The sequence below is a fragment of the Psychroserpens sp. AS72 genome, from assembly GCF_038900375.1.
Classification (GTDB): domain Bacteria; phylum Bacteroidota; class Bacteroidia; order Flavobacteriales; family Flavobacteriaceae; genus Psychroserpens.
In genome coordinates this window covers 230,686-346,028 of sequence record NZ_JBBMRC010000003.1, presented here as the reverse complement: position 1 = coordinate 346,028, position 115,343 = coordinate 230,686, and the positions used below count along the sequence as shown (strand labels likewise).

Annotated in this window: 107 protein-coding genes, 1 other RNA gene and 1 pseudogene (2 of these 109 only partly in view); 50 read left to right on the top strand and 59 right to left on the bottom strand. The window is 32.2% G+C overall.

The window, feature by feature from the left end; translation table 11 throughout:
- Positions 1-411, bottom strand: partial view of a T9SS type A sorting domain-containing protein gene (locus WNY78_RS07770; RefSeq protein ID WP_342872631.1) — the 5' end (the start) only. It extends 1,191 nt beyond the left edge of the window; only the first 411 of its 1,602 coding nucleotides appear in the window; it begins with the start codon at positions 409-411; its stop codon lies beyond the left edge, outside the window.
- Between the two features lie 570 nt (positions 412-981).
- Positions 982-1,326 carry a DUF6090 family protein gene (locus WNY78_RS07765; protein WP_342872630.1) on the bottom strand — a complete coding sequence of 115 codons (345 nt, stop codon included), beginning with the start codon at positions 1,324-1,326 and terminating at the stop codon, positions 982-984.
- A 358-nt stretch (positions 1,327-1,684) separates the two neighbouring features.
- Between WNY78_RS07765 and WNY78_RS07760 the strand changes: the two genes are divergently transcribed.
- The 5 genes from WNY78_RS07760 (at position 1,685) to WNY78_RS07740 (ending at position 7,342) form a co-directional block, all read left to right on the top strand.
- On the top strand, positions 1,685-2,482 hold the full coding sequence (locus WNY78_RS07760) for a sulfite exporter TauE/SafE family protein (protein WP_342872629.1): 798 nt from the start codon (positions 1,685-1,687) through the stop codon (positions 2,480-2,482).
- Positions 2,483-3,070 carry a methyltransferase domain-containing protein gene (locus tag WNY78_RS07755; RefSeq protein WP_342872628.1) on the top strand — a complete coding sequence of 196 codons (588 nt, stop codon included), beginning with the start codon at positions 2,483-2,485 and terminating at the stop codon, positions 3,068-3,070.
- Between the two features lie 252 nt (positions 3,071-3,322).
- Entirely contained in the window at positions 3,323-6,466 is a 3,144-nt protein-coding gene (locus WNY78_RS07750) for a PQQ-dependent sugar dehydrogenase (protein ID WP_342872627.1), read from the top strand.
- Positions 6,467-6,676: 210 nt separating this feature from the next.
- Entirely contained in the window at positions 6,677-6,832 is a 156-nt protein-coding gene (locus WNY78_RS07745) for a hypothetical protein (protein ID WP_342872626.1), read from the top strand.
- A 174-nt stretch (positions 6,833-7,006) separates the two neighbouring features.
- Positions 7,007-7,342, top strand: coding sequence for a DUF4870 domain-containing protein (locus WNY78_RS07740; protein WP_342872625.1), 336 nt, complete (start codon positions 7,007-7,009; stop codon positions 7,340-7,342).
- A 93-nt stretch (positions 7,343-7,435) separates the two neighbouring features.
- On the opposite strand, the gene WNY78_RS07735 is transcribed toward WNY78_RS07740, so the two are convergent.
- The 7 genes from WNY78_RS07735 to WNY78_RS07705 all read right to left on the bottom strand — a co-directional run bounded on the left by WNY78_RS07735 (position 7,436) and on the right by WNY78_RS07705 (position 13,446).
- The gene (locus WNY78_RS07735; protein ID WP_342872624.1) at positions 7,436-7,678 is read right to left on the bottom strand and encodes a hypothetical protein; all 243 of its coding nucleotides are present in this window, start codon (positions 7,676-7,678) and stop codon (positions 7,436-7,438) included.
- Between the two features lie 161 nt (positions 7,679-7,839).
- Complete coding sequence (dnaN, locus tag WNY78_RS07730; RefSeq protein ID WP_342872623.1) at positions 7,840-8,958, bottom strand: DNA polymerase III subunit beta; 1,119 nt, start codon at positions 8,956-8,958, stop codon at positions 7,840-7,842.
- Positions 8,959-9,098: 140 nt separating this feature from the next.
- The gene (gene gldG / locus WNY78_RS07725; RefSeq protein ID WP_342872622.1) at positions 9,099-10,772 is read right to left on the bottom strand and encodes a gliding motility-associated ABC transporter substrate-binding protein GldG; all 1,674 of its coding nucleotides are present in this window, start codon (positions 10,770-10,772) and stop codon (positions 9,099-9,101) included.
- Positions 10,773-11,252: a hypothetical protein gene (locus WNY78_RS07720; RefSeq protein WP_342872621.1), complete on the bottom strand. Its 480-nt coding sequence runs from the start codon at positions 11,250-11,252 to the stop codon at positions 10,773-10,775. It abuts the gene before it with no gap.
- The gene (gene gldF / locus WNY78_RS07715) at positions 11,249-11,977 is read right to left on the bottom strand and encodes a gliding motility-associated ABC transporter permease subunit GldF (RefSeq protein ID WP_342872620.1); all 729 of its coding nucleotides are present in this window, start codon (positions 11,975-11,977) and stop codon (positions 11,249-11,251) included. Before gldF ends, WNY78_RS07720 begins: the two co-directional genes overlap by 4 nt.
- 238 nt (positions 11,978-12,215) lie before the next feature.
- Positions 12,216-12,512 carry an antibiotic biosynthesis monooxygenase family protein gene (locus tag WNY78_RS07710; protein ID WP_342872619.1) on the bottom strand — a complete coding sequence of 99 codons (297 nt, stop codon included), beginning with the start codon at positions 12,510-12,512 and terminating at the stop codon, positions 12,216-12,218.
- 94 nt (positions 12,513-12,606) lie between these two features.
- The gene (locus WNY78_RS07705; RefSeq protein WP_342872618.1) at positions 12,607-13,446 is read right to left on the bottom strand and encodes an SAM-dependent chlorinase/fluorinase; all 840 of its coding nucleotides are present in this window, start codon (positions 13,444-13,446) and stop codon (positions 12,607-12,609) included.
- A gap of 212 nt (positions 13,447-13,658) precedes the next feature.
- Here WNY78_RS07705 and WNY78_RS07700 point away from each other — a divergent pair, with 212 nt between their 5' ends.
- Complete coding sequence (locus WNY78_RS07700) at positions 13,659-14,612, top strand: PhoH family protein (protein WP_342872617.1); 954 nt, start codon at positions 13,659-13,661, stop codon at positions 14,610-14,612.
- 207 nt (positions 14,613-14,819) lie between these two features.
- On the top strand, positions 14,820-15,770 hold the full coding sequence (locus WNY78_RS07695) for a phosphoribosylaminoimidazolesuccinocarboxamide synthase (protein ID WP_342872616.1): 951 nt from the start codon (positions 14,820-14,822) through the stop codon (positions 15,768-15,770).
- Between the two features lie 3 nt (positions 15,771-15,773).
- Here the strand turns inward: WNY78_RS07695 and WNY78_RS07690 are convergent.
- From WNY78_RS07690 to WNY78_RS07675, 4 genes and pseudogenes are all read right to left on the bottom strand, one after another.
- Positions 15,774-16,151, bottom strand: a pseudogene (locus WNY78_RS07690) (ester cyclase).
- 15 nt (positions 16,152-16,166) lie between these two features.
- Positions 16,167-16,550, bottom strand: a complete 384-nt coding sequence (locus tag WNY78_RS07685) for a DUF3037 domain-containing protein (protein WP_342872615.1) — start codon at positions 16,548-16,550, stop codon at positions 16,167-16,169.
- Complete coding sequence (locus tag WNY78_RS07680) at positions 16,540-17,319, bottom strand: HipA family kinase (protein ID WP_342872614.1); 780 nt, start codon at positions 17,317-17,319, stop codon at positions 16,540-16,542. Before WNY78_RS07680 ends, WNY78_RS07685 begins: the two co-directional genes overlap by 11 nt.
- A 22-nt stretch (positions 17,320-17,341) precedes the next feature.
- Positions 17,342-18,430 (bottom strand): heparan-alpha-glucosaminide N-acetyltransferase domain-containing protein, encoded by a 1,089-nt coding sequence (locus WNY78_RS07675; RefSeq protein WP_342872613.1) that lies wholly within the window; start codon positions 18,428-18,430, stop codon positions 17,342-17,344.
- Between the two features lie 249 nt (positions 18,431-18,679).
- On the opposite strand from WNY78_RS07675, the gene WNY78_RS07670 reads away from it, so the two are divergent.
- Positions 18,680-20,068: an alanine/glycine:cation symporter family protein gene (locus WNY78_RS07670; protein ID WP_342872612.1), complete on the top strand. Its 1,389-nt coding sequence runs from the start codon at positions 18,680-18,682 to the stop codon at positions 20,066-20,068.
- Between the two features lie 120 nt (positions 20,069-20,188).
- On the top strand, positions 20,189-21,454 hold the full coding sequence (locus tag WNY78_RS07665; protein ID WP_342872611.1) for a PKD domain-containing protein: 1,266 nt from the start codon (positions 20,189-20,191) through the stop codon (positions 21,452-21,454).
- Between the two features lie 30 nt (positions 21,455-21,484).
- On the opposite strand, the gene WNY78_RS07660 is transcribed toward WNY78_RS07665, so the two are convergent.
- Positions 21,485-22,402, bottom strand: coding sequence for an AraC family transcriptional regulator (locus tag WNY78_RS07660; RefSeq protein ID WP_342872610.1), 918 nt, complete (start codon positions 22,400-22,402; stop codon positions 21,485-21,487).
- A gap of 229 nt (positions 22,403-22,631) precedes the next feature.
- Here WNY78_RS07660 and WNY78_RS07655 point away from each other — a divergent pair, with 229 nt between their 5' ends.
- From WNY78_RS07655 to acs, 11 genes are all read left to right on the top strand, one after another.
- Positions 22,632-24,131 carry an aldehyde dehydrogenase family protein gene (locus tag WNY78_RS07655; protein WP_342872609.1) on the top strand — a complete coding sequence of 500 codons (1,500 nt, stop codon included), beginning with the start codon at positions 22,632-22,634 and terminating at the stop codon, positions 24,129-24,131.
- 70 nt (positions 24,132-24,201) lie between these two features.
- Positions 24,202-24,555 carry a DUF779 domain-containing protein gene (locus WNY78_RS07650; RefSeq protein ID WP_342872608.1) on the top strand — a complete coding sequence of 118 codons (354 nt, stop codon included), beginning with the start codon at positions 24,202-24,204 and terminating at the stop codon, positions 24,553-24,555.
- A gap of 151 nt (positions 24,556-24,706) precedes the next feature.
- Complete coding sequence (locus tag WNY78_RS07645) at positions 24,707-25,126, top strand: hypothetical protein (protein ID WP_342872607.1); 420 nt, start codon at positions 24,707-24,709, stop codon at positions 25,124-25,126.
- Positions 25,127-25,231: 105 nt separating this feature from the next.
- The gene (locus WNY78_RS07640; protein ID WP_342872606.1) at positions 25,232-26,479 is read left to right on the top strand and encodes a hypothetical protein; all 1,248 of its coding nucleotides are present in this window, start codon (positions 25,232-25,234) and stop codon (positions 26,477-26,479) included.
- 12 nt (positions 26,480-26,491) lie between these two features.
- Positions 26,492-26,752: a DUF4212 domain-containing protein gene (locus tag WNY78_RS07635; protein ID WP_342872605.1), complete on the top strand. Its 261-nt coding sequence runs from the start codon at positions 26,492-26,494 to the stop codon at positions 26,750-26,752.
- 28 nt (positions 26,753-26,780) lie between these two features.
- Positions 26,781-28,547 (top strand): sodium:solute symporter family protein, encoded by a 1,767-nt coding sequence (locus WNY78_RS07630; RefSeq protein ID WP_342872604.1) that lies wholly within the window; start codon positions 26,781-26,783, stop codon positions 28,545-28,547.
- Positions 28,548-28,679: 132 nt separating this feature from the next.
- On the top strand, positions 28,680-28,874 hold the full coding sequence (locus WNY78_RS07625) for a hypothetical protein (protein ID WP_194507847.1): 195 nt from the start codon (positions 28,680-28,682) through the stop codon (positions 28,872-28,874).
- The gene (locus WNY78_RS07620) at positions 28,867-31,557 is read left to right on the top strand and encodes a sensor histidine kinase (protein ID WP_342872603.1); all 2,691 of its coding nucleotides are present in this window, start codon (positions 28,867-28,869) and stop codon (positions 31,555-31,557) included. Before WNY78_RS07625 ends, WNY78_RS07620 begins: the two co-directional genes overlap by 8 nt.
- A 16-nt stretch (positions 31,558-31,573) precedes the next feature.
- On the top strand, positions 31,574-31,939 hold the full coding sequence (locus WNY78_RS07615; protein ID WP_194507849.1) for a response regulator: 366 nt from the start codon (positions 31,574-31,576) through the stop codon (positions 31,937-31,939).
- Positions 31,940-32,231: 292 nt separating this feature from the next.
- Positions 32,232-34,127, top strand: coding sequence for an acetate--CoA ligase (locus tag WNY78_RS07610; protein ID WP_342872602.1), 1,896 nt, complete (start codon positions 32,232-32,234; stop codon positions 34,125-34,127).
- Between the two features lie 84 nt (positions 34,128-34,211).
- The gene (gene acs / locus WNY78_RS07605; protein WP_342872601.1) at positions 34,212-36,119 is read left to right on the top strand and encodes an acetate--CoA ligase; all 1,908 of its coding nucleotides are present in this window, start codon (positions 34,212-34,214) and stop codon (positions 36,117-36,119) included.
- A gap of 114 nt (positions 36,120-36,233) precedes the next feature.
- Here acs and WNY78_RS07600 read toward each other — a convergent pair whose 3' ends face one another.
- The 9 genes from WNY78_RS07600 to WNY78_RS07560 form a co-directional block, all read right to left on the bottom strand.
- Positions 36,234-36,899: a 3'-5' exonuclease gene (locus WNY78_RS07600; RefSeq protein WP_342872600.1), complete on the bottom strand. Its 666-nt coding sequence runs from the start codon at positions 36,897-36,899 to the stop codon at positions 36,234-36,236.
- Positions 36,900-36,903: 4 nt separating this feature from the next.
- On the bottom strand, positions 36,904-38,796 hold the full coding sequence (locus tag WNY78_RS07595; protein WP_342872599.1) for a DUF294 nucleotidyltransferase-like domain-containing protein: 1,893 nt from the start codon (positions 38,794-38,796) through the stop codon (positions 36,904-36,906).
- A 446-nt stretch (positions 38,797-39,242) separates the two neighbouring features.
- A complete protein-coding gene (locus tag WNY78_RS07590; RefSeq protein ID WP_342872598.1) occupies positions 39,243-40,259 on the bottom strand; it encodes an AraC family transcriptional regulator in 1,017 nt (338 codons plus the stop codon).
- Between the two features lie 66 nt (positions 40,260-40,325).
- Entirely contained in the window at positions 40,326-40,457 is a 132-nt protein-coding gene (locus WNY78_RS07585; RefSeq protein WP_342872597.1) for a hypothetical protein, read from the bottom strand.
- A 278-nt stretch (positions 40,458-40,735) separates the two neighbouring features.
- On the bottom strand, positions 40,736-40,906 hold the full coding sequence (locus tag WNY78_RS07580) for a lmo0937 family membrane protein (RefSeq protein WP_342872596.1): 171 nt from the start codon (positions 40,904-40,906) through the stop codon (positions 40,736-40,738).
- Between the two features lie 224 nt (positions 40,907-41,130).
- A complete protein-coding gene (locus WNY78_RS07575) occupies positions 41,131-42,912 on the bottom strand; it encodes a CHASE3 domain-containing protein (protein WP_342872595.1) in 1,782 nt (593 codons plus the stop codon).
- A gap of 2 nt (positions 42,913-42,914) precedes the next feature.
- Positions 42,915-43,361: a response regulator gene (locus WNY78_RS07570; RefSeq protein WP_342872594.1), complete on the bottom strand. Its 447-nt coding sequence runs from the start codon at positions 43,359-43,361 to the stop codon at positions 42,915-42,917.
- A gap of 10 nt (positions 43,362-43,371) precedes the next feature.
- A complete protein-coding gene (locus tag WNY78_RS07565) occupies positions 43,372-43,926 on the bottom strand; it encodes an AraC family transcriptional regulator (protein WP_342872593.1) in 555 nt (184 codons plus the stop codon).
- Between the two features lie 108 nt (positions 43,927-44,034).
- Entirely contained in the window at positions 44,035-45,240 is a 1,206-nt protein-coding gene (locus WNY78_RS07560; RefSeq protein ID WP_342872592.1) for a multidrug effflux MFS transporter, read from the bottom strand.
- A gap of 120 nt (positions 45,241-45,360) precedes the next feature.
- Here WNY78_RS07560 and WNY78_RS07555 point away from each other — a divergent pair, with 120 nt between their 5' ends.
- Positions 45,361-47,130 carry an ABC transporter ATP-binding protein gene (locus tag WNY78_RS07555; protein ID WP_342872591.1) on the top strand — a complete coding sequence of 590 codons (1,770 nt, stop codon included), beginning with the start codon at positions 45,361-45,363 and terminating at the stop codon, positions 47,128-47,130.
- 12 nt (positions 47,131-47,142) lie between these two features.
- Here the strand turns inward: WNY78_RS07555 and WNY78_RS07550 are convergent, their stop codons facing one another.
- Positions 47,143-47,823 carry a DUF1629 domain-containing protein gene (locus tag WNY78_RS07550; RefSeq protein ID WP_342872590.1) on the bottom strand — a complete coding sequence of 227 codons (681 nt, stop codon included), beginning with the start codon at positions 47,821-47,823 and terminating at the stop codon, positions 47,143-47,145.
- Between the two features lie 135 nt (positions 47,824-47,958).
- Between WNY78_RS07550 and WNY78_RS07545 the strand changes: the two genes are divergently transcribed.
- From WNY78_RS07545 to WNY78_RS07530, 4 genes are all read left to right on the top strand, one after another.
- Positions 47,959-48,405 carry a DinB family protein gene (locus tag WNY78_RS07545; protein ID WP_342872589.1) on the top strand — a complete coding sequence of 149 codons (447 nt, stop codon included), beginning with the start codon at positions 47,959-47,961 and terminating at the stop codon, positions 48,403-48,405.
- A 6-nt stretch (positions 48,406-48,411) separates the two neighbouring features.
- On the top strand, positions 48,412-48,939 hold the full coding sequence (locus WNY78_RS07540) for a GNAT family protein (RefSeq protein WP_342872588.1): 528 nt from the start codon (positions 48,412-48,414) through the stop codon (positions 48,937-48,939).
- Positions 48,940-49,040: 101 nt separating this feature from the next.
- On the top strand, positions 49,041-51,947 hold the full coding sequence (locus tag WNY78_RS07535; protein WP_342872587.1) for a PEP/pyruvate-binding domain-containing protein: 2,907 nt from the start codon (positions 49,041-49,043) through the stop codon (positions 51,945-51,947).
- Between the two features lie 13 nt (positions 51,948-51,960).
- Positions 51,961-53,271, top strand: coding sequence for a serine hydrolase (locus tag WNY78_RS07530; protein ID WP_342872586.1), 1,311 nt, complete (start codon positions 51,961-51,963; stop codon positions 53,269-53,271).
- Between the two features lie 51 nt (positions 53,272-53,322).
- Here the strand turns inward: WNY78_RS07530 and WNY78_RS07525 are convergent, their stop codons facing one another.
- The 9 genes from WNY78_RS07525 to WNY78_RS07485 all read right to left on the bottom strand — a co-directional run bounded on the left by WNY78_RS07525 (position 53,323) and on the right by WNY78_RS07485 (position 64,639).
- Positions 53,323-56,151: an Npt1/Npt2 family nucleotide transporter gene (locus tag WNY78_RS07525; RefSeq protein WP_342872585.1), complete on the bottom strand. Its 2,829-nt coding sequence runs from the start codon at positions 56,149-56,151 to the stop codon at positions 53,323-53,325.
- 109 nt (positions 56,152-56,260) lie between these two features.
- Positions 56,261-57,184 carry a serine hydrolase gene (locus WNY78_RS07520; RefSeq protein ID WP_342872584.1) on the bottom strand — a complete coding sequence of 308 codons (924 nt, stop codon included), beginning with the start codon at positions 57,182-57,184 and terminating at the stop codon, positions 56,261-56,263.
- Positions 57,185-57,351: 167 nt separating this feature from the next.
- Positions 57,352-58,893, bottom strand: coding sequence for an acyl-CoA carboxylase subunit beta (locus tag WNY78_RS07515; RefSeq protein ID WP_342872583.1), 1,542 nt, complete (start codon positions 58,891-58,893; stop codon positions 57,352-57,354).
- Between the two features lie 84 nt (positions 58,894-58,977).
- The gene (gene accC, locus WNY78_RS07510; protein ID WP_342872582.1) at positions 58,978-60,417 is read right to left on the bottom strand and encodes an acetyl-CoA carboxylase biotin carboxylase subunit; all 1,440 of its coding nucleotides are present in this window, start codon (positions 60,415-60,417) and stop codon (positions 58,978-58,980) included.
- 101 nt (positions 60,418-60,518) lie between these two features.
- Positions 60,519-61,007 (bottom strand): acetyl-CoA carboxylase biotin carboxyl carrier protein subunit, encoded by a 489-nt coding sequence (locus WNY78_RS07505; RefSeq protein ID WP_342872581.1) that lies wholly within the window; start codon positions 61,005-61,007, stop codon positions 60,519-60,521.
- A gap of 82 nt (positions 61,008-61,089) precedes the next feature.
- Complete coding sequence (locus WNY78_RS07500; protein WP_342872580.1) at positions 61,090-61,776, bottom strand: PrsW family glutamic-type intramembrane protease; 687 nt, start codon at positions 61,774-61,776, stop codon at positions 61,090-61,092.
- Positions 61,777-61,798: 22 nt separating this feature from the next.
- Entirely contained in the window at positions 61,799-62,350 is a 552-nt protein-coding gene (locus WNY78_RS07495) for an NUDIX domain-containing protein (RefSeq protein ID WP_342872579.1), read from the bottom strand.
- 2 nt (positions 62,351-62,352) lie between these two features.
- Positions 62,353-63,510 (bottom strand): aminotransferase class V-fold PLP-dependent enzyme, encoded by a 1,158-nt coding sequence (locus tag WNY78_RS07490; RefSeq protein WP_342872578.1) that lies wholly within the window; start codon positions 63,508-63,510, stop codon positions 62,353-62,355.
- 40 nt (positions 63,511-63,550) lie between these two features.
- Entirely contained in the window at positions 63,551-64,639 is a 1,089-nt protein-coding gene (locus WNY78_RS07485; RefSeq protein WP_342872577.1) for a M42 family metallopeptidase, read from the bottom strand.
- A gap of 138 nt (positions 64,640-64,777) precedes the next feature.
- On the opposite strand from WNY78_RS07485, the gene WNY78_RS07480 reads away from it, so the two are divergent.
- The 5 genes from WNY78_RS07480 (at position 64,778) to WNY78_RS07460 (ending at position 71,626) form a co-directional block, all read left to right on the top strand.
- Complete coding sequence (locus tag WNY78_RS07480) at positions 64,778-65,665, top strand: ABC transporter ATP-binding protein (protein WP_342872576.1); 888 nt, start codon at positions 64,778-64,780, stop codon at positions 65,663-65,665.
- A 31-nt stretch (positions 65,666-65,696) separates the two neighbouring features.
- Complete coding sequence (locus WNY78_RS07475; RefSeq protein WP_342872575.1) at positions 65,697-69,347, top strand: M1 family aminopeptidase; 3,651 nt, start codon at positions 65,697-65,699, stop codon at positions 69,345-69,347.
- Positions 69,348-69,580: 233 nt separating this feature from the next.
- The gene (locus WNY78_RS07470; protein ID WP_342872574.1) at positions 69,581-70,126 is read left to right on the top strand and encodes a hypothetical protein; all 546 of its coding nucleotides are present in this window, start codon (positions 69,581-69,583) and stop codon (positions 70,124-70,126) included.
- Positions 70,127-70,310: 184 nt separating this feature from the next.
- On the top strand, positions 70,311-71,000 hold the full coding sequence (locus WNY78_RS07465; RefSeq protein ID WP_342872573.1) for a DUF4294 domain-containing protein: 690 nt from the start codon (positions 70,311-70,313) through the stop codon (positions 70,998-71,000).
- Complete coding sequence (locus tag WNY78_RS07460; RefSeq protein ID WP_342872572.1) at positions 71,000-71,626, top strand: hemolysin III family protein; 627 nt, start codon at positions 71,000-71,002, stop codon at positions 71,624-71,626. Before WNY78_RS07465 ends, WNY78_RS07460 begins: the two co-directional genes overlap by 1 nt.
- Before the next feature lie 7 nt (positions 71,627-71,633).
- Here WNY78_RS07460 and WNY78_RS07455 read toward each other — a convergent pair whose 3' ends face one another.
- The 8 genes from WNY78_RS07455 to WNY78_RS07420 all read right to left on the bottom strand — a co-directional run bounded on the left by WNY78_RS07455 (position 71,634) and on the right by WNY78_RS07420 (position 75,488).
- On the bottom strand, positions 71,634-72,005 hold the full coding sequence (locus WNY78_RS07455) for a VOC family protein (protein WP_342872571.1): 372 nt from the start codon (positions 72,003-72,005) through the stop codon (positions 71,634-71,636).
- 31 nt (positions 72,006-72,036) lie between these two features.
- Positions 72,037-72,546 (bottom strand): DUF3124 domain-containing protein, encoded by a 510-nt coding sequence (locus WNY78_RS07450; protein ID WP_342872570.1) that lies wholly within the window; start codon positions 72,544-72,546, stop codon positions 72,037-72,039.
- A 73-nt stretch (positions 72,547-72,619) separates the two neighbouring features.
- Positions 72,620-73,048: a DUF4268 domain-containing protein gene (locus WNY78_RS07445; protein WP_342872569.1), complete on the bottom strand. Its 429-nt coding sequence runs from the start codon at positions 73,046-73,048 to the stop codon at positions 72,620-72,622.
- Between the two features lie 9 nt (positions 73,049-73,057).
- Positions 73,058-73,345 (bottom strand): type II toxin-antitoxin system RelE/ParE family toxin, encoded by a 288-nt coding sequence (locus tag WNY78_RS07440; RefSeq protein WP_342872568.1) that lies wholly within the window; start codon positions 73,343-73,345, stop codon positions 73,058-73,060.
- Positions 73,345-73,533 carry a CopG family transcriptional regulator gene (locus tag WNY78_RS07435; RefSeq protein WP_342872567.1) on the bottom strand — a complete coding sequence of 63 codons (189 nt, stop codon included), beginning with the start codon at positions 73,531-73,533 and terminating at the stop codon, positions 73,345-73,347. Before WNY78_RS07435 ends, WNY78_RS07440 begins: the two co-directional genes overlap by 1 nt.
- 136 nt (positions 73,534-73,669) lie before the next feature.
- Positions 73,670-74,071, bottom strand: coding sequence for a hypothetical protein (locus WNY78_RS07430; RefSeq protein WP_342872566.1), 402 nt, complete (start codon positions 74,069-74,071; stop codon positions 73,670-73,672).
- 11 nt (positions 74,072-74,082) lie between these two features.
- Positions 74,083-74,757: a ZIP family metal transporter gene (locus WNY78_RS07425; protein WP_342872565.1), complete on the bottom strand. Its 675-nt coding sequence runs from the start codon at positions 74,755-74,757 to the stop codon at positions 74,083-74,085.
- Positions 74,757-75,488, bottom strand: a complete 732-nt coding sequence (locus WNY78_RS07420; protein ID WP_342872564.1) for a class I SAM-dependent methyltransferase — start codon at positions 75,486-75,488, stop codon at positions 74,757-74,759. The genes WNY78_RS07425 and WNY78_RS07420 overlap by 1 nt, the downstream gene beginning before the upstream one ends.
- Positions 75,489-75,584: 96 nt before the next feature.
- Here WNY78_RS07420 and WNY78_RS07415 point away from each other — a divergent pair, with 96 nt between their 5' ends.
- On the top strand, positions 75,585-76,754 hold the full coding sequence (locus tag WNY78_RS07415; protein ID WP_342872563.1) for a THUMP domain-containing protein: 1,170 nt from the start codon (positions 75,585-75,587) through the stop codon (positions 76,752-76,754).
- The gene (locus WNY78_RS07410) at positions 76,741-77,178 is read left to right on the top strand and encodes a hypothetical protein (protein ID WP_342872562.1); all 438 of its coding nucleotides are present in this window, start codon (positions 76,741-76,743) and stop codon (positions 77,176-77,178) included. Before WNY78_RS07415 ends, WNY78_RS07410 begins: the two co-directional genes overlap by 14 nt.
- A 4-nt stretch (positions 77,179-77,182) precedes the next feature.
- Here the strand turns inward: WNY78_RS07410 and WNY78_RS07405 are convergent, their stop codons facing one another.
- The 3 genes from WNY78_RS07405 to rlmD are packed head-to-tail and all read right to left on the bottom strand — an operon-like array spanning position 77,183 to position 79,905.
- On the bottom strand, positions 77,183-77,935 hold the full coding sequence (locus tag WNY78_RS07405; protein ID WP_342872561.1) for a DUF6048 family protein: 753 nt from the start codon (positions 77,933-77,935) through the stop codon (positions 77,183-77,185).
- Positions 77,901-78,485 carry a DUF6452 family protein gene (locus WNY78_RS07400; RefSeq protein ID WP_342872560.1) on the bottom strand — a complete coding sequence of 195 codons (585 nt, stop codon included), beginning with the start codon at positions 78,483-78,485 and terminating at the stop codon, positions 77,901-77,903. The genes WNY78_RS07405 and WNY78_RS07400 overlap by 35 nt, the downstream gene beginning before the upstream one ends.
- A gap of 7 nt (positions 78,486-78,492) precedes the next feature.
- Complete coding sequence (rlmD, locus tag WNY78_RS07395) at positions 78,493-79,905, bottom strand: 23S rRNA (uracil(1939)-C(5))-methyltransferase RlmD (protein ID WP_342872559.1); 1,413 nt, start codon at positions 79,903-79,905, stop codon at positions 78,493-78,495.
- 106 nt (positions 79,906-80,011) lie between these two features.
- On the opposite strand from rlmD, the gene WNY78_RS07390 reads away from it, so the two are divergent.
- The 3 genes from WNY78_RS07390 to WNY78_RS07380 are packed head-to-tail and all read left to right on the top strand — an operon-like array spanning position 80,012 to position 81,461.
- Positions 80,012-80,539 carry a hypothetical protein gene (locus tag WNY78_RS07390; protein WP_342872558.1) on the top strand — a complete coding sequence of 176 codons (528 nt, stop codon included), beginning with the start codon at positions 80,012-80,014 and terminating at the stop codon, positions 80,537-80,539.
- On the top strand, positions 80,540-81,091 hold the full coding sequence (locus WNY78_RS07385) for an RNA polymerase sigma factor (protein WP_342872557.1): 552 nt from the start codon (positions 80,540-80,542) through the stop codon (positions 81,089-81,091). It abuts the gene before it with no gap.
- Positions 81,081-81,461, top strand: coding sequence for a DUF6768 family protein (locus WNY78_RS07380; RefSeq protein WP_342872556.1), 381 nt, complete (start codon positions 81,081-81,083; stop codon positions 81,459-81,461). Before WNY78_RS07385 ends, WNY78_RS07380 begins: the two co-directional genes overlap by 11 nt.
- Positions 81,462-81,523: 62 nt before the next feature.
- On the opposite strand, the gene WNY78_RS07375 is transcribed toward WNY78_RS07380, so the two are convergent.
- Positions 81,524-82,690: a mechanosensitive ion channel gene (locus WNY78_RS07375; protein ID WP_342872555.1), complete on the bottom strand. Its 1,167-nt coding sequence runs from the start codon at positions 82,688-82,690 to the stop codon at positions 81,524-81,526.
- Between the two features lie 212 nt (positions 82,691-82,902).
- Here WNY78_RS07375 and rocD point away from each other — a divergent pair, with 212 nt between their 5' ends.
- On the top strand, positions 82,903-84,183 hold the full coding sequence (gene rocD, locus WNY78_RS07370; protein ID WP_342872554.1) for an ornithine--oxo-acid transaminase: 1,281 nt from the start codon (positions 82,903-82,905) through the stop codon (positions 84,181-84,183).
- A gap of 75 nt (positions 84,184-84,258) precedes the next feature.
- Here the strand turns inward: rocD and WNY78_RS07365 are convergent, their stop codons facing one another.
- From WNY78_RS07365 to WNY78_RS07350, 4 genes are read right to left on the bottom strand one after another with little or no spacing between them, the layout of a single operon-like run.
- On the bottom strand, positions 84,259-84,597 hold the full coding sequence (locus WNY78_RS07365) for a CCC motif membrane protein (RefSeq protein WP_321228083.1): 339 nt from the start codon (positions 84,595-84,597) through the stop codon (positions 84,259-84,261).
- A 9-nt stretch (positions 84,598-84,606) separates the two neighbouring features.
- Complete coding sequence (locus WNY78_RS07360; RefSeq protein ID WP_342872553.1) at positions 84,607-84,912, bottom strand: DUF2752 domain-containing protein; 306 nt, start codon at positions 84,910-84,912, stop codon at positions 84,607-84,609.
- Between the two features lie 27 nt (positions 84,913-84,939).
- Positions 84,940-86,766: a T9SS type A sorting domain-containing protein gene (locus WNY78_RS07355; protein ID WP_342872552.1), complete on the bottom strand. Its 1,827-nt coding sequence runs from the start codon at positions 86,764-86,766 to the stop codon at positions 84,940-84,942.
- Between the two features lie 22 nt (positions 86,767-86,788).
- On the bottom strand, positions 86,789-87,664 hold the full coding sequence (locus WNY78_RS07350) for a tail fiber domain-containing protein (protein WP_342872551.1): 876 nt from the start codon (positions 87,662-87,664) through the stop codon (positions 86,789-86,791).
- Positions 87,665-87,779: 115 nt separating this feature from the next.
- Here WNY78_RS07350 and WNY78_RS07345 point away from each other — a divergent pair, with 115 nt between their 5' ends.
- A complete protein-coding gene (locus tag WNY78_RS07345) occupies positions 87,780-87,971 on the top strand; it encodes a hypothetical protein (RefSeq protein WP_342872550.1) in 192 nt (63 codons plus the stop codon).
- Positions 87,971-88,522: a Smr/MutS family protein gene (locus tag WNY78_RS07340; RefSeq protein ID WP_342872549.1), complete on the top strand. Its 552-nt coding sequence runs from the start codon at positions 87,971-87,973 to the stop codon at positions 88,520-88,522. The genes WNY78_RS07345 and WNY78_RS07340 overlap by 1 nt, the downstream gene beginning before the upstream one ends.
- On the opposite strand, the gene WNY78_RS07335 is transcribed toward WNY78_RS07340, so the two are convergent.
- Complete coding sequence (locus WNY78_RS07335) at positions 88,519-89,415, bottom strand: hypothetical protein (protein WP_342872548.1); 897 nt, start codon at positions 89,413-89,415, stop codon at positions 88,519-88,521. The genes WNY78_RS07340 and WNY78_RS07335 overlap by 4 nt on opposite strands.
- 133 nt (positions 89,416-89,548) lie before the next feature.
- On the opposite strand from WNY78_RS07335, the gene WNY78_RS07330 reads away from it, so the two are divergent.
- Positions 89,549-90,694, top strand: a complete 1,146-nt coding sequence (locus WNY78_RS07330; RefSeq protein WP_342872547.1) for a cysteine desulfurase family protein — start codon at positions 89,549-89,551, stop codon at positions 90,692-90,694.
- Here the strand turns inward: WNY78_RS07330 and WNY78_RS07325 are convergent.
- The 3 genes from WNY78_RS07325 to WNY78_RS07315 are packed head-to-tail and all read right to left on the bottom strand — an operon-like array spanning position 90,691 to position 95,811.
- Positions 90,691-91,635, bottom strand: coding sequence for a hypothetical protein (locus tag WNY78_RS07325; protein WP_342872546.1), 945 nt, complete (start codon positions 91,633-91,635; stop codon positions 90,691-90,693). The two genes, WNY78_RS07330 and WNY78_RS07325, sit on opposite strands and share 4 nt — an antisense overlap.
- Positions 91,636-94,113, bottom strand: a complete 2,478-nt coding sequence (locus WNY78_RS07320) for a carboxypeptidase-like regulatory domain-containing protein (RefSeq protein WP_342872545.1) — start codon at positions 94,111-94,113, stop codon at positions 91,636-91,638.
- A gap of 12 nt (positions 94,114-94,125) precedes the next feature.
- The gene (locus WNY78_RS07315) at positions 94,126-95,811 is read right to left on the bottom strand and encodes a M23 family metallopeptidase (protein ID WP_342872544.1); all 1,686 of its coding nucleotides are present in this window, start codon (positions 95,809-95,811) and stop codon (positions 94,126-94,128) included.
- Positions 95,812-96,095: 284 nt separating this feature from the next.
- Between WNY78_RS07315 and WNY78_RS07310 the strand changes: the two genes are divergently transcribed.
- The 6 genes from WNY78_RS07310 to WNY78_RS07285 all read left to right on the top strand — a co-directional run bounded on the left by WNY78_RS07310 (position 96,096) and on the right by WNY78_RS07285 (position 101,360).
- The gene (locus tag WNY78_RS07310) at positions 96,096-96,386 is read left to right on the top strand and encodes a hypothetical protein (protein WP_342872543.1); all 291 of its coding nucleotides are present in this window, start codon (positions 96,096-96,098) and stop codon (positions 96,384-96,386) included.
- A gap of 15 nt (positions 96,387-96,401) precedes the next feature.
- Complete coding sequence (locus WNY78_RS07305) at positions 96,402-96,695, top strand: cell division protein ZapA (RefSeq protein ID WP_342872542.1); 294 nt, start codon at positions 96,402-96,404, stop codon at positions 96,693-96,695.
- Between the two features lie 54 nt (positions 96,696-96,749).
- A non-coding RNA gene (ssrS, locus tag WNY78_RS07300) (6S RNA) lies at positions 96,750-96,880 on the top strand.
- 103 nt (positions 96,881-96,983) lie between these two features.
- A complete protein-coding gene (gene rny, locus WNY78_RS07295; protein WP_342872541.1) occupies positions 96,984-98,561 on the top strand; it encodes a ribonuclease Y in 1,578 nt (525 codons plus the stop codon).
- 167 nt (positions 98,562-98,728) lie between these two features.
- Positions 98,729-100,405: a C1 family peptidase gene (locus WNY78_RS07290; protein ID WP_342872540.1), complete on the top strand. Its 1,677-nt coding sequence runs from the start codon at positions 98,729-98,731 to the stop codon at positions 100,403-100,405.
- A 70-nt stretch (positions 100,406-100,475) separates the two neighbouring features.
- On the top strand, positions 100,476-101,360 hold the full coding sequence (locus WNY78_RS07285; protein WP_342872539.1) for a pentapeptide repeat-containing protein: 885 nt from the start codon (positions 100,476-100,478) through the stop codon (positions 101,358-101,360).
- A 62-nt stretch (positions 101,361-101,422) separates the two neighbouring features.
- Here WNY78_RS07285 and WNY78_RS07280 read toward each other — a convergent pair whose 3' ends face one another.
- From WNY78_RS07280 to serC, 3 genes are all read right to left on the bottom strand, one after another.
- A complete protein-coding gene (locus WNY78_RS07280) occupies positions 101,423-102,058 on the bottom strand; it encodes a DUF937 domain-containing protein (protein ID WP_342872538.1) in 636 nt (211 codons plus the stop codon).
- Between the two features lie 107 nt (positions 102,059-102,165).
- Complete coding sequence (locus tag WNY78_RS07275; RefSeq protein ID WP_342872537.1) at positions 102,166-103,116, bottom strand: D-2-hydroxyacid dehydrogenase; 951 nt, start codon at positions 103,114-103,116, stop codon at positions 102,166-102,168.
- Positions 103,117-103,310: 194 nt separating this feature from the next.
- A complete protein-coding gene (gene serC, locus WNY78_RS07270; RefSeq protein WP_342872536.1) occupies positions 103,311-104,372 on the bottom strand; it encodes a 3-phosphoserine/phosphohydroxythreonine transaminase in 1,062 nt (353 codons plus the stop codon).
- Between the two features lie 336 nt (positions 104,373-104,708).
- Here serC and WNY78_RS07265 point away from each other — a divergent pair, with 336 nt between their 5' ends.
- Entirely contained in the window at positions 104,709-108,263 is a 3,555-nt protein-coding gene (locus tag WNY78_RS07265) for a hypothetical protein (RefSeq protein ID WP_342872535.1), read from the top strand.
- Positions 108,264-108,319: 56 nt separating this feature from the next.
- Here the strand turns inward: WNY78_RS07265 and WNY78_RS07260 are convergent, their stop codons facing one another.
- A complete protein-coding gene (locus tag WNY78_RS07260; RefSeq protein ID WP_342872534.1) occupies positions 108,320-109,378 on the bottom strand; it encodes an acyl-CoA reductase in 1,059 nt (352 codons plus the stop codon).
- Positions 109,379-109,474: 96 nt separating this feature from the next.
- On the opposite strand from WNY78_RS07260, the gene WNY78_RS07255 reads away from it, so the two are divergent.
- A complete protein-coding gene (locus tag WNY78_RS07255; protein WP_342872533.1) occupies positions 109,475-109,828 on the top strand; it encodes a 4Fe-4S dicluster domain-containing protein in 354 nt (117 codons plus the stop codon).
- 83 nt (positions 109,829-109,911) lie between these two features.
- Here WNY78_RS07255 and WNY78_RS07250 read toward each other — a convergent pair whose 3' ends face one another.
- Positions 109,912-111,048 carry a carboxypeptidase-like regulatory domain-containing protein gene (locus tag WNY78_RS07250; RefSeq protein WP_342872532.1) on the bottom strand — a complete coding sequence of 379 codons (1,137 nt, stop codon included), beginning with the start codon at positions 111,046-111,048 and terminating at the stop codon, positions 109,912-109,914.
- A 212-nt stretch (positions 111,049-111,260) separates the two neighbouring features.
- Between WNY78_RS07250 and WNY78_RS07245 the strand changes: the two genes are divergently transcribed.
- Positions 111,261-112,493 (top strand): erythromycin esterase family protein, encoded by a 1,233-nt coding sequence (locus WNY78_RS07245; protein WP_342872531.1) that lies wholly within the window; start codon positions 111,261-111,263, stop codon positions 112,491-112,493.
- Between the two features lie 207 nt (positions 112,494-112,700).
- On the opposite strand, the gene WNY78_RS07240 is transcribed toward WNY78_RS07245, so the two are convergent.
- Entirely contained in the window at positions 112,701-113,873 is a 1,173-nt protein-coding gene (locus WNY78_RS07240; RefSeq protein WP_342872530.1) for a vWA domain-containing protein, read from the bottom strand.
- 244 nt (positions 113,874-114,117) lie between these two features.
- Here WNY78_RS07240 and WNY78_RS07235 point away from each other — a divergent pair, with 244 nt between their 5' ends.
- Together WNY78_RS07235 and ychF are read left to right on the top strand one after the other, a co-directional pair.
- Positions 114,118-114,867 carry a hypothetical protein gene (locus WNY78_RS07235; protein WP_342872529.1) on the top strand — a complete coding sequence of 250 codons (750 nt, stop codon included), beginning with the start codon at positions 114,118-114,120 and terminating at the stop codon, positions 114,865-114,867.
- A gap of 273 nt (positions 114,868-115,140) precedes the next feature.
- Positions 115,141-115,343: the start of a redox-regulated ATPase YchF gene (gene ychF / locus WNY78_RS07230; protein ID WP_342872528.1), read on the top strand. 892 nt of this gene lie beyond the right edge of the window; 203 of the gene's 1,095 nt are visible here — the first part of the coding sequence; it begins with the start codon at positions 115,141-115,143; its stop codon lies off the right edge, out of view.

The following is a 115,343-nucleotide window of genomic DNA, read 5'->3' as shown; positions in this document are numbered from 1 at the left end:
TCCAACAGTGGTTAATCCATATAATGTTCCAATGTAGTTTGTTACTAGGGAAGAACCTGTCTCAGTTCCATCGGTTTTCCAAATTTCACCACCAGAAAAACTAAAGTCATCTTTTGCAACAAAGTAAAATTCATTATTAAGTATTGTTGAGTAAAAAGTGTACAATCCATCTGTTTCACCAGGTTCAATGTCTATGACTATATTAGTGTTTGATGATGTACCATTACTCGACCATAATTCTCTGCCATAACCATCATTTACAGCTGAAAATAAAATCTTGCCATTAAATTCTTGAAGTCCAGTTGGACTAGAATTTTGAACATTATTGTAAGTGAAATTCGAAACCTGTATTTGAGCATGTATGTTAAAACAAATTGTTACTATGGTTAAAAAAAGTATTTTTTTTTTCATGTCGTTGATTTTAATTTTTACTAACTTATAAAGTTAGGTGCTAAAAGTATACATTTTCCATATAAAAACACAAGTATCTTTGTTACTTTTAATACTAACATAAAAAACCATTGACTTATTTAATCAATGGTTTGTAGGGGTTTCTAAGTATAAACAGAACCAACAATTAGTTATGTACATTGTTAGCCTTTCGTTATTTTATTTCGCAAACTTCCTATTCATTTAGTGTCTTAATTTCGTTATCTATTTTAATTATTAAGTCACTTAATTTTTTCTGGGTGTTTTCATATAATCTGATGGCGTAAATTCTTAATGCGTTAGTATTAGAAAGCATATTTGTCATTTCCTTATTCTGTAACAATTCTTCATAATTATTAGGAATGTATAATAGTTGCTTCTCTTTGGAATGAACTTCAAAGTATTTATTATAGAAAGGGCTAACAGTAGAAGTTATAAAGTTTTCTATTTGGTTCGCAAATGTGATTTGAATATTATTTAAATCTTGATCATAGATATTTATGATGTCAATTTTTAAACTATCATTTGAAATAAGAGCTAGACCATCACTTTTTAAATTTTCAAATGCTGCGGTACTAAATGAAATACTATGGTCATATATAGAATTATGAAGAGTTGCAATATTGTGTCGTTCAATACTTTTTTACTTTTTAGGTGATCAAAAAGTACTTCCCCATATTTTAATGTTTTTTCGTTCCAATCTATTCGAGAATTTAAAATAAATTTATTATTCTTAAGTGAGTTGTTTATTTGATTTAGATATTTAATTTCTGCTTGCTTATTCTTTAGATCATTATTCCAATTATTAATTGATAGAGCAATCAAAATCCCAATAACAACAAGCACAATTTCTCCAATAGCATATTTAAAATACTTTCCAATTTTATTTCTTTCCATAAGGTCGAATCGTATTTTTCTAAAGAATTTGATCATTAGTTATCTGTTTCTCGAAAGGTAAATTAATTAAGTCAAATTTGGATATTGAAGCACAACTCATATCCTGTAAATAAACCATGAATTATTAATAGTTGAGTTGTCTTTACTCGTAAAGTTAATATTTATAACATAGTAACCAAGGTGTTAAGAATCTGTTGTAAACCTTTTTAGGTTGTAATAATTACATTTAAATTTAAAACACACAAAACGGTGTAGGTATATTGAAACCTGTTACTTTCATAAAACGCAAAAATAATAATGTAACTTTGGTTACTTAATACCATTCAAAAAGGTTTTAATTTTGAATGAAATAATAAACATGGATCTCACACAAATTTTAGGATATTTTGGAGCACTTTTAATTGGTGTCGTTTTAGGACTCATTGGTGGAGGAGGCTCTATTTTAACCGTTCCAATTTTAGTGTATTTATTAGTTATAAATCCTGTGACCGCAACTGCATATTCACTTTTTGTAGTTGGTGTATCGTCTGTATTTGGTGTTTTTCAGAATATAAAAAAGGGTCTAGTAGATTTTAAAACAGCTTTTGTATTTGCAATTCCTGCGTTTATTGCTGTTTATTTGACTAGAAGATATGTGGTGCCTGCAATTCCTGATGCCATTTTTACCTTCGGAAATTTTACACTCACAAAAGATATCGCAATCATGGTGTTTTTTGCCATCATTATGCTTTTGGCTTCAATCTCAATGATTAGAACAAGAAAGGAAACAGAGCAAATTTCCGAAGTTGTAAAATTCAATTACCCATTAATAACAATTGAAGGTTTCATAGTAGGAATATTAACAGGACTTGTTGGAGCAGGAGGTGGATTTTTAATAATTCCGGCTTTAGTTTTGCTCGCCAAATTACCAATGAAAAAAGCAGTTGCAACATCACTTTTAATTATTGCGATTAAGTCTCTAATTGGTTTTATTGGTGATGTTGAAAACTTAGATATTGATTGGACGTTCCTGTTGAGTTTTACAGCGCTTTCTGTAGTAGGTATTTTTATTGGAAGTTACCTTTCAAATTTTATCGACGGAAAAAAGCTAAAAAAAGGATTTGGCTATTTTGTGCTACTTATGGGAATCTATATCCTCTTTAAAGAGCTATCATAAATGGAAACCCTTGATGAAACATATTGGGATGATCGCTATAAAAATAATGATGATCGTTGGGATTTAGGAGAAGTGTCTCCTCCAATTAAAGCATACATTGATCAATTAACAGATAGGTCGCTTCGCATATTAATTCCTGGATGTGGAAACTCTTATGAAGCTGAGTACCTTTTAAATAACGGATTTAAAAATGTATATGTTGTTGATTTGTCTGAAACAGCTTTAAAAAACATAAAATCTAGAGTGCCTCAATTTCCAGACTCTCAATTAATTCATGCTAACTTTTTTAAGTTAGATATGACGTTTGATATTATTTTAGAGCAAACATTTTTCTGTGCTTTAAACCCAAGTCTTAGACCCGATTATGTTACTAAAATGCACGAACTTTTAGTTCCTAATGGAAAACTCGTAGGTCTATTGTTTAAACTTCCCATAGAAAAAGAAGGTCCTCCATTTGGAGGTAATAAAAAGGAGTACCTTAACTTATTTAAATCAGATTTTGATATTCAAATCATGGAAGATTGCTACAATTCTATAGAAAGTAGAATTGATAAAGAGTTGTTTTTAAAATTGAAAAATAAATCTTAAGTCCTACAAAGTTATAGGTGTTAAACTTTTTTTTAAACGCTTCGTCTAATTGTGTAATCTATATCCATCTATATTAATTTGTATTTATATCTTTGATATACACTGATTATTAGCAAAAACCATTATTAACTAACCTTTGTTTATGTTATGTTTTGCTTTAATCTTAAATTTAATAATAAGCGACTATTTCTAAGCGCTTTTATCTTCAGTTTTATTGTTAATTCGTTCGCTCAGTTGCCTACTGGATATTCTGTGACAGAAGTTCAATCTGGTTATAATCTTATTATGGGTTCTGTTTTCAATCAAGATGGAACAAAAATGTTTGTTTGGGAAAAAGGAGGACGAGTTTACGTGTCTAATTGGGATGGTAATTCTTATGTAAAGCAAGCAACTCCAGTTTTAGATATTTCTGATGAAGTAGGAGATTGGAGAGATTTCGGATTTCAAAGTTTTTGTCTCGATCCAAATTTTGATACTAATGGCTTAGTCTATATGTATTATATGGTAGATAGAGAACATTTAATGAATTACGGTACACCAAGTTATAATCCAAATGATAATGATTATTATGAAGCCACAATAAGTCGAGTCACACGTTATCAACTCAATATTGGTGCTAGTCCGTTGACTACAAATTATAGTTCTAGAACAGTACTTATTGGAGAATCTGTTTCTACAGGAGTTCCATTAACTCATGAGTCTCATGCAGGAGGAACCGTTATTTTTGCTAATGATGGTACACTTTTAGTATCAACAGGAGATAATGCAAGTTATAATTCGGTAGATACTGGTAGCGCAAATGAAACCTATTGGCAACAAGCAATCAACGATGGTATTATGCGCCCAGAAGAAAATGTAGGTGCATTTAGAAGTCAGATGCCAACATCACTTTGCGGAAAAGTATTACGCCTAGATCCTGTAACAGGAGATGGAATTCCGTCAAATCCACTTTACGACACAGCAAATCCTAGAGCTCCAGAATCTAGAATGTGGGCAATGGGTTTACGTCATCCGTTTAGAATGTCGATACAACCAGATACCGGAAGCACAAATCCTAATGATGGTAATCCAGGTATTATACATGTTGCAGATGTAGGTTGGCAAACATGGGAAGATTTACACATTTTTGATAAAGGAGGATTAAATGGAGGATGGCCTTTATATGAAGGTCAAACTATACAAACAAATTATTATAATAGTGGTACAACAAATCCAGATGAAGGCAATGTGCCCTTTGTGAATAATTGTCCTCAGCCAACGTCATTTGTTGATAATCCTAATCCTGCATTAAGACGTTTTGTTCATAACAGACCAGAAGTAGCTTGGAAACATGGAAATACAGGAGATGCACGTGTACCTTGGTTTAGTGGAACTACACCAACAGATCCTCGTATTGGAACGGCTCAATCTCCAACGACTGGAATACAATTTAGAGGGAATACTGCAATTGCAGGTGTTTATATTAAAGGTGATGCTTTAGGAAGTAGTATGAACGGTAAATATCTATTTACAGATTATGTTAGAAACTGGATTAACATTGCATCATTTAACGATGGTACTCAAAACTGGATTAGTGATATTTCAGAATTAGCACCTATAAATTTTGGTACTAGTATTGTGCACATGATGCAAAATCCTTTAGATGGTTCTGTGTTTTTTGTCAATATTTTTGATGGTACGCTTCATAGAATTTCTTTTGTTGGACCTACGTGGACCAATGAACCTGTTGATATGACTGTAGAATGTGATGGTACTTTAGATCCTGGAGGAGCATTTGCGACTTGGCTCAATAGTTTTTCGGGAACTGTGTCCTGCGGAAATGCAACAACTTCAAATAATAGTAACGGATTATCAAACCTTTGCGGTGCGACAGGTTCAGAAACAGTCACGTTTACTTTATCTGATGGTTGCGGAAACCAAATAACTAAAGAAGCTACGTTTACTGTTGAAGATAATACAAACCCAACATTCAATGAATCTCTACCTGAAAATGCAACCGTAGAATGTGATGAAACAATTCCTTCTGCAGAAACATTAACAGCAAATGATACTTGCGGAACAGCAAACGTAGATTTTAACGAAAGTATAGCAGGAGGATCATGCGTTGGAAACTATGTGATTACAAGAACTTGGACAGCAACAGACGACTGTAATAACGAAACCATTCACGAGCAAACCATAACTGTTGAAGATAATACAAATCCAACATTCAACGAGGCTTTACCAGAAAATGCAACTGTAGAATGTGACAGTATTCCTTCCGCAGAAATATTAACAGCAAACGATACTTGCGGAACAGCAAATGTTGCTTTTGACGAAAGTATAGCAACAGGATCATGTGTTGGAAACTATATAATTACAAGAACGTGGACAGCAACAGACGACTGTAATAACCAAACCATTCATGAGCAAACCATAACTGTTGAAGATAATACAAATCCAACATTCAACGAAACATTACCTGAAAATATAACTGTAGAATGTGATGCTATTCCAACTGCGGAAACATTAACAGCAAACGATACTTGCGGAACAGCAAATGTTGCTTTTAACGAAAGTATAGCAACTGGATCATGCGTTGGAAATTATGTAATTACTAGAACATGGACAGCAACAGACGACTGTAATAACCAAACCATTCACGAGCAAATCATAACTGTTGAAGATAACACAAACCCAACATTCAATGAATCTCTACCTGAAAATATAACTGTAGAATGTGATGCTATTCCAACTGCAGAAACATTAACAGCAAACGATACTTGCGGAACAGCAAACGTAGATTTTAACGAAAGTATAGCAGGAGGATCATGTGTTGGAAACTATATAATTACTAGAACGTGGACAGCAACAGATGAGTGTAATAATGTTAGTACACATATTCAGACATTGACAATTATAGATTCTACAGATCCAGTTTGGGATGCAATGCCAATTGATCTGACAGTAGTTTGTTCATCTAATATTCAAACTGAATTTGAGTCTTGGCTAAACAGTTTTTCTGGTTCAGATAATTGTGGTGCTGCAACTGTAACTCATGATGGAACTGCAACAATTTCATGTCCTGATTCGGTTTTGGTAACTTTTGAATTAACTGATGACTGTGGAAATTCAATTAATGCTACTGCAACGTTTATTGTTGAAGATACACTTAGTAATCCTGAAATAGAAAACACAGGTATTATCATGTATCCTAATCCTACAAATCAACATATTTATTTTAAAGGTCTACAAGAGAATAGTCTTATGGAAGTCTATACTATCGCTGGTCAAAGAATATTTAGAAGATCAATTAGTAATGGGCATTTAATTAAATTTGATTTAGATTCTGGGTTGTATATGGTTAAAATAACTTCAGGAACTAAATCAGAAATAAAGAAATTAGTGATTAAATAATAAAATAAGTTTGTAAAACTGAACGCAGTCGAAGTTGTAGGTGTAAAATATCAAAGCATTTCAACTAAGCTCTATAGACTATAGATATGTTAAATACATATTAGTCAGTTTCTTGTATTTTTAATGAGGTGAAAAATATATTTGGATGACTTTTATCATGTTTTCTTAAAACAACAGTTTGTAATTTTACGGTATTAAAATTAAAATATTATGCTTCAAAATATTGCTTTATACGATACTAATGTAACCATAATCATGGTTGTTGTTTTCGCTTTGGTTTGTTTAGCTCTAGTCGGTTTTTTAATTAAAGCGATGGCTAGTGGTGGAAAAAAAGAGATAGAGACAGATACAGAACCAAAAGATTAAACATTAGTTTCGAAAAAAATTAATGAGCGTATCTCATGCACTTATTTTTTTAGGAATACAATTTCAAAATAATACTATTTAAATGTAACATTTTGATAATGTTTGCGTCATATTGGTAATCAATCAAATCATTCATTGCTAAAGTATTGGATGAAACATAAAAATCAAATCATCATGAGACAAGACAATCAACTTTTAGTGTTAACCCATTTGAGTCAATTACTGACTTTTATTACTGGGTTTGGCGGACTTATAGTACCATTAATTATATGGGCAACTCAAAAAGAAAACGTGTACAACATGGATCAACAAGGAAAAAACATTGTGAATTTCCAGTTAAGCATGATCGTATATAGTATTATTTGTATTCCACTAGTATTTGTAATTGTAGGCATTTTTGGATTATTAGCATTGTGCTTATTATCATTCATATTTCCAATAATGAATGCCATTAGAGCAAGTAATGGAGAATCACCAAAATACCCTTTATCTCTTAATTTTATTAGTTAGTTATTTTTAAATGGAGATAAAATGGAAACGCGCACTTTTTAAGTGCGCGTTTTTTGTTTGCTTATAATTTTTCTTCGGAAATAGAACAACTTGTTAATTACCAATAGAATCTATTTCATCTTTAACTTTAGATTTTTTTTTGGTCCATTTATGGCCATATTTAAAAAACACGAAACAAAGAATAGCTGTAATTACAATAGCTCCTATGACTTCAAAAGATTCAGTAGATGATGTTCCTTTTCTGCCAATGAGTAAACTAAAGATATTTCCGATAAAACTCAAAACACAAAGAATACCTAAAAATAAAAAGAGATATCCTAAAATTATCTTTCCCATAATGATAAATTAATTTTAACAAAGAATCCGAAAATTTTTGGATTGCTTAGTAGTACACTAAAAATGCAAAACGCAACTATTTTCAAGTTGCGCTTACTTTAATTTTTCTCTAAAAGCTATTGCTTTTTCGATATTGAGATTCATGCTTTCGCAGGAATTTGTTAGCTATTCAACATCACTGGCATTACCAACATCGTTACATGTTCGCCAACATCTAAACCATCAATAGGTGTTAATATTCCAGCTCTATTTGGTAAACTCATTTCTAATTGTACATTATCTGCATTAAGGTTATTCAACATTTCTGTTAAGAAACGAGAGTTAAACCCAATTTGCATATCGTCACCTTGATAATCACAAGTTAAACGTTCTTCTGCTTTGTTAGAGTAATCAATATCTTCCGCAGAAATATTTAATTCAGCTCCAGCAATTTTTAATCGTATTTGGTGTGTTGTCTTATTTGAGAAGATACTTACACGACGAACAGAGTTTAAAAACTGTGTTCTGTCAATAGTTAATTTATTTGGATTCTCCTTAGGAATAACCGCTTCATAATTTGGATACTTTCCATCAATTAAACGACACACTAAAATAGTATTTTCAAAAGTGAATTTAGCATTAGAATCATTGTACTCGATAGTCACGTTTTCATCAGTTGCAGCCAAAATCCCTTTTAATAAATTTAAAGGTTTCTTCGGCATAATGAATTCTGCAACCTGGTCTGCTTTTACATCTTCACGCGTATATTTTACTAATTTGTGAGCATCTGTTGCTACAAATGTCAATCCTTCCGTAGAAAATTGAAAAAATACACCACTCATCACAGGACGTAAATCATCGTTACCAGCAGCAAAAATTGTTTTGCTAATTGCAGTAGCCAAAATATCTCCAGAAATGGTTGTTGTACTTGGATTGTCTAATTCTACAGATTTTGGAAACTCATTTCCATCTGCATAAGCCAACGCATATTTACCATGGTTTGAGCTAATCTCAACCGTATTGTTTTCTTCAACAACAAAGGTTAGTGGTTGCTCAGGAAACGTTTTTAACGTATCTAAAAGTAAACGTGCTGGCAATGCTATACTGCCATCTACATCACTTTCTACATCAAGAGTAGAAGACATTGTGGTCTCTAAATCACTTGCCGAAACTGTTAATTTTGAATCTTTTAAATCGAATAAAAAATTATCTAAAATTGGTAAGGTGTTAGAGCTATTGATAACGCCTCCTAAAACTTGTAATTGCTTGAGTAAATATGTACTGGATACTATAAATTTCATATGTATATACTATATATTTTTATGATAACAACACAACAAATTGTGTCTTACAAATATATCTTAAAGGGATTGTTTTTTAAAACAAACTTATTAACATTTATTCCTGCTAAATCAGGAATCTTTTTATTGATTTCTATATGTTATTTTGAATACCGTTTTCTACGGAAATAATTAAACAATATGCCAAATATACCTAGAATAACAAGAGGTAAAGCGATATTGATAATTTGCCATTTTGATTTCTGGTCTTCAATTTTTTCTGGATCTAAAAAGGCTAATTTTACCTCTTTGGTACGAATGTTTATAAGTCCGTCGTCGTTTAAAAGGTAGTTAACTGCGTTTTCAAGAAACTCTTTATTTCCAAATTTACGTTTGGTTAAAAACTCAAAACCTAGTTCTTGAGGTTGGCCTCTAATCACTTCATTTTTGATGACGTCACCATCTGCAATCACAATCATTTTAGTGGCTTTACTTCTGGTTTTGTCTTCGGAAATTTTAAAAGGCTTCACACGTTGATCATAAACAGATGAAAATTCACCTTCTAGTAACACGGCTAAAGTTTGATTTGGCTCTTTATACTCTTCAGGATTTGGTTGTTGTGTGACAACCTCTAAACTAATTTCTCTTGGCACACCTTGAAGTTTTGATAATTTTGAACTTCGCAATAATATGGTCTTGTCAACTCCATTTTTTAAAGTATCTATCTGACTAGCAAAATCAAATTTTACAGGATCTAAATTTGTAGTAATAGGATGATTAGGATTACTTGCAGCCAAAGGTGAATAAGGCCATTGTAACGGTTGAAACTGTGAGTCGCTGCCTTCTCCAATTGCTAAAGTAATAGGAGCAGAGTACATGTCATTAACAATTACGGGATTGATACGAACACCATATTTAAAGAAAAAATCATTTAGATTAAGATTTTTCATAATCGCAAAACCTCGTCCAGATTCGTTGAGCAGACTATCTCTATCCATCACAATACTTTCGGTAAGCCAAAGACTTTTTCCGCCATTCATGGTGTATTGATCGAGTACATATTTTTCTTCTTCGGAAAATGGCTCACTAGGTTTTGCTGAGATGATTAAATCATAATTCTCTAAATCCTTCAAGGTCTTTTGCGGATTGCTAGCCACACTATCTAATGTAAAAGGAGCTATGAAGTAATGTTCACTAATTTTTCTCAGAAAATCGGCAACGTAGACATCCTTTAATTGTCCGTTACCTCTTAAAACCGCAATCTTTTTTTGTTTTGGGTTGACTAGTTTTTTAAATGCTTCAGCAAAAACATATTCTAAATTTTGAATAGAACCATTTACCAATTCTTGATCTGTAGCTCCAATTTTATTTTTTATTAAAGGAACAATAACTGTTTGCTCATTATAACTCGCCAAAGCCCACGGAATAATTACTTCTTGTGATGTTTTACCGTTTTCTTGTATGTTAATTTGAAACGGTTGTAAACCACGTTGTGCTAATTGCTGGATATTTTGATCTCTTGTTTTTTCATCTGCTAACGGATTGATAAACTGAAATTTTACATTAGGATTTGAAACTGTAAATTCTTCAAGTAATTGTTGCGTTTCATCACGTAGCTTTCTAAACTCTGATGGAAATTCGCCTTCTAAAAACACATCTATTATTAAAGGAGAGTCTACATTTTCAACGGTTTGTAAAGCTTCTTTAGATAAGGTGTAACGTTTGTCTTGTGTTAAATCAAAACGTTGATACACATAACTTGAAATGACGTTAATTACGACAAGCGTTACTAAGGTGATTACTATAATGATGATATTTTTTTTACTCTTGAGCATCTAATTTTGTTCTTCTTTATATAATCTTAAATCGACGACTTTACTATTTTCAAATGTGATTTCTAAGCATTCTTTTTCGGTATTAAAAGCACCTGGTTCTTGACCTAATCCGTAATTCCATTTGTTGGGATCGTGATCTTTTTTAGCGTCATCCCAAGATAACCATTCATGAGTTCCTAAAAGGGATTCAATGGCTGTTTTTGTCTTACCTATTAAAATTTCCGAAGTTATCATATCATTTGATAATTCATAACGCAAAGCTGGTTTGTCTTGCCAGATTTCCGCAGAAAAATACTTTTCGTGATGGTAGTTACTAAAGATATTAATCATTGGATATACAGCATAAAAATAAACCAAAGGTGTCAATACTAAACTCACTAAAAACGTTAACCAAATGCGTTTGTCAATTGTTTTTACAAACATGAAAACCAACACAAATGTGATGACCATAAAGATTGCTAACGGAATTGTAATAATCATTGGTTAGCGCGTTTGATATTTAATTTGGTTAATACAATGAATAGTGCTGTAATGCTCAAAAAGTAAATGATGTCTCTGGTATCTAAAACACCGCGACTCATGCTTTTAAAATGAGATTCCATGCCTAAACTTTCTATATATAAAGCGTCGCCAAAAATGTTGTAATTTGATAAGCCTTCAAACCCAAAATAGAAAAAGAAGCACACAAAAACTGCAACTATAAAAGCAACGATTTGATTATCTGATAGGCTAGAGGTAAATACGCCAATTGCTGTGTAAGCTGCGACTAAAAATAAAAGTCCGAAATAGGAACCCATCACACTTCCCATATCGAGATTGCCTTCTGGGTTTCCTAGTTTTGAAATGGTATAGACATATAATAATGTTGGAATGAGTGCAATAATAATTAATACAAAAGACCCTAAGTATTTACCAAGCACAATGTTTAAATGACTGATAGGCTTTGTAAGTAATAACTCTAAAGTGCCTTGTTTCTTTTCATCTGCGAAACTTCGCATAGTCACTGCTGGTACTAAGAAAATAAGAATCCAAGGTGCGAGTAAAAAGAAGGTTGATAAATCTGCGAAACCATTATCAAGCACATTGAAATCGCCTTTAAATAACCACAAGAATAAACCGTTGAGTAATAAAAATACAGCAATTACCAAATAACCAATTGGTGATGCGAAAAAGGTGTTGATTTCTTTTTTGAGTATTGAGAACATTTAGTGTTTGTTATTCTGTTTTAAAAACGTCTTGAATTTAATCATTCTAATTCCGGGAAAAATAATAAAAATTAACCCAAGAATACAACCAAATAAGCTAATAGTTTGTGGTGTTGGACGTTTGCTTCCAAAACGATTAAAATATATAGATACCAAAAATATGACTAAACCTATACAAAATGGAATGAGTAGATTCCTCCAGCTTTTCTTTATGTTGTCTTCAGTCATATTAATATGTTTACACCAAACTCGCCAATTTATCTACACTCCAAGCTTCAGGTTTATCATTAAACATAGGTTTTGTTTTAGCCCAAATGCCTTTAAATAAATTAGAATGTCTATAATTCTCTAAATCGGCTTCGCTTTGCCAATAACTATACGTAAAAAAGATGTCGGTATTGTGTTTGTCTCGATAGAGTTCTAAAAACTCACAACCCTCAAAAGCTCTAATATTCTTTTTTTGGGATTCAAAATTGGAGAGGAATTCTTTAATCCTTGAAGGTTCTAGACTTAGTTTTACGATTCTTATGAGCATTTTTTTAGTATTCAGTATTCAGTATTCAGTATTCAGTATTCAGTATTCAGTATTGGTTATTGTGGTTTGGTCTTCTGTCTTCTGTCTTCAAACTTCAAAACGTTTTAGCAAAATTAACAGTAACCGTATCCATAACTTTTAATCCTAAAAGCGTAGAAGCACTTCCAACTGTTGCATTATCACTTTTGTATACTGCAATTTCTAAATAACCAGACGAGTTAAAAACCACTAGTCGTTTACCGTCATCGTAGCGTTTCTCTTCTGGAATTTCAAAATTTATAGCATCACTGTATTTTTCATAAATTGTTTTAAACTTATAGTTACGTGCAGAAATTTCATAGTCACGAGTTTTCTGCACGTCTTCAAAAAATTTACGCTTGATGTTAGTAATCACATTTCCGTAGTTATCAATATAAATAACGCTACCAATAATTTGGCTACGCTCTTCACTAACAAACGGAATCAAATTTTTAATAGGTTTAATCGTTTCAATAATTTTACCAATAACTTCCAATGTTCCTCCACGTGCAATATGACAAGCCACATTTACAAATACATCTAGAACAGGAAAACTAGTAGCGACACGATCATGAATATTGATTTCAACAATTTTTTGTGGTGCAATTTCTGAGCAAATCATACTCATAATGCCGTTATTGGCACAAATAAAATAATGGTCGTCTAATTGCACTGCTATATGTTTGTTTTCTGGGTTGAGTTCTGAGTCAATACCAATCATATGAATAGTTCCTTTTGGAAAACTACTATAAGCGTTTTGAATGATGTAAGCAGCCTCTGGCACATTAAATGGAGAGACAGAATGTGAGATATCAACAATTCGCACATCAGGCAATTCACTATAAATAGCGCCTTTTATGGCTCCAGCGAAGTGATCTTTTTCGCCAAAATCTGTTGTTAATGTGATGATTGCCATATAATAAGCAATAGAATTTTAATGTTTATAGTTACTCATTTTTATAACTTAAATAAAACTGTTAAAAACTAATCATATTTTAACCTTCAGGTAACCTAAAGAGTAAAATAGTTTAATTATTTTTGGTAGTATAGATGTTGAAAATGAGTCTTAATTTGTCTCATCACAAATCTAATAAAACAAAACAGATTAATATATAATTCTCATCGCTTTTGAACGAACTTATTTTAGAACTTGAAGAAATAACTCCTAAAGAATTTTTTGGAGCTCAAAATGCAAATATTAAACTCCTTAAAACATACTTTCCCAAACTTAAAATTGTAGCCAGAGGGAATACAATCAAAGCCTATGGTGATGAAGATTTACTCGAAGAGTTTGATCGTCGTATGAATATGCTTATGCAACATTTTGGTAAGTATAATAAAATAGATGAAAATGTTATAGAACGTGTATTGACGAGTCAAAGTAGCGATGATTATGACACGTCTGCAAAAAGCGGTGAAACAATTGTTCATGGTGTTAATGGTAAAATTATCAAAGCGCAAACCGTAAACCAACGTAAATTGGTTGAGAGTATGCGTAAAAACGATATGGTGTTTGCTATTGGACCTGCGGGAACAGGTAAAACCTACACAGGAGTTGCTTTAGCAGTAAGAGCTTTAAAAGCAAAAGAAGTGAAGCGTATTATTTTAACGCGTCCTGCGGTAGAAGCTGGTGAAAATTTAGGGTTTTTGCCAGGAGATTTAAAAGAAAAATTAGATCCATACATGCAACCCTTATATGATGCACTTCGAGATATGATTCCTGGTGAAACATTATCACGTTTTATAGAAAACGGAACCATTCAAATTGCACCTTTAGCGTTTATGCGTGGACGAACATTAGATAATGCTTTTGTGATTTTAGATGAAGGTCAAAACACCACACATGCTCAAATGAAGATGTTTTTAACACGTATGGGAAAAAGCGCCAAGTTTTTATTGACAGGTGATCCTGGTCAGGTAGATTTGCCTCGTCGTTCAATTTCAGGATTAAAAGAAGCGCTTCTCGTATTAAAAAATGTTGAAGGTATAGGCATGATTTATCTCGATGATAAAGATGTCATTCGCCATAAATTAGTGAAGAAAGTCATTGAGGCTTATAAAAGTATAGAAAATAGAGAGTAATTTTTTTAGGAGCTTATTCCAGCTTTCGGCAGTCGCTCTCTTCGAGGAGCTCCAACAATGCCTCCATTGCGAAGCACTCATTGAAGACTGATAAAAGTAGAGGTGTACTGAAGTAATCTGGGCTAGGGCTTTAGCAATGTTTAAAGATTAGATAATTGCAGATATCTAAACGAACAAATAAATCAACGCATAAACGTTTAAATAATAATGAGTAACACAATAACAGAATCCAATTTCAATTTCCCAAACCAAAAAAGTGTTTATAAAGGGAAAGTAAGAGCAGTCTATAATATTAATGACGAAGAGTTGGTCATGATTGCAACAGATCGTTTATCGGCTTTTGATGTTGTGATGCCAAAAGGAATTCCTTATAAAGGACAGATTTTAAATCAGATTGCAACGAGTATGATGAAAGCAACTGAAGATTTGGTGCCAAATTGGTTAACTGCAATTCCAGATCCTAATGTAGCTGTTGGTCATATATGTGATCCTTTTAAGGTTGAAATGGTGATTCGTGGTTATATGTCTGGTCATGCAGCTAGAGAATATAAAGCTGGTCGACGTTTGCTTTGTGGTGTTGAAATGCCAGAAGGTTTAAAGGAAAATGATAAATTTCCTGAGCCTATTATTACTCCAGCAACTAAAGCAGAAATGGGAGATCATGACGAAGATATTTCTAGAGAAGACATCATTAAACGTAATATCGTTTCCGAAGAAGATTATTTAGTACTTGAAGATTATACACGCAAACTCTTTCAAAGAGGCTCAGAAATTGCAGCCTCTAGAGGACTCATTTTGGTAGATACAAAGTATGAATTTGGAAAAACTAAAGACGGAAAAATTGTATTAATTGATGAAATTCATACACCAGATTCTTCACGTTATTTTTATTCGGAAGGGTATCAAGAACGACAAGATAACAATGAGCCACAAAAACAATTGTCTAAAGAGTTTGTGAGACAATGGTTAATTGCCAACAACTTTCAAGGTCTCGAAGGGCAAACAGTTCCAGAAATGAGCGACGACTATATCAAAACCGTGAGTGATCGTTATATTGAGTTGTATGAGAAAATTATGGGAGAAGCGTTTGTTAAGGCAGATGTAGCTGATATTGAGAGTAGGATTGAAAGGAATGTTTTGGCGTATTTAGACAAATAAATTTTAATACATTGTATTGGGATTCGCAGAATCTTTAGGAATTTGTTGAATACTATCCCAATGTTCACAAATTTTACCTTGGTCATCAAACCTGAAGAAATCCATGGTAATATATTGGTCATTTCCAGGTCAAGTTTGGTGAGTATGCAATGCTACTAAATCATCTTCGGCAATAGAACGTACAAATTTAATAGACTTTTCTGGATATTCTTGTTGCATGCGTTCAAAGTAATCTATGAAACCTTGTAATCCATCTGCAACATCTGGATTGTGTTGAATGTAATCGTTTCCAACAAAAGTTTGAACAGCATTTCTGGGATTGCCTTCATAAGCCATTTTGTAAAAGGCTATTGCATTTTTCTTGTTTTGTTCTAGATTCATTTTTCTAATTTTAAGTTACAAAACATAATTATTAAAAATAGTATCTAACGCTTTTTGAGCATCATCACATAAACCAGGATGTGTTTTAGAACATTGCATTATGGTGCTTTTTGGTGCTGCTAGCCATCTAAATCGGTCGGATAATTCGAATTGACCAATTGCTCCTCCATTTGGGTGACCATCACAAATTAATTCCCAAGCTTTAAGGTGTTCATTTAAATCATCAATATCTAATTCATCAGTAAAGGCATTTAGTTTTATTGGGTCAATCTTATATTTAATCCCTAGAAATTTTTTACGTTTAGAAAATAAAATAACACCAACGTTAAAGAATTCTTCACGTTCTACTTTAGGTACAATTCTAATAATCGCATATTCAAAAGTGACTTTATCTTGCATCTTCAGCTTCTTTAACTAATTTATCAATCATATTTAGTTTCGCATTTAAATACGTTTCATAAGCAGCTCTCATCTCATCAGGAGACATTGTATCAGATTCATTTAGCAGCCAATCTTCTGGTATTAATGAGATGATCTCTTTTATTTTATCTGTATTTAAAGTGTTAGTAATATGGTTTGATGCTTCATCTAAATTTGTGGCGCTTTTTAGTAGGACGTGATCTTTTATAAGCGGAAATGTTCTAATGAGATGATTTTCCCAAGTGCTCCAATTGTGATGAAAATAGAAACTTGCTCCATTATCAATCACCCATAATTCTTTATTCCAGTTTAATAGATTCGTGTTTTTTACTGTTCTATCTATATTGCTAATAATACTGTCTAGTAAAACTATTTTTGAAGCTGTCATAGCATCTACTTCAAAAACTAATGGATCATAAGTTATTGCACTTGATAAAAAATGCAACCCTAAATTAAGACCTACGCTAAATTTTAATAAATCTTGTATTTCTTCATCTGGTTCTGTTTTGCTGAACGAGTCATCTAGATTCATAAATACCAATTCAGGGATATTTAATCCGATGGCACGTGCTAGTTCTCCACCAAGAAGTTCTGCAATGAGCGCTTTTTTTCCTTGTCCAGCGCCTCTAAATTTTAAAACATAGAGAAAACCATCATCTGCCTTAACGATTGCAGGAAGTGAACCTCCTTCTCGTAAAGGGTTTAAGTATTGTACAACATTTACTGTTCTTATATCAATTGTATTCATAAATACTAATGTAGTAAAAGTTTTAGTTTTTAATTTTTTGTGTCAATTTCCGTACACCTTTATAAATAAAAGCATTTGTCTTCACATAATAAAACGATATTAAACAAACAACGACCATAAAAATGATTGCACCAAAAATTGCTTGTGTAGGATTTAATGCTTTAAAATAAAAATGTTTAAGTCCAAGTCCTGTGAAACTTCCGAAAATGATAATAAAATGTATCACATAAATTGACAAAGTTTTCTGTCCGATTTTTCCAATCAGTGAACCCTTTAAAAAAGGTTCTGCTGCATAAAAAACGCCAAATAGCAACAGCACATTTCCGAAGCGAGTAAAGAGATAATTATAATACGCAGCCGATTTAAAAAGCTCAATATCTGTCCAAAAATGGAGTTTCATTAGGATAAAAGACGAATATTCTACCAAGAAGCTTCCGAAGATAAAGAAACTTAAAACCGTCACCAATCGAAACCTATTTCTATGCACATGAGAAAAGAACACTGTAGCTAAAAATCCGCCAAATGCTGTAAACCCAAACCAAGGTAAAATAGTAAAAATAGAACCGTTTGCTTTAGTCATATAATTGGCTAAAATTATAGGCACATGACTTAAATCTAAGTTACGATATAAAGGTTCTGTTAAAAAGCAAAAGCAACCTATAGTAAATAAAAACATTGAAAGTAGCCAAACATGTTTTTTAAATAAAACATAACAACCAATGAGAAGGATTAATGATAGGCCAATGCATTGCAAGACATCAATAACAAAAATATATGTATTAAAATTCCCATATAGCAAGTCAAAAATATTGATACGAAGTGCATAACCAATACCTATTAAAAGTAATCCTCTGTTTAATCCTTTTTTGATTCTTGATGTATCATCACCTTTATCTTTTGCTCGTAACAGCAAGTATAAAAACACCAAGCCAGATATGGTAAAAAACGTAGGAGCAGTAATGCCTCTAAAGTAAGACCATACTTGATAAGCCATATTCGTTTCGTCTCTATAATTTGGGTTGAGAAGTGTGTCAATAAAATGGCCTTGTAGCATCATTAAGATGGCAAAAGCACGTACAGCATCAATAAAAAAGAGTCGGTTGGTTTTCAAAAATGGTAAGTTTAAGAATGTACACGTTTAAAGTTTTTGAATTTAAGCGAAAATTATAAATTTTGGGACATGATGAAGTTATTTTTTATTTGCATAGTTTCGCTACGGAAGAAATAAAAGTCAAAATTCTGGTGCAAGAGATTAATTTTTTAGCGAATTGAAAAATTTTTGATGAGTACACTAAAAGATATTTTTAATTTTTATGTTGACTAAGTTTAATATCTTAGAAGGATAATTCACTATTTATTTATGGAATATATCAACGAATTTGCGAGTAAGTTTTCATCATTAGCTTGGGGAATTCCGCTACTAGTGTTACTTATTGGAGGCGGATTGTACTTACTCATTGTCTCAAGATTTTTGCCATTCAGGTTTTTTGGTCATGCCATACAAGTGCTGCGAGGCAAGTATGATAATCCTGATGATCCTGGAGAAATTAGCCATTTTAAAGCGTTGACGACTGCATTGTCTTCAACTATTGGGATGGGAAATATTGCAGGTGTCGCTTTAGCAATTTCGGTTGGTGGTCCTGGAGCTATGTTTTGGATGTGGATTAGTGCAATAGTAGGTATGAGCACTAAATTTTTTACCTCTACGTTAGCAATTATGTACAGAGGTAAAGACAGTAATGGTGATTTGCAAGGTGGACCTATGTATTTTATTACTGAAGGTTTAGGGAAAAACTGGAAGTTTTTAGCGGTTATGTTTTCTTTCTTCGGAATGTTGGGAGCATTACCTGTCGTTAATGTCAATCAATTAAAACAAGCGATCAATGACATTATTTTAATACCGAATGGCGTAGAAGTCAGTTTAGGAAGTAACCTAATTATAGCAGCTGTATTAGTCATATTTACAAGTGTTGTTATTCTTGGAGGTTTAAAACGTATTAGTAATATTGCTTCTAAAATGGTACCATCTATGGTGATATTGTATTTTATTTTGGTGCTTATAATCCTCGGAATCAATTATACAGAAGTTCCAAAATACTTCTTCATGATTTTTACAGATGCTTTTGAAGCTGGACATCTAGATGCAGAAAGCAATAAAGATGTTTTAGGAGGTGTTCTTGGAGCGCTTGTATTATTAGGAATTAAACGTGGAGCATTCTCAAATGAAGCAGGAATTGGTACAGCACCAATGGCACATGGTGCAGCAAAAACAGATGAGCCTGTAAGAGAAGGATTGGTTGCAATGTTAGGTCCTGTGATAGATACTTTGATTGTGTGTACATTAACTGCATTAGCCATTTTAGTGACAGGTGTTTGGGAAACGACTTCAGATAATGGAGTGACTTTGACAGCTTCTGCGTTTCAAAATGCAATGCCTGCATACGGACAATATTTACTCATGATTTGTGTGTTCATCTTTAGTATTTCTTCGTTGTTTTCTTATGCTTACTACGGAACAAAATGTACGTCGTTTCTTATTGGAGCAGATAAAAAGCACTATTATAATTATCTCTATATTCTCAGTATTATTTTGGCAGCAACAACACCTTTTGAAGCGATGATAAATTTTATAGACGGTATTTTTGCGTTTATGGCAATACCTACGATGTTAGCTACAATTATTATGGCACCAAGAGTTGTGAAAGAAATTAAGGCGTATAGAGAACGATTAAAAGATGAAACTATCTAGGTTATACGCTTTTTTTTGTAGCTTTAACAGTATGTGATGTTAAACCAAGTTTAATATAATTACGCAACCTTTTTCCATAAGTTGTATCTTATTAATAGATTAACTATAAAATACGTAACATTGAAATCAAATTTATTTTTATTTCTATTTCTACTATGTAATATACATCAGTCTACTTCACAAGATGAAAAAGTATTATTTATAGGTAATAGCTACACGTTTGTTGAAAACATTCCGAATATGTTATATGAAGTTGCTAATTCTGCTGGAGATGTTCTAATCGTTGAAGCAGAAACTACAGGAGGAGGTACTTTTGAGCATCATGCTACAAGTCAAGATGTAACCAATAAAATTAATTCAGACGATTGGGATTTTATTGTTCTTCAAGGTCAAAGTATTGAGGTTGCATTAACTGGACTATATTTTGATTTTAATGTAGCTCCATATGCTGCTCAATTAATTGAAACAATTAGAGATAATAACAATTGCACACAGCCAATATTTTATAATACTTGGGGACGTAAATTTGGTATTTCAGGATCACTTTGCACATCCTATCCTTGGGTTTGTACCTATGAAGGAATGGATGATGAATTAGCTCAAAATTATAGAATTCTAGCAGATACACATGATGCTGTAATTTCACCAGTAGGTCCAGTTTGGAGATACTTAAGAGAGCATATATTTCCTGTACCTATAGAGCTCTATCAAATTGATAATTCTCATCAGAGTTTGGAAGGTGCTTATGCTTCTGCATGTACTTTTTATTCTATTATTTTAAGAAAAGACCCAACTTTAATCACATACAATCCTGGAATAGATCCTGTTGCTGCTTTTCATATTAGAAATGCAGTTAAAGTAGTTGTATATGATCAATTAGATTTATGGAAAGTAGGTGAGTTTGATCCAATATCCAGCTTTTTATATTCTGAAAATAATGGAGCAGTCTCATTTACAAATACGTCATCAAATGCTACCAATTATGCTTGGGATTTTGGTGATGGATCAACATCAACTGATGAAAATCCAATGCATACCTATAGTGAGAATGGAGATTATGATGTTGTATTTACAGTGACTGCATGTGGAGTTTCACATACCTATAGTGAAACAATTAGTGTTAATTCATTAAGTTTGAATGAACATGAATTAAGTGAATTGAAGATGTTTCCTAATCCTGCACAAAATTTAATTTCATTTAGTGGGTTTAATTTCGAAAATATAAAGAGTATAAGCTTATATGATTTGTTAGGTAAGAAATTAAAAATAAATCGTAATCAAAACGAAATGGTCATTGATATTTCAAAACTTAGTATTGGAAGTTATTTTATAGAATTTATTGCTAAAAATGGCTCGAAAGAGATACGAAGAGTGATTAAGAAGTAGTTTTTTTAGATTGCCACTAGATAAATTCAATCATTTAGTGATAGACATTTTAAACTGTTGAGGTGTCATAAGTTCCATTTTTTTGAATTGTCTGTTAAAGTAACTTGTATTATTAAATCCAGACTTAAAAGCAATTTCAGACATTCTAAAATCCTTAGATTCTTTAATTAACTTTTTTGAAAATTTTATCTTTTCAGAATTAATATAATCAATAGGAGAGATGCCTAACGTATTTTTAAATTGCTTGTGAAAATGAGACGTGCTCATGTACGCTTTTTTTGCTAATAGATCAACGGTAATATCTTTATTGGTTAGGTTTTCTTTGATGAATTTAATTACAGATCCAATTCTTGTATCATTAAAAATTTGATCCAGATTCGCTAATATTAAAGACTTAGCCTTGGTTTGTAATAATCTTACAATAAGTTCTTGGATCATGAGGTCTAACAAAACATCTTTAGATTTATTATTGTTAGTAAATGTATAGGTTAAACGTTCTACGAGATGATTAACATCTGTATTATTAATTAAATGTGAGGTGTTAGCGTCTAAATCCCAAGTATTGTTTTCATTTTCAATGCTAACAATTCTATTAAAACTCTCTACGACTTCTTCAATTTTGTTAGTGTCGATACCTAAGGCTAGACATTGCGTAGGATCGTTTTCTGTAGCTATAGGGAAATCGATAATCATTTCTTTGTTTGTAGGCATAACTACAGATTCTCCTGGAAAAAAATCAAAAGAAGGAATGCCATCTATATGCATCACTTTTTTTCCGGTGAGCATACTAGCAATTATTGGAAAATCAAATTTCAAAGCTACTTTTTCAGCAAAAGCATGAGTTTCATAGATGTTTAATTCTGCATATTCAGCATTATATGTCGTTCTATTTTCAACTAACGTTGAGAGTTTTCTATGGCTTTTATGATGATTTAATAAATGACTCATACACAATATTACAAAAAATATATACTCCTATTTATATAATAATAGATATGTTCAATATAATGATAAATACGTGCAATTGATTTAGGATTTGATAAAATATCTTTATAAAAATTATCTATTCAATAATATTGAATGTAAAAAGTTAAGGATTTAACAAAATCATTCTTCGGCTTTTAATATGTGATTTATAAATAGATAGTCAGTTTAATCACTTAAAAACAATTCACAAATGAGTTATTCAAAACCAAAATTTAAAGAGAAATACGGCAATTTTATAAATGGAAAATTTGTAGAACCCATAGGTGGTCAATATTTTGAAAATACTTCTCCAATTGATAATAGTTTAATTGCAAAATATCCGCGTTCTCAAAAAGAAGATGTAGAATTAGCTTTAGACGCAGCAAATGCAGCAAAAGAAGCTTGGGGAAATACATCAGCAACAGAAAGATCAACCTTATTAAATAAAGTAGCAGATATCATTGAAGCTAATTTAGAAGAGTTTGCATTAGTTGAAACATGTGATAACGGTAAGCCGATTAGAGAAACTCTAAATGCAGATATTCCTTTGGCAGTAGATCATTGGAGATATTTTGCTGCTTGTATACGTTCTGAAGAAGGTAGCGCAACAGAATTAGACCAGAATACCTTATCCATGAATATCAAAGAACCTTTAGGTGTTATTGGTCAAATAATCCCATGGAATTTCCCATTATTAATGCTATCCTGGAAATTACCTCCAGCTTTAGTCACTGGAAACTGTGTGGTTTTAAAACCTGCAGAACAAACGCCATCTTCAGCAACTTTATTAATGGAGAAAATTGCAGAAGTATTTCCTCCAGGTGTTGTGAATATTGTACATGGCTTTGGTCCAGAAGCAGGAAAACCTTTAGCGTCTAGTTCTAAAGTGGATAAAGTTGCATTTACAGGAGAAACAACTACTGGTCAATTAATTATGCAATACGCTTCTAAGAATCTAAATCCCGTAACGATGGAATTAGGAGGAAAATCGCCTAACGTTTTCTTTAATTCTGTTATGGATGAAGACGATGCATTTCTAGATAAAGCTATTGAAGGTGCTGTTTTATTCGCCTTTAATCAAGGTGAAGTGTGTACGTGTCCTTCTAGAATATTAGTTCAGGAAGATATATATGATGCATTTATGGAGCGTGTCATAGAAAGAACAAACGCTATTATACAAACAAGTCCCTATGATGTAAATTGTATGGTTGGTGCACAAGCATCAAATGATCAATATGAAAAAATTCAATCCTATTTCAAAATAGGAAAAGATGAAGGCGCAAAAGTTTTAACAGGTGGAGCCGCTAATAAATTAAGTGGAGATTTAGCAAACGGATTTTACATTAAGCCTACATTATTAGAAGGTCATAATAAGATGAGAGTGTTTCAAGAAGAAATCTTTGGTCCTGTAGCATGTGTCACTAAATTTAAAGATGAAGCAGAAGCTATAGAAATTGCAAATGACACATTGTACGGACTAGGAGCAGGAGTGTGGACAAGAGATGCGCATCAGTTATACCAAATTCCAAGAGCCATTAAAGCAGGTCGCGTTTGGGTAAATTGTTACCATGCTTATCCTGCACATGCACCATTTGGAGGTTATAAAAAATCTGGATTTGGTAGAGAAAATCATGTGATGATGCTTAATTATTACCGTCAAACTAAGAACATGTTAATCTCTTATGATAAAAACAAATTAGGTTTCTTTTAGAGATTTGTTGATTAATAGCGATATAGGCTGGGTTACAATTGTGATTCAGTCTTTTTCATAACTTTATACTATGGAAAGAATAGCAATTACAGAAAAAGCAGCAAAAGTTTTAGAACAGCTCAAAGCAAAACATGGTGACTTAATTTTTCATCAAAGTGGTGGCTGTTGTGATGGATCTGCTCCTATGGTTTTTGAAAAAGGTGATTTGTATTTAGATGAAAGCGATATCCTATTAGGAACATTACATGACGTGAATTTTTATATGAATCAAGATCAATTCGAATATTGGAAGCATACACATCTAACTGTAGATGTAACCGAAGGTCGTGGAGCTAGTTTTTCATTAGAAATTCCTTTAGGTCTTCGGTTTCTAATTCATTCTAGATTATTAACTAAAGAAGAAGAAGTGTATTTTAATAGTTAATTTTGAAAAAATAGTTCACTTCTATAGTTTAAGCTCTAAAATCAACGTTATTCTTGATTTTAGAGCTTTTTTTATTGATAATATTTAAATTTTTAACAATTGACTTTAAATTTTATTGCTAAATTGATATATTTATGCTAAATTGATATATATGATAGTAGAATTGTGTCCTAATTGTGGGTCTGACCACTATATAAAAAGTGGAATTGTTAATGATAGACAGCGTTATAAGTGTAAAAAATGCAATTATTTTTTCTCGGTAAACAAGATAGGGAAGAAGATAGACGACTACTACGTTAATAAGTCGTTACAGTTGTATTTAGAAGGACTCACTTATAGAGAGATTGAACGTATTTTAGGAATCTCTCACGTTAGTATCATGAATTGGGTTAAAAAATACAATATTAAACGTCCTTATAACTCAAATTATCATCCAACTTATAAGATTTTAAATGCTTCGGAATTAGGTGTTTATTTTAGTAACTCAGAAAATATTAAAGGTGCAGGTGTTGTCGTTACTGAGTTAGGAGATAAATTTATGTTAATTAAATGGGAGCGTTTTAAAGATTAGTATAATAAATTAACAAAAAGATATATTAATTTTCATTTAACACATTGTTTTTAAGAGCTTAGTAGTGCACACAAAACCAATTATTACTAACTAATCCTTTAAACAATGAGAAAACAAACCCTTTTATTGGTTGGACTCTTTTTTATGTCCTTTCAATTTATGATTGCTCAAGGCTCTCCAGATTATGATGGAGGACTTAAGTTTAAATTTAACGAAGATGGTTCTAAATATCTTCGATTGATTTCTTGGGCTCAAGTTCAAGCGAATTATAACACAGACGACACATTTGATGCCAACGGAAACGAGAACAGTAAATTAAATTTTAATTTACGTCGTGCTCGTATATTAATGTTTGCACAAATCAATAAAGACTTTTTAATCGTAACCCACTTTGGATTAAATAGTTTAACAAGTTCAACATTAAGTCCAACAGGAAAAGGAGATGGTTCTCAACTCTTTTTTCATGATGTTTGGGCGCAATACAATTTAGGTAAAAACCATACAGTTGGTGGAGGTTTACATTACTTTAATGGTATTTCTAGATTAAACAATCAAAGTACGCTTAACATGATGACGTTGGATAACAACCGTCAATCGTGGGCAACTATAGGTTTATCAGATCAATTTGCACGTCACTTAGGTGTCTTTGTAAAAGGTAAATTTGATAAGCTTCAATATCGTGTGGCAATAAACGATGCTTCTGTTGCATCTTTAGATGATCGTACAGCTATTGCTGGAGGAGATGCTGTTTATAATGGACGTGCTAGACTAGGTTCTAAAGATGCAGGTAAAACATTCGCAGGTTATTTTGATTATAATTTCTTAGATCAAGAATCTAATTTTCTACCTTATAAAGTGGGTAGTTATTTAGGTGGGAAAAAAGTGTTTAATGTTGGAGCAGGTTTCTTTTTGCATCCTAAAGGATCAGTTATAGATACTGGTACTGCTTTAGCTCCAAATCTTGAAGGAGAAGATGTTTCAATATTTGCTTTAGATGCTTTTTATGATGCACCAATTGGTGATAATGGAAGTGCAATTACTGCATATGCAGTATTTCAAAGTAATGACTACGGAAAAAACTATTTATACAGTGCCTATGGTACTGGAAGTATGATTTACAGTCATATAGGATACGTTTTCAAAGGAGATACAGCAAAAACAAGATATCAGCCTTATTTAAGTTATGGTACACATAGTTATGATGCAGTAAGTGATGACAGATCAACATTAGGCATTGGTGTAAATGCTTATATGAGTGGACATAATTCAAAATTAACTTTAGAATATAAAAATGAACAATTTGGAGCTTTAGATGCAAATACCATTTCGCTTCAAGCTATGATTTATCTATAAAAACTAACAACTATGAGTGAAAAACAAAAAAACGCATCTGCGTATTGGAAAGAAAATCTGAGGTATTTAATTGTACTTCTTGTGATCTGGTTTGTCGTATCCTTTGGATGCGGAATCTTATTTAGAGAAGAATTAGATGCATTTAGACTAGGTGGTTTTAAGCTAGGATTCTGGTTTGCACAACAAGGATCTATATATGTGTTCGTAATTCTAATTTTCGTATACGTAAGATTAATGAATAAACTAGATAAAAAATATGGTTACGACGAGTAATCCTTAACTAAACTTAAAACAAAAAATTATGAGTGTTCAAACATGGACTTGGTTATTAGTAGGGATTACATTTGCCCTATATTTCGGAATAGCAATTTGGGCTAGAGCAGGCTCAACAAAAGAATTTTATGTTGCTGGAGGAGGTGTCTCTCCTTGGGCAAATGGTATGGCAACAGCAGCCGACTGGATGAGTGCTGCCTCATTTATTAGTATGGCAGGACTTATTTCCTTTTCAGGATATGATGGCTCTGTTTACCTAATGGGTTGGACAGGTGGATATGTGCTTCTGGCATTACTGTTAGCGCCATATTTGCGTAAATTTGGTAAGTTTACTGTGCCAGATTTTATTGGAGATCGATACTATTCAAATACAGCAAGAACAGTAGCAGTAATTTGTGCTTTAATTGTATCATTTACTTATGTAGCAGGACAAATGCGTGGTGTGGGAATTGTATTTTCTCAGTTTTTACAAGTAGATATTAATTTAGGTGTTATTATCGGGATGACTGTAGTGTTAACCTTCGCTTTATTAGGAGGTATGAAAGGAATCACATATACACAAGTAGCACAATATTGTGTATTAATATTTGCTTTTATGGTACCTGCATTTTTCATCTCTATGCAAATGACAGGAAATATCATTCCACAAATAGGAATGGGAGGATCTGTAGAAGGTGGAGAATTTTTACTAGATAAGTTAGATAAACTACATACCGAACTTGGTTTTCACGAATATACAAGTGGAACAAAAAGTACTTGGGATGTTTTTGCTATTACATTGGCGTTAATGACAGGAACTGCTGGTTTACCTCACGTGATTGTACGTTTCTTTACAGTTCCTAAGGTAAAAGACGCACGTAAATCTGCTGGATTTGCACTATTATTAATTGCTATTTTATACACAACAGCACCTGCAATTGCAGTTTTTTCTAGAACAAATTTAATTGAAACAGTAAGTAATCAACCCTATTCTGAAATTCCAGAATGGTTTAAAAACTGGGAAGACACTGGTTTAATTGCATGGTCAGATAAAAATGGTGATGGTAAAATTCAATATGTTGCTGGAGATGCGCTATCTAGTAAAAAACCAATTTATGTAGAAGCAAGAGGAGCACATGGAGAGCGTATGGTTTCTAATGCAAGTGATGCAAAAAATGAATTATACGTCGATAAAGATATTATGGTATTAGCAAATCCAGAGATTGCAAACTTACCAAATTGGGTAATTGCATTGGTTGCAGCTGGTGGACTCGCAGCAGCACTATCTACAGCAGCTGGACTACTTTTAGTAATATCTACATCAATATCTCATGATTTAATTAAAAAACAATTAAAGCCAAATATTTCAGATAAAGGTGAATTAACTGCAGCAAGAATAGCCATTTTTGTTGCTATCTTAATTGCAGGTTACTTCGGTATTAATCCGCCAGGCTTTGTGGCAGCAGTCGTCGCGCTCGCCTTTGGGCTCGCAGCTGCCTCCTTTTTTCCCGCCATAATTTTAGGAATATTTGACAAACGTATGAATAGTCAAGGCGCAATTTCGGGAATGGTTGTAGGTATTGTTTTGATGTTATTTTATATGATGAAATTCAAGCTAAATATGTTTGGAGGTGGTACAAGCGCAGATTGGTGGTTTGGGACTTCGCCAGAAGGATTTGGTACCATTGCAATGGTTGTAAACGTTGTAATTTCAGTAGTCGTGTCACGTATGACACCAGCTCCACCACAAAATGTACAAGAAATGGTTGAGAGTATAAGAATACCTTCTGGAGCAGGTGAAGCTCACGATCATTAAATAGTTATTATTTGAAAATAATTTTTAATTTAATTAGTTAGAAAATCAGCATTACATTTATGTAGTGCTGATTTCTTATATTAGTAGCGTTATTATTTTTTCGCTTTCGCGGAAATGAAAAACAACCAACCAATGAAAAAACGCCATGAACAAAAGCTAGTCGTATTATCGATTGCTTTGTTTCTTATTTTTAATGTACCATTCATTCTTGTTTTTAATTTTGAAGGTGCAGTTTTTGGTGTTCCAACGCTATATTTTTCCATATTTTCTATTTGGTTATTGTCTATAGTAATTTCATATATCGTATTAAAACGTCATTATGAATAATTACACATTAGTCGCCATAATTATTATCTATTTAGCAGTGTTATTTTACATTGCTTTTCTTGCTGAAAAAAAACGCCAAAGTAAATGGGTTAATAACCCTTATGTATATACGTTGTCTTTAGCAGTCTATTGCTCTGCTTGGACCTATTATGGCAGTGTAGGTATTGCAGCAAATTCTGGAATTAATTTTTTGCCAATTTATTTAGGACCTGTTATAGCAGCACCTTTGTGGATTGTAGTGCTTCGGAAAATTATCAGGATTTCTAAGCAACATAAAATTTCATCCATAGCAGATTTTATTTCTCTTCGCTACGGAAACAATAGGTTTCTTGGAGCATTAGTGACTATTGTTTGCTTATTTGGAACACTACCTTATATTTCATTACAACTAAAGGCAGTTTCAGAAACTTTTGAAATCATGTCTGATGATACTAGTTATATTTCAACAACAGTAATAGACGATTCTACATTTTATGTCGCATTGTTGTTAGCCATATTTGCCACTTTTTTTGGAACCCAAAATGCAGATGCATCCGAAAAACACAAAGGAATCATTGCTTCAGTAGCTTTTGAGTCGGTTTTAAAACTCGTATTCTTTTTAATAATTGGAGCATATGTGACGTTTTATTTATTTGATGGTACCACAGATATTTATAATCAAATATCCATAACCGAAAATTTTAAAGAACTCACCACACTTAGCGGAGTAGAAGATGGTTTTAATTGGTTGTTCTTAATTGGTTTATCTTTTATGGCTATTTTTTTGTTACCAAGACAGTTTCAAGTCTCCGTTTTAGAAAACAATAGAGAAAAGCATTTAAAAAAGGCGATTTGGTTGTTTCCATTGTACTTATTACTATTTAATATCTTTGTTATATTCATTGCTTGGGCAGGAAAACTAACCTTTGGATCTACTGAAAATGCCGAGTATTATTCATTATTATTACCATTAGAAAACGGAAATTCATTTTTAGCAACACTAGTATTTTTAGGAGGTTTTTCTGCAGTTATTTCAATGGTTATTGTGTCAACTTTGGCATTATCAACAATGGTAAGTAACAACCTGATTATTCCTTATGGTTTTCTAGATAAATTCATTAAAAATCAACCAGAACGTAATTCTAAATACATTAAAAGCATTCGTCGCATTTCTATTTTTACCATCATAATTACAGCCTATTTCTTTTATGTTTCGTTTTCAAAAGAACTCTCGTTGTATTCTATTGGTTTAATTTCGTTTGTAATAATAGCACAATTAGCACCTTCATTTTTTATTGGCTTATACTGGAATCGTGGCTCTTCAAAAGCAGCTGTTGCTGGTATTATTGTAGGTTTTCTTATTGCTGTTTACACTTTAGTCTTACCATTTACAATACAAGCCTATACAGGAACAGACGATTTTACACAGTATGGTTTACTAGGTGTTTCTGAACTAAAACCTTATGCTTTATTTGGTATCGATTTTTTAAGTCCACCAGCACATGCTTTTTTCTGGAGTATGACTTTTAATTTGATGTCTTATTTGGTGTTTTCACTAATTTCAAAAGGAAATTATCGAGAACGTAATTATGCCGAAATGTTTGTAGATAGTAAAAACTTCTCAACCCTTCAAGACAGTGCGTTGGTATGGAAAGGAGAAGCTTATGTGTCTGATATTAAAAGTGTGCTTGTTCGTTTTTTAGGAGAAAAAAGAGCCACACGTGCTTTAACTATATTTTTTACTAAATATAAATTACCACAAGACACTCAATTGGCAGATGCACGATTAATTAATTTTTCTGAAAAACTTCTTACTGGAAGTATAGGCTCTGCTTCAGCCAAAATTTTAATTGCAAGTGTGGTGAAAGAAGAACAGATTAGCTTGGTTGAAGTATTGAAGATTTTGGAAGAATCTAAAGAGAACATTGTCAGCAATAAAGTACTCTTAGAAAAGTCAAAAGAACTGTCTCAACTGTCTTCAAAACTAAAAGATGCCAATGAGGAATTAATAAGTAAAGACAAGCAAAAAGATGAATTTTTAGATACAGTTGCACATGAGCTCAAGACACCAATTACAGGTATTCGTGCTGCTACAGAACTATTGATGGATGAAGATGATGATATGCCAAAAGAGATAAAGGCACAATTTTTAAAAAACATATTGCAAGATTCTGATCGTTTAGGACGATTAATTCACAATATCCTGGATTTTGAAAAGTTGGAAACAGGTCGATTGAATCTGGATATGCAATACCACGACATTCAAAAAACGATCACCAAAGCCATTAGTAGTATTTCTCAAATAGCAGCAAAAAAAGACGTAAAAATCATAAATAAAAACCTACATGTGTTTAGTACTAATTATGATGAAGATCGTATACTTCAGGTACTAACCAATTTACTATCTAATGCTATAAAATTTTGTGAACCAAATACAGGTGAAATAATAATCGATTATAAGTTAGGAAATGAAATGGTAGAAATCTCTGTAACCGACAATGGTAAAGGGATTCCAGTAGAAGATCATGATTTTATTTTCGACAAATTTTACCAATCTCAAGATCAAAATACACGTAAACCACAAGGTAGTGGATTGGGTTTAGCTATTACAAAACAAATAGTAGATAAACACAACGGAAAAATTTGGGCTAAAAAAGGGTTAAAAAATGGTGCAACACTTGTTTTTACCATACCTTTTAAGTAAATTGTTGTCGTAAAGTATGAAGAAGAAAATTTTAATTGTTGACGACGAACCCAATATTGTGATGTCGTTAGAATACACTTTCAAAAAACAAGATTTTGAAGTGTTTATTGCAAGAGATGGAAGTGAGGCTTTAGAGATATTAAAACATCATATTCCTAATGTGGTTTTATTAGATATTATGATGCCTAACGTAGATGGTTATCAAACGTTAACTCATATTAAAAACACAGCCAGTTTAAAAGATACCAAAGTGGTGTTTTTAACTGCAAAAAATAAAGCTTCAGATATTGAAAAGGGTTTAAAACTCGGAGCAGATAAGTATTTAACCAAGCCTTTTTCAGTAAAAAAAATAGTTTCAGAAATATTGGAACTTGTAACTTAGAAATATTTTTTAAGTTTTTTTAAAATTGGTTTTGTGTGCAAACAAACTAAGTTTAATTAAAGTTTAAAAATATGAAATTTCGCATCAACCCATTAGCGTCAGATATTATAATTAGTATCTACATCGTTAGCACGCTTTTTTTAAGGTTTAAATTCGAAAACGAAACTTATGTAACTCCTATGCTATCTATAGTTATGGGCATTTGTTTTGTGGTTATTATTTGGGTACTTATCAAACTAAAAGTACTTAATCCCAATTGGTTTGGCTTGTTTAATTCTAAAAAAACATAGCCATGAAATACCAAGAATTCTATAATAAAAGTATACAGCATCCAGAACAATTTTGGAGTGAACAAGCCAAACAATTAGATTGGTTTGATGCACCAAATAATATTTTATCTAAGGATAAATATAACTATGACCAATGGTTTGAAGATGGACAACTTAACCTGAGTTATTTGTGTATAGATAAACACATTAAAGATGGTTATGGAGATCAAAATGCAGTTATTTACGACTCACCAGTTACTCATACAAAACAACACATTACTTTTAATCAATTGCATCATGAAGTTTCTAAATTAGCAGGTGGACTGCAAAGTTTAGGACTTCAAAAAGGTGACACGTGTATTATCTATATGCCAATGATTCCGCAAGCATTATATGCCATGTTAGCTTGTACTAGAATTGGTGTGATACATTCAGTTGTGTTTGGTGGTTTTGCACCTCATGAGTTGGCAATTCGTATTGATGATTGTAAGCCTAAAGCAATTATTACAGCATCTAATGGAATAGAAATTGAGCGTATTATACCATATAAACCTTTTGTAGATCAAGCAATCGCTAAAGCTGAAAATAAGCCTAAACATGTTATTGTTTTTGATAGAGAACTAGGTGTTGAAATTCCGAAGAAAAACTATGATGTAGATTACACTACTTTAGTTGAGAAATCACCTTCAATCGAAGCTATTTCAATTGAATCTACACATCCTTCTTATATTTTATACACTTCAGGAACCACAGGAACGCCAAAAGGAATTATTAGAGATACAGGTGGTTATGCTACTGCATTGAAATTTTCTATGACATACATTTACGGTCTTGATGAAGGAGATGTGTTTTGGGCAGCAAGTGATGTTGGTTGGGTTGTAGGACACAGCTACATTGTTTACGGGCCATTATTAAACAGAAATACAACCATTTTGTTTGAAGGAAAACCGATAAGAACACCAGATGCTTCTACGTTTTGGAGAGTCATTAGTGAGCATCAAGTAAAAGTGATGTTTACTGCACCAACAGCAATTAGAGCTATAAAAAAGGAAGATCCAGATGGCGAATTATTAAAACAATTTGATTTGTCTTGTTTAAAATATCAGTTTTTAGCAGGCGAACGTTGTGATGTAGCCACTTTAAATTGGACAGAAGAAAAGCTAAACGTTCCAGTAATTGATCATTGGTGGCAAACTGAAAGTGGTTGGCCAATGATAGCAAATATGGTTGGTGTTGCATTGCAAGACGTAAAACCAGGTTCTGCAAGTTTTCCTGTTTGTGGTTATGACATTCAAATTTTAAATGAAGATGGTGAGGAAGTAACATCTAGCGTAGAAGGTTATGTAGCTGTTAAGCTGCCATTACCACCAGGAACATTAAGTAATCTTTGGGGAAATCCAGAACGTTTTAAATCTGGTTATTTAGATCGTTTTCCTGGTTATTATTTTTCAGGAGATGGTGGCTATAAAGACGAAGATGGTTACGTATTTATTACAGGTCGTGTAGACGATATTATAAACGTTGCAGGACATAGATTATCAACTGCAGAAATGGAAGAAATTGTAGCTTCACATCAGTCAGTTGCAGAATGTGCTGTATTTGGTGTGCATTGTGAAATTAAAGGGCAAAAACCTTTAGGATTAGTGGTTTTGAAATCTGGCGAAGTTTCCGAAGAAAATCAAATTCAAAAGGAAATTATACAAGATGTTCGTCATGAAATTGGAGCTGTAGCTTCTTTTAGAGATGTACTAATTGTTAATCGTTTACCTAAAACACGAAGTGGGAAAATTCTTCGTAAATTGTTACGTAATATCGCAGATGAACAGCAATATAATATACCATCAACCATTGATGATATAAAAATAATTGATGAAATCAAAATTGTATATCAAACCCATAAAATTGGGATTCATAAATAAAATTAAACTAACATAACTTGTCGCATTTTACTACTAATATTAATGTAGAGATTAAGCGCTAAACAAAAATTAAACTAATATATTATGAGTAATTACCATATTAAACATTTAGAAGAATATTACCAAGTGTACCGTAAATCGGTTAGAAACCCAGAAGCATTTTGGGAAGAAATTGCTGAAGAACATTTTTTATGGCGGAAAAAATGGGACAACGTTTTAGATTGGGATTTTACCAAACCAGAAGTAAAATGGTTTGAAGGTGCACAATTAAATATTACAGAAAACTGTATCGACAGACACTTAGCAACGAGAGGAGATAAAACTGCAATTTTATTTGAACCTAACAATCCAGAAGAAGGAGCAGAACATATTACTTATAAACAATTATATCATCGCGTTAACCAATTTGCCAATGTTTTAAAAGATCAAGGGGTTAAAAAAGGAGATCGAGTTTGTATTTATGTGCCTATGATTCCAGAATTAGCAATTTCGGTTTTAGCCTGTGCTAGAATAGGAGCTATACATTCTGTAGTATTTGCAGGATTTTCAGCTACAGCATTAGCAACTAGAATTAATGATAGTGATTGTAAAGTAGTAATTACTTCTGATGGTTCGTATCGTGGAGCAAAAACTATAGATTTAAAAGGTATTGTAGACGAAGCTTTAGAGTCTTGTCCAGGTGTTGAAACAGTTTTGGTCGCAAAGCGAATTAACTCAGATATTAATATGAAAGACCATCGCGATAAATGGTTACAACCTTTATTAGATGCAGCTTCAGACCAATGTAAAGCAGAAGTCATGGATGCCGAAGATCCGCTATTTATACTATATACATCTGGATCTACAGGAAAACCAAAAGGAATGGTGCATACTACAGCAGGTTACATGGTATATACAGCGTATACCTTTAAAAATGCGTTTCAATATAGAGAAAATGACGTGTATTGGTGTACAGCAGATATTGGCTGGATTACAGGACATAGTTATATTGTTTATGGTCCATTGGCAAATGGAGCCACAACAGTAATGTTTGAAGGTGTGCCAAGCTATCCTGATTTTGGTCGTTTTTGGGACATTGTTGAAAAACATAAAGTCAATCAGTTTTATACAGCACCAACAGCCATTCGTGCCTTAGCAAAACAAGGTGTTGAACTGGTAGAAAAATATGATTTATCTTCTCTTAAAGTTTTAGGAAGTGTGGGAGAACCTATTAATGAAGAGGCTTGGCATTGGTATAATGATAATGTGGGAAAAGGAAAAAGTCCAATCATAGATTCTTGGTGGCAGACAGAAACTGGTGGAATTATGATTACACCAATCCCATATGTAACACCAACAAAACCAACTTATGCCACCTTGCCATTTATTGGTATTCAACCCTGTTTGATGGATGAGAATGGTGAAGAATTAAAGGGTAATCAAGTAGAAGGACGTTTATGTATTAAATTCCCATGGCCAAGTATTGCACGAACCATTTGGGGAAATCACCAACGATATAAAGATACGTATTTCTCTACCTACGAAAACAAGTATTTTACAGGAGATGGTGCGTTAAGAGATGAAGTTGGTTATTATAGAATTACAGGAAGAGTAGATGACGTAATTATCGTTTCTGGTCATAATTTAGGAACAGCTCCAATAGAAGATGCAATTAATGAGCATCCAGCAATTTCAGAAAGTGCCATTGTAGGTTTTCCGCATGATATTAAAGGTAGCGCATTATATGGTTATGTAACTATCAAAGATGCTGGAGAAACTAGAAACCATGACAACCTTCGTAAAGAGATTAATCAATTAATAGCTGATAGAATTGGGCCAATAGCAAAACTAGATAAAATTCAATTCACAGAAGGGTTACCAAAAACACGAAGCGGAAAAATTATGCGACGTATTCTTCGGAAAATAGCTGAAAAAGACACTAGTAATCTAGGTGATATTAGTACTTTATTAAATCCAGAATGTGTTCAGGATATCATGGATCATTCTTTATAGACTATAGAAATTTCACTCATTTATTAAATAGATGAGTGGAATGTTTTTATTAATTTAAGGTTATATCAAATAAGTAATCAAAAATTCTAAACGCAACCTCAAGGGTTGCGTTTTTTATAACAATCCAATTCTCGAATGACTTCGTAATACATCTCTAAGTTGTATTGAAGGATTGTTTTTCTTTAAAATAGCAAGAGTTTTGACAAATAATAAGGCTGTGATATATGCATCTCCAGAAGCAGTGTGTCTGTCGTGTTGCGGAATTTTAAAACGAAGTGATAGGTCGTCTAAACTATAGTGTGTTTTAGAGTCATCTAGTTTGGTTTTTATAAATAAATGTCCTGTGTCTAGAACTTTATTTTTTAGCTTAGGTAAGTCCATACGTTTTAAAGCTTGGTTCATCATTGTAACATCAAAATCTGCATGATGTGCTACTAAAACGCTATTTTTGATATGTGCTAAAAACTGAATTATTGCATCGCGTTCTTGTAATTTATTGAAATGACCTGCTTTTAACAAACCATGAATTTTTACTGTATTGGCATTGAACAAATCTTGTTGTAGATAACACTCAAAACTATCAGAAACCTTAATAGTATTTCCAATAACAGCAATAGTTCCAATAGATAAGATACGATCATATTTTGTATCTAGTCCTGTGGTTTCAGTATCAAAAACAACAAAGCGAATAGCTTCAATATCTGAGTTTTGATTACTTTTAAAACACTCTAGATACTGTTTCCAAAAATCTGGATATGACTTTTTCTTAAACCAGCTCATACTATTACATGAATTGTGAGAGTTTAAATCTTGTTTGAATAAGGTCTTGTATGTCTTTCACTGCTCTAAAGGTGCTCTTTAATTCTAATCGATTGGCTTTGCTCAATGTTTGCAAATCAATAAAACGACCAGAATCATTATGCCTTAAGCCTTGTTCTGTTCTAAAACGTAAAAGGTTTTTAAAAGCATCACGACATGCAAGAAAAATATCTTTGTTTTGTGGTTCTAATTCCGCGAGTTTCTCATAACGTACAATTGTATTATTGTGAGCTTTCATATTTTTAGATAATATCAATAGTCGAGCTGCGTCAACGAGTGGCATCATCGCTCTAGCTTTAATATCGAATTGATCTTTATGTTCACCATCTCTTTCGACTAAAAACTGTCTAAAGAAACTTAAAGGTGGTGGGTTTGTCAATGCATTTAATCCTAAAAAATTTAAAAAGATATCATGAGATTCAATAGAAGTAAAAATACTTTCAGCCATTGTTGTTGATAAATTGGCATCACCATACACGAATTCAAAATCAAAGAAAATACTACAGAGCATCAAATTATCTTGATCTGGTGTGGTAATCCAAGATTTAAACTGTGTTTTCCATTGTGATATGGATAAGCACCATTTTGGATTACTAGCCATCATATTTGCAGGACATAATTCAAAACCGATGATATTTAGACCTTGATTAATCTTTTTAGATAGCGTTAAAAAGTACTGTTGTGTTTTATCGTAATCATTTTCAGGAACATCATTAAACACCAAGGCATTATCTTGATCTGTGAGTAATAATTGTTCCTCACGACCTTGACTTCCAATAGCCAACCAAGCAAAAGAGGTTGGAGGAGGAGTAGACATTTCTTCAATACATAAACCGATAAGTCGTTGTGTAATACTATCGTTAATAGTGGATATAATTTTTGTGACAAACGTTATTGGAATTTGTTGTTCTATATAACGTTTCAATAATTGCTCTGCACGTTTACGTATGTGTTGAAGCTGCTCTGGAGTGTTAACTCGTTTGATTTCTTTTACCAAAACAGAAGCATTATTTTCTCTAATCACTATAATGTCGTGTTCAGATAGAATACCTGTTAACTCCGTATTTGGCGTACCATCTTTAGTAATACATAGATGAGTAATACGATGCTTTATCATTGCAATTTGAGCTTCGGCAACAGTAATGCTTTCAGGATATGTAATCACAGGAGAAGACATGATTTTCGTGACAGAATCTTCAATAGAAATTAATCCTGTTGCAATTTTAGTACGCAAATCCTTATCTGTTATAATTCCTAATGGTCTGTTGTCTTCTGTTATCACTATTGAACCGATACGCTTATCTGTCATAAGTAATGCAGCATCTTTTATACGTGTTTCAGATGAACAATGAACAGGATTTTTAGAGTAATCTGCAGATTGCTCTTCAAAAAAATCTTGAATATTTTCAGAAGACAGATTATTATCTACTTGGTTAGATTCAATATAGTTTGTGTTAGAAACAAAACTCGACATTAGATATTTGCTAGCTTCTGGATTGGTAGTAATGTACTGTTGAAATAATTCCGAAGAAATACTGTATACAATACTTTCTTCTATGGCTTTAGCACTCAATTTATAATCACCTTGTCGCATAAGTGCTCTCAATCCAAAAATATCGCCTTCGTCACATTCATCTACCAATGTATTTGTTTGCGCTCTAAATAAACCAATGGCACCATCTTTAACCACATAGAATTGATTTTCAACAGGAGATCCAGTGATAAATAAGTGAGTATCTTTTTCTAAATAATGAATATCAATAGCTTTACAGATAGCCAATAATTCACTTTTCATCAACATGCTAAAAGGAGGGAAATCCTTTAGAAAATCGTAGATACGTTCTGCAATAGTATTCATACTCTAAAGTAACAAAAAAGGAATGGTGTGTCTATGAGTTATATCATGTTTTCTGCTAAATAGGTATAGTTTTTTATGTAGTATGTATTTTTATAAATATGAAAACATGGTTTTTGGGCATTACCTTTTACTTAAAATAAAGTAAAACGTCGTGCTTTTACCAGTCGCTTCCCGATAATTATCGGGAGAGCTCCAACAATGGCTCAATCACTAATGCGATAAAAAAATATATATGGTGTATAAAGTTTAGTCTTCAAGTTAAAAATTATGCAAACTATATGTATGATTATTAATAATGTTGAAGTGATATAAAAGTAATTTTAAATCAAGATTATAAAGAGGATATTTTCAAAATGCTATTAAAGAGAGAAGAGAGAAGAAAAATGTAAATACGTAAAATAAGAAAGCTCTAAATACTATTGTAATTAGAGCTTTCTTGATATATATTATGCTGACACAGCTAACTTGATTTTTTTCTTGTAATGACTAGGAGCACAACTAAAACGTTCTTTAAAAATTTTAGAAAAATAACTTCTACTTGTAAATCCTAAGCTATATACAATTTCAGATATGTTCAAATCTGTTGTACTCATTAGCTCTTCTGCTTTTGAAAGTCTTACATATCTAATGTATTCACAAACAGTCAAGCCTTTAGTCATTTTAAATCCTTCTTGAATTTTTGCTGCAGATAAACCTATTTTCTTAGTCAAAATATCCAACTTATGATCTAAATCAGGATAATTGTCTACAAAATCTATTAATTCATTTATAGATTTCAACTCTGTTTTTGTCAAAGAGCATGATGAATATTCTGCATTTGCGATATCTTCTTTATGTTGTTCAATTTCAAGAGCTAAAATAACATTTACCAATCCTTTTATTAGTAAAGACTTTACAATACCTTCTTGTTTTATAGCTCTTAATTGCTTTATATATTCTGCAATTTTTAGATTAAATGAGCCTAAGTGTATATAATCTTCTTGTTTATTTGAAATAAATAAATCTTTTAAAGATGCATTGATTTTTGAAGTATACTCGTTAGCATTTTCTGTATTTACAGATATGATAGACGATTGTATGTGCATGTCTTTATACAGATATAATGTATTGGTTTTTGATTCAATATTTGAGACGATACCTGTTTGAAAATTGTCTATGGTATTCTTAATATTAGAATTTGCGAAACTGTGTGAGAATTTGCCCTTAGAGCAATAAGCAAAGTTTACATAATTACCAACTTGTGCATTAAGTGTAATCTTAATGTCTTCTATCAAGTGTAGATCAAATTCTAAAAACGAAATTTGATCTCCAAGATCAATAGATCTAATGGTTCCTTTACCTAACTTTTTATCTATTTCAAAAATATTTTCTTTACCGTTAGAGGTTAAATTACCACCTAACTTGATTTGTAAATTTTCAAAAAAAGAATTTAATTCGTTTATTTTGGATTGCACTGTTATCATGATGTTGAATGGTTTAATTAATATTGATTTTAAAGTTAGATTTCAAATAAATAGGTAATAGTCTAATTATTCTGTTCTTGACAAATTTTGAACTAACTCATTATTTAATGTAGATCCATTATTTGATTGTGTTGGAGAGGGGAAAATTCTGCCTACTCTTGCAAACTGTCTGTCTATAAAGTTGGATTGTGTTTTCATAATTATAAGATTTACATTTATTATGTTACAAAGATGAACCCTAAATCAAGGTTTTCTGTTACACAATTTTTGTAAAGTGTTATATCATTTCAATAAAACGTTAAACAAATCTTAATGTATGTTTTGGAGAGACCCTATTTAAATGAGCGATATACTCATATAAATAAGTTAGACTTACTAAATTCTATTTTAAAAATAGTTAAATGAAGCACTTATCAAATAGGATTGTAAGTCTTTAAAAAGAATTAAAAAAAGTTATAGTGATGAAGAGTGATTTACTAAAAACCAAAATTATTATCGTTACTCTTATTTTTGTAGGAACTATACACAAGTAGTAATAATGCTGATACAAGTAGTATGTGTATTAAATGTTCAGATCCATATACAAAATAACCAACAGCCCAAAGAATGACTAAAATGACTATAATAAAATAAGTAAGCAGTTTCATATTACGGATTTGTATTCTGAAATTTAGAAGAAATTTTCAATACTAGAAATTCATAGATCGAAAAGTTGACATCTAGTTAAACGGTGTAAATATCACTTTTAATAACTAAATGCATGTTACATAATATGACATGGATGTTATAAAATTCCCATTTTATTTAAATAGGTGTGCAGTATTTTTACATTTCAGAATTTTAACTGATAACATGCTTTTATATTAAAGAACTAACACGGTATGTAGATTTTAAATATAGAACCTTCATTTAGTTTGCCCTCTGCAGTGATATTTCCTTTATGATTTTCCATGATTTTTTTACAAATAGACAATCCAATTCCTGTCCCAGAGTATTCATCTCTACTGTGTAGTCTACTGAAAAGGGTAAATATTTTTTCAGCAAACTCTTGTTCAAAGCCAATACCATTATCTATTACGCAAATTTGATGATAGTAACCATTAGCTAAATTAGGTAAGTTTTTATCCTCAGGAGAATTTACTTTAGCATATGTAATATTAATTACTGGAGGAATATCGTCTTTGCTATATTTTAGAGCATTGCCAATTAAATTAATAAAAAGTTGTTTAATCTGAAATGGGATAACCATCATAGTTGGCATCTCATCATTATAAATTATTGCTTTTTTACTAATTATAGCTTCTATGTTTTCTTGCTTTGCAGCCTCGATTAATTCGTTGATATCTGATAATTCAGTGACGTTATCAGATTTATTAGTTCTAGAAAATTGTAGCAGATCGTCAATTAATAATCGCATACGAGATGCCGCTTTTTTGATTCGTGACATGTATAATTTTCCGCTATCTGATAATTTTTCATATTCCTTCTCATCAAGCCTAGAAATAAATGTTTGAATTTTTCTTAACGGTTCTTGTAAATCATGACTGGCTACATAGTTAAAAGCAGAAAGCTCCTTATTGTTACGTTCTAATTCTTCGTTTCGTTCTTCAATGAGTCTAAAGTTGTTAACCTCATCAGTAATATCTGCAGTCGTACCTATTAATTTGTTTTCACCTTCGTTATTCACATATAATTCACCAAATGCTTTTAGGTGTCTTATTTCTCCATTTTTTCTAACAATTCTATAATATATAAATGGTAGATTCTTTTCAATGAGCATGTTCTCAACTTGAGTTGTCAATTTTTGAACATCATCTTTATGTACAAACGTCATAAAGTTTTCAATAGTAGATTCAAAAGACTGTGGCTCTTCACCTAAAATTCTATAAAAATTATCCGAAAACTCATATACATCCTGATCAATATTACAAGTCCATGATCCGTGTTTACTTACAATTTCAGATAAGTTAGCAGATTCTTTAAAAATATTGAGTTGTTCATTATTTTCCTTGAGAACTTTTAAATCTCTGTTTATTATACCATATGCAACAAGCAAGAGTAACAACGTTAAAATTAAAATAGAATACAAAATAATTGGAGTTCGTTCTAATGCTTTTTTGTTTTCTATCTGTCTTATTTCTAAAATGTTGTCTTCATGAGCAATCATAGCTTGTACTTGTTCCCTAATATTAGTCATTTTTTGGTTACCTAACTTAAAGCTTGAAATGAACTTTGGAGACCTTATCTGACCTAATTTATAACTTTGCAAAGTTTCAGAGAGATAAAAAAGGCGCTTACCAATTGCTTTATTAAGACTGTCTAGATTGCGTCGTTGTTCGGGATTATCTTGAGTTAAGATATTTATGCGTTTTAAATTTTCTGCAATTTTTATTCTTCCAGAATTATAACTATCGATAAAACTAGAATCATTTATGATAATAAATCCGTGCTCACTAGTTTCAGTATTTTTTAAATTAGCTAATAGATTTTTTAATTCTAAATTGACTTCATAGGTATGTTTTACCATTTCCATAGAATCTCTTAAATCTTGGGTATGCTTATATGAAAAACCTCCAATACATAAAATAACGAAAAGACCTAAGCCAAAAGCAATTTTTAAAAAATTATTATTATAAGTTGAAGTGGACCCCATTTTTATAAGCGCAGTAAAAAATTATCTTTATTTAAATTATCTGTTTGATATTGCCAATTGGTTGTTACTACTTCTGACAAAGCTTTCTTTAATTTTTTAAAATCGTTAGGCTTCTTAATATAGATATTAGCTCCTAAAACAAAGGTTTTTTCAATATCTTCTTCTGATGCAGAAGTAGAGTATATTGCAATAATCATGTTTTTTAAACGAGGGTTTTTTTTGATATCAACTAAGCATTCAATACCCGATTTTTTAGGCATATTTAAATCTAAAAATAATAATTCTGGTATGATACTATCATTTTTGTTTAAATATTCCATTAGCAAGACTCCATTATTATAGGTAGATACGTTGCTTTTTATCTTCAACTCTTCAAATGCTTCTGTAAAGAATAATCTGTCATCCTCATCATCATCTGCCAAAACTATATTGATTGTGTTATTATGCATAAATCATTAATTATAGAGTTATCTCTCTTCTCTTCTCAATAATTCTTTGAAAAGCAGACGGTGTAATTCCTGTAGTATTTTTAAATTGAGTACTTAAGTGAGCAACGCTAGAATAATTGAGTTTAAAAGCAATTTCAGTAAGCGTCATACTTGTAGTAGTAATTAGATGTTTTGCGTGTTCTATTTTTTGTAAAATAATGTAGTTCTCAATAGACGTATAGGTTATTTCAGAAAACAAATTAGATAAATAACCATAACTATGATTTAATTTTTCAGCAAGATATACAGAGCTTTTTACTGTAATCGTTTCTTCTTCATCATTAACCATCTCTATGATTGCGTCTTTAATTTTCTGAATTAAAATACTTTTTTGGTCTTCTACAACGGTTATACCAAAATCTTCTAATGTGTTTTTTACATCTATCCATTGAGTTTTGGATAGCTTATCTAAAATTTCAATTTCGCCATAAGCCAAAATTCTAAAATTGATATTAAGATTAGAAAATTGTGAACTCAAAATTCTATCACAGAGTTGTTTAACGTCAAATTTTAAAAATAGTTTCATGGTTGTTTTTAAAGTACATAAAATTAGAGTTTAAAAAATAATTAATGTGCTCTATCTTATATAATTTGAACTCTAAAAGGATAATTAAATCAGATACTTTAAATTATTTTAAATCTTCCCCAAACCACGCCTACGCTTTAACCAAACAAAAACCAATAAGGACAGCACTCCAAAAATAGAAAATCCAATAAATAAAGGGAGTACTGAGGTTTTAACAAAACTTCCAATATAGATTGCAATTGGTACAGCCATTACTGTAGACACAAATCCGTTGATTGCTGCACCAATGCCTGCAATATGTCCAAGAGGCTCCATTGCTAAAGACCGCAAATTTCCGAAGAGAAAACCAACAGCAAAAAATTGGAGTAAGAAAAAAGTAACCAACACATGAATACTTGGGTTGTTTCCTGAGAAAAATAACAACACGTATAGCAAGGATATCACAGCATAAGCTATGGTTGCGTAATACGCAATATTAAAAGAACCAAACCTGATAACGAGTCGGCTATTGGTAAACGTCGCAAAGCCTACTGAAAATGCTGTACTCGCAAATATATAAGGGAATAGTTCTCCCAAAAGATACTGCTCTTGAAAAATTTGTTGAGAGGTACTTAAATACACCATAAAAGAACCGGTAATAAACCCTGAAACTAAAGTTAGAGCTATAGATTCTCGATGTTTAAAAAACTCAACAGTACCAGTTATAAATATTGACGGCGAAAATTTTATTCTTTTTTCTTTGGAAAGCGTCTCAGGTTGACGTCTCCAAAACCATAATACAATTAGAAGTCCGATAAGTAGATTGGCATTAAAAATAGCTCTCCAATCAAAAAAATCTAATAGTAATTGTCCAAAGGTTGGTGCAACAATTGGAACCAGAATAAAGAACATCACGATAATAGATAAAATTTTAGCCATAAAATCTCCACTATACGTATCACGAGTCATCGCAATGGCAATGGTTCTTGGTGACGATAATCCTATTCCTTGAAATACACGACCAATGAGCATGACTTCTAAGCTATCTGTAGTGACACAAACAATACTTGCAATCACAAACACTGTAAACCCAAAATAAACCATTGGCTTTCTTCCGAAGCTATCAGATAAAGGCCCAAAAATTAATTGCCCAAAACCTAAACCTAAAAATATCATGGTAATCAACTTCTGATTATCATTAGGGTTAGTCACATTTAAATGGTTGCCAATATCTGGTAAAGCTGGTAATAATGCATCAATTGAGAGTGCCACAATAGACATCAATGATGCCATGAGGATTACGAATTCAATTTTAAAATCTGGTTTAGTTTGCATCGTGCAAAAGTACGAGAAAACAGAGAGTAATTGTTGCCTATAAGTGAATTAACAAAACATTAATTAATCTTCAATTTGATACCGATTTACAACCGTATCTTTGTATTTTTAAATTGATATATGAGACATTTACAAAATACAGATTCTAAAGATAAAAGCAAACCAAAAGTTACTCTAAAACAAGCGTTTAAAACCATTATTTGGCCTCGTCGAAATTTGGTTTTTTTAGGACTACTGCTTATCGTCATTAGAAGTTTATCAGGTTTGGTATTGCCTTGGCAAAGTAAAGTGTTACTAGATGATGTGGTGCCAAATGGTAACACAAGAGATATTTGGGTACTCGTAGCCATCGTTATTGCTGCAATAACTGTACAAGCGGTTACTTCATTTTTATTGGTGAAAATATTGAGCGTTCAAGCTCAATATTTAATTAGTGAGCTACGTGCTCAAGTACAAAAGAAAGTCTTATCGTTACCAATTAGTTTTTTTGATAACACAAAATCTGGTGCTTTGGTATCACGAATTATGAGTGATGTTGAAGGCGTGAGAAACTTAATTGGAACAGGATTAGTTCAATTAGTGGGTGGAAGTTTTACAGCAATCGTATCATTAATCATTTTAATAAAACTGAATGCTTGGATGACCTTGTTTGTGTTTATTCCTTTATCTATCTTCGGAATAATAGCCTTAAAAGCATTTAAATATATTCGTCCAATTTTTAGAACCAGAGGAAAAATTAATGCTGAGGTTACTGGTCGTTTGACCGAAACTTTAGCAGGTGTTCGCGTTATAAAAGCGTTTAATGCTGAAGACCAAGAAAATAAAATCTTCGAAAAAGGTGTAGATAGACTTTTTCAGAATGTAAAAAAGAGTTTAACAGCAACTGCGTTAATGACAAGTTCATCAACGTTTTTAATTGGAATAGCGACAACCGGAATCATGGGAATTGGTGGTTATTACATGATGCAAGGAGAAATGACAACTGGTGATTTTCTATTCTTTACTTTGGTATTAGGATTTATGATTGCACCAATCGTGCAGATGAGTAATATTGGAAGTCAGTTAACCGAAGCTTTAGCTGGTTTAGATCGTACCGAAGAGCTTATGAATATGGCTGCAGAAGAAGATGATACCAATAGAACTATAGAGCTTGAGAAGTTTAAAGGCGAAATTGAATTCAACGATGTGTCTTTTGCTTATGAAGAAGGAAAGCCTGTCTTGCATAATATCAATTTTAAAGCAGCATCTGGTTCAGTGATTGCATTGGTTGGAAGTTCAGGTTCTGGAAAATCTACAATTGCAGGTTTATCGGCTACATTTTTAAATCCGAAATCTGGACAGATTTCCATTGACGGACAAGATTTATCAAAAGTGAAATTACAAAGCTTTAGAAAACATTTAGGTGTTGTTTTACAAGATGAGTTTTTGTTTGAAGGTACCATTCGTGAGAATATCATGTTCCCAAGACCAAATGTAACAGAAGCACAATTACAAGCAGCAGTAAAAGCAGCTTATGTAAATGAATTTACAGACCGTTTTGAAGAAGGCTTAGAAACCTTGATTGGTGAGCGTGGTGTGAAATTGTCTGGAGGTCAACGACAACGAATTGCTATTGCTAGAGCTATTTTAGCAGACCCAAAAGTTATTATTTTGGATGAAGCAACCTCTAATTTAGACACTGAGAGTGAGGCGTTAATTCAGAAGTCATTGGCGCAATTAACCAAAGACAGAACAACTATAGTCATTGCTCACCGTTTAAGTACAATTAGAAAAGCAGATCAAATTTTAGTGATAGAAAACGGTAAAATTGCAGAACGTGGAAATCATGATGAGCTCATAGCGTCTCAAGGAAGATATTATGATTTGTATACTTATCAAGCAAAGATTTAATAGTGAAATTTATTATATAATTTCTTGCTCTTTAATATCAAAGCCAGTTATATCATTCTTTTTAAATTCATCATATAAATTTTTGGACAAGAAATAACCTCTCGAAACATCGGGAAGATAGAAGAGATCCAAATTCTCATTTATGAGTGTTTCATCAAGACTTATTTTAGCTCCATGAATGTATTTCATGGTTAGGCTTAATCTTTTCTGTTTATAATCTTCATAACATGATAGATCAATATCTCGAACATGCATAAAAGCTAAATTAGCAACGTAAAATTGAGAGTTTTTGTAATCGATTGCGTTTAAATATTTGTCTTTATTATCCTTAAAATGCAACCAGAAATAGTCGTAGTTTTCTTCTTTGAAAATGACTCTTGCTTTAAAAAACTTATGTTCCATCAAGTTGTGAGTTTCTATGATGCTTTTGAGTTTGCTACTTATAAGAAACCCTTTTGCAGATAGATTACTAGGACTAATAGCATCAGTTAAAAATGCTTTATCTTCTAATTCAAAAATAAGATTTGGCAAGAAACTAGGAAACTCTTCGTTTGTTAGGTTAGTCATAGAATTGGGTTGGTCAAACCATTTAAGAGTCAAACCTAAACTTAAAGGAGATCCTTTACACTGTGGATAACCACCTTTTCCAATAACTTTCCGATCTGATGACAATTTTAATTGACTGTACTCCACGTTTTTATTACTAAGATAGTTAATAAAAATTTTACAACTTTATATTAACGTATTTTGGCTCTACAAGTTTATATGGGTAGTAAACATATCAAGCAAAGATTTAATACTTTTATATAATAATAAAAAACCAATTTGATGATGACAGATAGTTTAGTTAAACTCTTTAAAAGAGACTTAAATACTTTAAAGATAGAAATTGAGTCATATAAAAATGAAAATAATTTATGGTTAATTGGAGATGAGATTAAGAATTCTGCTGGAAATTTGTGTCTTCATTTAGTAGGGAATTTAAACACCTTTATTGGCGCAACTCTCGGAGATACTGGCTATGTAAGACAGCGAGATTTAGAATTTTCACTTAAAAATATCCCTAGAAAAGAATTAATCGAACAAATAGAAGATGTTACCACTATTGTTGTAAGTACACTAAAAACGTTAACAGAAGCAGATATGCAAAAAGAATATAAACGTCGAGTAAATGAAGATTTTATGACAACGGAATTTTTTTTAATGTATTTAACCATCCATCTAGCATATCACCTCGGACAAATAAATTATCATAGACGTTTATTAGATAAATAGCTTATAATGACTTTCGATCATTTTAAAATTAACCTTTTGCAACCAAACGAGAGTGCTGCTTTTTTCAATTTAATTGATAACAATAGATCGCGTCTCGAAGATTTTTTTGCAGGAACAGTGTCTAAAACATTGACGCTAGATGATACTATAAACTATTGTGTTGAGATTCAACAACGAATACAAAACAAAAGTTATTTGCCTTATATCATCACAGATACAATTACAAATACTTTTGTAGGTATAGTAGATGTTAAGAACATTGATTTGAACGTCCCAAAAGCAGAACTCGGGTATTTTATAGATTCAAATTATTCTCGAAAAGGGATCACATCAAAAGCTGTTGAGTTGGTTTTAGATGATATTATTGAAACGTATCAGTTTAAAAAAATTCTGTGTAGAATAGGAAGCAAAAACACGTCTAGTATTCATGTAGCATTAAAAAATGGTTTTGAATTAGAAGGAACTATTCGCAAAGATTATAGAACAACCAAAGGTGAAATTGTGGATTTAAACTATTATGGTCGTGTGTTTTGATAGCATTTTGATTCATAATTATGCTAATAACTTTTTTGATAGAGCACTTTAATAAATTCAGATTAATTTATCTTTACTATTCAAATTTGAACAGTAATTTCATGAATAAATGTTACCTATTGGTATGTATTGCTTTGATTTTCTTTACTTCGGAAATTGGAGCACAAGAACAATCATCTGCACAAATAAAAGCACTCATTGAATCTTATAAAACAGATGCACGCGGACCATATCTGCGCATTAAATGGTTTTGTGATGATGGCACAGAACGTGAACCAAAAGATCCTTGTCCAGATAATATTGGAGGAATCCAACACGCTAGTTTTAAAGAGTCTACTTTAAAACTTCGTAAAACGAATCATTTGTTTTTTTCTGAAATATTAGCGAGTAACAAACAAAAAGAGTTCTTAGATGCTGATAATGATTACAGCAGATTAAAACAATATCAAATCAATGCCTATTTATCAAGTATTGATGATGGTTGGGTATTGCGTAAAGCCCAATATTATAGAGGAGCCATTCAAAGTGAAGATGAAGAAGCTTGGGGAAAAGATTTTTTTGAGTCGGTTTTAAAGGATGATGGTTTTCTAGATGCTCATTATTATTTGATTCGGCAAGCTTTAAAGGATATTCCGCATAATGGAGATGATAATACAGCGCAATTAATGCGAAGTCAATCTAAAACATTATCTGAAGCGATCCCATCTTTCATGGATGCCAGAATCAAAATTCACGGTCAACCACAAAAATCAGATATCGATTTAGTTAAAACGTTCATGGTTGAAAAAAGTGCTAAAATTTCCGAAGCAAATCGTAAAGAGTTTGAAGCATTGCTTGCAACGATGGAAACTTTTCATGCACCTCTAAACCTAACTTCATTAGAAGGTGAGATTAATAAAATGTCATTAACAGATGATATTAAAAAAAGTTTTAACACGCTTATTGAGTCTTCTAGAAATGAACCTTCTGCAGAACAAACTGTTGTTGATATTACTAATGTGTTGTATCAAATTAGATTAGATATTAAAAAGATAAGCAGTTCTAAAACACGTTTGTTACTTCTAGATTTATCAAACCGTTTGGAGCAAAAATTACTGATAGAATCTCAAAATTGGGACACACCAACTTTGGCTCAAAACCTGAATAAAATCAATACGTTGATTTGCGCTTCTATGGGAACAGGACTTATTGAAAACTGGGAATATAATGCAATTGAAAATGTGATTTCAGATCAATTGGTAAATACTAAAATTAGCATTTCTACTCTAAATGATTTGTTGGTAACTTCAAGAGGTGTTGTAGAATGGAGTGCGTCAATGGTAAAAGCTAATTATCAAGAGATAGTTGATACATACACAACATTTGAACCATTGGCTTATGGTTTTATTGATGATCGAGTTCGTAGTAGTGTGACCTTAAATCTTGGAAATACTGTTAGTGATTTAGGTGCTTTGGTTGCAAAACTTTCTAATATTGAAAACAAGATCATGGCAATTGATAATCAATCTTCAGTTAGAGGACTAAATCCTGGTTATGCGTTTGGAACGTTAATTGTCGTTGATGGAAATCCGGATGCTGTTGAAGTCAACACGAAGAACATTTACATTTTTGAAAAACCACCTGCAGATTTAAAACCTGTTGCTGGCATAATGACCGTTTCTGAAGGTAATTTAGTGTCTCATGTACAATTATTAGCGAGAAATTTAGGAATTCCAAATGCAGCTTTATCATATGATAACTTAAAGGAGTTAAAGCAATTTAGTGGCAAACAAGTGTTTTATGCAGTGTCTAATAAAGGCAATGTGATTTTAAAATTAGAAGATGAAATGTCTGCTGCGGAAAAGGAACTGTTCAGCAAAAAAGAGCGTAGCAAGAATGTCGTTGAAGTGCCAACCGCTCAAATTAAGTTAGATGTAAAGACTATTGTAAACATGAGAGATGTTGATGCTAGTGATTCAGGAAAACTTTGCGGACCAAAAGCAGCCAATTTAGGTGAGTTAAAAAAGATGTTTCCTGAGCAAGTGGTAGAAGGTTTAATTATTCCCTTCGGAATTTTTAGATCTCATATGGATCAGCAAATGCCTGGAACTAATGCATCGTATTGGGAGTTTCTTAATAACACTTTTGATGAAGCAGACCAGATGAAAAGTGATAACGTTTCCGAAGAAAAAATAGAAGCATTTCAATTGGAAGCTTTGGCTAAATTGCATAATGCCATGTTAGACATCAATCTAGATGCTGCATTTGTGGCAGATATGAAATCTAAATTTAGTTCTGTTTTTGGAGCACCAATGGGTGAGGTCCCAGTGTTTTTAAGAAGTGATACAAACATGGAAGACTTGAAAGAGTTCACAGGTGCAGGTTTAAATTTGACGCTTTTTAATATCAAAGAAGAAAATAAAATAATTGAAGGCATAAAACGTGTTTGGGCTTCTGCTTATACAGAGCGTAGCTTTAAATGGCGTCAGAAATTTTTGTCGAATCCTGAGAATGTATTTCCTTCTATATTGATTATTCCAAGTGTAGATGTGGATTATTCTGGTGTGATGATTACAAAAGGAATCAATTCTGGAAATGATTACGATTTAACCGTTGCATTTAGTCGTGGAGCAGGTGGAGCTGTGGATGGACAATCTGCGGAGACACGTTTGATTACTAAAAAAGGGAACGTGTTGTTATCGCCTGCGAGACAACCAGATTACATTAGATTGCCAACTTCTGGAGGAACAAAAGGCTACACAACACCTTTTGAATCTCCAATTTTAAATGATGGAAATATTAAGGATATTAGAAAACTAGCTGCTGAGATTAGAACATCAATGAACTCACATTCTGATTCTGGAAAACAAGCCTATGATGTTGAGTTTGGATTTAAAGATAATAAATTATGGTTGTTTCAAATCCGACCATTTGTAGAAAATAAGCAAGCAAAAAGTTCAGATTATTTAGCCTCTATTTCTTCACAGAACGATATTAATGAGTTGGTTTTGCTTAAAACGAAATTGTAATAAACATATTTACATGAAAAAGATATTTTATTTAATCATTATTGCAGGAGCTCTATTGTCTTTTGGATTTTCGTCGTATTATCCAATTGATGGTTATAAAACAACAGGAATAAAGCGCTTATATCAATTGCAGAAGTTTAAAGAAGATTCTGTGCCTTATAAACGTATTCCTTTTGGTGCTTATAAAAAATTAGAAGACATTAAATTAAATTTGAGGTCTAGAACAGATAGTATTGATGCACTTTTAGTAGAAGATAAAGACTTTGCTAAAGATATGTCTAAACTGTTTCCTGGAGCAGGTTACTCAGGTAGTATCATGGATATGTCAAATCCAGATAAATTGCGCTATGCTGCATTTAGGGAAAATGTAGGCTATCAACCAGGAAGCGTTGGTAAACTTGCTGTGCTTTTAGCTGTTTTTGATCAAATGGCTAAGGTTTGTCCAGATTCTTGGGAGCAACGTGCAATGTACTTGAGAGATATTAAAGTGACCTCTAGATATTGGGGATTAGGAGATCATCATACCATCCCGATTTATGATATTGAAAAGGATAAATTAGTAAAACGTCAAGTCATTGCAACCGATGAATTTTCATTATACGAATGGTTAGATCATATGGTCTCAGTTAGTAATAATGGTGCAGCGAGTATTATGTATCGTGAAGCGATGTTAATGGCAGCTTTTGGTCCTGAGTATGTGAATTTAACTGCGGAAACATCTGAGCAATATTTTAAAGATACACCTAGAGATTCATTGACTAATTTAGCTCATTCTGTTGTTAATGAACCATTACGTCGTTTAGGAATTACAGAAGATGACTGGCGATTAGGAGGTATGTTCACAAGATCTCCAGATAAATATGTTGGACGAAAAGGTGGAAGCACAGGAACACCAAAAGGATTAATGAAATTTTTAGTGCAACTAGAGCAAGGTAAAGTGATTGATGAAAAATCGAGCTTAGAAATGAAACGTCTTATGTATTCTACAGATCGCAGAATTAGATATGCCAAATCTACTCGATTAGATAGTGCAGCCGTATATTATAAGTCTGGAAGTTATTATAAATGTGATCGTGTTAAAAATCCTAATTGTAAGGATTATGCAGGAAATGTGTTCAACTATATGAACTCCGTTATTATTGTGGAGCATCCTAATGGTGTGAAATATATAACGTGCTTAATGACGAATGTGCTTAATAAGAATTCCGCAGGAAACCACATGTATTTAGCAAGTATGATTGATGATATTATCAATAAAGATAATAATGCTATGAAAGAAGCTATTAAAGAAGTAGAATATAAGAGTGATAAAGAGGACAATTAGAAATTGTTAGACCTTATTTATTGAAGTGTCTAAAGCGTAAAATCTAGATGTTTAAGAATGCTGATCTAGAATTTCAGCAGCTTTGGTGCTTATTTTTTGATTAGAATCTTTTAAAGTTAATTCTAGTAATGAATTAAATTTAGCATCGTAAGTTTTTTCTATAAGATTGAGAACTGCCAACTTTAGTTTTTGGTCTTTACGTTTTAAAAGCTCGTTGAAACATTCAATTTCACTAAGTATTTTTAGATTGAGTTTTTTGATTTTTTCTTCTGTTATAGCATCTACCAAAATAGACTCTGCAACTGGAATTAATTCCTTTTTTAGTTGATTATCTAATATATTATCTAAAAATTCAATGGCATGAATACGTTGTTCTTCTTTTCCGTGTAAAATCGTATCGAGAATAGGATCCACGTCATTAGGAAGGTACTTAATACCTAAAAATCGAAAAATACGTTGAAGCTGTCTATCTAAACGTTGTTCTAATAATTGTATTAAACCATTACGAGCTTCATTCTCCTCTTGAGCTTCTAAACTTTGTGTTTTCTTTTTATACTGAATAACGATTTGAGAATGTATAATTGATAATGTGTCTTGATATAAATGGCATTCATCCAGGATTTTATCAATTACAAATTGGTCTTTGATTAATAGATTGGGATATTTCCATTTTAGCCTTCTTAAAGCCTCAATAGCTTCTATCTTGATTGTGTGTTCTTGATCTTCAGTTAACTTAATAAGTGAATTGACAGCTTTTTGAGAGGCGAATTTTTCGATAATAGAAATTGTGAATAAAGCATCTTCAATTTCAATATCCTCACTTTTTATTTTTTTATAAAGCATGTCAATTATAGGTTCTCCATAAAAATATAAAGCGTTAATAGCTGTTTTTCTGGTATCCTTAACAGATAAATGACTTATAATTAAACTAATAAATTCTGGTTCTAAAGTTTTAGAAGCACTTGTAATTGCTACGTTGCGTGTATCAACATCTTCAGATTTGAGATTGTTGTATAACACATTATAAAACTTATTAATTTTTGCCGAACCAATTGTTTCTAAAATAGCATGTAATTTATGAGCTTTTTCTTCAGTATTATTTAATTCATCGTACTGTTGAAGTGCGACTTTTATTTTATCCTCTAAATTAAATTTAAGCTGTAGTTGTTGATTATTTCTCAATTCTTGAGCTAAACCAATCAATGCTGCATTTGCGATGGTGTTATCTTCACTATTAATATATTTATTAAAAAGATCAACAGTGTTTTTGTTTGAATTTTTCACCAAATATCTAAAAGCTGAAGTCGTGACCTGTTGGTCGCTATCGTGTATTAATAACTCCATTTCTGAGTTTAAGTTTTCAGAATTTAAATAGTATAGGTTTTCAATAGCAAGCGCTTTTACTTTTACAGATTCATGATGCAGTAAAGGTTTAATTCCGAAGAAAAACCGTTCATCTTTAACATCTAATGTTTTTTGTAACATATGAATGATTTGATTCTCATTACCTGTTTTAAAAATATCTAGTACTGTATTAACAATAGAAGTTACCTTAATTTCAGCTTTGTTAACTTTCTGTTTTTTCTCATTTACGTTTTCAAATAGTCCTTTAAAGGCAACAATATATTCTTTTCTCAAATGATAAATAAAGTAGAGCCAAACCAATATTGAAGCTATAATAATTAAACTTATATAGGTTGAAGAAATTTCTAAACCGTTAATAAAAAATATCAATATGAAACCTGCAAGACCTGTTGCAATACTATCTATTACAACATCTGTAAAGGTTTTTGTTTTCTTTTTTATATCTATAGGAATAGGAATGGAGAGTAATTCTGTTGCTGCTTTATTAACCGATTGCTTTAAACTTCCATCAACAATTTTAATAAACACAATAACCCATAATTGTGGAACGAGTAGGAGTAATATCGATCCAATTAAAATTCCTGAAGGTAGCCACAATAATGATTTTCCAACACCAAAAGTACCAACGATACGCTTCGTTAAAAAAAGCTGTATGATTAAGGAAAGAACACTTAGTGTTGAAAACCAAAACCCAAAAAATGATGTCAATTCATCAGGATCTTCAATAAGTCTTGAAGCATAATCGCTATATTGATAATCAACTAATTTTGCGATAAGTACGCTAATTCCAATGACTATGGCAATTAAGCTTAATAGTTTAGATTGTTTGATGAGTTTTAATGGAGATTCACTTTTAGGACTTGTTCTAATCGATCTTTGAAACGGATTGAGTTCAATGACTTCCGTTTTCCAAATAAACCGAGTTATAGGAATGCAAATTGATAAAAGTACAGCTGCTACAAAAAGTAAATCTTCGGTATTTAAAAACGTTGTTAGTAACGACGTGAGATAACCACCAAAAATTCCTCCAGCAATAGCTCCAGCACCTATAAAACCAAATACTCGTTTGGCTTCTCTAACATTGTAAACTAGGTTTGCGAGAATCCAGAACTGTGATGCTGTTAAAAGCCCGAAAATTGCTACCCAAACATATGGAACGTACAATGCATAACCTTGAATGAGACTAAAATTTAACCCAATCGCAAACAGAATTAATGAAATTACAGAGCCAATGATGGTTCTGTCTATTATAATGTTTAACGCATATTTCTCTAAAGCTTTGTCGTAAAAATACGAGCCAATGATTGCTATGATAGCAGTAAATACGTAGCCTAATGGTAATGCTCCAGAAGTTAACTCTGATAAAAACAAGGAGTTAATTGTAGGTTTTACAATTAACAGAGTTGTGATAATTAAAAATATATTGATTTGAAGCAGAATTGTTTTTTTAAGCTCTTCCGCCTTTAAATCAAAAACCTTAAGAATATATAATTTAAGCGTATTTATAACTAACATGTGTAGGACACTATTGACTTTTGGATGAATACATCTAAAATAAAAAGCTAAAATAGAAGTTTTTCACTTGTATTTTAGCTTTATGATTTAAAAAAGGATTTCTTTTAGCTCAATTGGATGCTAAAGTCAAATTTTTACTTTTTTTTAGTGCTTTCTCAATAGGTTTTACTAAACCTCTAATAATTTGCTCACCATTGCTATCATCAACTAAAGCAACTAAAATATAACGTCTATTAGTATCTTTTCCCCAAACTAATATAGAATCAGAGTGATAGGTGCTCCAAGAGCCAGATTTTCTGTATAAATCTGCTTCTGGTGCGATTTGCTCAACAGTATTTACAAACTTGTGATGCAATTCTGGGTTGCCCATTATTTTAAGCATTTGTGCTGAACGTTTTCTGTTTACTAATTTGCCATTAGCTAGTAAATAATAGTAGCGACATACTTGATTTACTGTTGCAGCATGACTTAAGTTTTTAAGAGGTTCTCTATTGGTATCTCCACCGCCTCCATAACGCTTTCCTACCCAAAGTCCGCCTCCATGATTTTCATCATAAAACATGTATTTAGGATCTGTCATCACAGCTTCTAGTTTATCATAACCAACTCTATCTATCATTCTAGTTGATGCAGCATTGTTAGATTTACTGATCATGAGACGCATATCTTTTTTAACGTCACTCGTTTCTTTTAGTTCACCTTTTTCAATGGCATCCATTGCTGTTAGAAGTATAGCAATCTTAGGTAAGCTTGCTGCATACATCATATGATTGCCATTTATATTCGCAAATTTTACTTGATTAGGATTACTTAGGTCTACAATTCCAACTGCCATCTTTTTTTGAGCGATTAAAGATTTCCATTCTGGATTCTTATTGATTTCAAATTCAAGAGTAGCTTGTAAATCTGAACTAGATAGTTCTACTAATGGTTTTATTTTTGAATCATTAATTTTAATAGGAAGTCCGTTTTGACCATAAATAAATGGACAAACACTCAATAAAAAGCAAACAAATAAAAATTTATTTTTCATTACTTATAGTTGTTAATTAAACTAGTCAAAATTATCTAATTAATGCATTACTAGACTGTTAAATTTTCATGTTGCAGAAAAATATTTTAGTGAGCAAAATCGGTTACTTTTTGGTAATAATAGATAAAAAGTGTTAAAATTTGCAGTTTACTAAAAACATAAAGCGCTTACAAAGGAATATTCCCATGTTTACGCTTAGGTCTATCTATCACTTTATCTTCTAACATAGCGAATGCTTTGATCAATTTACGTCTTGTGTTCTTCGGAAGAATAACTTCGTCTATAAATCCACGTTCGGCTGCACTATATGGATTAGCAAAAAGTTTGGCATATTCTGCTTCTTTTTCTTTCCATTTAGCCTCTTTATCTTCAGATGCATTAATTTCTTTTTTAAAGATAATTTCCGCAGCACCTTTTGCTCCCATAACCGCAATTTCTGCACTAGGCCAAGCAAAATTCATATCGCTACCAATGTGTTTAGAATTCATTACATCATACGCTCCACCATAAGCTTTTCGGGTAATTACAGTAATTCTTGGAACTGTAGCTTCACTAAAAGCATAAAGCAATTTTGCACCATGAACAATAATGCCATTCCATTCTTGATCGGTTCCTGGTAAAAATCCTGGCACATCTTCTAAGGTTAATAACGGAATATTAAAACAGTCACAAAAACGAACAAATCGCGCTGCTTTTTTAGAACTGTTTACATCAAGAACACCTGCTAAATACATTGGCTGATTGGCAATAATACCAATACTTCGTCCGCCTAAACGCGCAAAACCAACAATAATATTTTCTGCATGGTTTTTATGGATTTCATAAAATGAATCCTCATCAATAATTCCTTTAATGACATCATGCATATCATAAGGTTTGTTAGCATTATCTGGTACGATTGTCGAAAGATTATCTCTTACTTCATCTTTTAATTCAAAAGGCAATAGAGTAGGAGTTTCGGTATTATTTTGTGGTAAATAACTCAAAAGACTTTTAATATCTTCTAAACATTCTACATCATTAGACGATGTTTTATGTGCGACACCAGATTTTGTAGAGTGTGTACTTGCACCTCCAAGTTCTTCAGATGTTACAGTTTCATTAGTTACTGTTTTAACAACATTCGGACCAGTCACAAACATATAACTTGTGTCTTCAACCATTAATGTAAAATCTGTCATCGCTGGAGAATAGACTGCTCCACCTGCACAAGGACCCATAATTGCAGATAACTGCGGAATCACACCAGAAGCCTGAACATTACGATAAAAAATATCTGCATAACCACCAAGTGATCGCACACCTTCTTGAATACGTGCACCTCCAGAATCGTTAAGTCCAATTAAAGGTGCTCCAACTTTAACTGCCAAATCCATGATTTTACAGATTTTCTCTGCATGTGTTTCAGATAAAGAGCCACCAAAAACAGTAAAATCTTGTGCAAATATGTAAATAAGTCTTCCATTTATTGTTCCGTAACCAGTTACAACACCATCTCCATAAAAGACTTGTTTATCCATTCCAAAATCTTTGGTTCTATGGATTACTAAAGCTCCAATTTCTTCAAATGAACCTTCGTCTAATAAGTACATGACACGCTCTCTAGCTGTCAACTTCTTTTTAGCGTGTTGTTTATCAATTCTCGATTGACCACCTCCTAAATAGGCTTGGTTTAGTTTATCGTTAAGATTTTTTATTTTATCGTCCATATTATTTTCGCAAAGGCGCTAAGGCGCAAAGTTATATGTGATTGTTCTAATTCTGTATATTAATAATTGTATTGAAAACTGAGACTAATCAGGTATTCTGAGTTGTTTCTGTTCTTCAACATAATGTTTCACAGCAATTAAAGCTGCAATTCTAGCTTCAGTTTTTTGTTGTTCTAATAATTGTTCAGGTGAATAATATTTTTTTACAAAATGTGTATCGAAATTTCCACTTCGGAAAGCGTCATGATCACAAACAAAAGTTCCAAAGGGTAAAGTCGTTTGAATCCCTTCAATGTGATAGTCATTAATTGCTTTTTTCATTAACGAAATAGCCTCGTCACGCGTATTTCCGTAGGTAATCAACTTAGAAATCATCGGATCGTAATAAATTGGGATTTCCATCCCTTCTTCAAACCCGTTATCAACACGAATTCCATCGCCTTGAGGAAGTTTGTACACTTCTAAAGTTCCAACACTAGGTAAAAAATTATTCAACGGATCTTCGGCATACACACGTAATTCAAGAGCGTGACCGTGAATCTTTAAATCCTCTTGTTTTATAGGTAACACCTCACCACGAGCCACTTGAATTTGAAGTTCTACCAAATCTGTATTTGTAATAATCTCAGAAACGGGATGTTCAACCTGCAAACGCGTATTCATCTCCAGGAAATAAAAATTGAGGTTTTCATCCAATAAAAATTCTACAGTACCAGCACCAACATAATCACAAGCTTTGGCAACTCTTACAGCAGCTTCACCCATTTGCTGACGCAATTCTGGAGTAAGTACACTCGATGGTGCTTCTTCAACCACTTTTTGATGACGACGTTGAATACTGCATTCGCGCTCAAATAAATGAATGACGTTGCCATGAGTGTCTGCCATCACTTGGATTTCAATATGTCTTGGAGAAGCAACGTATTTCTCTATAAAAACGGATCCATCACCAAAAGAATTCACGGCTTCACTGATGGCACGATCCATTTGAGATTCAAATTCGGCTTCGTTTTCTACGATTCGCATGCCTTTTCCACCACCTCCTGCAGAAGCTTTGATTAGAATAGGAAATCCGATTTTACTTGCTATTTTTTTAGCTTCTGGAATATCTGTAATGGCTTCATCTGTTCCTGGAACCATTGGTATATTGTATGCTTTGACAGTTTCTTTTGCAGCCAATTTGCTTCCCATAACACGAATAGCATGAGATTTTGGACCAATAAATATGATGTTATTTTTTTCACAAGCTTCTGCGAAATCTGCATTTTCACTAAGAAATCCATAACCAGGATGTATGGCATCTACATTTAAACTTTTAGCAACCTCAATTATTTTGTCACCTAATAAATACGATTGATTAGAAGGCGCTTCTCCAATTAGTACAGCTTCGTCTGCATATTTTACATGAGGTGATTGTCTGTCTATTGTTGAATATACAGCAACGGTTTTGATTCCCATTTTTTTCGCGGTTTTCATCACACGAATGGCGATTTCTCCACGATTTGCTACGAGTAATTTTTTCATCGATAAATATTTTTATCGTTCCCTTGAAAAAAGGGAATCTTTTTTAATTAGTTTAACTTTTAGATACCTACAAGATTTTAAAAACCTCGCAGGATAATTGGTTATGCCTCAAATTCAATTAGCAATTGGTTTTTTTCTACAGCGTCTCCTTTTTTAGCAGAAATAGATTTAATGATACCTGCTCTTGGAGAGGTTAATACATTTTCCATTTTCATGGCTTCTAAGATTAAAAGTGTGTCGTTTTCTGCAACTTCTTGTCCGATTTTTACAGTAATCTCAAGAATTAATCCAGGCATTGGAGCTTTGACATCATTCACTATTTTTGAGTTTCCTAATTCAAAACCCATATCTTTTATTAGTGTGTCTAATTCATTGAAAATATTAACGTTATAAGTGTTGTTGTTAACTTTGACTTTAATCAATTTTTCATTGAAATTTGATGCAGATATTTCCGCAGTGTAGGATGTGTTATCATGTAAAATATGATATGCGTTGTCTGAAACTTTTATGCTGTTTAATTGGGAGCTTTCAGTTTGTGAAATATCAAAATCTAGTGAAGAATTGACATTTACTTTAAAGGATTGACTCATTAAAAGATGTTTTTAATTTGATGTAAAGATAATCAATTATAACGTTTTCGTAAATGAGATTTTCTATTGAATAGATATTAGATTATAAATCATTATCAGGATTAAAATGTGAATCCTCTTGATGTTTTTTTATGGCTTTATGAGATAGTATAATTCCAATTATAAGTGAAATAAAAGCACCAATCCAAATCCCTGGAATAAAATCTATAAAAAGGAAGAAGTCATAAAATCCATGAAAAGTAACTGCGAGAAGTAAGCCTAATAAGTTGAGTGTAATTCTGTTTTTAGAGAATTTAGCTAATCCCATAAAATAACCCATGAGTATTCCAAACGTTGCATGAGCTGGAACTGCTGTAAATGCTCTTAAAACTCCTGTAACATAACCACCTTCTAAAACATAAAACACGTTTTCAGTAGCAGCAAAACCCATAGAAACCATGACAGCATACATAATGCCGTCAAAAGGTTCATCAAAATGTTTTTTAGGTTGGTTAAAAAATCTAACAATTATGTATTTGCTAAACTCCTCAGTTAATCCAACAACTAGAAAGGCTTTTACGAATTGTTGTGGGACGCTAAACTCATCTTTTAGTGGTAAAACCATATCAAATCCAAAATAAATAATAGTCGTAACTATTATACTTACAATGGCTCCTAATAGAAAGCTAAACACTAATAATCGCTTTGGTTCTTTATCATATTTGTCTTTAAAATAGATGTAGAGTATAATGACACAGATTGGAGCAAATGCTAAAGCGAGTAATTTCATTTTTGAAAAGTAGTAAAAAAAATCAAGTAGTTTCTTCTAAGATGGCTAACATGACTTGTTCATAATAAGACAAGTTAGAGGCAATGAGATGATTGTTTTTTCCGATATTATCCATAATTCCTGCAAATTCATACATTGATACATACTTCAAAGCTTCTACTTCTTCTTTCTGCGGAATAAAATCGTCTATCCATAAATTAGTCTCAACAATAAATGTATGATGAAATTCATTATCGATAATTCCGTTGGGATAGGATTGAAAGCATTCAAATACACCAATTTTAATTAATTGGTCTTCGGAAATATCAACTCCTATTTCTTCTTTTACTTCTCTAACAGCAGCTTGTTCTGGAGTTTCTCCTGCATCAATATGTCCAGCAACCGAAACATCCCAAAGCAACGGACAAATACTTTTTGAAGCAGCACGCTGTTGGAGTAAGATATTTCCGTCTGAATCATAAAACCAAACGTGCGCAGTATTATGAAAGTGCCCTTTTGCATGTATTTCAGATTTTGTAGCGGAAACACCAGTTGGGTTGCCTTGTTGATCTACGATGTCTATGAATTCTTCCATATTTAAATGATAGATTTTATACAATTAACAAGTTTGTCAAAATCGCTTTCTGTATTAAATAAGTGACATGAAACACGAATAAACTGACCTCTAAACGAAATATAAATTTGCTGTTTTTGCAATTCTGATTTCAATTTATTGAGATCTAAATGTTCTGGTAGTTTGACACCAAATAAGTGATGAGTTCTATAATCTGGATGCTCAATTTGACAACCTAATTCTGTGAGTTGTTTTGTTGCTTCTATAGAAATTGATTTACAATAGTCTTGAATGGCTTTTGGTGTCCATTCTATAATTTGCTTGAGGGCTTCAATTTGCATTTTTACGTAAATGAAATTTCCACTTTCACCAACAACATACCGATTTGCAAATGGTTTATATTCATCTTCATAATTGGTTAATGTTGAAAAATTCTCACTATGTAAACGATTTGACCAATTATTTTCTATAGGTTCTCCTTGATCAAAATAGCTTCCATAATACGCATAACCACAACCGTAAGGTCCAAATAACCATTTATAACCAGCGCAAATCAATGCATCTGGTTGAATGTCTTTTATAGAAAAAGGAAAAGCTCCAATCGTTTGGCTACCATCAACTATTAATAAAGCATTGTGCTCATTTGTTTTTGCTCTAATAGCTTTTAAATCGAAAATGGTTCCGTTAGACCAATGTATTTGTCCTAAAGCAACAACTGCTGTTTTGTTGGTAATATGATCTAAAAGATCTTGATTCCATTGCTTAGCGTTGTTTTCCTTTAAATTAGGACTAGCAATCGTTATAATTTTAGCATCGTATTTGTCTGCTAGTTTTTTCCAAGCATAAATATTACTAGGAAACTGTTCTTCTATAACTAGAATTTCATCGTTTGGTTTGAGTTTGATATTGTTTGCAACTGTTGCCATTCCGTAGGAAACAGAAGGAATACTTGCAATACGTTCAGGTTCGTCATTATCAATGAGTTTTGAGAATAAACTTTTCACTTCGGTTACTGGATCAAAAAAATCTGATGTTGGTATTGTATACGGTTTGCTCTTTTGTAAAACAGCATCAAGACCTGCTTGCTCAACAGCTTTAAAAGACGGTGAGATTGCAGCTATATTTAGATAGGTAACATCTTCTGAAATTGAGAAGAGATGTTTTTGGTTTGTTAAATTCATAGTTTATGAAAAAAATCCTGCAAAAAGCAGGATTGATTAGTTATTCAAAATAAGAAAACGTCTCTCCATCCTTAATTTTCAGTAAGGTTTCATAAATCATTTTAATTACATTTTCTACATCTTCACGATGTACCATTTCCACTGTTGTGTGCATGTATCGTAAAGGTAAAGATATCAACGCAGATGCAACGCCTCCATTGCTATAAGCAAAAGCATCTGTATCTGTTCCTGTTGCTCTGGAAAGTGCTGAGCGTTGGAAAGGTATTTTTTTCTTTGTTGCAGTATCTGTTATTAAATCACGTAATTTTTGTTGCACAGCTGGAGCATAAGCAACCACAGGACCTTTACCCAATTCTAAAAGACCTTCTTTCTTTTTGTCGATCATTGGAGTTGTTGTGTCATGCGTTACATCTGTCACGATAGCTACATTTGGTTTAATGGTCTCTGTAATCATTTGTGCACCTCGTAAACCGATTTCTTCCTGAACAGAATTTGTAATATATAAACCAAACGGTAATTTCTTTTTATTCTCTTTAAGTAAACGAGCAACCTCTGCAATCATAAAACCACCCATTCTATTATCTAGTGCGCGACAAACAAATTTGTCTTTGTTAAGGATATGAAAAGTGTCTGGATATGTGATGACGCAACCAACATGAACGCCAAGTTTTTCGACCTCTTCTTTAGTCGAACAACCACAATCAATAAAAATATTGTCTGGTTTTGGCGCTTCTTCTTTAGCTTTGTTTCTTGTATGAATTGCTGGCCAACCAAAAACACCTTTAACGATGCCATTTTTAGTATGGATATTTACAATTTTACTTGGTGCAATTTGGTGATCACTTCCACCATTTCTAATGACGTAGATTAATCCGTTGTCACTAATGTAATTCACATACCAAGAAATCTCATCTGCATGGCCTTCAATAACTACTTTGTATTTTGCTTTTGGGTTGATGACACCAACTGCAGATCCATAAGTATCTGTAATAAACTCGTCTACATAAGGTTTTAGATAATCCATCCAGATTTTCTGTCCTTCCCATTCATAACCTGTAGGAGCAGCATTGTTTAAATATTTTTCGAGGAAATCAAGTGATTTTTTATTAAGTATACTTTTAGTAGCCATAAGATTTTAAGTGTTTCTATTTCCGTAAAAATAACGAGTATTATTCTCTTTTTAATGTCTTCGGAACAATTTTTTGTAACAAATTCAACTATTTTTACACTAATATCGCAATATCATAACCATCTAAATTAACTGATAATGAAATTAGTCATTGAAAATCTTACAAAAACATACAAAAATGGTGTTAAAGCTATTGATAATCTCAATCTAGAAATCGGAACAGGAATGTTTGGATTGCTTGGACCAAATGGAGCAGGTAAGTCGTCTTTAATGCGAACTATTGCAACATTACAGAGTCCAGATTCTGGTTCTATTATGTTTGGAGATATTAATGTTTTGGAAGATAAAATGTCACTAAGAAAAGTGTTAGGATATTTGCCTCAGTCATTTGGAGTGTATCCAAAAATGTCTGCAGAAGATCTACTGGATTATTTCGCTACTTTAAAAGGAGTGAGTTCAAAATCTGAAAGACAAGCATTAGTAAAAGAAGTTTTAGAGATTACTAATTTATATGACATGCGTAAAAAGCATGTTGCAGGATATTCTGGAGGAATGAAGCAACGTTTTGGGATTGCTCAATTATTACTTAATAATCCAAAATTAATTATTGTTGATGAGCCAACAGCAGGATTAGATCCAGCAGAAAGACATCGATTCCTAAACGTACTTAGAGAAGTTGGTACGAATTGTACGGTTATATTTTCTACACATATTGTTGAAGATGTAAAAGAATTATGTAACGATATGGCTATTTTAAATGGAGGTCGTATTTTAAAACAAACCACACCATCAAACGCAAGAAAAGAATTAACCAATAAAATTTGGACTAAAATTGTTGAGCGTGACGATTTAGAACAAAATGAAGCGAAATACAATGTGTTATCTTCAAATTATAATGAAGATAATACGTTAAATATTAGAGTGTTTGCAGATGTTCAGCCAGATGCAGACTTCATAAACTCAGAACCACAATTAGACGATGTGTACTTTATTGCCTTAAAACAAGACGAACCAGTTTTAAGCTAATTTTTATTCATAATTTTTAAAAAAGTACACTATGTTTTCTACTATATTTTTACATGAACTAAAGTATTGGCTCAAAAAGCCAGCATTTTATATTTATATGGCAATTTTCTTTGTCTTAGCATTGTTTTTTTCTGCTACAACTGCAGGAATCTTTGATGGTATCACAGCTACAACAGGTTCTTCTAGAATTGTAAACTCGCCAAGTGGAGTTACGGGTTTATTTAATGGATTAACTGTTTTTATATTTTTCTTATTCCCATCAATTATAGGTGTTTCAGTTTATAGAGATTATAAAAGTGAAATGCATACCATTTTATACTCTTATCCGTTTTCTAAAGGAAATTACTTATTTGCAAAGTTTTTCAGTTCTATTTTAATTGTTACATGCATTGTGTTTGTCATTGGAATTGGGATGTTTATTGGTTATAGAATGCCTGGAACTAATTCTGAATTGGTAACAGCTTTCGATATCAAATCTTATTTTAATGCCTATTGGATTTTTATTTTACCTAATATTTTACTCTTTGGAGCGATTGTATTTGCAGTTGTAACCTTTACTAGAAATATTGCAGCAGGATTTATAACAGTCATACTATTATTGTTTGTTCAAGGAGTGACTGAAAGTTTATTATCTGATCCAGATAGTAGATATCTTGCAGGTTTATTAGATCCTTTTGGAGCTGCAGCATCAGATTATTACACAAGATACTGGACTGTTTCAGAGCAAAACGAATTGCACATACCTATAAAAGAATTGATTCTATATAACCGTTTATTATGGTTGGGTGTTGCGAGTTTAATTTTCGGATTGGTGTATAAGTTCTTTCAGTTTAGCCAAAATGCAGTGTCCTTTAGTCTTTTCCGAAGAGAAAAAGGTGAACGTGCTACTAAGCGTAATTTTGGAGGTATTACACGTATTAATCTTCCGAAGGTAAACTTTGATTATTCATTTGTTCAGAATTTAAAAACAACTTGGAAACTCTCCAATATAGATTTTAAATACATCGCTAAAAGCTGGCCATTTATATCTATTGTTCTAGTAGGATTAATTATTGTTTTAATCGCACTTGCCGATGTAGGAAACCCTTACGCAACACCAACATATCCAATGACATGGAGAATGCTAAGAGGTGGAGGAGCATTTGTTATTGCTATAAATATTTGTACTTTTTTATATGCAGGAATGTTGGTAAATAGAAGTAAAACGAATAGAATAAATGGGTTGATTGATGTCACTCCAATTCCAAATTGGTCATTATTTTTATCAAAATTTATTGCCATTGTCAAAATGCAGATATTATTACTTGCAGTAATTATGGTTGCAGGTATTTTATTCCAGTTATATAAAGGTTATTATGATTTTGAAATTGGTTTATATATCAAAGAATTATTTGGTTTAAAACTGATTAATTATGTGATTTGGGCATTTTTAGCCTTAGCTGTACAAACATTAATTAGAAATCCATACTTAGGATTATTTGTATTGATTGTGTTGTCTATTGGAATTCCGTTATTGTCTCTAGCAGGTGTTGAGCAATCTATATTTAAATATAATGAAGGTCCAGGTTTTAGATATAATGATATGAACGGCTATGGCGATTCTCTTGGTCGTTATTTACTATATAAGAGCTATTGGGTTTTAGCAGGTTTAATGCTAATGATTGTTACAGCTTTATTCTGGGTTCGTGGTTTACCTCATTCATTTAGAGAACGTTTATCAATTGCGAAATCAAGATTTAAAACACCTGTAGCTATTGCATTCGCTGCTTTGTTTGTTGGTTTTATAGCTTTAGGATTTAGCATTTTCAAGGAGACTAATATTGATAATGTTAGTTATTCTTCTAATGAGCGTGAGCAACTAAGAGTAGATTGGGAGAAGACGTATAAAAAGTTTGAAAGCTACGCTCAGCCTAGAGTTGTTGCTGTGACTACAGATGTTAATTTATTTCCAGCTGAAAGAAATTTTGAAGCATCAGGAGATTATGTATTGGTTAATAAAACCAATGAAACTATAGATAGCATTTTTCTTAATCATAATGATTATCCAAGTACGTTTAAATTTGATCGTGCCAATGTTTTAGTAAAAGAGGATACTATTTACAATTTTGATATTTATAAACTAGAACGTCCAATGACTCCTGGAGATACGATGACGCTTCATTTTACAGTGAAAAATGAACCAAATACGTTGATTAGTAATAATTCTCCTGTAGTTTTTAATGGAACTTTTATTAATAATAAAGAATTGTTTCCTTCTTTAGGATATTCTGGAGGTAATGAGCTTACAGATGATAAAACAAGAAAAAAATACGATTTACCACCTAATAAGTTAAGACCATTTCCTAGTGATTCAACAGCATTGGGTAATACATATATTGCTAATGATAGTGATTGGATAGACTTTGAAACAACTGTTAGTACTAGCGAAGACCAAATAGCAATTGCTCCTGGTTATTTGCAAAAGGAATGGACAGAGAATGGTCGTCGTTATTTCCATTATAAAATGGATAGTAAAATCTTAAATTTCTATGCATACAACTCTGCAGATTATGAAGTTAAACGTGATAAATGGAAAGATGTTAGTCTAGAAATTTATTACCACAAAGGTCATGAGTATAATTTAGAACGCATGATGAGAGGTATGAAAGCATCGTTAGAATATAATAGCGAGAATTTCAGTCCGTATCAACATAGACAATTACGTATTGTTGAATTCCCAAGTGGTGGATTCGCACAATCGTTTCCTAATACAATTCCGTTTGGAGGAGATACTGGTTTTATTGCAGATGTTGATGATAGTGAAGAAGGTGGTATTGATTACACTTACGCCATTACGGTTCATGAAGTCGCACACCAATGGTGGGCTCATCAAGTGATTGGAGCAGATGTTTTGGGAGCAACCATGTTATCTGAAAGTTTATCAGAATATGTGGCACTTAAAGTCCTTGAAAAAGAACTTGGGAAACCTCAAATGCGTAAATTTTTAAAGAAAGCTCTAGATGATTATCTAACATCAAGAACTTTTGAAAGTAAACGCGAAAATGCGCTAATGTACAACGACGGTCAAGGCTATATACGTTATCAAAAAGGATCATTGGTGTTTTATGGTATTAGCGATTATATTGGTGAAAAGGTTTTAAATGATGCGCTTAAAGGTTATGTTGAGAAAGTGAAATTTCAAGATGCACCTTATACAACGTCAATAGAAATGGTCAATCATATTAGGAAAGTTACACCAGATAGTTTGCAATATGTTATCAAAGACATGTTCGAAACCATTACACTATACGACAACCGTATTCTAGATGTGTCTTCTACGGAAATGGATAATGGTAAGTACAAAGTTGATATAGAATTTAACGTTAGTAAATATAGAAACAATGAAAAAGGAAGACGTTATTATTCTGAACCTGGTCGTGATTCTATTTCGTATTTAGCAGACGGAAAGAAAAGGCCAATAGTATCAGTTAAGTTAGAAGATTATGTAGACATCGGAATTTTTACTGAAGATGAAATCGACGGAAAAAAGAAAGAACGAATTTTATATTTGAAGAAACATAAAATAACGCAAATCAATAACAAAATTTCAATTATTGTTGATGAAAAACCTACAGAAGTAGGAGTAGACCCTTTCAATATTTTGATAGATACACAGTCTAATGATAATAGGCAGAAGTTGTAAAAAATGTTTAATTGTTGAGTTGTTTTTCGTTGAATCGTACTTATTCAGAATTTAATACTTTCGCAGAGTCGCAAAAGGCACCTAGATTTGAAAAATATTCGAGAATAATGTTTTGATGACTATTTATTTCTTCGGAAATAAGTGTTGCCACTGTTAATGTTTAAATCCATTAGTAATAGTAGATGATATTAAAGCTGAAAAAGCATAAAAGAGTAATAATTGGAATTATAGTCATGATATTACTGTTTTTAGCAACGTTCAAATTGCTGCCAACAGAATCTAAACTTTATTTAATCACTGATGTAGATAAATTGCGTAATAATATATTGCCAATCACTATTGTATTATCAATTTTGATTTCTTTTCTAATAATATTTAGAAAAAGTGAATTTACTGGTGGTAAATGGTCTAAAAGTTTTTATATTTTTTATGTACTCATGATGAGTTACTTAGTACATACTTTTACTTCAGATTTATGTATGACAATTGCTTTGAAAACAAATAGAATCACTTCCATAAGTGTTAGCAATGAAACTTTTGTAGCTAGTACTATTACAGATAACTCTGATGGTGAATCAAATTCTCGTATTTGGGTCGTTATGCATGATGAGATGTATGAAGTTCGTGGCAGAATTGCAGGTAAATTGTATGACAATGATGTGGACTCCATGTTTATGCATTACGATGATTTTATGGAAATAAGTGAGAAAAAAGAATTTGAAATTACAATGCAAAATGGGATATTCGGAATTCCTTTTAAACCTGAACTAATAGAATAACAATTCCTTATTAGTAAAATAGAATATAAGACCTTTTGATTTTATAGTTAGCAGGTCATTTTTACGCTCATTTCCGAAGAAAAAAAACGTCAAATCACAATATTAATAGGATTTTAAGGGTTTTCAATCTGTAAATATTTAATTTTACAGCGTATTTGGAATAGTTTTGGATAATTACCTACACATGAAGCGATTGTTATACATATTGTTTATTCTACCATTGATACTCACAGCTCAAATTGAACCTGTGGTACAAGACTCTACTGCTGTAGAATATATTTTGGTAGAAGGTGATTCTATCCCAAAAACATCCATTGATCTCAATGAGGTATTACTATTACATAAATTAAAATTTGCGAGTAAAGAAGATCGCATTACCTATTTGATTTTAAAACGTAAGACTTTAAAAGTGTACCCTTATGCAAAATTAGCTGCAGATCGGTTGACTACATTAAGTGAACGTTTAGAAAAATTAGAAAGCAAGCGTGCAAAAAAGAGGTATGCTAAAATAATCCAAAAATATATTGAAGATGAGTTTTCTGCAGAATTAAAGAAACTGACGCGTACTGAAGGTCAGATTCTTGTTAAACTCATCCATCGACAAACTGGTACAACTACTTTTGGTCTCATCAAAGAATTACGAAGCGGTTGGAGAGCATTTTGGTTTAATACAACTGCGAGCATGTTTGATATTTCACTAAAAGAAGAATTCAATCCAATGGAAGTGAAAGAAGATTTTTTAATAGAAGATATATTAGAACGAGCATTTCAAAATAGACAATTAGAACGTCAAAAGCCAGCAATCGATTTCGATTTCTATGACTTAACAGATAAATGGCTCAATAACAAAGCAACCGCAGAAACTAAAAATTAATGCGCATTCAAACGCCTTTTGAAGAACAGTTAAATGCTTGGAGCCATGGAGTAGGAGCTGCTTTAGGTATTTTAGGCTTAATTCTATTAATAGTTTCGTTACAAACAGAAATGCCCTACGCACTTTTTAGTGTTGTTGTCTACGGATTCTCAATCATCATTTTATTTCTAGCATCAACATTTTATCATGCTGTCAAAGGAGATAAACGTAAACACTATTTTAGAATCGTAGATCACATTAGTATTTATCTGCTTATTGCAGGAACATACACACCAGTTTTGTTAATCACATTGCCAGATAGCCATGGCTGGACGCTTTTCTATACAGTTTGGGGAATTGCAGCTTTTGGAGTGATTTTAAAACTCTTTTTTACAGGACGGTTTGAAACCTTTTCAACGCTTTTGTATCTCGTAATGGGTTGGCTTATCGTATTTGATTTTTCTACATTAGCAGATAGAATGGCAACTAACGGATTGTATTTATTATTTGCAGGAGGTGCTTTTTATACTTTAGGTATAGTCTTTTATGCCATTAACAAAATACCGTATAATCATGTGATTTGGCATTTCTTTGTTTTAGGAGGTGCCATTTGTCACTTTTTTATGGTGTATGGGTTTGTGATTTAGAGTTTTGCTACACATGTTGATCAACTAAAATAGAATTACCATCAGGATCAAGAACTACAAAACTTGCAGGACCTGTTTTGGTTTCATCTGCTTCACTTTCTAGTTTGATGTCTTTAGATTTTAAGTGTTTTTGAATTGCTCTCACATCATCAAATTCATCTAAGTTGTTTGCGTTCTCATCCCAACCAGGATTAAAGGTTAAAATATTATTATCAAACATACCTTGAAATAATCCTACAAGAGAATTACCGTTTTTCATGATGAGATAGTTGTTCTCTAATTGACCTCCAAAGACTGTAAAACCTAAGGTTTCATAAAATGCTTTTGAGGCGTTGATGTCTTTAACTGCTAAACTGATTGAAAATGCACCTAGTGTCATAAAGTGTCGTTTTTATAATTTAAAGTTGAAATTACTCTATCCTAATTGAATGCGTTGTAAAAGACAACCCTTGTTTTCCCATTGTAGAATTCATAACACCTTCAAAAAAAGGTTCAGGACAATTTTTTGGCGTTTTCCACTCAAACATAAAATTTGAACCAGTACCACCTTCAACGTTTATTTCATCAATTATAATTTCAGTAGTTTCTAAAGGCGCTAAATAAATAGGCTTATCAAAATAGGTTTTTAATAATTCACCATGTGTTCCATAATATGACGCTTTAGTAAGATATATGGTGTCTGTATCACTTATATTTCTCAAACTCGCCATTGCTGTAAGATTGTAAGTTGTATGTTGAGAGATACTATAAATTTGTGAATAAATAGATAGGTAAGACTTTCCATACTCTAAAGAATCATTTAGAGGTGTGTTAATTTGCCTTTTTGTCCAGTTTTCTTGGTGAATGTCTACAGATTCTTTTGGAGGCTCACAGCTAAAAAGTAAAACAGTACAAATTATAAAAATGGATGTTAATTTCAATTTTTTAAGACTTTAGATTAATGTTATGCCTAAGATATTGCAATTTCTCGCAAGTTCCAATAAAATGTAATATTTAACTTTCCAAAAAATCGCGATACTCCTCAAAAAACAGTTCAAACTGATTCATGGTTTCATTAAAAAATACCATTACATCTCGCCAGGTATTTTTATTATGGATGGATACTTTTTGTTCTAGAGGTAGATAGACTCTTGAAATTTCTTTACCGTTTTCTAAAAAGTATTCTTCTTCAAATATGACTTCGGAAATATAATCACTCACCAAAATAGCTTTTAAAGATTGTAATTTCTCCCAGTATTTAATTCTGTTTTCTAAATCATCTTCTAAGTCTAAAGCGACTAATGCTTTTTTAGTATCAAAATGAAATTTAAACGAAAAGCCTTTAATTTTTGTATCATACAAAATCCATTTTCTAGGAAATGACTTCCCAAAACTGGTCCAGAATTCTTCTCTTAATAGTCTGCTTTCTTCTTTTGAGAACATTGTTTTGGGTTATATAATAGTATTTAAATCCTGCCTTCCAACAATTGCCATAATCTCCACAATAGATTCATTTATTCTGTAATAAATACTGTTAGAACCCCAAACACAGCGTCTATAGCCTTGTTTTATCTGATCTACAGATTCAAATGAAAACAGACTTTCAGCAATCAAATCAAAATATTCAAAAAAAGTATTGAAATATAAATCAGCTTGTTTCATTCCTAAATTTTCAACTCCATATTTATGAATTCTTTTTAAATCTTCTTTGGCTACATTACTTAGTTTATAGTTTGCCATTAAAGTTGAGATTTAGCTTCTGCTAAAATGTCTTCTTTACTAAGGTTTGTAAATCCGCTTTTCTCTGCTTTTTCTAGTTTTGCATGAATCCAATCAATTTGCACTTGCTGCTTTCTTGCTTGTCTAATCAAATCATTAACGAGTTCACTTTTACTAGAATATTCGTTATTCTCAACTTGATTTTTCAACTACTTGTCATTAGGTTGCGTAAATGAAATGCTCTGCCTTGCCATAATAGTCTTATTTGGTGCTAATTTACACCAAATATGCTTATTTGATAATTAATATAATCACTATAATTAAGTAAAGGCTATGTTGTTTTTCTTATTGGTTACCTCTTATCCAATTTTGATATTCAAAAAATGCTTTATAACTTTTAGAAAATCCAAAATGAGAAATACCAATTCCGTAAATAAAAATCATTACATAAAATGGAATTGTATTAATAAATGGTACATCCAAAGTGCTTAAGAAACCAATTATTGCTCCTACAATAGCTAAACCAAAAAGTATTACAGTTATGATTTGTCCCCATTTTTTTCCAATATAAGTAGCGTACAATAGTCCTACAGTTAATAAAAACCTTATTATTTGTTGTAAAAGTTTCATACCATCTACTTCTGGACGAATGGAGTGATAAAAATAAATTGTATGTATGGAAATTAATAGTACGCTAATAGATATTAGTATGGTTCGTTTCTTTCCGATTTGAGCTAATTCGTTCATCTATTTTTCTATTATATAATATAAGCAATCCCAACACCAAGTATAATAGCAATCAACTTAGACAAATTAAATTTATGACCTTCGCTACTTTCAAAAAGTATCGTCGTAGAAATATGGAAAAAGATCCCAATAACAATGGCATTGATCATGGTGAGGTGATCCGTGGATATTTCCGTAGCATTAGAAATATAAGTTCCTAAAGGTGTCATAAATGTAAATACGACTAAGAAACTTGCTATTTGGAGCTTGCTAAAATTAGATTGCATCAAAAACGCTGAGATTAATGTTGCAATCGGGATTTTATGAATGAGGACTCCATAAACCATGTCGTTGTGCTCATGGATTGGAAACCCTTCTAAAAAACTGTGTAAACATAAACTAATAAACAACATCCATGGGAAAATTGTTTCGTCTTTATGAATATGAACGTGACCATGCTCAGCACCTTTTGAGAAAAATTCTAAGATGATTTGTAATAGAATTCCGCACATGATAAACAATCCTGTGGTTTTTGCTTCTAGATGATGATAGACCTCTGGTAATAAATCAAAAAGTGTGAGTGCTAATAAAAAAGCACCACTAAAAGAGAGTAGGAGTTTGGTGTATAATGATTTTTTTTGTTTGGTAATAAATGCCAACAAAACACCGATGCCTACTGCTAATATGGGAAGTAAATACGATTGCATTATTTAAATATCATGACTAAACGTTCTGATGTTTTTGATACAAATTTATTGAGTTTATAATCTCCAAAAACATCTAATAAATACACACCTGCTTTTGCAAAAAGTGCTTCAAAATCTTCTAATGTAAATGCTCTAACACGTTCTTGAAATTGATACTCTTCACCATCTACAGTAAAAGAAATATCTTTTACAATATAACCATTTTGTACACTCCTTTTTTGATGAAAATCAATGCCCTCAACTGTTTTTGTGTCTTCGGAAACGAGCTGGTCTATCACATATTCGCTATTCATAAAGTCAATAACTCCAAATCCTGTGTCATTTAAATTAGCATGTATGGCTTTTATGGTATTTAGATTATCTTCTTCGTTTTCAAAATATCCAAAACTTGTAAATAAATTAAAAACAGCATCAAACTGCTTTTTATACGGTTTACACATGTCATGAACTTCAAACTGAAGCGTTTCATTTTCAAATTGTTTAGCGTAAGCAATGCTGTTTTCGGATAAATCTACACCTGTAACATTATACCCTAAACTGTTGAGATATACTGAGTGTCTCCCTTTTCCGCAGGCTAAATCAAGGATTTCACCTTGCTCAGGAATATTAAGATAGTTAGTGAGATTATCCATGAAGTGTTGCGCTTCGGTATGATCTCGATCTTTATATAATATATGGTAAAACGGCGAGTCAAACCACGACGCATACCATTGTTGAGTGTCTTTTGTCATATTCATTTTCTATAGAAGTGGGAATCTCTTTAATTCATCTTCTAAACCACAAAAATACTTTATTTTTGCAATCTAATACACGATTAGTCGTAGAGCATGGAGAATAATTATAAAATGGTAGCCAAAACCTTATTTGGTTTTGAAGAGTTATTAGAGAGAGAACTCATACAATTAGGCGCAATGCATGTTAAAAAAGGCGTTAGAAATGTAAGTTTTGAAGGAGACAAGGGTTTTATGTATAAGGCTAACTTAGCACTTCGTACTGCCATTAAAATATTAAAGCCTATAAAAACATTTAGGGTTTCTAATGAGCAAGACCTTTACGATCAAGTTTATAAAATGCCTTGGAATACGTATTTAAAACCTACGGGAACTTTAGCGGTTGATGCAACTGTTCATTCTAAAGCGTTTACTCATTCTTTATATGTTGCTCAAAAAACAAAAGATGCCATTGTAGATAAATTTAGAGAAACTGATGGGCAACGACCTAATGTGGATTTACGTTTTCCAGATTTGAAGATTAATGTGCATATTGATAGACAAGTTTGTACTATATCTTTTGATTCGTCTGGAGAATCTTTACATAAACGAGGTTATAAAACAGCGACAAATATTGCACCAATAAATGAAGTTTTGGCAGCAGGATTAGTGATGTTGTCTGGTTGGGATGGTCAATCTGATTTTATGGATCCAATGTGTGGTAGTGGAACCATTTTGGCAGAAGCTGCGATGATTGCTTGTAATATTCCTCCAAACTTAATGCGTAAGGAGTTTGCTTATGAACGTTGGGAAGATTGGGATGTAGAGTTATTTGAGAAAATAGAAGAGTCTTTGCTTAGTAAAACAAGAGATTTTCATCATAAAATGTATGGTTATGATAAATCACCTAGTGCAGTGGCTAAAGCAAAGGATAACATAAAGAATGCGCATTTAGATGAATTCATAAGCATACAGCACGAAGACTTCTTTAAAACTCAAAAAGCTGGTGAGAATAAATTGCACATGGTTTTTAATCCACCTTATGGAGAACGTTTAGATATCAATATGGAGGAATTTTACAAAAATATTGGTGATACTCTAAAACAAGGATATCCTGGAACAGATGCTTGGTTTATAACTTCAAATCTAGAAGCTTTAAAACATGTTGGTTTGAGACCTTCTAGAAAAATACATTTAGTAAATGCAAAATTAGAAGCGCGTTTAGTGAAATATGTAATGTATGAAGGTAGTAAGAAAGGAAAATATATGAATAATGATAACGATTAAAATGATGATAAAAAAAATAGTATGTGTTGTTGTATTAGTAATGATTAGTGCAATTAGTTTCGGACAAGAATTAAAATGTAAAAAGTTTAAAACAGGAACTTTTATAATTCCAGGAGATTCTATCGTACCTCAATCGACACTTAAACGAAACAAAACAAGTCAGTTTGAATCTATTTCTGCTAAAGTATTTATGGATTTAGATATTACTTGGACAGATGATTGCAACTATGTTTTAACAATTAAAGAGGGAACTCCTGAGGAAGATATTTCCGAAGTAGAAAAATTAATCGAAGAAGGTGGAGGTTTAAGAATTCAAATGCTTAAAACTGTAAAAGATACGATGTATTTTAGAGCAATTGCAACTATCAAAGGAACAGATTACCCAACCGATGGAAAGCAAATTAAAATTAGTAAAAAATACTAAGCTACTAATTTGTTTCTTTTTCTAAAACAACTTTTTTATCCTTTTTAAAAATAGGTACTAAGTAAGATAGTGAGTAGCCAAAACCTAATCCGAAACGACCACTATCATAGGTTCTATTAAATCCAGGAACGTACAAGTTTTCAAAATCAACAGGTTGATCTTGGGATACCATTGCTTTTATTTGAATATTAAGTCCTGCGTACAAATTTGTAAACAATTCTGCTTTAAGACCAATAACTAATTCTGCCCATATTGCAGATAAGCCATTATATTCTATTGCATCAGTGTTTATAGATTGGTTATTCCAATATTGATCTGTGTTATAAATGGTAAATTGATTTTGAGTCTGACTAAAGGTGCTCACTCCAACTCTAAAACCAGTATAGATCATATTTTGCATGTCTAACCAATTGGTGTAAGTATTATAATCTATTCCTGCTTTAAAGTAGCTTCCTTTTGCTGTAACGTCTAAGAAATCTGTAGCTATTCTACGTTCTTCTGTACCTAATTCTCCAGCGATATATAGTTTTTTACTTAATCTATAATCACCAATAATCTCAAAACCAGTGTACTCTTTGTCAATAACAGAACGTGCTATTTTACCAATGTCTCCACCTAATCGTAGTCCGTATTTTTGCTTATAAACTAAGGTGTCTGCTTGTTTTTCTGTATCTCCAATTTGAGCGTTTGATGCTATAGAAAATAGCATCACTATTATCAAATTAATGATAAATAATAATCTGTGCTGCGTTTTCATTTTCTATAGTTTGATTAATTATTTCAAAACTTGTAATCCATGTATCATCGTCGCCTTGAGCACTTCCATCTCTTTGGATGCCTTGTGTTTCATCTAGGTTAAAAATACTTTTATAACCACAAGCTCTTGACACATAAATAAACTCTGGCGTGTATGTTATAGAAATGATATCTGGATTTGAGCTTGTAGTTAAGTCTTGTTCACCATCACTATCAACATCATCAGAATAATCTGCATTTTTTTCTAATTGAAATCGGGTTGTAGTTATCACATCCTGATCCTGAAAGTTTAGAGGCAAATTTATGGAGTCAGTTTCAGTTCTACTTAATATGTCTTCACTCAATGGCATATCATTTTCATCTAATCCTACAATTTCCAATTGTCTAACCTGCTTTAGATTATTGGGATTGTCTATATCATAAAATCTAATGATTAAATGTGGTGTAGTTGATGTCGCTTCAGAACAAATATCATCGCGCTCGCAACCTAAAAAAGTAATGCTTGTAATAACAATAACTACAAAGCTTATTAAAATAAAATATTTTTTCATTGACTATTTATCGTTTTTCTAAAAGCACAACATTTTCCACATGATGTGTTTGCGGAAACATATCAACAGCCTGAGTTTTAGTGATTTTATATACATCTTTTAATAACGCTAAATCTCTTGCTTGTGTTGCACTGTTACAACTTACATAAACTATTTTTTCTGGCGCAATATTTAATATTTGATTAACAACATCTTTATGCATTCCGTCACGTGGAGGATCTGTAATAATCACATCTGGTTGTCCGTTTTGAGAAATAAACTCATCATTAAAAACGTTTTTCATGTCACCAACAAAGAAGTCAACGTTTTCTATACCATTTAATTGTGCATTTTCTTTTGCTGCAATAATCGCATCCGGAACAGCTTCTACACCAACCACGAATTTTGCTTTTTTGGCAACAAATTGTGCTATAGTTCCTGTTCCTGTATATAAATCGTAAACAAGTTCATCACCTTTTAAATCGGCAAAGTTTCTCGTTATTTTATACAATTCATAAGCTTGATGAGAATTGGTTTGGTAAAATGATTTAGCGTTGATTTTAAATCGTAGGCCTTCCATTTCCTCAAAAATATGATCGTCTCCTTTATAAAGAATAACATCTTGATCATATATGGTATCGTTTGCTTTTCCGTTAATCACATATTGTAATGATGTGATCTGCAGAAATGTGCCAGCTAGAAAATCGAGTAATAATTCACGTTTTTCCTTATCTTCTTTAAAAAACTGAATCATCACCATTAAATCTCCAGTTGTTGAAGTACGAATCATCATGGTACGAAGCAATCCTGTTTGGTTTCTGGTATTGAAGAATTCTAATCCGTTCTCAACCGAAAATTCTTTAACAGCATTTCTAATCGCATTTGAAGGATCTGCTTGTAACCAACATTTATTGATATCTAGAATTTTGTCCCACATACCAGGAATATGAAACCCTAAGGCATTTCTATCACCTAAATCTTCATCACTTTGAACTTCTTCTATTGTTAACCAACGACTATCACTAAATGAGAACTCCATTTTGTTACGATAGAAGTACTGTTCTGCCGAACCAAGAATTGGAGTGACCTCTGGTAATTCTAAATGACCAAGACGAACCAAATTATTAGTCACCTCTTTTTGTTTGTATTCTAACTGATATTTATAATCCATATCCTGCCATTTGCAACCACCACAAACACCAAAGTGTTCACATTGAGGTGTAGTTCTTTTATCAGATAGTGTATGGAATTTTATGGCTTTTCCTTCAAAATAAGACTTTCGTTTTTTAAAGGTTTGCACATCTACAACGTCTCCAGGAACAGCGTTTGGTAAAAAAATGACGCGACCATCTGGTGCTTTACCAATAGTTTTTCCTTTTGCACCTGCATCTATAACTTCGATATTCTCGAAAATCTGTCGTTTGTTTTTGCTTCTTGCCATAATGCAAAAATAATAATCATCATAGATAAACTATAGGGAAATAGAATTATCTTTAAAAAACATCAAAAATAAATGAACCTTTTTTATTTTTCTACGTCTTTAAGGTATGAGAGTCACAAATAATCATAAACGTATTATTCAACAACCTGTAGAAAAGGTGTCTCAATTATTCAAAACCTTAGCAACAACTGAAGATCAAATCTGGCCTTCACAACATTGGCCAGCAATGCGATTTAAAGAGGGATTAAAGATTGGGAATAAAGGAGGTCACGGACGAATTCGTTATACCATTATTGGATTTGAAGCAGGACATCATATTAAATTCAAATTCTCAAAGCCTGTGGGTTTTAATGGAACGCATGAGTTGAATGTTTCAGCTATTTCCGAAGTTACTACAGAAATATCTCATAACATTACCATGAACACAACATGCAAAGCTAGTCTGCTGTGGATATTTGTAATTCGCTGGTTACATGATGCTTTAATTGAAGATGCCTTTGATAACGTAGAGCATCACTTTTCGGACTTGCCTGCCGAAAAGGTAGGAGAGAAGAAAAACACAAACTACAATTTTTGGGTCATATGTTTAAGAGGCTATTATAAACGTAATGTAATTAAAACTAAAACAGCCTAATTGAAAAAAGATAAACATATAGATGCTATGCTTGTTGAAGCTTATCAGGCTGGAGACCAAAAAGCAATAGCTAGTTTAGTGAAACGATGGCATTTTGAATTTTGTAAAAAGGCCTATTTTATGGTTAAAGATGCAGCTGCATCAAAAGATATAGCGCAAGAGAGCTGGCAAACTATAATGGATAAGTTACATACATTAGAAAAACCATCAAGTTTTAAAAGTTGGGCATTACGTATTGTTTATAATAAATCATTGGATGTTTTACGACAACAAAGTAAGGATCGAAAACAGGAAACTAAAATTGAGACTATACAAGTCGCAGTAGATGATGATTATAAAGAAGACACAGCGCTTAAAAAAGCACTCTTAAAAGCAATACAACAGTTGCCAATGCACCAACAAATCATTGTGAGACTTTTTTATACTGAAGATTATTCGTTAAAAGAAATAAGTGACTTATTAAACATATCTGTTGGGACAGCAAAATCAAGACTGTTTCATGCCAGAGAAAAACTGAAATTAATATTAAAAGACAATAATTATGAAAACTAATATGGAAGATATCGATCAATTAATTAAAGATACATTAACCCAAGAAGAAGCAAAGTTCTATGACAAGCTTGAAGAACAAAATGTTTTAGGAATGATAGGTGGTCTGTTTACAGGTAAGAACAAGTGGATTGTAATTCTTATGAATATTATGACACTAATTTTCTTTGGACTCTTTATTTATTGTGTGGTCAATTTTTTTGATACAACAGAGACACATGAATTACTTAAATGGGGAATTGGTAGTCTTGTGTTCTTGATTGGTGTAAGTATGCTAAAGATTTTTGCTTGGATGCAAATGGATAAAAATGCGATTCTTAGAGAGATGAAACGTTTGGAGTTGCAAGTCTCGTCAATGGCAAGTAAATTATAAATTAGACATAAAAAAACTGCTTAGTTAACAACTAAGCAGTTTTAAAAATGAAGTAGATACTATTATTTAGTATTAAATTTTTCAAGAATTTTACTCATCTGTTTACCAGCAGCTTCTCGTCCACCTAAACCAAATGATAGTACAATAGTTAATGCTACTGTTCCTAAAGTAATCCCAAATGCTAGGTTTACTATCTCATCTGCAATTCCCATTGAACGTAACCCAATAGCTAAGAAAATAGCGATAATACTAATCTTAACAATAGATACTACAAACGGATTGTTTTTACTATTTAAAGCTTTAGTAAATAAGTTAGCAACAAGTAATCCAATACCAACAATAGCAATACCAAATATAATTTTACCTGCATATGCAATAACAGTATCTAATATATTTGTGAGTTGTGTGAATTCTAATTTTTCAAAAGCGGTAAGCATTCCAAAAATAACGATGAATGCGTAAGCTATCTTTGAAATAAGTGACGCTATGTTTTTAGTTCCTATATATTCTGAAATATTCATTTTATCAGCTAAACTGTTTAGGTTTAAATTATCTAATAAATCTTTTAATAGTTGTGATACAAATTTTCCAACAAAAACAAATATGATGATAATTATAGTAGCTACAACTATTTTAGGAATCGCTTCAAAGAATGATGTAAGCATACTTGTTGCTGGATCAGAAATTGCTCTCATATCTAAAATATGAAAAGCAGATATTAATAAAGGAATAAAAATGAAGATAAAAACAACCTTCTTTAATACTTTAACGAGATCAATGTTTTCGGGTAATTTATATTTAGGCACTAATTTATTGATGGTATCTCCAGATAATTCTACAAGTTGAGATACAATAGTAGCAAGCATATAACCAATATAGGCAACTAAACCTGCTCCAATAATATTTGGGATGTAATTTGTAAACCCATTGAGTAAGTTCTTTAACGGTTCAAGTACATCGGTTAATCCTAGTTTTTCTAAGGCTAACATAAATACGAAAATCATAACTAAGAAATATAAAAGCTTCCCTACAAATGATGAAATATTTATTTTATTGTTTTTTAGCTTATCATCTACACCTGTTTTTTTAATAAGTTTTGAGATTATTCGTTTTAAAAACCCAGCAATAAACCATCCAATAATAATGATTAAAATTGCACTAATTACGCTTGAGAGGTTATCTCCAAAGGATGCAGTAAGTTTGTCTAAAAGTTGTAGTAAATAGTCCATAGTTAAAAGTGTGTTAGTTTATGTTAATTATAAATAGGACACACAATTCTTTAAAAAGACACATAATTATGGTTTTCATTTTTCATAGCAATTATAATTTCTTAATTTGCGAGTCTAGGGATGATTTCTCTCCCACGCTGCTTTTTCAGCTTCTCTGAAAGAATAAAGGTGATGAAGGAATGGTTATTTTATTAATTTAAAACAAAATTAAAATGGCTGTTTTAGACCAATTAACTTCGCAACAAGCGATAGATTTAGAAAACAAGTATGGTGCACACAATTACCATCCACTTCCAGTAGTACTGAGTAGAGGAGAAGGTGTGTTTGTTTGGGATGTAGAAGGTAAGAAGTATTATGACTTCCTATCTGCTTATTCTGCTGTCAATCAAGGGCATTGTCATCCTAAAATCGTGGATGCAATGACAAAGCAAGCGCAAACTTTGAGCTTAACGTCAAGAGCATTTTATAATGATGTGCTTGGGAAGTATGAGAAATATGCATCTGAGTATTTCAACTTTGACAAATTATTACCAATGAATACAGGAGCCGAAGCCGTTGAGACAGCTTTGAAAATTTGTAGAAAATGGGCTTATGAAGTTAAAGGTATTGATGAGAATAAAGCTGAAATCATCGTGTGTGAGAATAATTTCCACGGAAGAACAACAACAATTATCTCGTTTAGTAATGATCCTGTTGCCAGAAAAAACTTTGGACCATATACTGACGGATTTATAAAAATTGAATATGATAATCTAAAAGCGTTAGAAGATGCTTTAGAAAATAATAAGAATGTTGCTGGATTCTTGGTTGAGCCTATTCAAGGTGAAGCTGGAGTTTACGTGCCTAGCGAAGGGTATTTAGCAAAAGCAAAAGCGCTGTGTGAACAACATAATGTTTTGTTTATTGCAGATGAAGTACAAACAGGAATCGCAAGAACAGGTCGTTTATTGGCTACCTGCGGAAATTGTAGTTGCTCAGATAAAAATTGCTCTGGTACACCAGAAGTAAAACCAGATATTTTGATTCTTGGTAAAGCTCTATCTGGAGGTGCTTATCCTGTAAGTGCAGTTTTAGCTAACGATCCAATTATGAATGTAATTAGACCAGGAAATCATGGAAGTACTTTTGGAGGAAATCCAATTGCAGCAGCAGTTGCAATAGCAGCTTTAGAAGTGGTTAGAGACGAAGATTTGGCAGAGCAAGCTTTTCAATTAGGAGAATTGTTTAGAAGTGAATTGCAAAAATATATTGAAACAAGTCCTATTGTAAACCTTGTAAGAGGTAAAGGTTTGTTAAATGCTATTGTCATTAATGACGATGAAGATAGTGATACAGCTTGGAATATTTGTATGGCATTACGTGACAACGGATTGTTAGCAAAACCAACTCACGGAAACATTATTCGTTTTGCACCACCTTTAGTAATGACTAAAGAGCAATTGTTAGATTGTGTATCTATCATTGTAAAAACGTTAAAGCAGTTTGAAACTTAAAATTTCCGAAGTACATCAAAATAAAAAACCTCAATATTTCTATTGAGGTTTTTTTTGTTAAGTACCTTTTAAGTACTATTGATTTTGTTGCTGTTGCATGTCTTCAATCATGTTCATGTACTGTTGTGTCATTTCTTCATATTGACCTGTTGCCAATAAATATATTAACACTAAAACAATAATAGCACTTAATACTAAGCCAATAATAGCAATGATTTTTGCTGTTTTAACTTGTTGAAAGTTACTATATAATTCTGGGTTTTCAGCATACGTTTTTTCATCTTTTTTAACTAGAAATAAAGCAACACCAGATAATACTAGTCCGCCAATACCGTTTGTACAACAACAGCCGATGAATGATAAAATTGCAAGAACCATACTTATGGTTGCATTAGGTAATTTTTGATTTTCCATTTGTAAAATTTAATTGATTAGTTTTAGAATAAAGTTAGTTAATATCATTACGATAGATATGATAGCCAAAATACTTATAATTCTACTACCATTTTTAAATTTAAAGAAAAAATTTAAACCTATAAAAAGAAACAGTATAATTAATGGATAAATTGCTGGATACATTTTAAATGCTGCAATAAATTCTCCATGATATAGTAAAGATAGTGCACGTTGACCACCACAACCCATACACTCAAAGCCTAAGATTTTTTTATTAATACAAGGAAGCATGTAGTCTTCAGGAGACATCATATAGTTTGATATAAGTCTCACAAAAGTAGCAAAATAATTATCTAACGACTAGTTTTTGATTACAACCTTTTTAGAGATAGCTTGGTTATTATCAACGGTAACTGTAGCTACATAAACACCTTGACTAAATGATTTAGTAGAAAAACGAAATTCATTTTCAGTACCTAAGTTTTCAGAATCTAATACTAATTTACCTGATACGTCAAAAAGTGTGACAGATTTAATATCTAAACTATTTGGGTTTAAAACTGTTAACTCTGAATTTTTAGTGTTTTGAAATACTTGAAAATCTTCATCAGTAATTTCATTAACATCAAGTGTTTCTGAAGTTTGGAATGTGATTTCAAATCGGTTTGTAAAATTGCCAGCAGGAAGATTGATGTTATAATTTTGTTCTCTTAAATCTACATAGATTTCGTTTTCGATATCATGAACATAGATGGGTTGAGAGGTGTCAAAATTTTGAACATCAAAGATGCTAAATTCTATGGGTTGTTGGTTTTCAGCTTTAATAACAACAGGTATTCTTTTTTCGATATCAAATGCATGTGCTTGAATTACATAGTCTTCATCGTCTTGTGTCCATGATGCATCTGTTGGAGAATCATCAGAGCTTGGTGCTTCTAAACCATAATCAAAACCGTCTGTTGCTGTATTATGGAAATTTTGCACTAATTGTCTAGTGAAATCTTGATTAAAATTGATATTTAATCTAAAACGTTTAAAATCACTAGGCACTATATTTAATCCTAACTCGTTATACTGAGTTACTGGTATATCTAAATTAGCTTCGTTTTCATTATCATTTCTAAAGAAAACACTATTACCACTTGATTCTTTTGCAAATACGCGATGCTCATTTTTAACATATATTAAATTAGACCCAGAGCCAGCTGCACCTTCAACCATAAATCCTTGACCAATAGGAATATAACGTCTGGCTACTTTAGATGGACCAGGTCCTGGAGGTGTAGGTACCGCATTACCTTGATCATCATAACCGTAAAATGTAGGAAACGAAAAAGTCTCTACGCCTCCAGCTGAAATTGTATAAGCACCATAACCACCTACATAATCTGCTGTAGTATGAGTTGTTGGTGTTTGTTCCCAATAATATAATACACCAGTTGTTGTTGGAGCATATTCAGGAAGTCCAGGAGATACAGCAATATTTGTATTCTGAGGATCGTGAATTAAAAGTAATGCATCAATTGCAGAAGGATATGGGTTACCAATTAAAGTAAAGTTATCTGCTAAAACACTATTGGTTATCGTTCCGTTATTTGGTTTACCTCTAAAATCATATAATTGGCCTCCACCACCAATTCCTTTCATAGTAAAACCTAAACCTGTTTGGATTGGAGAGTTTGAGTTTAATACAATCCAATCTGCATATAAATCTGAGACGACATAAGAGTATAACCATCTACTAGAAATAGTTAATGGAGAAGCAGTACCATCATAACCTGTTGTGAAAAGAGCGTCATTACTAGAAATTAATCCTGTTGATCCATCAATTAAATCAACTCTACTAGCTTCATTACCTGAAGAGGCTGAGTTGTTTCCAATTGGAGAACACCAATAATTATAGGCAAATGTATTTGCAGTTCCAGTTTGGTAAACACTAAGTTCACCAATACCAGAATTTGTTGAAACCGTATTACCCTGAATTAACTGTGCTTCGTTACGTAAATAGATCTTACTAGTGGCTTCAATTAAGTTAATCTCATCAGTAACAAATAGAGGAGTAGCGCCAGATATATCATTAAAACCTGCACCATCAACAAAAATATAAGCATTGTTGCGAACTGTTAATTGTGCAAAACTAAAAGACGTTATTAAAATTATTATTGTGAGGGCGTACAATTTTTTCATAATGGAGGAATTAATTGATTAACTAGTTTTGACTCTCAATAATATCATTCACTTTAGATTCTAAAAGTAATAATTTAGCTTCTAGGTCTTGAATTTTTGAATTTTGATTGATGATGATAGTTTGTTGTTCTTGAACAGCTTTTGTTAATATAGGTATAATTCTTGTGTAATCTATTGCCACAAAAGTTTCATTTTTATTCTCAATACCTTGATTAGCTTTTAGTTTTACTGACGCTTGAGTATTAAAATTCTTAATTCGAGTAATTTCAGGAAGGGTCTCTCTAACTTCCTGAGCAATAAAGCCATATTCCAATTCTTCATTTAATCCCATACTTGGGTATTTGTCTAAATCAAAAAAATATGTAACTGGGTTTAATTTATTTATGATGCTTATGGCATTATTTATTGGAGATATATCTTTTTTTGTTCGAACATCTGAAATAGCACCAAAAAAGCCTGTGTATCCTAAATCATTATAAAACTGTCCTCCCCATCCTGTATTTCCACCACCACTATTAAAGCGTGTACCTATAATTCCAGTTCCTTGCCATTCGTTACTCGATCCATAAACACCTATAGTATTATAATTTCCAGCTCCACCATAAATTCCTAATCCAAAAACACCAGCAGGTGTAAAAGCAGTTCCTTCATAAAAAGTAACTCCTTCTATAGGATTGTATGCATTTGCATCTGATTCATTATATGCACCAAGTGCTACTCCATCAGTACCTGAATTTGCACTAACTGCTAATGCAGTAGCTCCAATATTGCCATTATTGACAACTTCAAAAGTATAAGCTGGAGTAGTAGTACCTACACCAACTTGTGCATGAAATAAATTGAAATTTACTAGTGCAAAAAATAACATAATTTGTTTGAGGTAGATTAACTTTTTCATTTTGAATAGATTAGTTTAAATAAAAATAATGATAATTTCCTACAAGTTATTTTAGATATTTGAATATTATAAGTAATTTCGATGAATCGTGAAATTTCTTCGTTAACTTTAACCTATGAGTAGAAAAATCAGTTATATTTTAATTATAATTGGCGGATTTATAGCAATTTATGCACAAGCCAAAGCAGATCAAAACCAATTTATTCTTATCGCTGGAATCGTAATTTTGATGCTAGGAGTGTATAGTATTTCTAGAAATATTCCTAGCAAGAAAGATCAAGAGGATGAACATCAAAATAATGTATAATGAAATTTAAAATAGGTGATTCTGTTTCCGTTTTAGATGAAGATATTAATGGTGTTATTTCTAAAATAGTAGGAGAGACGATTGTTATTGAAACAGATGATGGCTTTGATATGGAGTTCTTGTCTTCCGAAGTCATAAAAACCAAGTCCTTAACGTCTCAATTGTTCACAGATATTGATGTTAAAAGCGTTATTAACGAAAAGGAAACCTCGCACAAGCATAAATCTATAAAAGTAAAACCAAAAGATCGTACACTACCTGCAATGGAAGTCGATTTGCATATTCATCAAATCACAACATCTAATAAGCATATGAGTAATTATGAAATGCTTAATCTTCAATTAGATACTGCAAGGTATAAGTTAGAATTTGCTATTAAAAAACGCATACAAAAAGTAGTGTTTATACATGGTGTAGGTGAAGGTGTGCTTAAAGCCGAATTAGATTATCTTTTTGGTCGTTATGATAATGTGAAATTTTACGAAGCAGATTACCAAAAATATGGTTTAGGTGCTACTGAGGTATACATTTATAAAAATGTCAAAGATTAGTTGAATACTGGTGCACCAGTTCTAGTATCTGTTGTGATTATTTCTCCAAAACTAAAATTATCCTGAGTTAAGTTTGGAAGCTGTATACTTTCTATTTCTATAGAAGTCGTATAGGTCTGCTTAATAACATGTACTCTATACTCTGTTGCTTCTACAGTAGTACTTACATCAATATTTAAATAATCGGCTCCAACGTTAGGATCTGTTACGTCGTTTTGAGGATTGTTATCTGGTGTAAAATTTTCTTCATTTCTAGTTAAAACCAAATCGCCATCATCATCATTATCTAAGTAATTAGGAATACCATCATTATCAGTATCTAAAGCATTAGTTAGACCATCTGCTGTTGTATAATTTACACCTTCAGAAGCTGTGTAAACATTATCACCATCATCATCTACATCAAGATAATTTGGGATACCATCATTATCTGTATCATCATCTTCTAAGTCGCCATTTTGATTGATATCTTCAAGTTCGGCAGGAATACCATCATCGTCATCCTCAACTAATATAGTGGTCAAGATAGCTCGACCTGAATCACTTTCAGCATCTGTTAGAATATCTAAATCTGCAGGAGGAATATCATTACAAAACACGTTATCTGGCTCACTTGCATAAGTTCTGTAATTAAAAGAATTTGAGCTTGAGGAAAACTCAAATGTTTGAGTAAATATATTGTCATCATCAACGTCTAACATTTCTTCAAAAGTTCTATTGTTTAATTGAATTGATAATGTTTCTGGAGGACTGTCTTTAGCTTTATAAAAAACCAAACTTCCACAAGTTTCTAATGCAACATCATCAAAATCTAATGTCACCTCAAACACATCACCATCATCACAAGATAAAGCAACCAATCCAATTAAAAAGAGATATAATAAATTACGCATCGTAGTATTTTTAAACAAAAATAAAAGATTTGAGAGTTTAACTGTTGGGATTAACAAATAATTTTGATAGCATAGGATGATTGTTTTAAAAATGCTCATAATGTTGCATCTTTGCAGGACAATTAGGTGAGGTATGAAAACTGTTTATTTTGATAATGCTGCAACAACTTCAATTCGTGATAACGTCATTGATAAAATGAGTGAAGTCATGAGGTTAAATTTCGGAAACCCATCGTCTACACATAGTTACGGTAGGCAATCTAAATCTTTAATTGAATTATCTAGAAAACGTATTGCATCACATTTTAATGTGTCAGCAGCCGAAATAGTATTCACATCTGGTGGTACAGAAGCAGATAACTTGGTACTGAGAAGTGCTGTAAGAGATTTAGGTGTTACAGAAATAATTACAACAAAAATTGAGCATCACGCCATTCTTCATGCTATAGATCAACTTAAAGTTGAGTATGATATTGATGTTACGTATTTGGATGTAAATGCCAATGGTGATATTGATTTATTGCAGTTAGAATCACTATTGCAAAAAGACGCAAAGCAACTTGTGACGTTGATGCATATTAATAATGAGATTGGTAATACTTTAGAACTCAAAAAAGTTGCAAATTTATGCAAATCAAATAATGCTCTTTTTCATAGTGACACGGTTCAATCTGTTGGACACTATAAATTAGATTTGCAGGACATTCCAATTGATTATCTCGCAGCAAGTGCACATAAATTTCATGGACCAAAAGGTGTAGGATTTGTTTTTCTTCGGAAAAATAGCGGACTCAGAGCGACAATCTTTGGAGGAGAGCAGGAGCGAGGCTTACGAGCTGGAACAGAATCTATTCACAATATCGTTGGTATGGATGAAGCTTTAGCCATGTCATACAAAAATCTAGAAACCGAAAGTCAACACATCAAAGCCATAAAATGGTATTGTATTGACCGATTACAATCTGTGTTTCCAAATGTTAGCTTTAACGGTCAATCTGGTGATATGGAGAAAAGTACTTACACGTTAATAAATGTGTGTTTGCCAATTTCCGAAGCGAAAGCAAATATGCTACATTTTCAATTAGATTTAAAGGGTATTGCGTGTTCAAAGGGAAGTGCTTGTCAAAGTGGAAGTTCTCAAAACTCACACGTGCTTACTGAGATATTAAGCGAAAACGATTTACAAAAACCATCTGTTCGTTTTTCATTTAGTCATTATAACACTAAAGACGAAGTGGATTATTTGATTGATGTTTTAAAGGAGTTTGTTGAAGATTAATCTTTTGTTTTTAAAAATTCGGCATTACGATTTGTGAGCTCAAAAGTTTTACCATTAAATTTGAATATACAACTACATGATTGTTCTTTTAATGTCTCATCATCGTTAAATAATTCATCCTTTGTTTTTCCATCAGTCCAATAGGTTTGATATTCTTCATTTGAACAAAAACAATCTTCAGAAAGATCATCTGTAACATATTGTATAGTAAGCGTTTTAGAGTCTTTGTCAAAGACTATTTTCTCGTCGTAATCTCTTGAGTCTATAGCATATTCAAAATCTAATTCAAAATCGCCTTTATCAAAATGTACCAAAGTGACATAATCCACGTAGCAAGCACCACAAGTTCTTACGCTTCCATGTAGCAAATAATAAACAGAATTTAACGCTGTAAAAGTATCTATCTTGAAATAGCCATTACCTTCAAAAATTGTAGGTGTTTCCTGTTCTCTAAAATCCCAAATGTCATGAACAGGATATTCATTAAATATACTTTCGTTTAAGTAATATATCCAAGATATTCGACTCTGATATGATCCGCCAGACTTGCCATCTATTGAGAAATTAAAAAGCTTATTATCATCAGATACCACAACACTCAAATTTTCGTGAAATGAATTTTTAAAATCAAATGTATTTGCTTTTTCATGAATTAAAACTTGTCGCAATAATTTATCAATTTTACTTTGAATAATCCCAATGGATTCAAAGGTTTCAAGAGAATCAATGTGTTTTAAAGGCTCTCCAAATTCTTTAATCAGATCTTGATGAGTTAACTTTAGAAGTTTTGGTGTATAATAATGTTCGCCATGTGAACTAAGCGAGTCATAAACACTTAAATATGTATTTAATTCGTCAATAGATTTTTTTAATGAGTTAGGTTGCGCAGAAGTGGATAACACAAAAAGAAATAAACTAAAAAGAAATATTAGCTTTTTCATCTAAAACTTAGCGCTCAATCTCACATTAAAAACACGAGGTGTTAAAAAGTTAGGAATCGCAAATTGACGCTTGCTATACACATCTCTTACCCAAGTATTGGTTATCGTATTTTGTGCATTAAACATATTAAAAATCTCCACACCTAAAGATAATTCTTTAAATTTCTGTTTCCATTTAGAAGTATACACTTTGTTGTGATCTACAAGAACATAAGAAATCCCTAAATCTGCTCGTCTGTAATCACGTAATCGTGTTTGAAAATCATAAGGATCTGCATAACTAGGTGAACCTCCAGGAACTCCAGTGTTGTACACCAAGTTTAAATACATTTTAAGATCTGGAATATTTGGCACATAATCCTGAAATAAAATCCCAAATTTCAATCGTTGATCTGTTGGTCTTGCAATATAACCTCGATCTTCAATATTTTCTTCAGTTTTTAAATACCCAAAACTAAACCAGCTTTCTGTACCTGGAACAAATTCTCCATTTAAACGAAAGTCAACACCATAAGCATAGGCTGTTGCGTTGTTTTTTGCTCTATAACGAATTCTTACATTTTCAAGGGTATAAGGATTTACATCAGTCATTCCTTTATAATAGGCTTCGGAAACGAGCTTAAATGGACGATCCCAAATTTTGAAACTATATTCATTTCCTACTACCAAATGAAACGACTTTTGCGCTTTCACATCTGGTTGTACTGTTCCTGAAGAATCTCTCAACTCACGATAAAAAGGCGGTTGGTAATATATACCACCTGCAACTCTAAACAACATATCCTTTTCCCAATCTGGTTTTATAGCAAATTGTGCTCTCGGACTAAAAACTGTCTGTGTAGATGAAGACACACCATCCTGATTTGGCACATCGCTATTTACAGTCCAATTATGAACTCTCACACCAGCATTATAAAATACTTCGTTGTTGCCAAGCATTGTACGTTTGCTCCATTGAGCATAAGCTTGAAATCTATCAATTTGAACAGCATTTGTCGCTCTTACATTTTGAAAAGCGACCAAAGGACCTTCAAAAGGCTCGTAAGGTTGATTATTAGAAACATCAAAAATAGGAGGTCGTACCGAAAATCCTGCACTATCAATAACTTCCCATTCTACTTGACGATCGCGTATATCTTCATGCGTATATTTAACAGACCATTCTAATGTGGTTTCATCATCAATTTTATAATCACCTTTATGTTCTAGATTAAAAATCAATGCATCCAAATCATTACGAGCATGTGTAAGCTGAGATCCAATACCTTCGGAAAATTCTACTTCACCCAAATTCTCATCACCAATATTACTGTTTACTTCTCCAAGTCTATAGCGCGCTAAAATGTCAAAATATTCTTCTTCAGTAGTGTGATATGCAGAAGCAATTAATTTAAGTGTAAAGTCTTCTGTTGCGAAATAACTGGCTTTAAAAGCACCAAAATTAGTAAGGTATTGATCTTGTTCTTGTCCGTCATAATTCACTAAAAGCGCAACAGGTTCATCTAGTGTTCCAAAGTTAGTTTGACGATTTTTTGGTTGAAACGTATATTTGTTGAGTGAGATATTTCCGAGGAAATTAAGATGAAATTTATCACTAAATTTATACGTTAAGTACGTTTGAGCATCAGCAAAAACAGGCCTTACATTGGTTTCAGTCTCCAGCGAATTCAACAACAAACTATTATCTCTGTAGCGTAAACCAATAATACCTGATAATTTAGAATCCTTACTCACAGCTTCGGCAGCAATGCTTCCACCTAATAAACTTGCATCCGCGCGAATCCCAAAACTGTTAGGATTACGATATGTAATATCTAAAACAGAAGACAATTTATCTCCATATTTAGCCTGAAATCCACCAGCAGAGAAATCCACATTTTGAACCAAATCTGTATTGACAAAACTCAAGCCTTCCTGTTGACCAGAACGAATTAAAAACGGTCTGTAAATTTCAATTTCATTCACATACACAAGATTTTCGTCAAAATTCCCTCCACGAACAGAGTATTGCGTACTCAATTCATTTGATATATTTACACCTGGAAGCGTTTTTAATAAATTCTCAACACCTGGTTGAGCGCCTTTTACGGTTCTAATGATTTCTGGAGTAATAGTGACAACTCCATCTACTTTTTGTCGCGTATTTGTATTAATGACTACTGCTGCTATTTGTTCAATCTCAACACTCATCACAGGATTGAACTCTATCTCCTGACCGTTTTTTAAATTGAATTTTGCCTCAACTCGTTTATGTCCTATATGTGTAAATTCAATAGTTATGTCTTTGTTTGCTGGAATTTTTAAAATAAAAAATCCGTTGTCATTGGTGGTTGTACCGTCGCTACCAGCTTTAATGCTTACTGCTGAGATTGGTTTATTAGCATCATCAAGAATGACACCTCTAATGGTTGCAGTTTGCGAATTTCCGAAGTAAGAAAAGCCAATAAAGGCAATAAGTAGTGTGATGTATAGCTTCAAAAGGTTGTTTTTTTATTTCCTAAAAAATGTAGATTCAAATGTAGTATTATTTCCAACATTATCGGTTACAATTATTTTTAGATTGTTTTCGGTTTCTGTATTTATATTGTCGTCAAAATCATAGGTTAATGTATCTCTCTTGTAATCGTACTCCATTAAAATCCATTTGCCATTAATGGTTGCTCTGTAATTACTTATTCCAGATAAATCATCTTCTATTTTTACTTTTAAATGAGTTAATTTACTCAACCATTTGCCATCTTGAAAATTAACAGGCTTTATAGTTGGACTAACTGTGTCACTAGCTAAAGTGAATGTTCCTAGCGATTTAGTTCTTGCAGATAGCATGTCTCCTAATCGTTTTGTACTTATATAACTCGGTTTTTGGTAATAACCGTATAAATTGGCTATAAATAATTTGTCTTTGTCATCTTCAACATAATTTTTGATATCAAATTTTATGGTGTAACTTTTCATTAAAGGTACTGTGTTTTTATGGAGTTTTAGCGTATCGTTTAAAACACTAAAATCTATATGGAAATCTTCGTAGAATGTATCCTTCGGAAAATAAACAGACACATTACCTTGGTCTAATTCATTAAACTGATTGGCTATAATATAGGTGTTAGGTTTTAATTCTGGAGCTTCTAGAATTTCTTTAGCAGGTTTTCCTTTTACAGGAATTGTTAACCAGGATTCATTGCCCTTAAAATCTCTTAATCTTACTTTGTAAACTGTGTTAGTGCTATCTTCTACAGTTATGTATCCATTAGCATCAACATCTTTTAACATACTCAATGTGTTACCAGATTGTACAAAAAGCTTTTGAATTCTAGATTTTTTTTCTTTAAATACTTCGTAATCAATAAAGCGGTTGATATGTTTAGATTCATCAAAACTAAAACGTTTAAAATCCATCTCAAAGGTTTTATTACCATTATAAAAACTTTGAATATTACTCAAACCATTTTTGTTGTACGCCATATCTTGTTGATCGTAGCTTACGATGCCAAAACCAATATCACCTAAAGCTTCAATAGGTTCTGTTGTATAATCTCCGTTTTTGTTTGGGATTAAACGCAGTTCAGTTCTTTTTTTAATCTCATTAACATGAGCTGTTTTGTCTTTTGGGTAGGCATAAACTGCTGTTAAAAAAGGTGCTTTAGTGTCTTTTACATCTAATCCAAAAAGCATTGGGTTGATTGGTCGTTCTTCATTGTCTCTTATTTCAAAATGTAAATGTGGTCCTCCAGAACTTCCGCTATTTCCTGAAAATGCTACAATCTCATCTGCGGAAATTGGCAATTCATCAGGCGAAGGAAATACTTCTACTTCATAGCTTTCTTTATCGTATTGACATGCTTTGATATATTTTTGAATTCGTGGTGAGAATTTACTCAAATGAGCATAAACACTCACGTAACCGTTAGGATGGGTGATGTATAGCGCTTTTCCGTAGCCATAATGAGATACTTTAATTCTACTCACATAACCTTCTGCTACTCCATAGACATTTAAACCAGTACGCTGTTGTGTTTTAATATCTAAACCAGAATGAAAATGATTTGATCTAAGCTCAGCAAAAGTACCAGATAGAACTACTGTGACATCTAATGGGCTTCTAAAATAATCCTGCGGATAAGGGGATTGGCTAAAAGCAAATTGAGAGAAAAAAATGAAAGCTAAAATGTATTTCATAATTATAATGGATTACGTTAATTGATTAACGTAAAAATATTGATTTTAATTTAATATAGAAAATATTCTACATGCTATGTGTTCTGTTATTGGCAGTGAATATCAGTAAAAAAGTAAAAATAACAAACAAAAACTTACAAAAAGGACTTAAAGTTTTTGAGTAACTAGTTTACAATAAGCCATTATCACTAATAAAGTAATACTTATTTGAAAATTAACAGAAAAACTATTGTTATTTTTCAGTTAGTATGTTAACTTTGTTACATCAGTATTGAAATTTGTAAATGAGTAAAATTGAAGATGTTGTAGATTCTTTAGAGAATAAAATAAGCAAGGTTTTGCATAAACTGGAAGTTTTAAAGCAAACAAATGCTAAGATTTCTGAAGAATTAGCAATTCAGCAACAGAAAAATATTCAACAACAAGAAGAATTAAGTTCTTGGATTGAAAAACATGAAGCACTCAAAATGGCAAACTCTTTACTGGGCAGTGACGAAAATAATCGAGAAACAAAGCTCAAAATAAATACATTAATAAGAGACATTGATCATTGTATTGCTCAACTATCTGAATAATGTTAATCAATTTTAATGGCAGAACAGCTTAAAATAAAGCTATCTATAGCAAACAGAGTGTATCCTTTAACTATTGCACCTAGTCAAGAAGAAGGATTACGTAAAGCAGCTAAAAAGATAGAAGCCATGATAAGTCAATTTGAGCAAAACTACTCTGTAAGAGATAAACAAGATGTATTAGCCATGTGTGCTTTACAATTTGCATCTCAAGTAGAGCAGAAAACAATAGATAAAGCTAGTGTTAGTGAAGACATTGAAGAAAAGCTTATTGCTTTAGATCAATTACTTCAAAAACATTTAAGTGCTTAAGTTCTTTTAAATAAATAATAGGTTACTGCCTACATTAGTGATATTTTTTGATAAACTCAACGATCAATTCTTTAAAAAGGGTGAGTTTAAGTTGTAAAATCGAGCTGTTAGTATCGAACTCGTTTCGGTGTTTAGACAGATTTTTGATCAGCTTGTTAGCCCTAAACTTGTTTTTTAAGGAGTTTATACAAAACCAGAACTAGTGTAGGCTTTTTTTTATGTCATAACTTTTGGGTTATGAGATTTATATGAAGATTGATATTACCAATAACAAAAAACTAACTAAACATGGATACGAATACAATTTTAATGATTGTTGGAGGAGTGGTACTTGGCCTAATAATAGGATATATCATTGCCAAATCATTAGAGAAGAGTAATGCGTCAAAGCTTATAAAAAATGCTCAAACAGAAGCTAATTCAATATTAAAACAAGCTAAGAATGATGGAGAATCTATAAAAAAAGATAAAATGCTCCAAGCAAAAGAGAAATTTTTAGAATTAAAAGCAGAGCATGAAAAAGTGATCTTATCTCGCGATAAGAAAATTGCTGAATCTGAAAAGCGTACTAGAGATAAAGAATCTCAAATATCTAGTGAATTAGCAAAAAGTAAAAAAACGAATCAATCACTAGAAGATAAAATTAAGGATTATGATTTTCGTTTAGAATTCTTAGAGAAGAAAAAAGACGAAGTAGAGAAAGCACATAAGAGTCAAATTAGGCAACTTGAAGTTATTTCTGGATTATCTGCAGAAGATGCTAAAGCTCAATTGGTTGAATCTTTGAAAAGCGAAGCTAAAACTGATGCAATGGGCTACATCCAAAATACAATGGAAGAAGCGAAGCTTACTGCACAACAAGACGCTAAAAAAATAATAATTAATACGATACAACGAATTGGTACGGAAGAAGCCATAGATAATTGTGTGTCAGTTTTTAATATTGAATCTGATGACGTTAAAGGTAGAATCATTGGTCGAGAAGGACGAAATATTCGTGCTATTGAAGCAGCAACAGGAGTTGAGATTATTGTAGATGATACTCCAGAGGCGATTATTTTATCTTGTTTTGATTCTGTGAGACGTGAAATTGCACGTTTATCTTTACATAAATTAGTTACAGACGGAAGAATACATCCAGCACGTATTGAAGAAATCGTCAATAAAACTCAGAAGCAAATTGAACAAGAAATTGTAGAAGTAGGTAAACGTACCGTAATCGATTTAGGAATTCATGGTTTACATCCAGAATTAATTAAAATGATTGGACGTATGAAGTATCGTTCGTCTTACGGTCAAAATTTACTACAACACTCTCGTGAAGTTGCTAAACTTTGTGGTGTGATGGCTGCAGAATTAGGTTTAAATCCTAAACTTGCAAAACGAGCAGGTCTTTTACATGATATTGGAAAAGTACCATCATCTGAAGCAGATATGGAAACTCCACACGCAATACTTGGGATGCAATGGGCAGAAAAACATGGTGAAAAGCCAGAAGTTTGTAATGCCATTGGAGCTCACCATGATGAAATTGAGATGACTACCTTATTAGCACCAATTGTTCAAGTATGTGATGCTATATCTGGAGCAAGACCAGGAGCAAGACGTCAAGTATTAGATTCTTACATCCAACGTCTTAAAGATCTTGAAGAAGTAGCCTTCGGATTTAATGGAGTTAATAAAGCTTATGCTATTCAAGCAGGACGTGAATTACGTGTGATGGTTGAAAGTGAAAAGGTGACAGATGAACAAGCTGCTAATTTGTCATTTGAGATTTCGCAAAAAATCCAAACAGATATGACGTATCCTGGACAAGTAAAGGTTACTGTAATTAGAGAAACAAGAGCGGTTAATATCGCTAAATAACTTCTGATCTGCTTTTTGGCAGATTAGAGAAAAACAAAATATAGATTTCTAAAGATCCGGTTTTATACCGGATTTTTTTATGTCATTTTTTTAAATATCAATTTTTATTGATGACTTATTTAATAGTTTCCGATGTAAGTATAATATGAACTATTAAATCAATTATCATGAAAAAAAATAATTTAATCCTTTACGTTATTCTTGTATTACAAATAAGCCTTTTTGTTAGTTGTGACAAAGACGATAATGAACCAATCGAGCAACAAGGTGAGGACCTCGAGTTTGCATTAGGATGGAATGGTCAAGATGATTTGGGAACAATTCCAACATCTACCAATTTTAGTTTTGGAAACACTAGCTTACCTTCTTCAGTAGATTTAGTTCCTAAGTTTCCTCCAATAGGAGATCAAGGACAATATGGTACTTGTGTGTCTTGGGCAGTAGGTTATAATATTAAGACTGCTTTAAATGGAATGAGTAATAATTTGTCGACATCACAATTAGCTTCTGCATCTAACCAATTTAGTCCTAAAGATTTATTTGTTGCAATCCCAGACAATGAAAAAGGGCAAGATTGTAGTGGTACTAATTTTTCAAATGCACTTACAGTTATGCAAAACAGAGGTGTTGCCACTATGCAAACAGTGCCTTATGGTACTTTAGGGGATTGTTCTAATGCTGGACTTCAGTCTAGTTGGACTAATGAAGCTAATCAGAATAAAATAAAATATTGGAGAAAAATTGATGCTAGTGTTGCAAGTATCAAACAAAATTTGGCGAATAATATACCTGTAATACTTGGAGCTAAATTAGCAGATAATTTTATGAGCTGGAACAGTAATGTTGTGTTGTCCTCTAGTACATCTTACAATAATGTTGGACAACATGCTTATCATGCAATGGTTATTGGTGGTTATGATGATTCTAAAGGGCCTAATGGTGCGTTTAAAGTGATTAATTCTTGGGGAGAATTATGGGGAGACAATGGTTATGTTTGGATTGATTATAATTATATGATTAATGAATTCTGCACGAGTTTTGATGGAAGTAAACCTCTCTTTATTGCTTCAGATCAAGAAGATGGAGGAGAGAATAATCCACCAGATGATGTAGATCCAAATACAACAGGTGTGGATTTAGCACCTTGGGTTTTTGCAGATTACTCAACCTATAATATTAGTGGGATACAAAATGAAAGACAGATTGATTTTAATATTTACAATATTGGAAATCAAGCCGCTTCTTCAAATAATGATTGGTCAATTTATTACATTTATTTTAATGCTTTTGATGCTAATGATTATGGTGTGATATATTATGATCAATTTAATACGTCAATTCCAGAAAATACTTCTGACTGTCCAACAGCTGATAACTGTGTTTTTAATCTTAATATCCCATCAGGTTCTAGTTTTACGCAAGCTGCTTGGGGACAAGGAAGTCAAATTAGAACTTATTATATGCCATATTTATCTGGGCTATATTATTTAGTTATGATTGCTGATGCAGAAGATAAATTCAATGAACAAGATGAAATGAATAATCTGTTTTACACAACTATAGATCCTAAATATTTTGATTATGGATACAGTAATAGAACATCACAAGAATCAAGTGAAAACGCGGATAGTGTTAGTAATTTTGTCTTTAAAAATAATGAAGAACCAAACTTGGAAACTTTACAAAGTAATAAACATCAAACTGTAGTTACAGAAAATTTTAAAAATGCCTATACTCAAGAGGAAATTTTAGAATTTATTAAAAGAGAAAAGAAAAACGGAAATATAGATACTAAGGTTAGTAAGTATATTCAAAGTACAAAAGATAAGTACTACGGACAATAAAACAAAGCAAATTGATGATGTCTCAAAACCAACATGTTAGTTTTGAGGCATCATTTTAAATATAAAAAGTATGAAACATTACGTTTTGGTATTGGTTGCTTTAGTTCAAATGTCTTGCGCAACTCAAAATTCTTCAGCAAATGAGGACACTAGTATGAAAAACTTAATAAGAAATAGTCAACCTGTTTATATTGAGAATCAAACAATTAATGACGTTATAGATTTCACCTCGTTTTTAGATTCACATCTTATAAGTGAAGGTGTTTATCAAGTAGAGGTAAATGCAGGTATAACTTTTAAAAAATGCATTTTTACTAAGCCAGTAAGCGCAATAACTACTATGGAAAACGGAAGTGTAGTGCTAACATCTTTTAAAGGAAATGTAACTTTTATAGACTGTATTTTTAAAGAAAATGTCAATTTTAGAGGAAGCAGCATTCAAGGGAGAGTAGATTTTACGAGCTCAACTTTTAATAAGGATGCCAATTTTGAAGAATTAAATTGTCATGAAAATACTTTCTTTAACAAGTGTGTGTTTGAAGGTTCGGTTAGATTTCAAAATGCATTTTTTAATCAAAAAGCTAATTTTATGAACGCTGAGTTTTTTGACAATGTAAGTTTTCAAAGTAGTGTGTTTAATTCTGAATTGCAGTGTAGTGCAAGTAAATTCTATAAATATGCAGATTTTACTTTAGTTGATTGTAGAGGGAAAGCGCTTTTTAATTATGCTGAATTTAGAACTACAGCAGATTTTAGTCATTCTAAGTATTTTCAAGATTTTGATTTTATAAGCACTAAAAATAATACAACCAGTTTTGATAGTTGTAGGTTTTTAGGATTAGCACGTTTCAATAAAATTGAAGTTTCATCTGCTATGAGTTTTAAGGATAGTTACTTTTTGTTAACAACTCCGGAAATAGATCTTCCTACAGAAAAGCTAATGAATTTGAAATAATATAAAATAATAAAGCCACAGTAAAACTGTGGCTTTATTTATCTAAACTAATATAGTTGGATTTATTTTCCGAAAAGTCCACCAAGTAAACTTCCTAAACCACCTTTTTTACCTGCATTTCCTAATACCATTCCTGCAACATCATCAATAACGCTTCCGTCACCATCTGCATCTAATATTTTTTCTAAGAAACTTTGTTCTTCTTGTGCAGAATTTCCACCAAGAAGACCTCCAAGTAATCCTCCTAAATCACTAGAAGAACTTACATTGCTTTGCGCTTTTTGTTTACCAATTACACCCATTAAAATTGGTGCAGCAACTTTAAGAATATTAGCAATAGAACCCATGTCTAAGCCAGATTTTTCTCCTAAAATCTTTTCTACACCTTGTCTTTTGTTACCAAGAACATGACCTAAAATCTTATCTCCATCTTGCTTTACATTGTCATCAACTCCACCACCAAATAAACCACCAAGGTTATCTAAAATGCTACCATCGTGTTTACCGTTAAGTGCTCCCATTAATCCTTCTGCACCTTCTGGTGTAGAAGCATTTCTTTCCATAGCTTTCATTAACACTGGCAAAGCCATTGTTAAAACGCTACTTGTTTTGTTTTGATCTGTTCCAGCAGATCCAGATACACCACTAATAATTGTTTTACCGAGGTCACTGTTTAATAAGTCTAAAATTCCTGACATAATTTGATTTAAATAAGATTAATAATAATAAGACTATCAATTTACAAAAAAAAGTCCTAACACTAGTAGGACTCCTTTTTTTCTAATAAGTCACATATTATGACAAATTATTTTAAAATACTTATAATTTGTTCTGCTAATTCTTGACCAATTCTATCTTGAGCTTCATTTGTAGCAGCTCCAATATGAGGTGTTAATGATAATCCAGAATTCATTAATAATTGAATTTCTGGTTTTGGTTCTTTTTCAAATACATCTAATGCAGCACCTATAACTTTTCCACTTTCAATAGCTTTTACTAGCGCAATTTCATTAACTACACCACCTCGAGCAGCATTAGCTAATATCACACCATCTTTCATTTTAGCAAAATCAGCCTCATCAATAACATATGTTTTTTGAGCTGGTACGTGAAGTGTTAAAAAGTCTGATTGTCTTAAAACTTCTTCTTTAGAAATAGTTGTGATTTCGAAATTTACTTTTTGACCATCAAAGAATTCTAATTCTAAATCTGCTTTACTTAAGAAAGGATCAAAAGCAACAACTTTCATTCCTGCACCAAGTGCAACTTTAGCTGTAGCCTGACCAATACGTCCAAAACCTAAAACACCTAGAGTTTTACCTTTCAACTCAATACCTTTAGCATAAGCTTTTTTAAGACCTTTAAAATTTGCATCACCTTCTAGAGGCATATCGCGATTAGAATTATGTAAAAAACGTGCTAGGCCATAGAAATGAGCAAAAACCAATTCTGCTACAGAGTGTGAAGATGCAGCAGGTGTATTGATAACACTTAATCCTTTACTGCGTGCATAATCAACATCAATATTATCCATACCAACTCCACCACGTCCTATAATTTTTAGGCTAGGGCAATTGTCAATAATATTTTTTCTAACGGTTGTAGCACTACGTACTAATAATACCGAAATGTCATTCTCGTTGATATAGTTTTCTAATTGTTCTTGAGCAACGGTTGTTGTTAAGACTTCAAAGCCTGCTTTTTCTAAGGCGTCAATTCCGCTTTGTGAAACTCCGTCATTTGCTAATACTTTCATCAAATATTTGTTTTTTGTTTCCGTAAAACGGAAATCTTTTTTTATTGATTATGTTCCTACAAAAGCAAGAACTTTATGGTTTTGATATTTCCGAAGAAATAAAAATATATGACATTCTAGTTTAAATAAAACATAGAAATCATCTTTTCATTCGAGTAAAATTGTAAACTGATTACTGCGACTGAAAACTGTACTTAAGCCTTACGCTCCAACTCACTCATCACATCTACTAAGATACCAACACTTTCTAATGGTAAAGCATTGTACATTGATGCTCTGTATCCACCAACACTTCTGTGACCATTTAAACCGTTAATTCCTGCTTCTTTAACCATCGTTTCAAAAGTTTCTTTCAAATCTTCATTAGTTAAATTAAATGTTGCATTCATTATAGAACGATCTGCCTTTGCAGAAAATCCTTTAAACAATGGGTTTAAATCAATTTCAGAATATATTAATTGTGCTTTCTTTTCATTTTCTTTTGCAATTGCTGCAACACCACCAAGACCTTTTAACCATTCTAAAGTTAACATTGATGTGTACACTGCAAAAACAGGAGGAGTATTAAACATGCTACCTTTACTAATATGCACTTTGTAATCCATCATTGAAGGAATCTTACGAGAAACTTTACCTAAAATATCTTCTTTAATAACCACTAAAGTTGTTCCTGCAGGACCCATATTTTTTTGAGCTCCAGCATAGATGATATCAAATTTTGAAAAATCTAACTCACGAGAAAAAATGTCGCTACTCATATCACAAACCATTGGGATAGGAGAGTTAGGGAATTCTTTCATCTGTGTTCCAAAAATGGTGTTGTTAGAAGTACAATGAAAATAATCGTAATCTGTTGGGATATCATATCCTTTTGGGATATAATTATAGTTTGCGTCTTTAGATGAAGCCACTTCATAAACATCATCATAAATCTTTGCTTCTTTAATAGCTTTATCACTCCAAGTACCTGTATTTAAGTAACCAGCACGTTTTTCTAACATATTAAGAGCAACCATTAAAAATTGAGTACTTGCACCTCCTTGTAAAAACAATGCTTTGTACCCTTTACCTTCTAAACCTAATAACTCTAAAGCTAAGGATCTAGCATTTTCCATCACATCAACAAAAGGCTTACTTCTGTGAGAGATTTCTAGTAATGATAAACCGTTATCAAAATTTATTACAGCTTCAGAAGCTTTTTGTAGAACACTACCTGGTAAAACACAAGGTCCAGCACTAAAATTATGTCTTTTCATGAAAATTTATGTTTAGTTTCCGAAGTATCGAAAATCTGTTTTATTAATCACTGCAAAGGTGATGAATTCTTAAAAAAAATATGTTATGAATTTAATAATTTATCAACCATATTTTTAACATTATCATAATTACTCATTTTGTAATCAAAACCTTTTTTTTGAGTTGAATAGTTCAACAGGTTGCTAATTATACATTAATTGCTTCCAAATATACAATATTAAGTATTTGATTAGCAATATGTTATTATATTGGTTGCTCTCCCTAAATTTCTCAACTATTGTGTTGAGATTTAACTAATTATTTATGCGATAATTATTAATTTAAATACTTAATCTATGGAAACATTATTGATTGATTACAACTTTGACAACTTAAGAGTTGAAAATTTATTGGGAGGAGGATTTGAAGCAAATTTTGCTAATTCTACTGTAATAGCTGGTCCAACTGCTTCAACATCTGGTTTAAGATCTAAAGCGGTTGATTTAGGCTCAACTGGTAAGGCTAATGTTGACCTCACAGGATTACGAGTAAATACTAAAAAATTCTGTATTCAAATAGGGTTTAAAGTAAATGCTAATGTAGCTTCTAGGCAAAACATAGTCGAATCTAATTTTTTGCCATTTGCCATTTATGCTGATAAAGGCAAAAGAATATCAACTTTTAAAGTTGTAACAAGTGTTAGAACGGAAAAACATAATTGGACAGGTGTTGATAACGACTTTGCAAAAACGTTACAAGTCGGAAAATGGTATATGTTATCATTGGTTTATGATTTGGATACTTTAGGATTGTTTATTGGAAACGAATTAATTGCTGTTCACGGCTTTCCTAATGGGCTCATCAAAACAAATGCAACTAAAAAAATGTTTTTTGGGACTTGGGTTGATGGTGCAAGAAACCATTTAAATGGTGCATTGTCAGATTTTAAATGGTATGATGGCATACCTTCAAATTTAGAAAGTTTATTAGATGAAAAACGATCTAGTGCTCAATGGCATATTACTTACAAACATGCTAAAATTAAATCAACTATAAATACAGGTAAGGTAACTCAAGGCATACAATATAACGCTTCTGTTGGAAGTCATACACAGTTTTATGAACGATGTGCTATAATGTATCATGAGAGTGCTGGTATCGCTTTTGAAATGCATGGGTCTATTTTTGCAAGATTTAAAACCATGCGTAACAAGTCTGAACTTGGCTATCTAGTAACCGACGAGTCTAGAGCTACAAAAACAAGCGGTAGAAAAAGTTTGTTTAGTAAAGGCGGTATTTATTGGTCAAGAACTACAGGTGCATTTCCCGTTTTAGGCAACATATATTTAGAGTATGAGAATTTAGGAGAATCTAAAAAACTAGGGTTTCCTACTCGTGCAGAAAGCACAATATCTGGTGGTAAACAACAAATATTTCAGAAATGCCGTATGTATTACAAAAACGGAAGTGGTAGCGCTAAAGAAGTACATGGTTCTATATTAACCAGGTTTTTACAAACAGGAGGTATAGGTAAATGGGGATTTCCAATCACAAATGAAACTGATATTTTAAGGAATAGGAGAAGTATTGGAAAGTTTTCTGAGTTTGAACATTGTACAATTTACTGGAAATCTGGTGTTGGTGCTTTTGAAGTTCATGGAGATATTAGAAGAAAGTATAGAACTATAAATGGACCTTTGAGTTCAATAGGGTTTCCAACTTCTAACGAAGTAGATATTCCAAATCGATCTGGCTCTGGCCGAATGAATACTTTTGAAAAAGGAAGTATTCTTTGGTTTGGATCATATAATAGTATTTGCGTAGCAAGACCATTTAAAATCAGAATACAGCGTATTCATTCTAGAGAGAATGAAGGATTTTTGATGGGGCAAAACGACATACATTTTTACGCTACGGTTAAGGATGGGTCTAGACAAATTTACCGTAAACGTTTCCCAACAGGAGGAGATTATGGCGATCACAATGTCATTAATCCAAACAAGACACTGTCAGTAGAGATTGTACCGAATAAAGTAAATCAAAATATTAGTTTTTTAATAGACATAAGGGATACAGATCCTGGTAATGATGATCACCTCGGAAAACACACTACAGTTCTAAATGCGGCTAATGCTTGGGGTTACCGTCAAAGTAATCTCGTGTTTAATCAATCTTTCTCTAAAATTATATCATTTGTCTGGTCTATTAGACCAAGAATTAATGTGGCTAGTTTATCTGAAAACCAGAAATGGTGGAGCTTTGATAATTTTAAAACACCAGCTTTAACAAAAGCACAATATGCAGCTGCTTTTAGTGATGTAGATAGTGAAACAGAATGGTGGGATATTCCAGATGGATTGAGAAATTTATATTATAAATGGGTTGTAAAAGGTATTGCCAGTGGAGGAAACTGCTTTGGTATGTCACTTGAAGCAATTTATGCAAGAAAGTGTAACAGTTTACTCAATCAACCATTAAATGATGTTGTAGAAGATAGACATGCGATAAATGAAATAAATATTAAACATGCTTATCAAGTAGGAGCTCAACCAATTTGGTGGTTTTTAGGTCAATTTGCTTCGGGAAACACACATGATCCAAAAGATGTTTTTATAGCAACAAGAAATGCTTTTAGGAGAGGAGATAATCCTGTAGTTTGTATATCTCAAAATTATGATTTCTCTGGTGGTCCACACTGCGTTATGCCTTATGCTTGGGATACAACCTCAAAACCGTGGAGAATGAAGGTTATGGATCCTAATTTCCCAGGTGATGATACTAAAGTATTTACTATAGATCCAGACAAGAATGAATTTAAATATGTAGGCTCAAGAACTTATAAAGGAGATGCTTGGTCTGGTGGTCGTTTTCATTACATGCCATTTTGTATTTTAGATACAAGACCTAGAACTCCAGTTTGGGATGCTATAATGCTACTTTTATCTGGTACAATACTAATTCTAGCAGATGATTCTGAAACCATCTCAATTAAAGATGCAACAGGTAAAGACTTAGATGGTAATGGTACTAGAGCTAAAAATGTATTAAAAGCAGGTAGTAAGCCAGAGGAGTATTTTGCATCTTATGTTGGTTTAGATTCAGGGCTTAATTTAAAACCAGGTCAAATATTGTTGAGAAGAGAAAAACAAGTGACCTCAAGTAGTGTTGCAGAGGTTGTAAATACTTCTTCATTAACTTTAAATACTATAATTGCCAGCAGAAGACTTACAGGTTTTAATACTCGTACCGTATTACCTAGTAGCGCAACTTTAAAGTCTTTAATTAGTAATAGATCTGCACATCATATTTTGAATGATCCAGAAGTAGCTAATAATTTAACCGCAGATTTTAAAAAGAAACTTAAAGGTTTGGTGAATATCAATTCTAAGCGAAATTTTCAGCATGAGATTAAAGGAGCTAAAAACGGAAAATTAGAATATTTAATAAAAAGTAGTTTGAGTGAAATTAAAATTGAATCTACAATCCAAAGAAATGAATTAAACACGGTTAAAGTGAGTGATTTAAACACAAATGCATGTAGTATTGAATTTAAATCGCCAAATACAAAACATGTTAATTTGCAGGTTATCAACAAGCTAGGTGTTAATGGAGATCATGTGATAATTGATATAGCTAATATTCCAGTGCAAGCCAATAAGTCTTTAAATCTTAATTTGAAACAAGGTTTAACAGGTCTTGAGATTGTAAATAATGGAGCTTTAGTTAATTTACCAGTTAAATTTAAATTAAAACTGGATGGTAAAAATATAGCAAAAGATTTCACTGTTCCTATTGATGGTGCTATTAGAATAAAGCCTTCTACAATAGTTAATTCTAATGAATTAATAGTTTCAAATATTGTAAAACTATTTGGTAAAATAACCAAATCAACAGTTATTAATTCTAATTAATAATCTAGAATAATATTGCTAAAAAAGAGTCAGGTGCTAGTATCTGGCTCTTTTTTTTATATGGTTTGAGCAAAGCTTATAGTATCAACATCATCTGCATAATCCCATAAATTTGGGAGTTGAGTTTGTCCAAATTTGATTTCGGAATCTAAAAAGCCATTAGCAACGACACATTGTATAGCGTCACTTTTTTCTTTCAAGGTTGCTTTTAATTGTTCTTCGGAAGTATAGTGCTCATAAAACACTGTTGCGATAGGAGATGAGAAGCTTTCATCTTCTTTAATCATGAGAAAACCGTTTTCTAACATCTCAAACAAACTCATTAAATACACAGCTTTATTATAATCATAGTTATTTGCATATTTACTTTGATGGATGATAGGATTCCAGTGATACATTCCCTTAAAAAAAGCTTGAAAATCATAATCTTTAGGGACAAACAACTTAGAGACATTTCTACAACCCAAACCGTAATATCTAAATATATCTTCAGAAAGGGCTACAAGCTCATCTTCAGTTTCTTTTCCGGTTAAAATAGCGACCGAATTTCTATTCTTTCTAATTACCGAAGGCTTATCTTTAAAATAATATTCAAAATAACGAGCCGTATTATTGCTTCCTGTGGCAATAACGGCATCAAAGTCTTTCAATTTTTCTTCGGAAAACGTTATTCGACCAGAAAATTCTGGCTCTACATGTTCTAAATATTTGGCTAAAAATGGAAGCAGATGTTTGTCATTTGAAGATTGTTTTACCAATACCTTTTGACCAGAAATCAAAACAGATAGAAAATCATGAAAACCTACTAGCGGAATATTTCCTGCCATGATAATAGCTATCGTGTTTAAACTTTCCGAAGTAAAGGTATACTTTGAAGTCCACTTGGTAATGTTGCTTTCAGTCAATTGTTTAGACCAACCGTTTAATGCGAAAACAACATTCTCTTTTGTAAACCAACCGTTATGCTCTTGTGCTAATTTTATTTGGTGTTTAAATCCGTCAAAAAATAAATCATTATGTTCGATATGGTCTTTTTTTTCAAATCCTTCCGAATAAAACTGACTTAAAAAATCTCCTAATTTTACAAATGCGTTAATTCTTTGTTGTAAATCCATGTTGAGTTTGGTTATACGATGTTTTGGCTTTATTTTTGCAATCCTGCTTGCCGACAAGCAGGTGCAAATTTACGCAAATCAAAAAGATAAATTACTATGGCAATTATAATAACAGACGAATGTATTAACTGTGGCGCATGCGAACCAGAATGCCCAAATACAGCTATTTACGAAGGTGCTGATGATTGGAGATATAAAGATGGTACGAGTTTAGAAGGTAGCGTAGTTTTACCAAACGGAAAAGCAGTAGATGCTGAGCTAGCTCAAGAACCAATAAGTGATGAAGTGTATTACATCGTGCCAGATAAATGTACAGAGTGTAAAGGATTTCATGAAGAGCCACAATGTGCAGCTGTTTGTCCTGTAGATTGTTGTGTGCCAGATGATGACCATGTTGAGACTGAAGAAGTCTTACTTGGAAAACAACGTTTTATGCATCCAGATAATTAGACGGTCGATTTTTCGACATTTGAATACAAAAAAATCCCGAGCTTTAGGCTTGGGATTTTTTTGTGAGCTAAAAAGATTCTTTATTATTGATCTGTCATTTCAAAAACCATGAATTCCATCACACGATCTGTAGTTGTGAAATCTGGATTGGAATTTTCAGTATGAAAAGAAGAGTAGAGTACACCTCCATTTCCTAGAGGAAACGTTACAGCCAAATCTTTATTTTCTGAAATCGAAGTTCCACTGTCATCACTATAAATTACAGGACCATTTAACCATGAGGTTGTTGTTTGAGCATCAAAAGATTCTATTACTTGCCAAGATGGTAAAAATTCGTCTATATAGATTGTATCGTCAATACCAATTCCAAAAGTTAATAACCATGCGCTAAGGTCTCCATCTAAAATAGTTGCGGTTGTGCTTAGAGAATTCCCACTTCTTTCAGGTACTAAGAATGAAACAAAATCTGCATTGTTATTGGTAATTGTACCCAACGCTCTAGCAGCCCAATCTGTCGCATATAAATAACCACCATTATTAACATAGTCGTAAAGATTTTGTCCACCATCTAGACTTCCTGTATTGCTTCCGCAGTTGATGAAAATAATATCGTAATTGTCCAGCAATTCAGGATCATTTAAAAACACCTGATAATTAAAATCAACATTAGATGTCAACATAGGATTATTTCTTGCTACACTAAAAGATTCACTATCATTATGTCCATGATTTACGTGATTAGCGTGATTATTTGGATGGCCAATTCTATTAAAGCTCGTACCATCGATGATATCAAATAGCGGTAAACCAGTATCTAGATCCACTAAACCAATGCTATAAAGTATGTTTTCAATATTATCATAATCTCCTGTAACGACTGCTATGCTTGGTATATTTTCAATTCTATACGTATCGAGCATAATGTCTTCTTCAACAGTAATATTTTTTTGTGTTGAGAATAAGCCTTTAGTTAAATTAATGGTGTAATCTCCAACAGGAATAGCCAACGTATATTCGCCATTTGCATTCGTTACGGTTTCAAAAACAACAGTATTATTTTTTACTACGGAAACTTTAGCATTCACAATAGGATCTAAATTGTTAGGTGCTAAGAACCGTCCAGAAACGTCTACATTGTTTGGATTGATGTCATTTGCGTTGTCTTTAGAACAAGAAAATACCAGTAAAAGACAAATAAAAGTGAAGAGTGTTGATTTCATAATAATGGATTGTTGATTAATAGATGTACTGTTCTATTAATATAACAAATTTATTTCTGTTTTTCCTACCTGAGCGGTTGAGATTTAGAATATTAAAGTATACGTAGTTCTACGTATTGACATTGTGCTTTAAAAAAACTAACTTCGCTTATCAACAGATGTAATTCATTGAAACGGAACTATATCTTTGCGTTATCTCTCATTAAAAAAAAATGAACTTCAAATTAATATTAATTATTTTAATTATAATCCCGATTTTCAGTAACGCTCAATGCAACGCAGATTTGAAAAAATACAGTACTGAATTTGAGAGTATAAATTCAAATTCTTTTAAATTTTTCGATGATGTTTTGGAAGATATAAAAATCGTAGGAATTGGCGAGAAAACTCACGGCACTTCTCAATTTACAATTTTGCCTTTTGAGTTGATGAAATACCTTAATCAAGAGCACAATTTTAAAATTTTAATTTTAGAAACAGGATTTAGCGAAGGGGCTTATTTAAATGACTATATACAAGGTAAAAGAGATGATTTAAATTACATAGTTTCGGAAATAAACTCAACTTGGCGTTATAAAACAAAATCTTTTATTAAATATATGCAAGAGATTCGTGCATTCAATGAAATAAACGATAATAAAATTGTGCTATATGGTTGTGAAATGCAATGGGCAAAAAAAGATGTTGACCGTATAAAGGATTATCTTAAGAAAGTCAAATCCAGTTACGAAATCGATGGATTTGAAAAACATCTATGGCAAGAAATAACACTAGCAGAAAAATCTGATTACTATATTTCGTATCATAAATTACGACAATATTTCAATGATAATGAACGACCATTTATTTCAATGACATCAAAAAGTGAATTTGATCTTATAAATCATTGCATAGATATTTTAGGCCAATTCTCAACTGCAATTAATCAAAATGTAGAACAGAGAAAACACGATTTTCGTGAAATTTATATGTTAGAAAATATCGAATGGATTTTAGAATATGAAGGAGTTAATAGCAAGGCTCTTTATTGGGCACATAACGGACACGTAGGAAATATGACCGTTAATAATACAGCTAATTCTACTGGAAGTTTACTAAAAAATGTATTTGCCGAAAAATATTATTCCATAGCTACAGATTTTGGTTCTGGACAGTTTAGAGCATTTTCAGCTGATTGGAAAATGAAAATAAATGACCTTCCACCCATTGAACCTCATAGTTTTACAGCTTGTATAAAAAACTTAAGTAGTAATAATTTATTCATAAATATAAGATTAGCTAAAAACGACGATGAACTAATACCTTTTTTTAAAAATCCAGTAATTATTATGAGTGGAGCAGGTGCACAAGTTAGTCCAAAACCAACAACAACAATGAATATTTCTAAAGAATTTGACGGAATTATATTTTTACAAAAAAGTTCTGCTATAATTTGGATGGAGTAAAAACGAGAGATAACAACGTATAAAAACAATAGGGAAATTGGTGCCTAATCGATTGTTTCAGGCACTTATTCGAGGTCGACAAATTTTTAAATTCGGCTTATGTTTAACCGAATGGTTCGTGCGTTTTTCCGCCCTACTGTTCTCATACAATTCCGATAAGCATAACCCATTATTTATAAAACATAACATTTTAAAATAGTAATAAACTTATTCACCTTTCCTTGACTGCTCCTTCAAAATCTTAACAACCTCTTTACTAAAAGACGTGCTATCTGCCTGCTCACTTTCTTTAGATTTAATATAAGCCTTCTTCTTTTTAAATAAGTCTTGTAATTGAGAAGCGTTCATTTTTCTTTTGTTAGATAAATCTTTAATGATAAATTCCTTTTCAGCAAGGCTTAATCCTCGTAATTCCTTGGGTAATTTGTCATCTGCTATGTTGTCTAGTTTCAACTTTCCGTCGTTATAATCATTAATGATTTCATTGGTGCCATATGATCCTTTTTTACCTACTTTACTGTTTTTATATTCGGCTCGTTTACTATTAGCAGTGGCAGAACCATCGTCATAGACTTTCATAGATTTTTCTTTCTTCATGTAATTGTCTTCACGCTCATCAAGTGTACCGTAATACATTCTTGTATCGTCAATTTCTTTTGAGAGCTCATTGATTTCTTTATCAAAAGGTGTCGCAATCACGTAATCTTTCGCATCTTGATCTAACATAAGGAATTCTCCATTGGTGCATTCAGACATGTTTCTAAAATGAGCAATCGCTTCCTGACAACTATTACCTAATTTTATAGTGTTGATGATAATGCCTTTTTCGGCTGCGAGTTTGCAGCTTTCAGTGTATTTGACATCATCTTGATAATCCATGTGTGGCGGACAATCGCCAACCACAAATATCGTTTTATACGTGTTTCTGTCTGTAGACCATTTCATATTTGTAATAGATTCATGCAAAGCTTGATTGACGCTTTCTGGTGTGTCGCCTCCACCATCTGCGCTCATTTCTAACAAATCTGCATAGACGTCATCTAAATCTGTTGTGATAGCAATTTGTCTCGTCACAAACGTATCGCCTCGATCTCTGTAAAAAACCATTCCCATTTTTAAAGTATCGACGTCATTACTTTGTGCTAACTCAGTTACAATATCCCAGATCTTTTCTTTTGCTGTACCTATGAGTCCGCTCATACTGCCAGTTGCATCTAAGCAAAATACGATTTCGGTATTTTTTGTGGGTTTGGTATTGATTTGTGTAGTTGCTGAAACTTTAGAAGCATCTGCTAAGTCTTTATTTGAGTTTTTGTTGGTTTCATTTTTACAATTAAGAAGTAAAAGGAATACGAGTAGAAAGCTGATTTTTTTGATCATGAGATTAGAATTTTCGTGAAAGGTATAACAGCGATTTAGGATTTGAAACCTTAAACTAGCAAACGAACGACTATAATTAGTAAACGTGATGTTTGGATGAGTAAACGGGTAGAATTAATTAGGGAAGTGAAATCTTGAGCTTTTGATTGGCGATTTTTTGTTTAAAACGATTAACTTCGTTTTTGTCTTAATAAAGAATACTTCATATTTAAACAACTAACTAGAATTATAAAACCAAAACCCAATGAACGAAAGTCAAATCAACAAAAAATTAGAAAGAAAAATTAATTTCCTTACTGCTTATGCTTTTTTGAGTGCACTAATTATTGCTTTTTTTGCATTTAGTAGTTTTAGTGATAAAGATAGAAATGAAGAATATGATGAACTCATAGTTAAAAAAATTACGGTTATAGGTGAAGATAATTTGCCTCGTATGGTTTTAAGTAATGAAAGCAGACAACATCCTGGTAGAATGAATGGTAAAGAATGGGAACAAAGAGAACGTCCATCAGGACTTATTTTCTTTAATAACCAAGGCGATGAGTGTGGAGGTTTGGTATATCAAACAAAAGAGAAAGACGGGAAAGTCATGTCTGGAATGTCTTTTACTATGGATAATTATAAAGACGACCAAGTATTACAAATACTAAACGATGAATATTATAAAGATGGTAAGGCTTATATTAAAAGAGGGATTTCAATTAATCAATTTCCAGTAGGATCTAATGTAGATGAAAGAAATGACAAGCTTAAAGTCTTAAGAATGATAGAAGATGAAAAAGAACGAAAAGAGAAAATCAATGAATTAATGGAAAAAGAAGGATCTGTAAACCGTTTGTTTATTGGGAAAACAAAAGGGAACAGCTCAGGACTATTTTTATCTGGACCTGATGGGTCTCCAAAAATGATGATTTACGTTGATGAGAATGGTGAACCTAAAATTCAAACCTTTGGAGACGATGGAGAAATCAAGGACTTCCTTGTAAATAATTAAATCTAACACATCATACGTTATATAGTAATTGCGGATTCTCATATTTGATTTTTTCTTCGGAAAAGGATCATATGAAAATCCGCGGTTTTTTGTGAGCGAGTAATAATCGTTATACAAGTTTAGATGAAAATCATTTCAAAAATAATATTCCAACTATTACACTAATTAACTACATTTGCACCTGCTTGCCAGCAGGCAAGCTCGCAGAAAAAAAAACATAAAAATTTAATAACAAGGTTCCCTTTTTTAAGGGAACGAAAAACAAGTTTTTCGATGAAAGCTGGAATTGTAGGATTACCAAACGTAGGAAAATCAACCTTATTTAACTGTTTATCTAATGCAAAGGCGCAAAGTGCAAACTTTCCGTTTTGTACAATAGAACCTAATATTGGTGTGGTGAATGTACCAGATCCAAGACTTCAAAAATTAGAAGAATTAGTAAACCCAGAACGAGTGTTGCCAGCAACTGTAGAGAT

Bases quoted from the DNA above. Each gene is read 5' to 3' on its own strand.
- WNY78_RS07275 (WP_342872537.1), bottom strand. From the start codon at position 103,116: ATGAAAGTATTAGCAAATGACGGAGTTTCACAAAGCGGAATTGACGCC.
- rlmD (WP_342872559.1), bottom strand. From the start codon at position 79,905: ATGGCAAGAAGCAAAAACAAACGACAGATTTTCGAGAATATCGAAGTT.
- WNY78_RS07350 (WP_342872551.1), bottom strand. From the start codon at position 87,664: ATGAAAAAGTTAATCTACCTCAAACAAATTATGTTATTTTTTGCACTA.
- WNY78_RS07655 (WP_342872609.1), top strand. From the start codon at position 22,632: ATGAGTTATTCAAAACCAAAATTTAAAGAGAAATACGGCAATTTTATA.
- WNY78_RS07740 (WP_342872625.1), top strand. From the start codon at position 7,007: ATGAGACAAGACAATCAACTTTTAGTGTTAACCCATTTGAGTCAATTA.
- WNY78_RS07560 (WP_342872592.1), bottom strand. From the start codon at position 45,240: ATGCAAACTAAACCAGATTTTAAAATTGAATTCGTAATCCTCATGGCA.
- WNY78_RS07755 (WP_342872628.1), top strand. From the start codon at position 2,483: ATGGAAACCCTTGATGAAACATATTGGGATGATCGCTATAAAAATAAT.
- WNY78_RS07660 (WP_342872610.1), bottom strand. From the start codon at position 22,402: ATGAGTCATTTATTAAATCATCATAAAAGCCATAGAAAACTCTCAACG.
- accC (WP_342872582.1), bottom strand. From the start codon at position 60,417: ATGAAAAAATTACTCGTAGCAAATCGTGGAGAAATCGCCATTCGTGTG.
- WNY78_RS07540 (WP_342872588.1), top strand. From the start codon at position 48,412: ATGACTTTCGATCATTTTAAAATTAACCTTTTGCAACCAAACGAGAGT.
- WNY78_RS07335 (WP_342872548.1), bottom strand. From the start codon at position 89,415: ATGCGTAATTTATTATATCTCTTTTTAATTGGATTGGTTGCTTTATCT.
- WNY78_RS07590 (WP_342872598.1), bottom strand. From the start codon at position 40,259: ATGATAACAGTGCAATCCAAAATAAACGAATTAAATTCTTTTTTTGAA.
- WNY78_RS07465 (WP_342872573.1), top strand. From the start codon at position 70,311: ATGAAGCGATTGTTATACATATTGTTTATTCTACCATTGATACTCACA.
- WNY78_RS07485 (WP_342872577.1), bottom strand. From the start codon at position 64,639: ATGGCTACTAAAAGTATACTTAATAAAAAATCACTTGATTTCCTCGAA.
- WNY78_RS07390 (WP_342872558.1), top strand. From the start codon at position 80,012: ATGAGAGTCACAAATAATCATAAACGTATTATTCAACAACCTGTAGAA.
- WNY78_RS07405 (WP_342872561.1), bottom strand. From the start codon at position 77,935: ATGAAAACGCAGCACAGATTATTATTTATCATTAATTTGATAATAGTG.
- WNY78_RS07490 (WP_342872578.1), bottom strand. From the start codon at position 63,510: ATGAATTTAACAAACCAAAAACATCTCTTCTCAATTTCAGAAGATGTT.
- WNY78_RS07305 (WP_342872542.1), top strand. From the start codon at position 96,402: ATGGCAGAACAGCTTAAAATAAAGCTATCTATAGCAAACAGAGTGTAT.
- WNY78_RS07635 (WP_342872605.1), top strand. From the start codon at position 26,492: ATGAGTGAAAAACAAAAAAACGCATCTGCGTATTGGAAAGAAAATCTG.
- WNY78_RS07235 (WP_342872529.1), top strand. From the start codon at position 114,118: ATGAACGAAAGTCAAATCAACAAAAAATTAGAAAGAAAAATTAATTTC.
- WNY78_RS07595 (WP_342872599.1), bottom strand. From the start codon at position 38,796: ATGAATACTATTGCAGAACGTATCTACGATTTTCTAAAGGATTTCCCT.
- WNY78_RS07400 (WP_342872560.1), bottom strand. From the start codon at position 78,485: ATGAAAAAATATTTTATTTTAATAAGCTTTGTAGTTATTGTTATTACA.
- WNY78_RS07410 (WP_342872562.1), top strand. From the start codon at position 76,741: ATGATAACGATTAAAATGATGATAAAAAAAATAGTATGTGTTGTTGTA.
- WNY78_RS07475 (WP_342872575.1), top strand. From the start codon at position 65,697: ATGTTTTCTACTATATTTTTACATGAACTAAAGTATTGGCTCAAAAAG.
- WNY78_RS07650 (WP_342872608.1), top strand. From the start codon at position 24,202: ATGGAAAGAATAGCAATTACAGAAAAAGCAGCAAAAGTTTTAGAACAG.
- WNY78_RS07425 (WP_342872565.1), bottom strand. From the start codon at position 74,757: ATGCAATCGTATTTACTTCCCATATTAGCAGTAGGCATCGGTGTTTTG.
- WNY78_RS07525 (WP_342872585.1), bottom strand. From the start codon at position 56,151: ATGTTAGTTATAAATACGCTTAAATTATATATTCTTAAGGTTTTTGAT.
- WNY78_RS07710 (WP_342872619.1), bottom strand. From the start codon at position 12,512: ATGCTCATAAGAATCGTAAAACTAAGTCTAGAACCTTCAAGGATTAAA.
- WNY78_RS07765 (WP_342872630.1), bottom strand. From the start codon at position 1,326: ATGGAAAGAAATAAAATTGGAAAGTATTTTAAATATGCTATTGGAGAA.
- WNY78_RS07345 (WP_342872550.1), top strand. From the start codon at position 87,780: ATGAGTAGAAAAATCAGTTATATTTTAATTATAATTGGCGGATTTATA.
- WNY78_RS07735 (WP_342872624.1), bottom strand. From the start codon at position 7,678: ATGGGAAAGATAATTTTAGGATATCTCTTTTTATTTTTAGGTATTCTT.
- WNY78_RS07565 (WP_342872593.1), bottom strand. From the start codon at position 43,926: ATGAAACTATTTTTAAAATTTGACGTTAAACAACTCTGTGATAGAATT.
- WNY78_RS07355 (WP_342872552.1), bottom strand. From the start codon at position 86,766: ATGAAAAAATTGTACGCCCTCACAATAATAATTTTAATAACGTCTTTT.
- WNY78_RS07680 (WP_342872614.1), bottom strand. From the start codon at position 17,319: ATGAATACAATTGATATAAGAACAGTAAATGTTGTACAATACTTAAAC.
- WNY78_RS07585 (WP_342872597.1), bottom strand. From the start codon at position 40,457: ATGAAAACACAATCCAACTTTATAGACAGACAGTTTGCAAGAGTAGGC.
- WNY78_RS07290 (WP_342872540.1), top strand. From the start codon at position 98,729: ATGAAAAAAAATAATTTAATCCTTTACGTTATTCTTGTATTACAAATA.
- WNY78_RS07570 (WP_342872594.1), bottom strand. From the start codon at position 43,361: ATGCATAATAACACAATCAATATAGTTTTGGCAGATGATGATGAGGAT.
- WNY78_RS07280 (WP_342872538.1), bottom strand. From the start codon at position 102,058: ATGTCAGGAATTTTAGACTTATTAAACAGTGACCTCGGTAAAACAATT.
- WNY78_RS07705 (WP_342872618.1), bottom strand. From the start codon at position 13,446: ATGGCAATCATCACATTAACAACAGATTTTGGCGAAAAAGATCACTTC.
- WNY78_RS07460 (WP_342872572.1), top strand. From the start codon at position 71,000: ATGCGCATTCAAACGCCTTTTGAAGAACAGTTAAATGCTTGGAGCCAT.
- WNY78_RS07575 (WP_342872595.1), bottom strand. From the start codon at position 42,912: ATGGGGTCCACTTCAACTTATAATAATAATTTTTTAAAAATTGCTTTT.
- WNY78_RS07260 (WP_342872534.1), bottom strand. From the start codon at position 109,378: ATGGATTTACAACAAAGAATTAACGCATTTGTAAAATTAGGAGATTTT.
- WNY78_RS07530 (WP_342872586.1), top strand. From the start codon at position 51,961: ATGAAAAAGATATTTTATTTAATCATTATTGCAGGAGCTCTATTGTCT.
- WNY78_RS07695 (WP_342872616.1), top strand. From the start codon at position 14,820: ATGAGTAACACAATAACAGAATCCAATTTCAATTTCCCAAACCAAAAA.
- WNY78_RS07285 (WP_342872539.1), top strand. From the start codon at position 100,476: ATGAAACATTACGTTTTGGTATTGGTTGCTTTAGTTCAAATGTCTTGC.
- WNY78_RS07470 (WP_342872574.1), top strand. From the start codon at position 69,581: ATGATATTACTGTTTTTAGCAACGTTCAAATTGCTGCCAACAGAATCT.
- WNY78_RS07380 (WP_342872556.1), top strand. From the start codon at position 81,081: ATGAAAACTAATATGGAAGATATCGATCAATTAATTAAAGATACATTA.
- WNY78_RS07375 (WP_342872555.1), bottom strand. From the start codon at position 82,690: ATGGACTATTTACTACAACTTTTAGACAAACTTACTGCATCCTTTGGA.
- WNY78_RS07455 (WP_342872571.1), bottom strand. From the start codon at position 72,005: ATGACACTAGGTGCATTTTCAATCAGTTTAGCAGTTAAAGACATCAAC.
- WNY78_RS07670 (WP_342872612.1), top strand. From the start codon at position 18,680: ATGGAATATATCAACGAATTTGCGAGTAAGTTTTCATCATTAGCTTGG.
- WNY78_RS07245 (WP_342872531.1), top strand. From the start codon at position 111,261: ATGAACTTCAAATTAATATTAATTATTTTAATTATAATCCCGATTTTC.
- WNY78_RS07610 (WP_342872602.1), top strand. From the start codon at position 32,232: ATGAAATACCAAGAATTCTATAATAAAAGTATACAGCATCCAGAACAA.
- WNY78_RS07615 (WP_194507849.1), top strand. From the start codon at position 31,574: ATGAAGAAGAAAATTTTAATTGTTGACGACGAACCCAATATTGTGATG.
- WNY78_RS07645 (WP_342872607.1), top strand. From the start codon at position 24,707: ATGATAGTAGAATTGTGTCCTAATTGTGGGTCTGACCACTATATAAAA.
- WNY78_RS07420 (WP_342872564.1), bottom strand. From the start codon at position 75,488: ATGACAAAAGACACTCAACAATGGTATGCGTCGTGGTTTGACTCGCCG.
- WNY78_RS07365 (WP_321228083.1), bottom strand. From the start codon at position 84,597: ATGGAAAATCAAAAATTACCTAATGCAACCATAAGTATGGTTCTTGCA.
- WNY78_RS07505 (WP_342872581.1), bottom strand. From the start codon at position 61,007: ATGAGTCAATCCTTTAAAGTAAATGTCAATTCTTCACTAGATTTTGAT.
- WNY78_RS07580 (WP_342872596.1), bottom strand. From the start codon at position 40,906: ATGAAACTGCTTACTTATTTTATTATAGTCATTTTAGTCATTCTTTGG.
- WNY78_RS07495 (WP_342872579.1), bottom strand. From the start codon at position 62,350: ATGGAAGAATTCATAGACATCGTAGATCAACAAGGCAACCCAACTGGT.
- rocD (WP_342872554.1), top strand. From the start codon at position 82,903: ATGGCTGTTTTAGACCAATTAACTTCGCAACAAGCGATAGATTTAGAA.
- WNY78_RS07440 (WP_342872568.1), bottom strand. From the start codon at position 73,345: ATGGCAAACTATAAACTAAGTAATGTAGCCAAAGAAGATTTAAAAAGA.
- WNY78_RS07240 (WP_342872530.1), bottom strand. From the start codon at position 113,873: ATGATCAAAAAAATCAGCTTTCTACTCGTATTCCTTTTACTTCTTAAT.
- dnaN (WP_342872623.1), bottom strand. From the start codon at position 8,958: ATGAAATTTATAGTATCCAGTACATATTTACTCAAGCAATTACAAGTT.
- gldG (WP_342872622.1), bottom strand. From the start codon at position 10,772: ATGCTCAAGAGTAAAAAAAATATCATCATTATAGTAATCACCTTAGTA.
- WNY78_RS07535 (WP_342872587.1), top strand. From the start codon at position 49,041: ATGAATAAATGTTACCTATTGGTATGTATTGCTTTGATTTTCTTTACT.
- WNY78_RS07555 (WP_342872591.1), top strand. From the start codon at position 45,361: ATGAGACATTTACAAAATACAGATTCTAAAGATAAAAGCAAACCAAAA.
- WNY78_RS07545 (WP_342872589.1), top strand. From the start codon at position 47,959: ATGATGACAGATAGTTTAGTTAAACTCTTTAAAAGAGACTTAAATACT.
- serC (WP_342872536.1), bottom strand. From the start codon at position 104,372: ATGAAAAGACATAATTTTAGTGCTGGACCTTGTGTTTTACCAGGTAGT.
- WNY78_RS07630 (WP_342872604.1), top strand. From the start codon at position 26,781: ATGAGTGTTCAAACATGGACTTGGTTATTAGTAGGGATTACATTTGCC.
- WNY78_RS07480 (WP_342872576.1), top strand. From the start codon at position 64,778: ATGAAATTAGTCATTGAAAATCTTACAAAAACATACAAAAATGGTGTT.
- WNY78_RS07745 (WP_342872626.1), top strand. From the start codon at position 6,677: ATGCTTCAAAATATTGCTTTATACGATACTAATGTAACCATAATCATG.
- WNY78_RS07600 (WP_342872600.1), bottom strand. From the start codon at position 36,899: ATGAGCTGGTTTAAGAAAAAGTCATATCCAGATTTTTGGAAACAGTAT.
- WNY78_RS07720 (WP_342872621.1), bottom strand. From the start codon at position 11,252: ATGATTATTACAATTCCGTTAGCAATCTTTATGGTCATCACATTTGTG.
- WNY78_RS07640 (WP_342872606.1), top strand. From the start codon at position 25,232: ATGAGAAAACAAACCCTTTTATTGGTTGGACTCTTTTTTATGTCCTTT.
- WNY78_RS07625 (WP_194507847.1), top strand. From the start codon at position 28,680: ATGAAAAAACGCCATGAACAAAAGCTAGTCGTATTATCGATTGCTTTG.
- WNY78_RS07250 (WP_342872532.1), bottom strand. From the start codon at position 111,048: ATGAAATCAACACTCTTCACTTTTATTTGTCTTTTACTGGTATTTTCT.
- WNY78_RS07500 (WP_342872580.1), bottom strand. From the start codon at position 61,776: ATGAAATTACTCGCTTTAGCATTTGCTCCAATCTGTGTCATTATACTC.
- WNY78_RS07445 (WP_342872569.1), bottom strand. From the start codon at position 73,048: ATGTTCTCAAAAGAAGAAAGCAGACTATTAAGAGAAGAATTCTGGACC.
- WNY78_RS07620 (WP_342872603.1), top strand. From the start codon at position 28,867: ATGAATAATTACACATTAGTCGCCATAATTATTATCTATTTAGCAGTG.
- WNY78_RS07430 (WP_342872566.1), bottom strand. From the start codon at position 74,071: ATGAACGAATTAGCTCAAATCGGAAAGAAACGAACCATACTAATATCT.
- WNY78_RS07415 (WP_342872563.1), top strand. From the start codon at position 75,585: ATGGAGAATAATTATAAAATGGTAGCCAAAACCTTATTTGGTTTTGAA.
- WNY78_RS07265 (WP_342872535.1), top strand. From the start codon at position 104,709: ATGGAAACATTATTGATTGATTACAACTTTGACAACTTAAGAGTTGAA.
- WNY78_RS07685 (WP_342872615.1), bottom strand. From the start codon at position 16,550: ATGCAAGATAAAGTCACTTTTGAATATGCGATTATTAGAATTGTACCT.
- gldF (WP_342872620.1), bottom strand. From the start codon at position 11,977: ATGTTCTCAATACTCAAAAAAGAAATCAACACCTTTTTCGCATCACCA.
- acs (WP_342872601.1), top strand. From the start codon at position 34,212: ATGAGTAATTACCATATTAAACATTTAGAAGAATATTACCAAGTGTAC.
- WNY78_RS07340 (WP_342872549.1), top strand. From the start codon at position 87,971: ATGAAATTTAAAATAGGTGATTCTGTTTCCGTTTTAGATGAAGATATT.
- WNY78_RS07310 (WP_342872543.1), top strand. From the start codon at position 96,096: ATGAGTAAAATTGAAGATGTTGTAGATTCTTTAGAGAATAAAATAAGC.
- rny (WP_342872541.1), top strand. From the start codon at position 96,984: ATGGATACGAATACAATTTTAATGATTGTTGGAGGAGTGGTACTTGGC.
- WNY78_RS07315 (WP_342872544.1), bottom strand. From the start codon at position 95,811: ATGAAATACATTTTAGCTTTCATTTTTTTCTCTCAATTTGCTTTTAGC.
- WNY78_RS07760 (WP_342872629.1), top strand. From the start codon at position 1,685: ATGGATCTCACACAAATTTTAGGATATTTTGGAGCACTTTTAATTGGT.
- WNY78_RS07325 (WP_342872546.1), bottom strand. From the start codon at position 91,635: ATGAAAAAGCTAATATTTCTTTTTAGTTTATTTCTTTTTGTGTTATCC.
- WNY78_RS07515 (WP_342872583.1), bottom strand. From the start codon at position 58,893: ATGGACGATAAAATAAAAAATCTTAACGATAAACTAAACCAAGCCTAT.
- WNY78_RS07255 (WP_342872533.1), top strand. From the start codon at position 109,475: ATGGCAATTATAATAACAGACGAATGTATTAACTGTGGCGCATGCGAA.
- WNY78_RS07330 (WP_342872547.1), top strand. From the start codon at position 89,549: ATGAAAACTGTTTATTTTGATAATGCTGCAACAACTTCAATTCGTGAT.
- WNY78_RS07520 (WP_342872584.1), bottom strand. From the start codon at position 57,184: ATGAAAAATAAATTTTTATTTGTTTGCTTTTTATTGAGTGTTTGTCCA.